Annotated in this window: 113 protein-coding genes and 4 tRNA genes (2 of these 117 cut by a window edge); 64 read left to right on the top strand and 53 right to left on the bottom strand. The window is 42.7% G+C overall.

Features of this window, described 5'->3' with window-relative positions; translation table 11 throughout:
• The 6 genes in view from BRC29_03650 to BRC29_03675 are tightly spaced (at most 48 nt apart) and all read left to right on the top strand, a layout consistent with a single transcriptional unit that may run on beyond the window.
• A protein-coding gene (locus tag BRC29_03650; protein PSG99194.1) for a hypothetical protein crosses the window boundary here: on the top strand, positions 1–78 show its final stretch. Its footprint begins 561 nt before the window's first position; the window shows 78 of its 639 coding nt (coding positions 562–639); the start codon falls outside the window, past its left edge; it ends in the stop codon at positions 76–78.
• Positions 53–457 carry a hypothetical protein gene (locus BRC29_03655; protein PSG99195.1) on the top strand — a complete coding sequence of 135 codons (405 nt, stop codon included), beginning with the start codon at positions 53–55 and terminating at the stop codon, positions 455–457. Before BRC29_03650 ends, BRC29_03655 begins: the two co-directional genes overlap by 26 nt.
• The gene (locus tag BRC29_03660) at positions 454–3,207 is read left to right on the top strand and encodes an ATP-dependent DNA helicase (GenBank protein PSG99196.1); all 2,754 of its coding nucleotides are present in this window, start codon (positions 454–456) and stop codon (positions 3,205–3,207) included. The genes BRC29_03655 and BRC29_03660 overlap by 4 nt, the downstream gene beginning before the upstream one ends.
• A gap of 48 nt (positions 3,208–3,255) precedes the next feature.
• The gene (locus tag BRC29_03665) at positions 3,256–5,058 is read left to right on the top strand and encodes an ATP-dependent helicase (protein PSG99197.1); all 1,803 of its coding nucleotides are present in this window, start codon (positions 3,256–3,258) and stop codon (positions 5,056–5,058) included.
• Complete coding sequence (locus tag BRC29_03670; GenBank protein PSG99198.1) at positions 5,051–7,084, top strand: hypothetical protein; 2,034 nt, start codon at positions 5,051–5,053, stop codon at positions 7,082–7,084. The genes BRC29_03665 and BRC29_03670 overlap by 8 nt, the downstream gene beginning before the upstream one ends.
• Before the next feature lie 3 nt (positions 7,085–7,087).
• Positions 7,088–7,696 carry a hypothetical protein gene (locus tag BRC29_03675; GenBank protein PSG99199.1) on the top strand — a complete coding sequence of 203 codons (609 nt, stop codon included), beginning with the start codon at positions 7,088–7,090 and terminating at the stop codon, positions 7,694–7,696.
• Between the two features lie 187 nt (positions 7,697–7,883).
• Here BRC29_03675 and BRC29_03680 read toward each other — a convergent pair whose 3' ends face one another.
• The gene (locus BRC29_03680; GenBank protein ID PSG99200.1) at positions 7,884–8,993 is read right to left on the bottom strand and encodes a hypothetical protein; all 1,110 of its coding nucleotides are present in this window, start codon (positions 8,991–8,993) and stop codon (positions 7,884–7,886) included.
• Between the two features lie 85 nt (positions 8,994–9,078).
• On the opposite strand from BRC29_03680, the gene BRC29_03685 reads away from it, so the two are divergent.
• The gene (locus BRC29_03685) at positions 9,079–12,558 is read left to right on the top strand and encodes a hypothetical protein (GenBank protein PSG99201.1); all 3,480 of its coding nucleotides are present in this window, start codon (positions 9,079–9,081) and stop codon (positions 12,556–12,558) included.
• A 6-nt stretch (positions 12,559–12,564) separates the two neighbouring features.
• Positions 12,565–13,578 carry a DUF91 domain-containing protein gene (locus BRC29_03690; protein ID PSG99202.1) on the top strand — a complete coding sequence of 338 codons (1,014 nt, stop codon included), beginning with the start codon at positions 12,565–12,567 and terminating at the stop codon, positions 13,576–13,578.
• A 94-nt stretch (positions 13,579–13,672) separates the two neighbouring features.
• Here the strand turns inward: BRC29_03690 and BRC29_03695 are convergent.
• Positions 13,673–13,755 (bottom strand) — tRNA-Leu (locus BRC29_03695).
• Positions 13,756–13,957: 202 nt separating this feature from the next.
• Here BRC29_03695 and BRC29_03700 point away from each other — a divergent pair.
• A complete protein-coding gene (locus BRC29_03700) occupies positions 13,958–14,602 on the top strand; it encodes a hypothetical protein (protein ID PSG99203.1) in 645 nt (214 codons plus the stop codon).
• Here the strand turns inward: BRC29_03700 and BRC29_03705 are convergent.
• Positions 14,599–15,057: a hypothetical protein gene (locus BRC29_03705; GenBank protein ID PSG99204.1), complete on the bottom strand. Its 459-nt coding sequence runs from the start codon at positions 15,055–15,057 to the stop codon at positions 14,599–14,601. The two genes, BRC29_03700 and BRC29_03705, sit on opposite strands and share 4 nt — an antisense overlap.
• A gap of 37 nt (positions 15,058–15,094) precedes the next feature.
• Entirely contained in the window at positions 15,095–16,825 is a 1,731-nt protein-coding gene (gene glmS / locus BRC29_03710) for a glutamine--fructose-6-phosphate transaminase (isomerizing) (GenBank protein ID PSG99205.1), read from the bottom strand.
• A gap of 158 nt (positions 16,826–16,983) precedes the next feature.
• Between glmS and BRC29_03715 the strand changes: the two genes are divergently transcribed.
• The 3 genes from BRC29_03715 to BRC29_03725 all read left to right on the top strand — a co-directional run bounded on the left by BRC29_03715 (position 16,984) and on the right by BRC29_03725 (position 19,630).
• Positions 16,984–17,889, top strand: a complete 906-nt coding sequence (locus BRC29_03715) for a hypothetical protein (GenBank protein ID PSG99206.1) — start codon at positions 16,984–16,986, stop codon at positions 17,887–17,889.
• Positions 17,882–19,099 (top strand): hypothetical protein, encoded by a 1,218-nt coding sequence (locus tag BRC29_03720; protein ID PSG99207.1) that lies wholly within the window; start codon positions 17,882–17,884, stop codon positions 19,097–19,099. Before BRC29_03715 ends, BRC29_03720 begins: the two co-directional genes overlap by 8 nt.
• 99 nt (positions 19,100–19,198) lie before the next feature.
• Entirely contained in the window at positions 19,199–19,630 is a 432-nt protein-coding gene (locus BRC29_03725) for a hypothetical protein (protein PSG99208.1), read from the top strand.
• Between the two features lie 60 nt (positions 19,631–19,690).
• Here the strand turns inward: BRC29_03725 and BRC29_03730 are convergent, their stop codons facing one another.
• Entirely contained in the window at positions 19,691–20,653 is a 963-nt protein-coding gene (locus BRC29_03730) for an mRNA cleavage and polyadenylation specificity factor-like protein (GenBank protein PSG99209.1), read from the bottom strand.
• 51 nt (positions 20,654–20,704) lie between these two features.
• Here BRC29_03730 and BRC29_03735 point away from each other — a divergent pair, with 51 nt between their 5' ends.
• Together BRC29_03735 and BRC29_03740 are read left to right on the top strand one after the other, a co-directional pair.
• The gene (locus BRC29_03735; GenBank protein ID PSG99210.1) at positions 20,705–20,995 is read left to right on the top strand and encodes a hypothetical protein; all 291 of its coding nucleotides are present in this window, start codon (positions 20,705–20,707) and stop codon (positions 20,993–20,995) included.
• 610 nt (positions 20,996–21,605) lie between these two features.
• Positions 21,606–22,001 carry a hypothetical protein gene (locus tag BRC29_03740; protein PSG99211.1) on the top strand — a complete coding sequence of 132 codons (396 nt, stop codon included), beginning with the start codon at positions 21,606–21,608 and terminating at the stop codon, positions 21,999–22,001.
• 213 nt (positions 22,002–22,214) lie between these two features.
• Here BRC29_03740 and BRC29_03745 read toward each other — a convergent pair whose 3' ends face one another.
• Positions 22,215–22,475 carry a hypothetical protein gene (locus BRC29_03745; GenBank protein ID PSG99212.1) on the bottom strand — a complete coding sequence of 87 codons (261 nt, stop codon included), beginning with the start codon at positions 22,473–22,475 and terminating at the stop codon, positions 22,215–22,217.
• A 129-nt stretch (positions 22,476–22,604) separates the two neighbouring features.
• Between BRC29_03745 and BRC29_03750 the strand changes: the two genes are divergently transcribed.
• From BRC29_03750 to BRC29_03785, 8 genes are all read left to right on the top strand, one after another.
• Entirely contained in the window at positions 22,605–22,841 is a 237-nt protein-coding gene (locus tag BRC29_03750; GenBank protein ID PSG99213.1) for a hypothetical protein, read from the top strand.
• Positions 22,823–23,386, top strand: coding sequence for a hypothetical protein (locus BRC29_03755; protein ID PSG99214.1), 564 nt, complete (start codon positions 22,823–22,825; stop codon positions 23,384–23,386). Before BRC29_03750 ends, BRC29_03755 begins: the two co-directional genes overlap by 19 nt.
• Before the next feature lie 43 nt (positions 23,387–23,429).
• Positions 23,430–24,092, top strand: coding sequence for a hypothetical protein (locus tag BRC29_03760; protein PSG99215.1), 663 nt, complete (start codon positions 23,430–23,432; stop codon positions 24,090–24,092).
• 56 nt (positions 24,093–24,148) lie between these two features.
• The gene (locus BRC29_03765) at positions 24,149–24,691 is read left to right on the top strand and encodes a hypothetical protein (protein ID PSG99216.1); all 543 of its coding nucleotides are present in this window, start codon (positions 24,149–24,151) and stop codon (positions 24,689–24,691) included.
• Positions 24,692–24,847: 156 nt separating this feature from the next.
• Positions 24,848–25,090: a hypothetical protein gene (locus BRC29_03770; protein ID PSG99217.1), complete on the top strand. Its 243-nt coding sequence runs from the start codon at positions 24,848–24,850 to the stop codon at positions 25,088–25,090.
• A 39-nt stretch (positions 25,091–25,129) separates the two neighbouring features.
• Positions 25,130–25,540 (top strand): hypothetical protein, encoded by a 411-nt coding sequence (locus BRC29_03775; protein ID PSG99218.1) that lies wholly within the window; start codon positions 25,130–25,132, stop codon positions 25,538–25,540.
• Between the two features lie 146 nt (positions 25,541–25,686).
• Positions 25,687–26,373, top strand: coding sequence for a hypothetical protein (locus BRC29_03780; protein ID PSG99219.1), 687 nt, complete (start codon positions 25,687–25,689; stop codon positions 26,371–26,373).
• Entirely contained in the window at positions 26,370–26,786 is a 417-nt protein-coding gene (locus BRC29_03785; GenBank protein ID PSG99220.1) for a hypothetical protein, read from the top strand. Before BRC29_03780 ends, BRC29_03785 begins: the two co-directional genes overlap by 4 nt.
• Before the next feature lie 57 nt (positions 26,787–26,843).
• Here BRC29_03785 and BRC29_03790 read toward each other — a convergent pair whose 3' ends face one another.
• The 8 genes from BRC29_03790 to BRC29_03825 all read right to left on the bottom strand — a co-directional run bounded on the left by BRC29_03790 (position 26,844) and on the right by BRC29_03825 (position 39,927).
• Entirely contained in the window at positions 26,844–29,576 is a 2,733-nt protein-coding gene (locus tag BRC29_03790) for a hypothetical protein (protein ID PSG99221.1), read from the bottom strand.
• Positions 29,519–30,142 carry a hypothetical protein gene (locus tag BRC29_03795; GenBank protein PSG99222.1) on the bottom strand — a complete coding sequence of 208 codons (624 nt, stop codon included), beginning with the start codon at positions 30,140–30,142 and terminating at the stop codon, positions 29,519–29,521. The genes BRC29_03790 and BRC29_03795 overlap by 58 nt, the downstream gene beginning before the upstream one ends.
• 69 nt (positions 30,143–30,211) lie before the next feature.
• Positions 30,212–30,859, bottom strand: a complete 648-nt coding sequence (locus tag BRC29_03800; protein PSG99223.1) for a hypothetical protein — start codon at positions 30,857–30,859, stop codon at positions 30,212–30,214.
• Positions 30,860–31,083: 224 nt separating this feature from the next.
• On the bottom strand, positions 31,084–32,463 hold the full coding sequence (locus BRC29_03805; protein ID PSG99224.1) for a hypothetical protein: 1,380 nt from the start codon (positions 32,461–32,463) through the stop codon (positions 31,084–31,086).
• Positions 32,464–32,737: 274 nt separating this feature from the next.
• A complete protein-coding gene (locus BRC29_03810; GenBank protein PSG99225.1) occupies positions 32,738–33,226 on the bottom strand; it encodes a hypothetical protein in 489 nt (162 codons plus the stop codon).
• Positions 33,227–33,247: 21 nt separating this feature from the next.
• Positions 33,248–33,550, bottom strand: coding sequence for a CopG family transcriptional regulator (locus tag BRC29_03815; protein PSG99226.1), 303 nt, complete (start codon positions 33,548–33,550; stop codon positions 33,248–33,250).
• Positions 33,551–33,763: 213 nt separating this feature from the next.
• Positions 33,764–39,415 (bottom strand): adenosylcobalamin-dependent ribonucleoside-diphosphate reductase, encoded by a 5,652-nt coding sequence (locus tag BRC29_03820; GenBank protein PSG99227.1) that lies wholly within the window; start codon positions 39,413–39,415, stop codon positions 33,764–33,766.
• A gap of 71 nt (positions 39,416–39,486) precedes the next feature.
• Complete coding sequence (locus tag BRC29_03825; GenBank protein ID PSG99228.1) at positions 39,487–39,927, bottom strand: transcriptional regulator NrdR; 441 nt, start codon at positions 39,925–39,927, stop codon at positions 39,487–39,489.
• A gap of 296 nt (positions 39,928–40,223) precedes the next feature.
• On the opposite strand from BRC29_03825, the gene BRC29_03830 reads away from it, so the two are divergent.
• From BRC29_03830 to BRC29_03840, 3 genes are read left to right on the top strand one after another with little or no spacing between them, the layout of a single operon-like run.
• The gene (locus tag BRC29_03830) at positions 40,224–42,023 is read left to right on the top strand and encodes an ATPase (GenBank protein PSG99229.1); all 1,800 of its coding nucleotides are present in this window, start codon (positions 40,224–40,226) and stop codon (positions 42,021–42,023) included.
• 22 nt (positions 42,024–42,045) lie between these two features.
• A complete protein-coding gene (locus BRC29_03835) occupies positions 42,046–43,218 on the top strand; it encodes a TIGR00341 family protein (GenBank protein PSG99230.1) in 1,173 nt (390 codons plus the stop codon).
• Between the two features lie 30 nt (positions 43,219–43,248).
• A complete protein-coding gene (locus BRC29_03840; GenBank protein PSG99231.1) occupies positions 43,249–43,608 on the top strand; it encodes a hypothetical protein in 360 nt (119 codons plus the stop codon).
• Here BRC29_03840 and BRC29_03845 read toward each other — a convergent pair.
• The 3 genes from BRC29_03845 to BRC29_03855 all read right to left on the bottom strand — a co-directional run bounded on the left by BRC29_03845 (position 43,605) and on the right by BRC29_03855 (position 46,284).
• Entirely contained in the window at positions 43,605–44,771 is a 1,167-nt protein-coding gene (locus BRC29_03845) for a hypothetical protein (protein ID PSG99232.1), read from the bottom strand. The genes BRC29_03840 and BRC29_03845 overlap by 4 nt on opposite strands.
• A 6-nt stretch (positions 44,772–44,777) precedes the next feature.
• Complete coding sequence (locus tag BRC29_03850; GenBank protein PSG99233.1) at positions 44,778–45,281, bottom strand: hypothetical protein; 504 nt, start codon at positions 45,279–45,281, stop codon at positions 44,778–44,780.
• Positions 45,282–45,354: 73 nt separating this feature from the next.
• Complete coding sequence (locus tag BRC29_03855; GenBank protein PSG99234.1) at positions 45,355–46,284, bottom strand: hypothetical protein; 930 nt, start codon at positions 46,282–46,284, stop codon at positions 45,355–45,357.
• Between the two features lie 67 nt (positions 46,285–46,351).
• Here BRC29_03855 and BRC29_03860 point away from each other — a divergent pair, with 67 nt between their 5' ends.
• Positions 46,352–46,651 carry a hypothetical protein gene (locus BRC29_03860; GenBank protein ID PSG99235.1) on the top strand — a complete coding sequence of 100 codons (300 nt, stop codon included), beginning with the start codon at positions 46,352–46,354 and terminating at the stop codon, positions 46,649–46,651.
• On the opposite strand, the gene BRC29_03865 is transcribed toward BRC29_03860, so the two are convergent.
• From BRC29_03865 to BRC29_03875, 3 genes are all read right to left on the bottom strand, one after another.
• Positions 46,648–47,490 (bottom strand): endonuclease IV, encoded by an 843-nt coding sequence (locus BRC29_03865; GenBank protein PSG99236.1) that lies wholly within the window; start codon positions 47,488–47,490, stop codon positions 46,648–46,650. The two genes, BRC29_03860 and BRC29_03865, sit on opposite strands and share 4 nt — an antisense overlap.
• Before the next feature lie 107 nt (positions 47,491–47,597).
• On the bottom strand, positions 47,598–48,164 hold the full coding sequence (locus BRC29_03870) for an NAD(P)/FAD-dependent oxidoreductase (GenBank protein PSG99237.1): 567 nt from the start codon (positions 48,162–48,164) through the stop codon (positions 47,598–47,600).
• Positions 48,165–48,189: 25 nt separating this feature from the next.
• A complete protein-coding gene (locus BRC29_03875; protein PSG99238.1) occupies positions 48,190–48,780 on the bottom strand; it encodes a hypothetical protein in 591 nt (196 codons plus the stop codon).
• A gap of 100 nt (positions 48,781–48,880) precedes the next feature.
• Here BRC29_03875 and rpl40e point away from each other — a divergent pair, with 100 nt between their 5' ends.
• From rpl40e to BRC29_03890, 3 genes are all read left to right on the top strand, one after another.
• Entirely contained in the window at positions 48,881–49,042 is a 162-nt protein-coding gene (gene rpl40e / locus BRC29_03880) for a 50S ribosomal protein L40e (protein ID PSG99239.1), read from the top strand.
• A gap of 7 nt (positions 49,043–49,049) precedes the next feature.
• Positions 49,050–49,928, top strand: a complete 879-nt coding sequence (locus BRC29_03885) for a hypothetical protein (GenBank protein PSG99240.1) — start codon at positions 49,050–49,052, stop codon at positions 49,926–49,928.
• A gap of 36 nt (positions 49,929–49,964) precedes the next feature.
• Positions 49,965–50,100, top strand: a tRNA-Thr gene (locus BRC29_03890).
• Positions 50,101–50,193: 93 nt separating this feature from the next.
• Here the strand turns inward: BRC29_03890 and BRC29_03895 are convergent.
• The gene (locus BRC29_03895) at positions 50,194–51,168 is read right to left on the bottom strand and encodes a hypothetical protein (GenBank protein PSG99241.1); all 975 of its coding nucleotides are present in this window, start codon (positions 51,166–51,168) and stop codon (positions 50,194–50,196) included.
• A 261-nt stretch (positions 51,169–51,429) separates the two neighbouring features.
• Between BRC29_03895 and BRC29_03900 the strand changes: the two genes are divergently transcribed.
• Together BRC29_03900 and pepF are read left to right on the top strand one after the other, a co-directional pair.
• A complete protein-coding gene (locus BRC29_03900) occupies positions 51,430–51,612 on the top strand; it encodes a hypothetical protein (protein PSG99242.1) in 183 nt (60 codons plus the stop codon).
• A 31-nt stretch (positions 51,613–51,643) separates the two neighbouring features.
• Complete coding sequence (gene pepF, locus BRC29_03905) at positions 51,644–53,410, top strand: oligoendopeptidase F (GenBank protein ID PSG99243.1); 1,767 nt, start codon at positions 51,644–51,646, stop codon at positions 53,408–53,410.
• Here the strand turns inward: pepF and BRC29_03910 are convergent.
• A complete protein-coding gene (locus BRC29_03910) occupies positions 53,407–54,525 on the bottom strand; it encodes a hypothetical protein (GenBank protein PSG99244.1) in 1,119 nt (372 codons plus the stop codon). The genes pepF and BRC29_03910 overlap by 4 nt on opposite strands.
• 55 nt (positions 54,526–54,580) lie before the next feature.
• Here BRC29_03910 and BRC29_03915 point away from each other — a divergent pair, with 55 nt between their 5' ends.
• Positions 54,581–56,068, top strand: a complete 1,488-nt coding sequence (locus BRC29_03915) for a carboxypeptidase (GenBank protein ID PSG99245.1) — start codon at positions 54,581–54,583, stop codon at positions 56,066–56,068.
• A gap of 91 nt (positions 56,069–56,159) precedes the next feature.
• Here BRC29_03915 and BRC29_03920 read toward each other — a convergent pair whose 3' ends face one another.
• On the bottom strand, positions 56,160–56,594 hold the full coding sequence (locus BRC29_03920) for a hypothetical protein (GenBank protein ID PSG99246.1): 435 nt from the start codon (positions 56,592–56,594) through the stop codon (positions 56,160–56,162).
• A gap of 683 nt (positions 56,595–57,277) precedes the next feature.
• On the opposite strand from BRC29_03920, the gene BRC29_03925 reads away from it, so the two are divergent.
• Positions 57,278–57,757: a hypothetical protein gene (locus tag BRC29_03925; protein ID PSG99247.1), complete on the top strand. Its 480-nt coding sequence runs from the start codon at positions 57,278–57,280 to the stop codon at positions 57,755–57,757.
• Positions 57,758–57,792: 35 nt separating this feature from the next.
• Here the strand turns inward: BRC29_03925 and BRC29_03930 are convergent, their stop codons facing one another.
• Entirely contained in the window at positions 57,793–58,845 is a 1,053-nt protein-coding gene (locus BRC29_03930; GenBank protein ID PSG99248.1) for a hypothetical protein, read from the bottom strand.
• Between the two features lie 503 nt (positions 58,846–59,348).
• On the opposite strand from BRC29_03930, the gene BRC29_03935 reads away from it, so the two are divergent.
• Positions 59,349–60,395 (top strand): hypothetical protein, encoded by a 1,047-nt coding sequence (locus BRC29_03935; protein PSG99249.1) that lies wholly within the window; start codon positions 59,349–59,351, stop codon positions 60,393–60,395.
• Positions 60,396–60,436: 41 nt separating this feature from the next.
• Here BRC29_03935 and BRC29_03940 read toward each other — a convergent pair.
• Positions 60,437–60,539, bottom strand: a tRNA-Gly gene (locus BRC29_03940).
• A gap of 141 nt (positions 60,540–60,680) precedes the next feature.
• Between BRC29_03940 and BRC29_03945 the strand changes: the two genes are divergently transcribed.
• Positions 60,681–61,670 (top strand): thioredoxin-disulfide reductase, encoded by a 990-nt coding sequence (locus BRC29_03945; GenBank protein ID PSG99250.1) that lies wholly within the window; start codon positions 60,681–60,683, stop codon positions 61,668–61,670.
• 107 nt (positions 61,671–61,777) lie between these two features.
• Here BRC29_03945 and BRC29_03950 read toward each other — a convergent pair whose 3' ends face one another.
• Positions 61,778–62,176: a hypothetical protein gene (locus BRC29_03950; GenBank protein ID PSG99251.1), complete on the bottom strand. Its 399-nt coding sequence runs from the start codon at positions 62,174–62,176 to the stop codon at positions 61,778–61,780.
• An 81-nt stretch (positions 62,177–62,257) separates the two neighbouring features.
• On the opposite strand from BRC29_03950, the gene BRC29_03955 reads away from it, so the two are divergent.
• The 5 genes from BRC29_03955 (at position 62,258) to BRC29_03975 (ending at position 65,380) form a co-directional block, all read left to right on the top strand.
• Entirely contained in the window at positions 62,258–62,515 is a 258-nt protein-coding gene (locus BRC29_03955) for a hypothetical protein (protein PSG99252.1), read from the top strand.
• 23 nt (positions 62,516–62,538) lie between these two features.
• Positions 62,539–63,480 carry a hypothetical protein gene (locus BRC29_03960; protein ID PSG99253.1) on the top strand — a complete coding sequence of 314 codons (942 nt, stop codon included), beginning with the start codon at positions 62,539–62,541 and terminating at the stop codon, positions 63,478–63,480.
• A gap of 188 nt (positions 63,481–63,668) precedes the next feature.
• A tRNA-Arg gene (locus tag BRC29_03965) sits at positions 63,669–63,743 on the top strand.
• 108 nt (positions 63,744–63,851) lie between these two features.
• Positions 63,852–65,135: a hypothetical protein gene (locus tag BRC29_03970; protein PSG99254.1), complete on the top strand. Its 1,284-nt coding sequence runs from the start codon at positions 63,852–63,854 to the stop codon at positions 65,133–65,135.
• A 35-nt stretch (positions 65,136–65,170) separates the two neighbouring features.
• Positions 65,171–65,380: a hypothetical protein gene (locus BRC29_03975; GenBank protein ID PSG99255.1), complete on the top strand. Its 210-nt coding sequence runs from the start codon at positions 65,171–65,173 to the stop codon at positions 65,378–65,380.
• A 37-nt stretch (positions 65,381–65,417) separates the two neighbouring features.
• Here the strand turns inward: BRC29_03975 and BRC29_03980 are convergent, their stop codons facing one another.
• From BRC29_03980 to BRC29_04005, 6 genes are all read right to left on the bottom strand, one after another.
• Positions 65,418–65,675, bottom strand: coding sequence for a hypothetical protein (locus BRC29_03980; protein ID PSG99256.1), 258 nt, complete (start codon positions 65,673–65,675; stop codon positions 65,418–65,420).
• On the bottom strand, positions 65,672–67,093 hold the full coding sequence (locus BRC29_03985; GenBank protein ID PSG99257.1) for an Asp-tRNA(Asn)/Glu-tRNA(Gln) amidotransferase GatCAB subunit B: 1,422 nt from the start codon (positions 67,091–67,093) through the stop codon (positions 65,672–65,674). Before BRC29_03985 ends, BRC29_03980 begins: the two co-directional genes overlap by 4 nt.
• Entirely contained in the window at positions 67,090–68,466 is a 1,377-nt protein-coding gene (locus tag BRC29_03990) for an Asp-tRNA(Asn)/Glu-tRNA(Gln) amidotransferase subunit GatA (protein PSG99258.1), read from the bottom strand. Before BRC29_03990 ends, BRC29_03985 begins: the two co-directional genes overlap by 4 nt.
• Before the next feature lie 31 nt (positions 68,467–68,497).
• Entirely contained in the window at positions 68,498–68,779 is a 282-nt protein-coding gene (locus BRC29_03995; protein PSG99259.1) for a hypothetical protein, read from the bottom strand.
• A gap of 194 nt (positions 68,780–68,973) precedes the next feature.
• A complete protein-coding gene (locus tag BRC29_04000) occupies positions 68,974–69,411 on the bottom strand; it encodes an NUDIX hydrolase (protein ID PSG99260.1) in 438 nt (145 codons plus the stop codon).
• Positions 69,412–69,422: 11 nt separating this feature from the next.
• The gene (locus BRC29_04005) at positions 69,423–69,701 is read right to left on the bottom strand and encodes an Asp-tRNA(Asn)/Glu-tRNA(Gln) amidotransferase GatCAB subunit C (GenBank protein ID PSG99261.1); all 279 of its coding nucleotides are present in this window, start codon (positions 69,699–69,701) and stop codon (positions 69,423–69,425) included.
• A gap of 379 nt (positions 69,702–70,080) precedes the next feature.
• Between BRC29_04005 and ftsZ the strand changes: the two genes are divergently transcribed.
• The 5 genes from ftsZ (at position 70,081) to BRC29_04030 (ending at position 74,592) form a co-directional block, all read left to right on the top strand.
• The gene (ftsZ, locus tag BRC29_04010; protein ID PSG99262.1) at positions 70,081–71,145 is read left to right on the top strand and encodes a cell division protein FtsZ; all 1,065 of its coding nucleotides are present in this window, start codon (positions 70,081–70,083) and stop codon (positions 71,143–71,145) included.
• Positions 71,146–71,459: 314 nt separating this feature from the next.
• Positions 71,460–71,867 carry a hypothetical protein gene (locus BRC29_04015; GenBank protein PSG99263.1) on the top strand — a complete coding sequence of 136 codons (408 nt, stop codon included), beginning with the start codon at positions 71,460–71,462 and terminating at the stop codon, positions 71,865–71,867.
• Positions 71,868–71,907: 40 nt separating this feature from the next.
• The gene (locus BRC29_04020) at positions 71,908–72,414 is read left to right on the top strand and encodes a hypothetical protein (protein PSG99264.1); all 507 of its coding nucleotides are present in this window, start codon (positions 71,908–71,910) and stop codon (positions 72,412–72,414) included.
• A 59-nt stretch (positions 72,415–72,473) separates the two neighbouring features.
• Positions 72,474–74,267 carry a ribosome biogenesis/translation initiation ATPase RLI gene (locus BRC29_04025; GenBank protein ID PSG99265.1) on the top strand — a complete coding sequence of 598 codons (1,794 nt, stop codon included), beginning with the start codon at positions 72,474–72,476 and terminating at the stop codon, positions 74,265–74,267.
• A gap of 112 nt (positions 74,268–74,379) precedes the next feature.
• On the top strand, positions 74,380–74,592 hold the full coding sequence (locus tag BRC29_04030) for a hypothetical protein (GenBank protein PSG99266.1): 213 nt from the start codon (positions 74,380–74,382) through the stop codon (positions 74,590–74,592).
• A gap of 124 nt (positions 74,593–74,716) precedes the next feature.
• On the opposite strand, the gene BRC29_04035 is transcribed toward BRC29_04030, so the two are convergent.
• Complete coding sequence (locus tag BRC29_04035; GenBank protein ID PSG99267.1) at positions 74,717–75,451, bottom strand: alanyl-tRNA editing protein; 735 nt, start codon at positions 75,449–75,451, stop codon at positions 74,717–74,719.
• A gap of 120 nt (positions 75,452–75,571) precedes the next feature.
• On the opposite strand from BRC29_04035, the gene BRC29_04040 reads away from it, so the two are divergent.
• Entirely contained in the window at positions 75,572–75,781 is a 210-nt protein-coding gene (locus BRC29_04040; GenBank protein PSG99268.1) for a 30S ribosomal protein S17e, read from the top strand.
• Here the strand turns inward: BRC29_04040 and BRC29_04045 are convergent.
• The 3 genes from BRC29_04045 to BRC29_04055 all read right to left on the bottom strand — a co-directional run bounded on the left by BRC29_04045 (position 75,735) and on the right by BRC29_04055 (position 81,817).
• Positions 75,735–78,656, bottom strand: a complete 2,922-nt coding sequence (locus BRC29_04045; GenBank protein PSG99269.1) for a hypothetical protein — start codon at positions 78,654–78,656, stop codon at positions 75,735–75,737. The two genes, BRC29_04040 and BRC29_04045, sit on opposite strands and share 47 nt — an antisense overlap.
• Positions 78,657–78,844: 188 nt before the next feature.
• Positions 78,845–80,809 carry a hypothetical protein gene (locus BRC29_04050; GenBank protein ID PSG99270.1) on the bottom strand — a complete coding sequence of 655 codons (1,965 nt, stop codon included), beginning with the start codon at positions 80,807–80,809 and terminating at the stop codon, positions 78,845–78,847.
• Between the two features lie 36 nt (positions 80,810–80,845).
• Positions 80,846–81,817: a hypothetical protein gene (locus BRC29_04055; protein PSG99271.1), complete on the bottom strand. Its 972-nt coding sequence runs from the start codon at positions 81,815–81,817 to the stop codon at positions 80,846–80,848.
• 32 nt (positions 81,818–81,849) lie between these two features.
• On the opposite strand from BRC29_04055, the gene BRC29_04060 reads away from it, so the two are divergent.
• Positions 81,850–82,620 carry a hypothetical protein gene (locus BRC29_04060; protein ID PSG99272.1) on the top strand — a complete coding sequence of 257 codons (771 nt, stop codon included), beginning with the start codon at positions 81,850–81,852 and terminating at the stop codon, positions 82,618–82,620.
• Here the strand turns inward: BRC29_04060 and BRC29_04065 are convergent, their stop codons facing one another.
• Positions 82,621–83,211, bottom strand: a complete 591-nt coding sequence (locus BRC29_04065) for a hypothetical protein (GenBank protein ID PSG99273.1) — start codon at positions 83,209–83,211, stop codon at positions 82,621–82,623.
• A 96-nt stretch (positions 83,212–83,307) separates the two neighbouring features.
• On the opposite strand from BRC29_04065, the gene BRC29_04070 reads away from it, so the two are divergent.
• The gene (locus BRC29_04070) at positions 83,308–85,425 is read left to right on the top strand and encodes a hypothetical protein (GenBank protein ID PSG99274.1); all 2,118 of its coding nucleotides are present in this window, start codon (positions 83,308–83,310) and stop codon (positions 85,423–85,425) included.
• 1 nt (position 85,426) lies between these two features.
• Here BRC29_04070 and BRC29_04075 read toward each other — a convergent pair whose 3' ends face one another.
• Positions 85,427–85,963, bottom strand: coding sequence for a hypothetical protein (locus BRC29_04075; protein ID PSG99275.1), 537 nt, complete (start codon positions 85,961–85,963; stop codon positions 85,427–85,429).
• Positions 85,960–86,580: a hypothetical protein gene (locus tag BRC29_04080; GenBank protein PSG99276.1), complete on the bottom strand. Its 621-nt coding sequence runs from the start codon at positions 86,578–86,580 to the stop codon at positions 85,960–85,962. The genes BRC29_04075 and BRC29_04080 overlap by 4 nt, the downstream gene beginning before the upstream one ends.
• 192 nt (positions 86,581–86,772) lie before the next feature.
• Between BRC29_04080 and BRC29_04085 the strand changes: the two genes are divergently transcribed.
• Genes BRC29_04085 through BRC29_04115 form a run of 7 tightly spaced genes read left to right on the top strand, consistent with a single transcriptional unit; the run spans position 86,773 to position 94,271 of the window.
• Entirely contained in the window at positions 86,773–87,546 is a 774-nt protein-coding gene (locus BRC29_04085; GenBank protein PSG99277.1) for a hypothetical protein, read from the top strand.
• 54 nt (positions 87,547–87,600) lie between these two features.
• Positions 87,601–90,216 (top strand): valine--tRNA ligase, encoded by a 2,616-nt coding sequence (locus tag BRC29_04090; protein ID PSG99278.1) that lies wholly within the window; start codon positions 87,601–87,603, stop codon positions 90,214–90,216.
• A 1-nt stretch (position 90,217) separates the two neighbouring features.
• Positions 90,218–90,967, top strand: a complete 750-nt coding sequence (locus tag BRC29_04095) for a hypothetical protein (GenBank protein ID PSG99279.1) — start codon at positions 90,218–90,220, stop codon at positions 90,965–90,967.
• Between the two features lie 40 nt (positions 90,968–91,007).
• Entirely contained in the window at positions 91,008–92,258 is a 1,251-nt protein-coding gene (prf1, locus tag BRC29_04100) for a peptide chain release factor 1 (GenBank protein ID PSG99280.1), read from the top strand.
• A 40-nt stretch (positions 92,259–92,298) separates the two neighbouring features.
• Complete coding sequence (locus tag BRC29_04105) at positions 92,299–93,090, top strand: hypothetical protein (GenBank protein PSG99281.1); 792 nt, start codon at positions 92,299–92,301, stop codon at positions 93,088–93,090.
• Between the two features lie 27 nt (positions 93,091–93,117).
• Entirely contained in the window at positions 93,118–93,693 is a 576-nt protein-coding gene (locus BRC29_04110; protein PSG99282.1) for a hypothetical protein, read from the top strand.
• Positions 93,690–94,271, top strand: a complete 582-nt coding sequence (locus BRC29_04115) for a flavoprotein (GenBank protein ID PSG99283.1) — start codon at positions 93,690–93,692, stop codon at positions 94,269–94,271. Before BRC29_04110 ends, BRC29_04115 begins: the two co-directional genes overlap by 4 nt.
• Before the next feature lie 2 nt (positions 94,272–94,273).
• Here the strand turns inward: BRC29_04115 and BRC29_04120 are convergent, their stop codons facing one another.
• Complete coding sequence (locus BRC29_04120) at positions 94,274–94,927, bottom strand: hypothetical protein (GenBank protein PSG99284.1); 654 nt, start codon at positions 94,925–94,927, stop codon at positions 94,274–94,276.
• A gap of 5 nt (positions 94,928–94,932) precedes the next feature.
• The gene (locus BRC29_04125) at positions 94,933–96,396 is read right to left on the bottom strand and encodes a hypothetical protein (protein ID PSG99285.1); all 1,464 of its coding nucleotides are present in this window, start codon (positions 96,394–96,396) and stop codon (positions 94,933–94,935) included.
• Positions 96,397–96,452: 56 nt separating this feature from the next.
• Between BRC29_04125 and BRC29_04130 the strand changes: the two genes are divergently transcribed.
• Genes BRC29_04130 through BRC29_04155 form a run of 6 tightly spaced genes read left to right on the top strand, consistent with a single transcriptional unit; the run spans position 96,453 to position 100,077 of the window.
• The gene (locus tag BRC29_04130) at positions 96,453–97,037 is read left to right on the top strand and encodes a dCTP deaminase (protein ID PSG99286.1); all 585 of its coding nucleotides are present in this window, start codon (positions 96,453–96,455) and stop codon (positions 97,035–97,037) included.
• Positions 97,038–97,044: 7 nt separating this feature from the next.
• Positions 97,045–98,181 (top strand): S-adenosylmethionine synthetase, encoded by a 1,137-nt coding sequence (locus BRC29_04135; protein PSG99287.1) that lies wholly within the window; start codon positions 97,045–97,047, stop codon positions 98,179–98,181.
• Positions 98,182–98,236: 55 nt separating this feature from the next.
• Positions 98,237–98,509, top strand: a complete 273-nt coding sequence (locus BRC29_04140) for a hypothetical protein (GenBank protein ID PSG99288.1) — start codon at positions 98,237–98,239, stop codon at positions 98,507–98,509.
• Positions 98,506–99,252 (top strand): DNase, encoded by a 747-nt coding sequence (locus BRC29_04145; protein PSG99289.1) that lies wholly within the window; start codon positions 98,506–98,508, stop codon positions 99,250–99,252. Before BRC29_04140 ends, BRC29_04145 begins: the two co-directional genes overlap by 4 nt.
• A 39-nt stretch (positions 99,253–99,291) precedes the next feature.
• A complete protein-coding gene (locus tag BRC29_04150; protein PSG99290.1) occupies positions 99,292–99,756 on the top strand; it encodes a TIGR00288 family protein in 465 nt (154 codons plus the stop codon).
• A gap of 6 nt (positions 99,757–99,762) precedes the next feature.
• Positions 99,763–100,077, top strand: a complete 315-nt coding sequence (locus tag BRC29_04155; protein PSG99291.1) for a hypothetical protein — start codon at positions 99,763–99,765, stop codon at positions 100,075–100,077.
• Positions 100,078–100,235: 158 nt separating this feature from the next.
• Here BRC29_04155 and BRC29_04160 read toward each other — a convergent pair whose 3' ends face one another.
• Complete coding sequence (locus BRC29_04160; protein ID PSG99292.1) at positions 100,236–100,784, bottom strand: hypothetical protein; 549 nt, start codon at positions 100,782–100,784, stop codon at positions 100,236–100,238.
• 83 nt (positions 100,785–100,867) lie between these two features.
• On the opposite strand from BRC29_04160, the gene BRC29_04165 reads away from it, so the two are divergent.
• Positions 100,868–102,568, top strand: coding sequence for a hypothetical protein (locus BRC29_04165; protein ID PSG99293.1), 1,701 nt, complete (start codon positions 100,868–100,870; stop codon positions 102,566–102,568).
• 1 nt (position 102,569) lies between these two features.
• Entirely contained in the window at positions 102,570–105,104 is a 2,535-nt protein-coding gene (locus BRC29_04170) for a hypothetical protein (GenBank protein ID PSG99294.1), read from the top strand.
• Here the strand turns inward: BRC29_04170 and BRC29_04175 are convergent, their stop codons facing one another.
• The gene (locus BRC29_04175) at positions 105,105–105,767 is read right to left on the bottom strand and encodes a hypothetical protein (GenBank protein ID PSG99295.1); all 663 of its coding nucleotides are present in this window, start codon (positions 105,765–105,767) and stop codon (positions 105,105–105,107) included.
• Between the two features lie 58 nt (positions 105,768–105,825).
• Between BRC29_04175 and BRC29_04180 the strand changes: the two genes are divergently transcribed.
• Complete coding sequence (locus BRC29_04180; GenBank protein ID PSG99296.1) at positions 105,826–107,076, top strand: hypothetical protein; 1,251 nt, start codon at positions 105,826–105,828, stop codon at positions 107,074–107,076.
• Positions 107,077–107,086: 10 nt separating this feature from the next.
• On the opposite strand, the gene BRC29_04185 is transcribed toward BRC29_04180, so the two are convergent.
• The 10 genes from BRC29_04185 to BRC29_04230 all read right to left on the bottom strand — a co-directional run.
• On the bottom strand, positions 107,087–107,530 hold the full coding sequence (locus tag BRC29_04185; protein ID PSG99297.1) for a hypothetical protein: 444 nt from the start codon (positions 107,528–107,530) through the stop codon (positions 107,087–107,089).
• 120 nt (positions 107,531–107,650) lie between these two features.
• A complete protein-coding gene (locus BRC29_04190; protein PSG99298.1) occupies positions 107,651–108,277 on the bottom strand; it encodes a V-type ATP synthase subunit D in 627 nt (208 codons plus the stop codon).
• Positions 108,274–108,585, bottom strand: a complete 312-nt coding sequence (locus BRC29_04195) for a hypothetical protein (protein PSG99299.1) — start codon at positions 108,583–108,585, stop codon at positions 108,274–108,276. The genes BRC29_04190 and BRC29_04195 overlap by 4 nt, the downstream gene beginning before the upstream one ends.
• 5 nt (positions 108,586–108,590) lie before the next feature.
• Positions 108,591–109,967 carry a V-type ATP synthase subunit B gene (locus BRC29_04200; protein ID PSG99300.1) on the bottom strand — a complete coding sequence of 459 codons (1,377 nt, stop codon included), beginning with the start codon at positions 109,965–109,967 and terminating at the stop codon, positions 108,591–108,593.
• A gap of 53 nt (positions 109,968–110,020) precedes the next feature.
• The gene (locus BRC29_04205) at positions 110,021–111,778 is read right to left on the bottom strand and encodes a V-type ATP synthase subunit A (GenBank protein ID PSG99301.1); all 1,758 of its coding nucleotides are present in this window, start codon (positions 111,776–111,778) and stop codon (positions 110,021–110,023) included.
• 81 nt (positions 111,779–111,859) lie between these two features.
• Positions 111,860–112,162, bottom strand: a complete 303-nt coding sequence (locus tag BRC29_04210) for a V-type ATP synthase subunit F (protein ID PSG99302.1) — start codon at positions 112,160–112,162, stop codon at positions 111,860–111,862.
• Between the two features lie 10 nt (positions 112,163–112,172).
• Positions 112,173–113,168, bottom strand: coding sequence for a hypothetical protein (locus BRC29_04215; GenBank protein ID PSG99303.1), 996 nt, complete (start codon positions 113,166–113,168; stop codon positions 112,173–112,175).
• A gap of 9 nt (positions 113,169–113,177) precedes the next feature.
• The gene (locus BRC29_04220) at positions 113,178–113,714 is read right to left on the bottom strand and encodes a hypothetical protein (GenBank protein ID PSG99304.1); all 537 of its coding nucleotides are present in this window, start codon (positions 113,712–113,714) and stop codon (positions 113,178–113,180) included.
• A 164-nt stretch (positions 113,715–113,878) separates the two neighbouring features.
• Complete coding sequence (locus tag BRC29_04225) at positions 113,879–114,097, bottom strand: ATPase (GenBank protein PSG99305.1); 219 nt, start codon at positions 114,095–114,097, stop codon at positions 113,879–113,881.
• A 62-nt stretch (positions 114,098–114,159) separates the two neighbouring features.
• Positions 114,160–115,343: the 3' portion of a hypothetical protein gene (locus BRC29_04230; protein ID PSG99306.1), read on the bottom strand. It continues 631 nt past the right edge of the window; the window shows 1,184 of its 1,815 coding nt (coding positions 632–1,815); its start codon lies off the right edge, out of view — the gene reads right to left on this strand; the stop codon is at positions 114,160–114,162.

Below are 115,343 nucleotides of genomic sequence, written 5' to 3' on the forward strand. Positions count from 1 at the left end.
AAAGCAGAAAGGTTTGAGAAAAATGTTGCAAAGGATGGTATAATCCTGAAAGGTGAGGAACTTGAAGTCAAGAATTGAAGAATCACTTACTGAAGCCGAATCCTACATAACAGCAGCAAACAAACAGTACGAAAAAGCACTAGAAAACGATACCTGGAACCCAGTAATCGTCAGCTGCATAATGGCAATGATCAAATCGGTTGACGCACTAATGCTTGAAAGTTCAGGAGAAACAGTGAAAGACCATTCAAAGACTTCTATAGAACTGAAAAAACTGTATAACCAGGGAGAAATCTCGGAGACGTTCAAATCCAATATTGACTCTGTAAAGAAATGGGTAGTAAATGAGAAGACAGATATTCAATACAGAAACAAATCAGTCTCACAGAAAGAAGCTGAAAGAGCCATAAAATCGGCAGAAAGACTTCTCAAGAAGACCAGAAAGGAACTGGAATGACAGAAGAATTCTCACCAAACCAGGAGCAACAGGAACTGATTGAAAGTATGGACGGTATCTACAAGGTCGATGCAGGAGCAGGAACAGGCAAGACCTTCACAATCACCCGACGATATGCACACATATTAGAACAGGAAGATGTCGAACCAGAGGACATCCTGCTTCTGACGTTCACCGACAACGCTGCCGATGAGATGAAGGAGAGGATTATCAACCACTGCAGTTACGACATGAAAGCTCTGCGGGAAGCTCCGATATCCACCTTTCATAGCTTGGCTAAGAAGATAATTATAGAGAACGGATTTGAAGCACCAAAATATCTGGGAATCGATGACCACGTAACTAGCTCAACCAGATTACTTGAAAACGAGGTTCTAGAAAAACAGGAGTTCCGACAGTTTATAAACAGCTTCATAGAGAGAAATCCTCAGTACAACAAAATTTATCGAGTTCTCTACGACTACGAAGAGCTTCTCAGCCTGATCAAATCTCTCGCAGCAAAAGGAATCGTACCTACAGAAGAAGGCTGGTATCGTAATTCGGAAAAATATCTGGATGGAGACTTTGATAAGTTCCAAGAAGTTTTCGAGGAAATGAATGAACCAGGAGAAGGTTCTAGAGGACCTACACAGTCAGACTTCCTGAATAAAGCTGGAGGGATTTTCAGAGACAAGTGTCTGCCAGAGGATGCACCTGGCTACAGCGAGGTAAAGGAATCAAAGCAGATCGGCTCGGGGTACGCTGAAGAAGCTTTTCAGCAAAACCGGGAAGAGCTGAAGCATTTCATACATGACATCTACTTCGAGTATCTGAAGTACTGTCTCTCCCAGAACTACCTTAACTTCAACTTCCTCCTAGTGTTTGCCTACGCTCTTCTCTGTGAAGACGACGAGCTAAGGCAAGAGCTCAGCTTCAACTATTCTATGATCGATGAGTTCCAGGATACCAACGAGATCCAGTTCAAGGTCGCAATGCTTCTCTCAGAAGGCAACATCGCAGTAGTAGGAGACTGGAAACAGAGCATCTACAGCTTCCAATACGCCAATGTTGACAACATACGAGAATTCAGAGAGCGGCTCCAGAAGTATAAGAAGGAGCTCAACCAGGAGCAGGAACGGATAAACTACCCAGTAGATGATGTGGAAAGAATAGATCTGAAAAAGAACTACAGATCCACACAGGAAATACTTGACTTCTCCGAAGATAGTCTAACGCTGCCAGGAAAAGACGGTGAAGAAGTAGAAGAAAAAGATATAGTTTCTCTAGGAACCAATAAAGAAGAATTCAATACTTCGATAACCAAGCTGAAGTCAGAGAACGAGCTAGAAGTAATCCTGCACAAGATCCAAGAGATAATTGGAAATCCTGACTACAGTCTGGAGGAAGAAGATCGCCCGCCCGAATACGATGATATCGCTATCCTTACACGTAATCGGAACTTTGGCCTCGAACTACAGGAAAAAGCCGAGGAATACGGCATACCTGTTGCATATGAAGGAGGAGTAGAACTCTTCAAGACAAAGCCAGCGATTATACTTCTAGCCTGGCTACGAGTACTCAACTACAGGGAATCCAAGAAAGGCTGGGCAGTAATACTCGAGGAAGCAGGCTACAAATTGGCAGAAACAGAACACATACTCGAAAAAGAAGAGTATCCGGAGGAAATGATGAAGTTCAGATCGGAGCTGGATAAGCTGGACGATGTTTCATCTGTATCAAGGAAAGTATTCTCCAGATACGGAATCGAAAACGGATTCTCCAATAAAGTCATACAGGTTCTTCAAGACACGCTTGACTCCAGCTACAAGAACCTCGGAGATCTAATCAGGTTCATAGAAGAATGCATCGAAGAAGGAGAAACTTACGAAGTAGATGATTCCAAACCGGAGGCAGTAACAGTACAGACCATCCACTCAGCCAAAGGCCTGGAATACCCAATAGTATTTATCTCAGATATAAACCGTAGACATTTTCCATCTAACCAAGGCAGCAGCTCAAGGATAATCTATGAAGATCCGGTAGGACTGCGACAGAAGAAGATCTACTCAGAGGAAAAAAGTTATCTCTACGACAACTGGAAAGCCAGCCTGGTCTCAAAGGTACTTACAGGAGACTATGATGAGGAGCGCCGACTCATGTATGTGGCGATGACCAGAGCCGAACAATACCTCTTCTTTACAGCAGAAAACAACAACGAAAGCCCATTCTTCGAACACCTTAACCTTGAAACAAAGAAATTAACTCCCGAACTAGAAAAGACGGAGTTCCGAAGTGGGAAAGGAAAAGAACTGGAAGTAGATGAACTAGAGGAAAAAGCCTCGGTTAAGCGTTCAGTACACGCAGTAATGGAACTAGACGAAACCACTGGAGGCAGAGGACCAGAGTTTGGTACCAAGGTACACGAGTTTGCGGAGAAGTATGCTAATGGAGAAGATGTTGAACCCGATGAAGAAATAAAAGAAGATACCGAGAATGTGATTGAATTCATCGATTCGCTTGATGGCGAGCTACGGACAGAGGTCCCGATTAAGATTCCTGTTGGAGAGGATGGTAGGAAAGTGGTTTATCACGGAGTCATCGATCTTCTACATATTAAAGATAATAAAGTAGAGATAATCGACTGGAAAACAGATCTAACAAAAGTGAATAATGAAGAGTACCAGAAGCAGCTAAAGATCTATGAGAAAGGTATAAATGAAATATTTGATGAGAAAGAAGTAGAGAAAGGAATTTTCTACAGTGCCCAGTAGGCAAAATACCAAGTAATTTTATGATATTTCTTTAATTAAAGTTTCTCTGTGCCAGCTCAAGAGACAGCTAATAACTCCAGTGATGAAGAATCAGAGGATTTTCTAGTAGATGCTCCTATCGACTTTGACTATGATATCAATTCGAAGTTGAATACGGAACGATCTAAGGCCAGACCAAAAAAGCATTTTCTGGCTATAGAAAGCGCTAGAATGTCAGTTGCACATGCACATCAGGAATTAAAAGCAGTAGAACACATTCGAAATAGAGTAAAACTTCTTGATCACCAGTTAGATGCCGCCCACAGTGCCCTTTTCAGAATGAATGGTGGAGCACTATTTGCAGATGAGGTAGGTTTGGGGAAAACTATTGAAATCGGGATGGTCCTAAAAGAAATGGATTTCAGGAACACACATGATTCATTTCTAGTACTAACCCCTGCTCAGCTAGCTAACCAATGGAGAAGAGAGTTGAATGAAAAATTTGGACTAGGCTTCGTGTCTAACTACGATGATGGATTTGAAAACTTCAGAAATCATGATAAGATTGTAGCTAGTGTTGATACTGCGAAATCGGGTATGGCCATGGAAGAGGTACTTAGCAGAACATGGGATGCAGTAATTCTGGATGAAGCTCACTACGTACGAAACGATGATACGGACAGATATGATTTATTGGATGCATTAGATTATGAATATGCTTTCTTTGCAACAGCAACCCCTCTTCAAAACGATATAACTGATCTCTACAATATCATTGACTTAATCCGACCAGGAGTATTTGGAAGCTACGAAGAGTTTGAAAGCAAATACATAACTGAGGACGGAAGCATAAAGAATGGCGAACAGTTCAGAAATCAACTGAATAAAGTAATGATCAGAAATAGAAGAGCTGAAACAGACATAGACTTCACAAATAGAGATATCAGCACAAGAACATTCAAGCCTTCTGAAAAAGAGAAAGAACTTTACGAAAAAGTTAGCAGTTTGGTAAGATCGACATACTCCACAAAAAGAGGTCGGCACTTGGTACTTCTAACGCTTCAGAAAGAGGTCGTCAGCAGCCCATCAGCATTGTTGGGTACTGTAGAGAAAAGATTAGATAAGGAAGACGAAGAATTAGATGAATCGGAGAGAAAGAAACTTCTGGAGATTGAGAAAATAGCAAGCAGTATGGACGAAACGACTAAACAGAAATATCTGAAGATAGTGCTTGAAAATGTACAGGAAAACATCGAAAAAGGCCGTGCAATAGTATTCACAGAGTTTAGAAACACGCAGAATGAGATTGTAGAAGTAGTTCGGGAAATGGATAGCCCAGTACATACAGTCAATGGCGACTACAGCAGCAAAGAAAAGGATATGATAATCCAAGAGTTTGAGGAAGAAGGAGGTATTTTGGTTACTACAGATGCTATCAGCGAAGGTAGAAATATCCAATTCTGCAATGTTCTGATTAACTACGATCTTCCTTGGAATCCTATGAAAGTAGAACAAAGAATAGGTAGAGTTGATAGGATAAGACAGGATAGAGAGGTTTATGTCTTTAATTTAGCTCTTGAGGAAACGATAGAAGAACATGTATTGAACAAGTTATACAGCAAGATTAATCTATTCCAACAATCTGTAGGCGATCTTAAGGAGATTCTGTCCGGTATGGAGAGTTCAGGTAAAGAATTTAAGAATGAGGTATTTACAAGGCTTGTTGATGCAGATGATGAGAGAGAACTAGAAAATAACTTTGAGGAGATGGCGGTTTCGCTTCAACATAAAAGTGAAGCGGTCGAAAAACTTGAAGACTTCAATAAAGACGTGTTTGAAGGATTTGAGTTTGGAGGCGATAAAGATGAGTGAGGAGACTGACCTCTCCGTTCTAAATACGGTTAATATAAAGAGATTTACAGAGTCCTTTCTAAGAGATTTTACCTCGCAGATAAATAAGAAATCAAGATCAGAATGGAAAGTTGAACTTGGTGAAGAACTGCAAGAGCGATTTAATCAGGAAAGCATGAATTTGATATTTAGTTCAGCCGATAAAGAACTTGGACGTAAACAAACACTAGCAGCTCCCGGAACTAGGTTCTTCCAACAGATGTTGGATATAACACAGGGAAGTTTCACATCCAATCATATTGAATTGGAGTCGGGAGATTTACAGTTACATAAACCAGAAATACTAGAAGAGGCATCACATTTACCTGAAGTCAATTATAACGTGTCTATAGGAGAATTTGAATCAGAAACAGAGAAAAAGGCTTTAGTCTTTCATTTTAAAGGCGATATCCAGACTAAAGCATCCTTCCATAGGGAGAGGATGCAAACTGTGACAATAGATCCGGAGACAGGTGAGCACATCCCTCATCTATCAGAAAGACTGCTTTCACACCTCCCAAAACTGGCAAACTCCAAGAAAGAACACAGAGAACCAGATATTCCTAAAGACAAAATAAGAAGTGCTCACGAAAAAGCCGAAGACGGAATTATCGATAAAATAAGACCTTCGGTTATCGCAGCTCAAGAAGAGGCTTCAATATCGGCAGAGAAAAGAATGGGAGAAATATCTGAGAAGTACAAACAGAGACGGAAAGAACTCGATAAACAGGTCAAAGAAAAAGAAGAGGAAATCAATAAATGGCAGGAAAAATACAGGAGAGCAAGAAAAGATAGCACAAAACGGAAATATACCAAGAATAGGAGAGAGGCCGAAGAAGAGCTTGAATCTCTCAAAGAGGAGGTCAAAGAAAAGAAAGAAAAGCTAGGGAAGGAAGAGCAGGTAAAAATAGATGAAGTCGTGGATAAAAACTCTGTCGATGTTGAAATAGATTTACTTGGCTTTACAGAGATATCCTATGAGACAGGTAAGCTAAACTTAGTAATAAATGATCAAGATTTTGATACACACAGAAAAGTATCTTATATACCAGCAACAGACTCTTTTCACGGCCTAAACTGTGATTTATGTGAAAAGGATATTTTGGATGGTGCAATACCCTTAATATCAGAATGCGAAGACATAGTTTGTGATTCTTGCTCCAAAAAATGCAGGGACTGTGGAAAAACCATCTGCTCAGAACATAAATCTTCATTCAAAAGCTGTCATATTTGTTCAGAAGACATCTGCCCAAACTGCATAACCGAATGTAGCAACTGCGGTGAAGTAGCGTGCGAAAGTCACAGAGCAGATTGCTCTGTCAATACCAACCCTGCCTGTCTATTCTGCGGCGAAGAATGTAATCAATGCACCAAGTTCACATGCGATGACCACCTAACGGTAGGAGAAATAACGGAGGAACTCTACTGTAGCCAGCACATAGAAGATTGTGAGAAGTGTGGAATGTCGATGTCCTCTAGAAGATCACACAGCTGTATCCACTGCGGTGACGCACTCTGTGACAAACACAGGGAAAACTGCCACGAGTGTGAAGAATCAATATGCCAGAAACACGCCTATTCTTGTAAAGACTGTACAGAGGACAAAATATTCTGCAAAGATCACGGAGTGAACTGTATAGTCTGTAATGAAAAGCTATGTGAAGAACATAGAGAAAAAGCAGGTCTGAAAGAAGGATTCACATGTGAAGAGCATATTCAACCGTGCGAAATCTGTAAAATACCATACGAAACAATTTCTCTGGAAAACCATCGCTGCCCTGCATGTACGGACTTCAAACCATCAGACAACGTAGATGTGAGTGAAGAGATCCGGAATGTATTAGACGAACATTCCAAAGCCAAAGTCGGCCTAAACAGCAAACTATGTGTAGTATATGTTCCTAAGCGGCTCAGAAGGGGAAAGATAATAGTATTGAATCGAAAATCTGGAGAGAAAATACGAAAAGGCAAAATTGGACTGATGAACAAACTAACAGGAGGACCATAGAAGATGACCTCACTAGCTAGAAGAATCATTGAATGGGAAGACGAAGGTAAACAACTATCAGAATTAGAAGATGAAATATCAGATGAATTAGAAGATAATGTTCCTAAAAAAAGGATTAGGAAAGTTCTTGCTCAGGAAAAGACCAGAGCAGATACATTAAGGAAAATCGGGGCCAAAGAGGAAAGATCGGCTCGCTACATAGATATACATGATATTGACAACCTTACCGGTCTACAGTTTGAGAAAATACTGGCTCTTATACTATCAAAGGTAGAGGGCGATACCGAAGTCACACAGGGATCAGGAGACCAAGGCGTGGACATAATCTGGCACAAAAAAGAAGGCACAGTAGTAATTCAGGCTAAGGCCTACAAGCCCGGAAACAAAGCTACCAATAGCGCGGTTCAGCAGGTAAATACAGGTTCTAAGAACCATCAACAAAACTTTAATGTGGTCGAGGAAGCCGTGATTACAACATCTAACTTCACGGAAAGCGCCAGAGAAGCAGCTGAGTTCTCAAATGTCACATTATACAACAGAGAAGATGTCAAAAAATGGTTAGACGAGCAAAAAATAGGGCTTGGCGAGTTTGGAAAAGTGATTGAGGAATAGAAATGAGGCAGAGGACCCGATATCCCGGTCTTCCGCTTCCAGATTGTGTTCTTCTGCTACTAGTTTCCGGGCTATTTCCTGTCTCTCATTATCCCTATTGACCAGGTTTGTTAGACGGGCAGTCAGTGGTTGGAACTCTTGCATCGTCTATTATCAGATTTCCAGAATCTGCCATATATTTGACACTCTACTCTGCTTTTTCTTGTAGGTCGTCTTTGACAAGTCTATATAGTTCGGCTGTTTTCTGTGCTGCCCATTCTTGAAGTTCATTGCTCTCCTTAAATTGCTCTATTGTGGCATCTTTCTTGATGTAGAATTTGGCGTGTACTCCGCTTTCTTTGGTAAAGATACTATCTATATCCAGTTTTTCCTTGATTTCTGTGAACCTGTTCTCTTGAAAATACTCCAGTAGCTCTTCGTTGTGGTCTGAATCGTTCTTTTTCTCAAAGTCCATCCTCATCTGTAGATATTTTTCTCCGTCTTCTGTGCCGAAGTACCACTCTAAGTGATGGTGGTTTGGAACATTGGAGAAACGAACTTGTCTGTATCGATTGCCTCTCGTGTAGTCTGCTTCGTCTTCTATCAGTTCATCGAATTTTTTCTGTATCTCGTCAAATACTCTGCCTCGGTCAGGGTATCTTCTCTCACTGCTTTTCTTCGTTGACTGTGTGTTTTTCTTTACTTCTGTTCCTACAAGGTTGGGCACTACTATGGTGTTTCCGTCATGTTGGTAGTATTCAAGTTCTACGCCGTAGAGATCGAACATACTGTTCGCCATAAGGTATCTGATTCGTGTTTTTAGTTTTTCTTTAATTTCATCCATAACGATGGCATAGGAGAAGTTTCCATCCTCCAGGTTTTCGAATACATTTTCTTTAAACTCTTCGTATTCATCTTCTTCGAGTTCTAATTCGGATTCTGCCCATTCTTGGAAGCTGTCATAGTTTTTAATTGCTGCGTCTAGGTTGTTGATGAACTGGTTAGGATGTTGATTCTCCCAAAGTGCTGCTCCGTAGTCAAATGCTTGAGCAATTACTTCTCTCTTAGTGGTGTTGGAGTCAAGTTTTGTTTCGAGTATATAGACTCCTCCATTTTGGTCGAATGCTAATGCGTCAAGAAAACCAGTTTCTACACTAAATTCTCTGGCGGCTATCGAGATTTCAAGCTCGTTATTTATCTGGTAAAGTGGTATGGCTTCAGGATTGTTTTCGATGTATTCTTGCATTTCAGCCTCGTCCTCATAATTTGTTTGCCCTACTATTTCATTACCTTCTTCATCAGAAACAATTAATGTCATAGAATCTTATCATCTAACTAACATTATAGGAACTAACTGACATAAAAGTGCCGTCAGAATGTTAATTTAGGATCGGTTATCAAATATGGCTGAGGAACAAAAACTATCTGTAGAAGTCGGACAACTAAAGGAAGAAACACTGGAAAAACTAAACCTCGAAGGGAAGAGCAAAGTCAAAGAGCGAGGGAAGAAGATAAGCACTGAAGACATCAAGTCTGACACCCTTCCTGAGGCATTCACCGAAGATAACCTTATCCTGCCTATATTTGACCTTCTCAACCTTGAAGCTAAAAGAGAAAAGAGGTTTCAGTGGGGAGACAAGAAAAGAGCAGTAGACTACGAATTAGAAAATGAAAACGGCGACCAATTCCTTCTCGAAGCCAAAAAAATAAACTCTAATCTCACATCCAACAGGTCAGGAGCAGCAGTAGAACAAATAAAACAAGTCTTCCAATTAAGTGAAGTAAAACAAAGCTACGAGTTCGGAATCGCCACAGACGGACTCACCTGGATAATAATCAATAAAGACGGCGAGGAAGTTGATCAATTAAATCTCGAAAAAGACATTTTCCGACTACAAGAACTTCTAAAAGGAGAAAGAAAACCAGTATCAGAAAGAAAACAGGAAGAAATAACAGACAAATTCTACAACTGGTACGACGCACTTCTGCACGGCGGAAAATACAAAGACAGAAACGATGAAACCAAGCACATAGCTGAAGAAGACGCCTTCGTCAACAATATATACTCAGCCAGAGATGAAGACAAGCCAGAAATCGCCCAAACGATAGCTAACCGATTAATTTTTATCAAATTCCTACAGTCAAAAGGAATAATCCAAGATGACGTTCTCGCAGAGCTTGCAGAGTTGGATGAAAGCAATCTCAACCAGAAAATGAAGGAACTATTCTTCCAAGTAATGAATACTCCTGAAGAAGAACGAGTAAACATATCTGAGAACTTTGAAGATATACAATATCTTAACGGCTCGCTGTTCAAACGAAATGACGCAGAGGAAAGAAATGTAGGTTATCAGGTAAAGTACGACATCCTGCACCGATTCGTAGAGTTCCTCGACAGATTCGCATTTGTAAACGAAGAATCACTGGAGGAAAAAGAAGCAATCGACCCGAGAATTCTTGGCTACATCTTTGAACGGGCGATGACAGATGCAGAGAGAAAAAGCACAGGAGCATACTACACACCAAGAGCAGTAACTCAATACATCGCGGAGGAAACTGTATATCCTACAGTATTAGAGAAGGCTAACAACTTATTGAAGGAGGAGAAGGGCTACAAAGATGAAGAACTCTACGACTCCGTAGACGAGATGATAAGAAAATGCAGGAGTCTATGGGATATTCGACAGAAAATACTTGTAGAAGACTTTAGAGTAGTAGACCCTGCCTGTGGTTCAGGAGCATTCCTGCTCGCAGTGGCAAACATTCTCTGGGACATCCACAAAAGAATCGGAGAACAACTCGGAGACTCCGAAGCTGATAACGATGCCTGGCTCAAGAAGCTTATTCTACGCCACAATATCTACGGAGTAGACATCAACCACAACGCTACAGAAATCGCTCGACTACGACTATGGCTCTGGCTTGTAGACTCCTTCGACAGAAACAATCTCGAAGCACTTCCAAACATCGACTACAAGATAGTCTCAGGAAACAGCCTGACAGGCTTCGCAGACATTACACAGATGAAACAGGAAGGAGAACTATCAGGACAAAACAATCTGGCGAAGTGGGAGGATGAAAATATCCCAGAACTATTCAAGCAGAAGAACGAGAAGACTACAAGATACGAAGAAATCACAGGAGATGAGGCTGACGAAGTAAAACAGGAGATTGAAAAGCTGGATGACAGGATAAATGACCTTCTCAACGACTACTACATCACCTGGGTTAAATCTGACGGCGTAGCCCTGAGCCAAGACGAAATCCGAGAGCTTGACGTTTTTCACTGGGGTGCAGAGTTCTCCAGGGTATTTGACCCAGCGAAAGAACCAGAGGAAAGAGGCTTCGATGTAATCGTAGGAAATCCTCCGTACATCAGGATTCAAGAACTAAAACAAACTCAAGAGAAACTGGTTGAACTCCTTGGAGAGCTTGATGAATATGAGACTCCCTACTACAACTATGACATAGCTCTACCATTCGTAGAACGGTCTCAAGACCTGATGAACAACTCAGGTAAACTTGGATTTATTATGACCAGCAAGTGGCTGAAGACAAGATATGGCGGAAAACTTAGGTCAAAGCTCGTTGAAGAGCAGTCAGTATTAGAATTAGTAGATTTCACCGACCAACAAGTCTTCAAAGGTGTAAATACCTACACACTACTGCTTTTCCTCAATAAGAAGGAGAATGAAATTATAGACTATGCAGAAATCAACGAGATAGGAAACGGTCTAAGAGATAAACTATCTAAGGTTGGAACTTATGTTGAGAATGAACAGATGAAATCCTACGAGTCGAAATATACAACTTTGGATGAAAACTCTTGGGCTTTTGCTACCAAAGAAGAAGGTAACCTGCTCGAAAAGCTTTCTGATAGCAAAACCTTAGATGATGTCACTGAAAAGATATTTGTCGGTATACAGACCAGTAGAGACCCTGTTTACATTCTTGATGTAAAAGAAAGGAAAGAGGATACACTTATCTGTGAATCAAAGGCATCAGAGAAAGAATTTGAAATAGAAAAAGGAGTATGTAACCCGATATTCAAGGGTAGAGACTTCAAAAAATGGACTAATAAGAGAAACGAAAAAGTGGTTCTGTTCCCTTATAACATAGTAGAACAGAATGGCGAAAAAGATGATGAACTCATAACCCCTGGAGAATTTTCGATGCAATACCCTTTGGCCTGGCAGTACCTAAATGAATATAAGGATGAGCTTGAAGCCAGAGAAAGCGGAAGAATGGAAGGAGAAGATGAGTGGTATGGTTATGTTTACCAGAAGAATCATATCAGGTTCGATGAAAAAAAACTGATGACCCCTGTCCTCGCTAACTCCTCAAGATTTTCGATTGATTATCGTGGGAACTCTATGTTCGTAGGCGGCGGTAACGGAGGAGGATATGGTGTATCTGTAAAGGACGAATACAGCCAAGAATTAATTGCGGTTCTGCTTAATTCCAGACTGTTAGAATGGGTAGTTCAGAAAACAAGCTCTCAGTTCAAAGGCAACTCATTCTCCTACGGAAAACAGTATATCGAAGGGTTGCCTATTAACACAGGAAGGCACACAGAACAGCTTGAAACTTTGACCGAGGACATCGTTGAACTGATAGAAGAGTCGAGAGAGCAGAATGAAGAGGAGATAACGATTCTTGAAAATGTTATTGACTTCCTGGTTTACGAGATGTACTTCGATGGGAAATTCGATAACAATCTGCTTGAAGCAGTAGAAGAAGCACTATCCGATGTATCTGAGCCAAAGGAGAAATCAAGAAAGATTAGAGACTCTTCAGACATTGAAGAAACTGTGACAGATATGAAGGAAGATGAATGGATAGAAATCGTGGACTCAAACAAGCTAAGGGAAAAGACCTGGTGATATACAGTGTTTTCAATAGACAAGGATAACATAGAGCTTGAAGCAGTAGAGAAAGAGGACTTCGCAAAACTTGATATACTGGAGAGACAGGATCTGGAGGAATGGGTGATCGAGCAGCCAAAAATACTCGGAGAGGACCTACTTGTCATAGGCTCGGAACTTCAGAACTATGAAGACATCAACGAAAGACTCGATGTTTTGACACTCGACAGAGACGGAAATCTCGTAGTAATCGAACTCAAAAGAGACAAAGCTGACAAGACCACAGACCTTCAAGCGATAAAATACGCATCTTACATTGCGACATTCACAGCTGAAGACATACAAGAAGAATACCGAGACTTCTGGAAAGAACGCAGAAACAAAGAAATAACACCTGAAGAAGTCGGAGAAATGTTCAGCAGTTTCCTTGAAGATTCTGACAAGGAACTAAGGAAGACAGACAAAGGCTTCATCGACTTCTCTCTGAACGATAAACCAAGGATAATGTTAGTAGCAGGCAACTTCGGAAAAGAAGTAACAAGTCCCGTCCTCTGGCTTACACAAGAATACGGCGTAGACATCACCTGCGTAGAACTCGAAGCATTCCAACACCAAGAAAGAATACTAATCAACTCCCGCCAGATAATCCCTGTTCCCGAAACCGAAGAATATATGGCTAAACGCCGTGAGAAACAGGAGAAGCAGGAAGCCAGTAAACGCCGAGGAAGAGCATTACCCGTCCTCACCGAAGAGGGATACCTGGAAGAGGGCGACACTCTTTATTTCAATCCCGAGCAAGTTCCTGAAGATTTCAAGAAAGAGTATAAACGTGAAGATAGCTTCTGGAAAGCAGAATTTACGGGGAAAACTGGTAGAAGTGACAATCTGGAATGGGGAAAAGACAATAAGGAATACTCTCCAACAGGGCTGGCAAAAGAAATCTTGGACAGAAATAAACCATTAGACGGCAACGATTACTGGATACATCCAGCTCATAATAACAGAACTCTGAAGCAGCTTAGAAATAACGAGGCATAGGTGTTTTTTCTGAAATATTTTGTCCGGTACCAGGCTCAGACTCCAGCTTCCCTCATAGATCTAGAGCGTTGCCTGATCCGTAGAACTAAGGGCTTGCGGGGGACAGGATTCGAACCTGCGAACCGCTAGAGGACTGGCTCCTAAAGCCAGCGCCTTTGACCACTTGGCTACCCCCGCGAAGCGATTTGCTTGCCGATTATGCTGAGTGGTCGGCAAGAGCTTCTTGGCTTGCTCCGCTAGAACCTACTTATAACAAGGTTTCAAGAGCTAATATTTTTAATACAGTTGCCCGATCATTCCCAGGTTTTCGGATCGGGATAGAAAACTGTTTAAAAACTGGTTTTCAATCTGTTTACAGGGGTTTTTGAGGGGGTAACATTTGATAGAATACAATGATTTCGAGATTTACTGGGATGGACATGCATCAGTGAGAGTTGTAGATGAAGGTTTCACAGTCGCTGTTGATCCTTTTGACAGGGTTTCACCTGATTTTGAGGCTGATCTTGTTCTTGTAACTCATGGTGATTCCGGTCATTTTGATCCTGGAAAGATAGAGGATGTATGTTCGGGTGATACCTGTGTTGTAGTACCTCATTCAGTTGATTCGTCTGAAATCAAGTGCAGTGATGTGGAAACAGTTGATGAAGGGGAAATAATTGATATATTTGGAATCACCCTTGAGACAGTTCCTATGTACAATGAACACCACCAGAAAGGGGAGGGCCTAGGTTACAGGTTTGAGATGAGAGGTTCCAGTTTTTTTGCTGCTGGAGATACCGGTCTGATTGATAAGTTCTTTGAACTGGAGAACCGTGTTGATGTGGCTTTTCTGCCTGTTGAAGGCGAGTTTACCATGGACATTGATGAAGCAATTCAATCAGCTGTAAGGATCAAGCCCGAGCTGGTGGTACCTTATCATTATGGAGAACCATTCTTCTCCGATATAGATGTTGATCTGAAGGCTTTCCGGAACGAGCTAGAGGATAGGAATATTGGATGCAGAGTTATGGAGAGTGAAAGTTAAACCAGTGCTGAAAGGCTGAGAATTTGTTCTGCGACAAATTTTCTTATCTTGTTGACCTTGCCGGTGGTGCTGTACTCTATTTCTCCACTCCTTAGCTTGGAGTTCAGTGACTTGATAGGGTCTTCTGATGCAGTGATGTTTGCAATCTGTTTCTCCGTCGTGTTGACTTCTAGAGTTGCGTTGCTGTATTTTTTCATCTGGATTTCAGTAATGTTTGTTCCATCCATTATGACACCGACTTCTTCAGTTCCGTTCTCTACTTCAACTCGGATATTGATGATCTGGTCTCCTACAACAGATCCAAGGAATCCGGGGACATTCTGCGCGAAGTAATTGGCTTCCTCTACCAGGTGATCTGTATTGTTTTCATTTAGCTGATCCGCTGTGAAAATGTGACCTGAACCGGTTGCTATCATGAGTAGAGCTGCAGCGAGGAGAACGGTTTTCTTTCTCATAAATATTAATGGGAACTGCTATTATTTAATATATGGCTTACTTTACAGTAACGCTCTTCGCCAAGTTTCTGGGCTTATCAGGGTTATTTCCTTTCTTCAGTGCAGTCTTGTATGCAAGCATCTGGAAAGGCACAATCTGCAGGATTTCAGAGTTCTCATCATCTGGTATCTGGATAAACTGTTTGAAACCTTCAATTTTTTCTTTCCCGGAACCGATTATGTCTGCGCCCCGGCTCTTGGCCTCTGCAATATTCGACATCATTTCTTCATCCCCCTCTCCAAGAATTCCGACTACAGGTACTCCTTCTTCTATAAGCGCGAGGGTTCCGTGTTTGAACTCGCCGCCGGGAAATGATTCTGCATGTATGTAGGACAGTTCTTTCAGCTTCAGCGCCGATTCCCTGGCAATTTCGTACCCTGTGCTTCTCCCGATGAAGTAAACGTTCTCCTTTTTCTGTAAGTATTTACTGAGTTCTGTAACTGTCTCTTCATTTTCCTTGAGAACGTTCTCAACTTTTGAAGCTGTTTCAACTAGTGATTCTCTACCGGCTTCCAGTTCTCCCTGAGCGGTGTAACTCATCATTTTCAGTACTGTAAGCTGGGCGGTGAAAGCCTTTGTGGATGCGACCCCTATTTCCGGACCTGCATTGACATAAAGGGTATGCCCCGACTGTCTGTCAAGTGTGGATCCGACAACATTGACGATTGAAAGCACTTCTGCATCAACTTCGTCAAGGAGTGAGAGCAAGTCCGCTGTTTCCCCGCTCTGGCTGATCGCAATAATCAGGTCGTCTTCAGTTATTTCATCGGATCTGTATTCAAGTTCATGTGACTGCTCTACTTCAACTCTATGCCCTGCCTCTCGCAGATACTTGGCTCCCAGTGATGCGGCGTAGCTGGATGTTCCACATCCGGTCAGGTACACTCTTTCAGCATTTTCTATCATATCCACTGACTTCTCCATATCTTTCCGGTCCTGAAGCGCGGCTCTCTTGATAGTTGTGGACTGCTCGTAGATCTCTTTCTCCATGAAGTGGTTGTAACCCTGTTTTGAGGCTTCTCCTGCGTCCCAGTCTATCTCCCTGTATTCGAAATCTTTCTTTTTACCTTGACTGTATATCTGGATTTCTTCGTCAATTACTGCGTAGTCGCGGTCCTCGAAGAAATAGGCGTCTTCAACTTGGTTGAGGAAAGGAGTAACATCGGATCCCAGGAAGATTTCACCATCGGTTTCTGAGACTACAAGTGGTGAACCCTGTTTCATGGCAAGCATTTCTCCTGTGTTTAAACTGGCGAGAACAGCGTAGGAACCCTCTATCCTGTCCATAACATTTTCACACACTTCCTTAAGACCGTTAGCTTTCTCCAGTTCTCTCTCGATCAGATGGGGTATTACCTCTGTATCTGTATCGGACTTCATCTCCACGTCAAGTTCCTGCTTTATCTCCTCATGGTTGTTGATTATACCGTTATGTACAACCGCAACATGTTTGTCTTCCCCTACATGCGGGTGGGCGTTAGTATCGTTTACCTCTCCATGTGTGGCCCAGCGGGTGTGTCCAATCCCTGTTTTTCCATCAAGCTGTTCCTCGATATCTGTATCTAAGACATCTTCAATCGTTCCTTCTCCCTTCTCTATCTTGAGCGATGGATTTCCTACCGTGGCGATCCCCGCAGAGTCATAACCTCTGTACTCAAGTTTTTCCAGGGCTTTTCTGACTATTCCTGAAGCGTCCTCACTTCCCTTATAACCGATTATTCCGCACATAACTACATCCAATAAAACACAGTTCTTATCTTATAAATAAGCCAGTTCAAGCTTTCTCTGACAGGTTTCCGGCATACTTATATATTAGATGATGGTTTTCACGGTATTTCCCGGAGATGCAGTAACAAATTTATAACACCGGTAATAATTCTGTCTTAATGGTAAGGATTCTCAGGGACAACAGCGAGATAGTAGAGTCAGAGGAAATCCGGGAGGAAGAGCTGAAAGCACTGAGCGATCCTATCCGTGTAAAAATAATGAGAAAACTGGGGGAGAACCCTTCCTACCCTGCGAAAATCTCCAAAGAGCTTGAAATACCGAAGCAGAAAGCATACTACCATTTCAGAATTCTGGAGGAAGCCGGTTTGATCAGCGAAGAGAGACAGGAGGAAAAATCAGGAGGCATTGCAACATTCTACACTCCTTCAGAAGATGCCTTTCATATTGATCTGGGTGCTGAGGGTTCGAATACAAACTTTGAGCCTTTCGAAGATGCTGGAAGCTTTCTTCAGCCTCTCGTAGAAGACGGGAAACTGGATGGAAAGATTGTAGTTGGTTCTCCTGATGAACATGGGCCGGACCAGGTAAGAGCCCGGGACGGACATCTGGCGGGAGAAGTGGGGTTGAAACTGGGTAAGTATGCAAGCACAACTGAATCAAGTATCCGGCTTGACACGGAGATATTCCTGTCAGAGGCTTTTGAACAGAACCTCCTGATGATAGGAGGGGTGCTGACAAATACTGTAACCAGACGTTTCAATGATGAGTTCCCTGTCAGCTTTGAGGGAGAAAGCTTTCCTTACAGAGGTTTTGATACACCTGAGAACAGTTATACTGATGCAAAAGCCGGATTTATAGCCCGAGCGGAGAATCCTGAATCTGAGAATAAGTATGTTTACCTGATTGCGGGCGTTCAAAGTGATGGCACTCGAGCAGCTGTTCAGGCTTTCAAGGATGTGGATCATTTATTTGAAGCAGGACAGACATACACTGTAATCAGGGGGCAAGACATGGATGGAGACGGGGAGATTGATGACTATGAGGTTTTAGAAGAAGATGAGTGACTGGGAGGTCTTCCAGAGAGACGTTCTCGATGTACTGAGGCAGTACGAAGGATACTTTGACTTCTTCGAGAGAGTCGGAAGTCTCAGCGATGATTCTAGGCCTGACTGTTTTGGAAGAATTTGTCGGGAGGAAAAAAAGGAAATCTGGGTTATCGATGCCAAAAACAAAGGAGAAGTAGATAAAGAAGATCTCCAGAGAATGCAGAACTATATCGAAATGCTTCAGGCCAATCCTATAGACGCCGGGCTCGAAATATCGGAAATATCAGAATACAGCTTCAGAGGTATCTTCGTGACCTCATCGGATTCCCGAGTGAAAGAGTTTGAATCAGTTGCATTCAACTCGCTGCACCAGTTCCTGCAGAAAGAACTTGTCTATACTGATACTGATCGAGTAGTTAGAGATGTCTCCAAAATGATGGAGAGGCAGGAGCTGACACAGAGCCAGGCCCGATTACTTTTCCGATCGCTGAAACCGTATGAGGATAGATTCCAGCAGGGGATCAAGCTGTTGAAAGATATAGAATCGGATTATATCGGTCTTGAAGTTAAGGAACCACCTATCAGCAGTTTCGACTACAGTGTTCCGGTTGATGCAGTTGTAACCCATGAAAAGCGGGAGGTGGCTTTCCTTTTCGACATACCTTACTCTTGGGACGTAGTAAAGTCGGTGGATGACAAAGCGGAGGAGATAAAGGAGGTGCTTGAGAATATTGATAAGGAAGTCTACTATGCTGCGATCAACACTTTCGGGGAACATGAATCAGAGTATTTTGTGAAACCTGAAGAGATCGAAAGGGAAATTAGAGAAACCGCTGGGGTCCTGTCACCTTCTGAAGTTGTAGATATTTTCCAGCCGAAGATAAGAACTGAGAAAGAGTTTGAGGATGGCGAGATAAGGTTAAAAGGTGAAGAAACAGATTTCAGGATGGCTGTATCGTCTCGAAACGATATCAGACACAGGGTAGAGGCAGTCCTTCCGGAGAAGGCAGCAAATGAGATAAAGAACAGTTTCATGAACTCACATACAGATCTGGGTAAAGTTGTTGACAACAGGTTTGTTCTGGAGTTTGAAGTCACAGAGGATTTCGGTATCCGTACGGATCAGGAGAAAAGCTTCAAAGACTTTAAAGACTCGGTTAAAAGCATATTTGGATCTTCAGTTAACCCTGTGCTCGGCAAAAAAGTATCGGCAAGGAACTCCCTGTAACCACTTTTTTGTAGTTGATATTGACCCGGGCCTTCAGCCTGTTCACAAGGATTTCACATTCCAAACTTATAATTTTCTAGTTCAACCTAAATTAATTTTATGCGAACAGAGAAATACCGCCAGAAACAAAAACTGATTGAAGTAACTTATAGGCTAGATAGGGATCTAGATGCTCTGATAGTTGAAGGTTTCTGCGACAAACAAGTAATGCGGAAACTGGGGTTCGAAGGTAAAATATTTCTCTCCGCCGAGAGAAAAACGGAACTGCTCGCTGAGGATGTTGAGAGGGGAGCGGAAAAAGTCGCAGTTCTAACTGATTTTGACTCCCACGGAAAAGAACAGAACCGTAAAATTAGGCAGCAACTTAAGGACAAAGTTGACGTATTAAACTCTGCACGTGAAGAGTTTGGCACCCAATTGACATCAACCGGGAGAAGAACTGTAGAAGATATTGAACCACTTCTCCACTCCAAAGAAGAAAAATTTGTAGACGCAGCACTGGACCAGCTGTACATCGGAACAGGGAGCTAGTTGTACTAAATCAGGTTATCAAACGGTATTCATGGCTTTCCTAAAATCCAAGTGAATTCATCAGAAATCGGTAAGACTTGACTGATTATTCTTTAGCGCCCTTGCGTTAATGTCTTTTTCCCGGGAGAGATATGAGGCAAATGCTTCGTCGAAACCGTGGTGGGTGTATACTTTTTCCGGATCAACTTTCTCTACAACTTCTACTAATTCATCGAAGTCACAGTGATCGGAGAAAGGGAATCCTTTGTCGTATTCTCCTCTGTATTTGAAGGAATCATTCACCGCCCATCCTGAGAAACCTGCTTTTACCCCGCCGTGTTTTTCGACCAGGTTTTCGATATAATTTGCCTGTGAGCAACGGGTTGGGGCCACCATTATGCCGTTATCTTCTAGAACCGATTTGTTCTCACTGTATTTCATGGCACGGAAATCCAGGTCAGAGTTTTTCTCTATGACATCGTTCATCTTCTTCACAGCGCCGTGGGCGATGATCGGTTTATCAGTTACCTGTTGGACAAGATGCTGGATCTTCTGCGCTTTTCCAAGGGAGTAAACGAATAGTAATAGAGGTCTTTCAGTGTCCTTTACCCAGTCTTTAATCTCTTTCTCGATCTCTTTTTGATCCGGGAAACGGTAGCTTGGAATACCATATGTTGATTCTATTATGAGCTCCTCCGCTTTTACAGGGTCAAATCCGTCAATATAGGCCCGGTCCCTAGTTGCCACATCACCTGTGTAAAGAACTTCATCATTGATTAATGCAGCTGAAGAACCTATTATATGGCCGGAAGACATCAGTTCAACGTTTTCAGACTCAACAGTATCGATGGATACGTCAAACCTTGTCTCTGTAATTTCTCTGGTAACCTGGGAACATATGACAGTGCCTGAATCCTTTTTCAATGCATGATCTGCGTGTGCGTGTGAAACTATACTGTAGTCCTGATCGCCTTTGTAACTGTCTAAAGCGAAACTTGTATCGCCTTCCACTCTGATACCGTTCCTGTGTTTTATCTCTGTCATTGTGTTAGTTTTAATACCAACTTCTACTAATTTGTTTTAAAGTTTGAAACAATGATTGATACAAACATAGATTTAGCTGAGAATGATAAGCTTATAGAGATCTCCAAACCGTTGTTCTACGGTTTTACTGTCCTAGCTGCGTTTACTTTGAGTATTTCACCAGCCTATGCCGGAACCCTTCTTGGGGTAGCAGTTATGGCCTCAATTTGTTTTGTTTCGGTAGGTCTCTCGAATACGGTAGACGAGGACTGGCAGCGAGTACTTCGGATTATTGCCGTGGTAAGTCTGCTTGGAGCGCTTCTTGCAGGAGCCTACATCTCAGCTACTCTTTCGATGGTCTAGTTATCAAACCTTCTTTTTCTCTTCTTTCTTCCGGTCAAAATCTCATTTAAAGCTGAGGTTTGAAGGAGTTACTGTAGGGGTCGTAGCTCAATTGGCAGAGCGTCCGCCTCCAGAAACTGTTTTTGGAGGAATGAGACCGGTTACCGGTCAGTGATTAAATCTCTAGCATGCGATGCAAAGACATGGCCTACGATAATCGAGCTTTCAAAAGTTCACGGAGCTAGCGGAAGGTTGCAAGTTCAAGTCCTGCCGGCCCCATCATCTCACAAATTAAACACGCATATCCAGTAAAGTAGATGTTCAGAAAGGAACAAGCACCAGTTGGTGAAGCACTGGAAAAATTTGAAGAGAAAGGCTACGATCTCAAAGATGTAAAGGAATTGGCGGATCTGATCGGAAAGCTATAGCCCTTCAGATAATCTATAGGCTTATTAGCGTCACGGGACTAGTACAGGGATGTGGGAGTCCTGAATGGTGAGCCCTTTTTAAAGGGTGGCGCCTCAGGCATGGGCCCTCAAATACTAGAGGGCTTCCCACTATAATCATACCACCGCTATCGATAATTAATCTTTTCAGCAAAGAGATAAAGATTGCATTATAACTACTCAATATGAAGGAGAAAAACTGGTATCCAGCGGTAGAAGACATAGAAAAAGTCCATGATGATGTCCTGGAACAAAACCCGGAGAAATATCCTGGAACACGAGTGAGTCCGCTGACAAGAATCCCAGAAGTGATTACAGAAGCTAGAAACACGCCAGGACACTACAAAAGTGCAGCAGTCCTGCTTAAACGAATAGCCTCAGAACATGTCTTCGAGGACGGAAACACAACAACAGCAATCCTAATAGCTAAAAAATTCTTGGAAAGAAACAACAAAGAATTTAAGCCTAACGATCATAAATTAACAGGTAAGGTAGCGAATAACCACGGACTATACTCTGTGGAGGAAATCGCCCACTACTTCAAAACAGGTGAAATAGATGAAACAAAATACAGCTCATAAAAACTCCAGACTGTCAGATGAAGAAGTAGAAGAGCTAATAGAAAGAAATCAAGAGCTCATAGAATACCTTAAATGACGTTCTCTCCGACCTCAGGAACATAGCATTAGAACGGATATAAAAGACCCTATGTTATCTTCACAATTCATTATCTATACAGTACGATCTGATTGCAACTGACCCCTTCTCTCCCCGCCGTCTCCCTTATTTTTTCTTCAAAGTTTTTCCTCGACTTTCCTGGCCTTATTATAGTACCTGACAGAGGACAGAACTATGAGACTGCTCAGAGATGATAGCTGGACAAATAACTTGTCTCCTAAAGTATCTACAAAAACTGCTGAGATAGCTATTGAAGTAACTCCCGCAAATACAAGTATATTGCCATAGGTCAGCATGCGTCTATGAAAAGCGGAATAATATCTCTTTGATTTTTCTTCCTCTGAGTTTGCCGATAGGAATCTATCCAGAATCTCCATAATTTAAATTAAGTTCAGTGCGTTATATAGTAGGAGCTCTCCAGTTCTGCAGATAAAAATTAAAACTCGTTTTCCTAAGTAGGTTTCTACGAATCAGCCGCCGCTAGTAAATACAATCAAAGAGTAGATTTGCCTGGTATAGGTGGTGATTTCACATGTATTGATGTCTGCTATGGAACAGCTTATGATGAAAACGGTCTGGAACTAGTTACTGTTGAAGAATGTATCGAAGAAAGTTATGATGTAGACGTTGAAGTGAAGAATGTTGGAACAAACAGCGAGTTCCACTCCTATATAATATCTCGGCCAACCACTGTAAATATAGGTTTTGAAAAGGAGAAGTATTCATGGCAGATAGAAAAATAACTGATACTGAGGAAGTTGCCCGGAGTAAAATAGAAAGTAACTTCGACCATGTTCTTAGGACTACTCCGAGAGCTATCGAAAAGTTTGAGGAAAAACACCCGGACATATGTGAACTGGTCAACCAGAAAGTACAGGAGGAAGGAATTAATGACCTGGGAAATGTTTTTCGGCCAGGTGTACCGGACTTTCTGGGTTTTAATGAGGATGGCAGTTACCGGTTTATTGAGGTAAAAGGAGGTGGCGACGGATTAAGGCATTCTCAGATGAAATGGTTCAAGGATTTCAAAGATCTGAACTCTGAAATCTGGTTCACCGATAGCAACGAAGGCTCGACGGAGAAAATGAATTCGGATAAACTGGATCTTTACAGCCTGAAGACAGGATCCGTTGATAGAGGTCAAGCCAAGGTTAAGGATTCTGATGAAGAGGATTTTCTGTCTGTTCAGATACCTAAGACTCTGGCGGCGATGATGGAACTTGAGGTAGATGATAAAGTTGACTGGAATGTCAGTGATCGTTCTATTCTTGAGCTTGATACCGACTAGTCCTTATTGACCCTATTAAGAATTGATGCTTTATTTTGAATTTATGGTTTGTAAGTTGGATACAGAGTATACAGGAGATGAGTTCCTGGATGAAATGGATGAGCTTGTCGGGGCTGCGATGACACTTGAAAATAGGACGGATCAATACACTAGCGCCCTGAATAATTACGACAACGATGAGACAAGCGAGCACAGACTGAAAAACAAGATCCAAGACGTTGAGGGATCTCTGGAAATATTATATGATGCTCTTGATTCTGTAGATGAATTAATTGAAGAAGAAACATTGGTCGCATACATCGAAAAAGAGGATAAGAAAAACAAAATTAATCTAGATAAACTCTTCAGCCAAAAATCCCATGGTATAAGCCATAGTATCAATAATTTTGATGATCTTGTTACTGTTTCCCATTACCTGAACGACATTGGTACAGAAGCAGATGAAAGATATCTCCAACCTCATCTGGATACAGGTGCTCCAACCAGGATGGTAGCGGAGAAAAACCGGATCCTGAACGTTGATGGTAGAATCAATGACCTATACGAAAGAATTGCATCGAATGAAAAGTTGGCCAGAGAAAATACAGAGTCGGATGAAACAAGGAAAACATACTCACCCGAACCTCCGATATTCCGGATGCTAGGACACGAAGAACACGCAAGCCGCATCAACAGACTAAACGAAAAGTTCAAGAGAAAAAGGTAAAGTTCTACACGGCAATTTAAACAACAAACCAAATCAACCTTTATACAGATAACAGCATGACAAGAGAAGTACTTCTTCTAACAGGTAACCCTGACAAACTCAAGTCAGCTGAAAAGGCTTTTGAAGGAACAAGCGTGGATCTAAAACAAATTGATGAGGATAGCCCGGAGACCCAGGCATCAAGTAGTTTGAAAGTTGCAAGACACCCAGTCGAAAAAGCCATACAGGAATATGATAAACCAGTTATTAGAGAAGATCATAGCCTCTATCTTGATGCAGTTCCTGGGTTCCCAGGACCGTACTTGAGCTATTTCGATAAAAATATTCCAGCAGAAAGATTGTTAGAAATTCTTGAAGGTGAAAAACGTACCGGTTGCTTTGAGATTGGGACTGTGCTAGGATTTCCTAACGGCGAAATAGAGGAGTATGAATTCAGAGTTCCTATCGAGATATCTGAAGAGATCAAAGGCGAGGAAGGGAACTGGGATCGAGTTATGATGTTAGAAGGTGAAAATGAAACTTTTGCTGAGTCGAGTGGAGAGTTTAGATTAGATATTTGGAATCGGAACTACCGTAAAATTGCAGATGATCTGTCCTAGTCAGAACACAGCATAATAATAGAATTAGGAAACGCAGAAGAAGATATCTTTAGTAATACTTAGCTGTTCTTAGGAAACTCTTCACATACCTACGGTCATCTATATAAAAATTATTACAGGTTTACTACCTATTGGACACAACTAGAGGTTTTAATCATGAAGAAAGATTTCCGCAACAAACTAACATCAATCTGCCGGGAAACGGCTAAAACCCTGAAAATGGACAGGGATGGAGCCAGATGGTTCTGCGAAACAACAGAACTCAACATAAAAGACGAAGGCAAAATGATCTACCGATTCTATGTGATGGATAAAAACTCCGGTCATGAGTACCAAGTCAATGCAGTGATTGAAAAAGACGATATAACGGACTGGAATGTTAGAGAAGTCACAGAATAAATTTATAAACCGAGAAACAGCAATTTAACGTGTTAAATTATGCTTCACAACCAGATAAGAGATGAAGGAAACGGACTCTATCTAATTAAACAGTTGTCTGAAGATCATACCGACTTCAGTTTTGCCGACATAGAACAATCACTTCTACAGCAAGACTATGAGCACAAGGATGAGGGAAATGGAAACCAGACATCTGAGATTAAACTTGCCAACTCCGATACCGAGACCGTTATCAAATACAAATATGGAACTGATGAGGCCAAGTTTTACTTCACGGATCTTTCACCTACCAAAGAAAAAGTTCTTGACGAAGCACTTACAGTAGGACATATAGACGGAGCCTTCAGTCTCAAAAACCTGTACTCAATGGAAAACGACAATTCCAAAGATGAAATCGCATTCGGTACAGAAGAATACTGGAAGAAAGTAGACGAAATATACGGAAATTAAAGTTTAATTCTACTCAGGTTGCAGGAGAACTAGCGTCGCTTTGTACTATTGATATACTTTTTGAGCAAAACACTAAAGCCGAGTTTGTTAGTTATTCATATGAGTATCTAAGTAAGATTGTTAAATGTTCATGTGAATATCTAACCATGGTATTCGAGATCAGCACGGCTAGGAAAGAAATCTTACAAAAGCTATCCGAACAGGCCTGGACACCCACAGAACTAGCAGATGAACTCGGTAAGTCAAGAAATACCGTCTACAACCACTTAGAAGACCTCTACGATCAAGAAGTTTTAACAAAGAAAAAAGTAAAGGCGAAAACCCGGCCCAAAACCGAATATAGTATCGAAGACGGATTAATTCAATATATTACCGTATTACCGGATCAATACGCACAAAAGAACGTCAAGCTTACACCCGAAAAACAGACCGTCCTTAGAATATGGAGTTTACCCCAGAAAGAATTCCAACCATACGTTGAAAGGTACTGGTGGAAACTCAAAAACAAACTAGATTACCGTAAAGACATCAAATCAGTCGCAATCTACGGTTCAGTTGCAAGAGGAGAAGCAGACGAGGACGGCGATATTGATATCCTTGTAATAACAGAAGATAAGAAAACAAAGAAATTGGTCTCAGAAGAATTCGGCTCGATCCGGTTAGAATCAGAGGAAGGCAGCAAAATATGTATGACGGAAGCATACTCAATTGAGGAATACAGAAAGAGTCTAGAAAACAACAGTGACTTCCTCAACAGTATTAAAGACGAACTCCATATTGTATACGATCCGGGAAGAATCTTCCAAAATTCCGAGAAGGTGCATGATCAATGAGCAATGAAAGACAAGCCAAGGCATACTTGCGAGAAGCAGAGCTTACATTGGAATCCGCGAAAGCAATCTATAGGTCTTCGGAAAAATCAGGTGAAAAGTTATGGGCACAGGTCGTGAAAAACGGGTATGATGCCATAGAACAAGCCATATCGGCAGGGATAGCAAAAGAAGATGAGGTCATTCCTCGCGACCATCCAAGTATGATCAATACATTTATAGAACTCTATGGTCCTGAAGAAGATATAGAGGAATTACTTCTTCACTGGCTGCAGCTCCGCAGCAACACACAATATGTCGACATCCGTGGAGACGAAATCAACATACCTCACAAGCAGTTCACACAGGAAGATGCACAACAAATTCTTGAAGATATAGAAACCATTCTCAAATATATTCGAGAACAAATACGGTGAACAATTACTGAAAGAAATTTTTTTGCGCTAAATAGATCTAGTCTCTAAGACGTCACTTCAACTCAGTTTTAGGATGATAAGTGTTGTTGTGGTCAGTAATGCAATTACCTGGATTCCCTGTATTCCCGGTACTTGTCTTGTTCCCTGGCCCTGATCACTTGTTTCATTAACTATATCTACCATTGTTGAGTCACTTCCAAATGTTTTGGAGTTAACAGCATCGGCTCTAATGTAAAGCTCGCTTTCAGGATCACTCTTATCTAGCTTTGTGTTCCCGCCGTAGAACCTGACTTGGTGTGTCTGAGAGGATTCAGGGCTTACAGTGGTCTTGAAACTTGTTCCCTCCGTCGACTGAAAATCAGCAAACTGATAAGCCGAAGGACTACCCCCCGGATCCTCCATCGTAACCTCGTAAGTGGTTGCACTATCACGTGGATTAACTATGTCAAAACTAGTGGTCTTGAAGTCCCCTAATTGCACCGTTAGGTTGGAGTTTCTGAAGTTGATTGGGAAGTCTGAGTACCATGTGCCGTCGAAACACGTGATCTTGGGATCTCCTTGTACCTGTGTAATATTCACTGATTCACCTGGATCATATAGTTTTCTTACATCAGCATTCGTATCATAACGAGTATAATTCTCATCGAAGATACAGGCATTAGGATTCTCCTTCACACCGATCACCTTTCTAACTGTATCACAGTACTGTGAACTACAGTCCTGTGTAACCAGGTACTCTGAGGCATCATCTCCACCGCAGAAACCATAATCGGATGTACCTCTAGACGGTATAGCTACGTTTGAATAACTGGTACCGGTATCTACAGGACTGTAACTGGAGTTGTATTCTCCGTTTTCGGGATCAGAGGTAAGGCTGATTTGGTTGTCTGTCTGCAGTGGTTGGTTCCAGGAGTCATCGATTCCTCCTGTAACAGCCTTTGGATGGTCTTTGATGTAAGTTTTTGTGAACCATCTTGCACCATCGTTTCCGTACAGTATATTGGTTTGACATAGGTCGGCTCTGTAGTCTTGGTCTAGCCACATTGATAGTCCTTTGGAGTGGGTTCCACATACTTCTTGGTCTTTTTTGAGTCTTCCGGAGCTTTCTCCTTTCTCATCTCTTTGCTGTATACTTCCTTTAGGTTCGAAGTTCAGGTTACCGTTTTCATCGGTTATACACTGGTTTTTCATGCTTTCCGGTGTGCAGTATATTTGTCCGTCTTCCCATTCTCCTTTCTCGGATTCACCTAGTTCTCCGATTAGGTGTTCGTCTTCGTCGTCTCCACAAACCGGTTTTTCCATGTCAGGGTTGGAGTAACTTAGTTTGTCGAAGTTGATGTCTGCTGTAAAGGTTTTTCCGAGACCTGAGTTATCCATTGTGTCGGGGCTTCCTGTGTTGTGGCCGATACCTAGGTCGCTGCCACCGATATCACAGTTGAATTCTAACTGGTCTTTGGTTAGGTCGTCAGGATCTTTCCATGTACCATCACCTGAAATCAATCCAGCGTAACTGTTTGCGAATGCTTTATCGGTTTTGTTCTTCGAGTTGTCGCCTACATCTGTTCTTAGTCTGGTGTCTTGGTCTCTAGGGTAACAGTTACTTGGGGGGTATGGTTCTCCTGTATTATCTACTGATTGTTTCAGGTTTGGTGAATACGCCCATCTCTTGATTTTGTTTGAGTGTGGTTCCGAGCTGTACTTGTCTGGACCGAATTCTCTTTGATCGGATTGGTCTTGTACGCGGTTATGGATCCCCCAGAAATTCCATCTTACATCGTTTTGGTTGCTTTTTCCGTTGTCTGGCTCGTTTCCTGTTTCATCATAATCATCATCTCTCTGTCCCTCGAGGTATGGACCCCAGATAGGTGTTTCGTTTCCGAATCCTATACCGGCTTCTTCGGTTGCTGGCAGCGATCTGCCACCCCAGGTGCCTTTGTAATAATTAAATTCCTTGCCTCCTATCTCTTCAACTGCTTCTTCTGTATCTTTATCCCACCATCTTCCTCCTGCTCCTGAATTCGAGTCACTGACACAAGCCTCCTCGTCAAGCGAGTGACCGCCTTTTTCCAGGTTCTCATTGTTCCTCCCTATGTCTATAGTTGTTGATTCTGATCTCAGTTTGCCTCTGTAGACACATTTGTCACTGCTTCCAGTGTTTTTGTCCAAACCCCATCTTGCGTTGGGTGAGGAGATCTGGCTTTCTACCATTTCTGTGCCTCTGCTGTCTATCCAGACGTAGTACTTCGTTTCCGAGTCGCTTGCACACGCGTTCGTTACGGTTAGTTTTGTATCGTAGTTGCCTCTTGATCCGTATTTGTGGGAGGCGATCTGTCCTGAGCTGCTGCCTCCGTCTCCGTGGCTCCATGAGTAGCTGTAGATTGGCGGTCCGTCGTTGCTGCTTGAAGAGGAAGCGTCATAATCTATGTATTCTGCATTTTTGCCATAGCTGTAGTCTGCTGTCGGATCTGTCTTTCTTGTTGGACATCCTTTGGTCGTTGTATATGTTGTACAGGTTGAGCTGTTAGTGGAAGGATTGTTGCATCTGGCCACTTTCTTATCTGCTACTTCATCGCATTGGTCAGAGTAACTACATTTAGTACCTCCGCCACAGTCAGAGTCGGAGTCACAATCACCGGATACACCTGACCCGGAGCCTGAGCCTGAACCCGTTCCAGATCCACCGGTCTCATTCTTGTCACCTCCACACTGAGTTCTTTCCACACATCTCCAGCTTACTTGTGATCCACAGTAATAGCCGAACTTATCGGTGCACTCTTTTCTCTGAGACATTTCAGTGTCTTTACAATTGTCGCCATCAAAATCTCCATCATGTCCTCCACAGCCTTGATCTTTCCACTCAGTACATGTACATTTGCCAGTACATTCTTCGTGGTCATATTGCACGCTTTCACATTTAGAGGCATCGTTTCTTCTGGTGCTTTCCTTGCAGCCGCCATTAGAACAAGTATGAAACACCCTATCTCCTCTTTCAACCAAGTCATCTTCTCTTCCATCATTATCATAATCCTCACATCCATCCCTAAAGTTCTCACAACCATCCTTTTCAGTACAATCTTTCGTACTAGAATCCTCACACTCCCAACCGCCATTGGAGCTTGTATCACAGGTGGCTGACTGCTCTGCTTTTGTAGTACGGTCTTTACAGTAACTGGAACACTCGGGTCTAGGCGAGTCTTTTTCCGAATATTCTTTGGGTCCAGGGTCACAAGTTTGCCTACCATAGGTTTCGTCACAATTACCGTACTCACGGCAATAATGACCTGTTTCATCATAATAACAGGTGTCGAAAGCACCATTATTGATACCACAGTACTGAGTCCCATACCAATCCTCATCGTGGTATGCGGTTGCGATGCTTGTAAGAGATATAATCACTATCGCTAAAGCAAGTATTATTCTGGTTTTCACGGATAAATTGGCCTCATATGGCGTGTATCATTAACTCTTACTTTATCGGCATTAAAGTTTTGGCATTTGATTTGAGTGGTTGTTGTTGAGCACTGACCCCCTCCCAGTTCTTCGTCTATTTTGTATGCTGCGAGAACACTCCTGTCTCTTCCTCCACCTATAACTTCAGAACCCTCGTATGTGTAAACATAGCCATCATTAAGTCTTGTCGCCGTTATCTTGTTTTCGCATTTGCATGTGCGACCTGTGCATCCGCAGTTTAATTTTCTAGTTAGGTTATTGCTTCTAATTGCATGTGTTTTTTCTTGGTCTACATCTCCCTTGAAGTAGACCCTGTCTTTCTTGAATTCTTTGATTTTATTGTATGGGGTCTCCGAGAAATCATCGTATTCCATACACATGTCATAGCTGTTGCAGTCGAAACAAACGGCTTTTTGATCCTCCTTAAATTCTGTATAGTACTTAGGTTTCTGACATCCAGCAACCTCCAGTTTATGCTCCACCTTGTTCTCGAATTTATCGGTCGAATTCTCTTCAAACTGCTTGAAATCCTTGTAATTCCTTTCTGGGGTGTAATAATGAACGTAAACTACTGCAATTGTGGCGAGAAATAGTAGTGCAAAAAGTAGATATCTATATCTCATCCTTGGTTGCAAATGGTCCCAGCTTGTATTTAAATCATCAGCTAGCGTGTGGCGGAAAGATCATATGCTCGATGAGGTATTCAGAGGTTTCCGCCCATGAATATCTAATCGGAGTCCTCCTGTATTACAATTTTTTGGCATGAGATTTTTGATAAGATCTCTGGTAAAGGAAATCTAATTTCGAGCCTCGTTCCTCAGACCTATTTATCAGTTTAGTAAGTGTTTCAGTGGTAGTTGTTTACAATATCGTAATACTCATAATCCTTGTATGCGGCCATTGGACCCGAATAGAATCCGGGCAAGGCCTTAGTATGCATAGAATCTATGCCCCTTCTTGAGGGAGATCTGATATCTATCCCTCTACGGAGTGCTTCCTCTCCTCCATCAGTATACTGTAGTACCGGTTCGGGCTTTACTACCGGTGTCATCAAGGTTTCTTCTTTTTGATCGGCGTGACCTCCTAAGAATGGATGGCCGTAGCATTCATGTAATAGAATACCGGCAAGTGACTCTTGAGATCCTTTAGCTCCTATAATTCCTAAAGCGGCCTCGGTATCGCCCCACGCACCACCCAAACCATGGTTATAGATGGCGTACTCCATTGGTCCTTTTAGTTTCCTTGGCACATGTTGTTCCCACGCTGGCTCGAGTCCCGTTCTAGTCTCTACTTCGTTGTATTCGAGTTCTTTTCCTTTGAACATGTATGATTGTATGCCGATATCTTTGAGAACATCTTCTGCTATTTCAAGTGTTTCTGGTGTTGGTTCAGGGCTGTAGTCTTCTGGTCCTTGTGCTGTCCAGTCGACTCTACAGACTGTGATGGGTTCTCCGACCAGGTCTTCTGGCTCTGGTCCTTCTAATTGGTTGGCGATGGAGAAGTTTGCCTGGTTTTCCTGTTCTGCGTATTCAGGATTTTCTCCTAGTTTCCCTACCCTGTCGCCCTGATCAGGGTCTGGTCCCAGGTATTCCCATTCACTGGGTGTGTCTCCGGATTCTGAAATGTCAAATACTTTGCCTTTTTCATTATACCAACGGGGCATGAATGCGTCTGGATCCCAGTTTGGTTCTTCTGTATGATTGTAGTGATGTCCTTTGCCCTCGGTTCCATCCGCAAAAATATGTGGTTGCCCAGTTTTCGTCCAGTCATCGGCTCCAAGCAGCTTCTTCCTGAGTACATAATGTTTGATATCACGGCCGAGAGCTTTCCAATCTATTTCCCCATTCTCATTCACTGTCCTGTTAGGATCGTCCAAGTTCCCTGGTAGATCAAGCCAGTACTCCAGCTGTGTATCCTTGAATTGTTCAGAATAATTCTCATCATCTAGAAAGTCTTCCATATGTTCTACAACGTGAGGCCTTGCATCTTTCCCAGATCCGGTCACAGCATAGTATTCTTCTCCATGTTCCAGTGCTTCTTCCTGAATTGATGTTTTTGCTATTGGTTCCGGGGTAGAAGTCGGTTCTGGCGTAGAGTTGGAATCTGAATCATCTCCCAGTATTTCGCTGCATCCGGCTAATCCGACCGCTCCACCTGCTCCCAATCCTTTCAATACATCTCTCCGAGTTATTGGTTGTCTATGGACTCCATCACCATCATTCGTCATTATGTAATGGTAACTCCATCTAGTTATTTATATTTTCCCCTGATATATAGGGTTGGATCTAAGAACTCATGAGATATAGATCTCGTGGCGATGTCTTCATCTTTCAGGATTTAATTTTATGATGCGGGTTTTCCAAATCTTTTAATCTCTCGCTCTGTCTCGGACTAAAGTCCTCAATATAATTATTTTTTATGTTCTGTCATCACCCTGATAGCCAAGAGAATTGAAAAATCAGTAATTAAAAATCTAGCTGGACTTTAGAAGAGCCGGTGTTTTATTTGAATAACTCTTTTGCTTTCCTGTAGATAGGTGATTCGAGCCAGTCGCGGTTCTTGGCTGCTTTGTCGAGTTTCTCCAAGGCTTGTTCTTTAGTAAGCCGGCTTTTCTTGACAAGTGCTTTGAGAAGGATGGGTGAGATCGCTACTTGGGTGTTGGCGAGTGTTTGTAATTCGGTAAGTGCTCTGAGATCATCGGTGATGAGGAAGTCTGCGTCCTGTTTGCGGGCGATGTCGGCACAGGTCCCCTCTCCTTTGTCGATCCGGGATGACTGAAACTCGGTATCCCCGGCTTCGTGGACTGTAAACCGATCTTGGTGCTGTAACGCTTGTTCTGCGGCTTCCCCGTGAATATCATCGTACTCAGTAGTATCTTCGAGTTCCTGTATCACCGTCTCAGATGTGTGGACGTCATATTCCTTCAAGACTAACGTGAGAATGTCGGCAGAGGCTAGAGTGATGAGGGCGCTGGTATCCGCTACAATCATTTTTCTTTCTCCAGACCTCTCCTATAATTGGGCGAGTTCGTCGGCCAGGTCGTCTCCCTGCTCCAGCAATGTTTTAGATGCCTTGACGGATTCGGCGTCCTGCCGCCCAACAAACTGTTTCAACGTATCGAACCCGATTTCATCGTCAAGGTAGAGTTCGACGACCGCCTCCTTGAACTCTTCCTGATCTTCAACCGTTTGAAGATATTCTTGAAGAGCCTGCTTGATGATCTCCGTCCGGTTCTTGTGCGAGATTTTGGCGGCCACATCCGCCTTCTCAATCAAGTCTTCTGGAAGCCGAAAGTTCACCCTAGTATTACTCATGTCTGTATGTACACTGTACCTACAGATTTATAAAGATGAACCCTCTCTATTCCAGGGTAGACAGTCTTGATAAGGCCATCGGTTATACGACCCAATAAATCAAACGGTATGTCTGAGTAGAGATGTGTGGAAGCTAAAAGTATCCTATGAGGGAGTTTAATGAGTAAGTACTATGTGAAGAATTAAAGAAAGAAATAAGAGGAACGAACCCTCTCAGCACTTCGAAAATCCGCACTCAGGGCACTTGTTACATCCCTCAACGAGTTGGAGCATTCCTCCACATTCCGGGCATTCCGGGTTTCCGCCGTTCTGGATGATCTTGGCTGCATCCGCTGTCTGTTCTTCCTCGGTTTTTGGCTGTGTCTGTCCTTTGTTCTCTGTCTGTGCTGGGCCGAAGTTTTCTACTGTTTGCTGTGTGTTGTGTCCCATATGTCTTTTCATGGCTTCGGCGATTGCATCAGGAACGCTGTGGATCTGTGTTCCCTGGTCCCATGCGATCTGCGGTGACCGGATATCATCCAGTTGTTTTACTACTTCTTCTGCGTCTGCTCCTGTTCGAAGCGCCAGCGAGGTCATTCTTCCAAGTGACTGTGTAAAGCTCTGGGTGTAACCTCCTGATTTACCGAGGTTGGCGAATACTTCGAACGGTCCGTTGTCTTCTGCATCGTTGATTGTGACGAACAGGTCTCCGTAGGCTGTTTCTATCTCCTGTGTTGTCCCTGAAACCACTTTCGGTCTTTCCTTGACGCCGTGACTGGTTCCCATGTTGGTGTGATCGCCGTTCCCGGAGTTATCTGCTTCGACATTCTCCTGTGTTACTTCCTTTTGCAGATCCTCCGTATCGACTGTTTCTGCCTCAATTTCATCGCCTCTGTTGATGACCTTGAGCCCTGCTTCTTCCTGTATGCCGGTTGCTTCCGCGAACTCTTCGGATGAGACAAACTCCTCGATTCCACCTTTTTCTTCAACCATTTCAGAGATTGCATCCACTGTATCCATATCTGTGACAGTGTTTTCCTGGTTGGTCTGCATTACCTGGACATCCCGGGTACCATCTCTGTAGACTGTCATGCCTTTGATCCCGAGATCGTAGGCAAGCATGTAAGCCTCTCTGACATCCTCTCGGGTTGCCTCGTTAGGGAAGTTACAGGTCTTTGAGATACCGGAATGGTTATGTGTCTGGAATGCTGCCTGGATCCTGACGTGTTCCTCGGCTTTGACCTGGTCGGAGGTCTTGAAGATTTTCTTGATGTGTCGGGGTAGAATCTCGTCTGAAATGCTTTCAATTCCCTCCCATTCGTTGTTACGCATCTTCTCCTCCGCATCCTTCTTCACCTTCTCAACATCTACGTTGTTTGCTGTCAGTGCTCTGATGAAGTAATCATCGAACTCCACAAGCATGTCCTCTCCCTGGATATCCTTGGCAACGTTTTTGAAGTAGGCCAGAGAGTAGACCGGTTCACATCCTCCGGAAGTATTTCCGATCATTGAAGTGGTTCCGGTTGGAGCGATTGTAACGGTGTTGTGGTTTCTCATCTTGATTCCGTCCTCCCATTTCTGTGGATCCATTCCACCTGTGTATCTTTCAAACCAGTCCTCGTACTCGGTTGGATCAGCCCACTTGGATTTCTCCCATTCATCGAACTCACCTCTTACATCTGCGAGCCGGTTAGATTCTTCGATGCTCCAACGGGTGATCAGTCTCTGGATTTCTTTCGCAGCCACAATTGATTCATCGCTTCCGTACTCGATTCCTAACTGGATCAGCATCTGTGCGAATCCCATAAGCCCGAGACCGACTTTCCTCATTGAGGAAACCATGTCCTCAATCCCTTCAAGCGGGAAATCAGACATTGTAACTACGTTATCCAGGAATCTTGTGCCTTTCTTCGCTACTTCCTCAAACTTCTCCATTCGAAGCGCATCCTGCATGTAATCCTCCATTGCTGCTTCTAACCCTTCCTGCGTTGAGTAATCGTAGTCCGGATGGTTGGCCTTCCATTCCATCCAGTCAAGACCTATTCCATCTCCCTGATCTTCGACCATAAGGCTTAGATTAATGTGTCCGAGGTTACAAGCCTCGTAATTCTCCAACGGCTGCTCACCGCAAGGATTTGTGGCCTCTATCCGATGCTCTGGGTGTTTTTCGGTGTCAAAAGAGTGCTCCTTGTTTGTTTCGTCGTACATGAACAAACCTGGCTCTCCATTCCTCCATGCTCCGTCGACAAGCGTTTCCCAGATGAATCTGGCCGGGAGCGTCATTTCCTCACCTACCTCTAGGTCGATATCAAACTCTTTGACTTCCTCTGAGAACGTTGAGGCAAAGTCTCTCCAGAAGTTATCGTCTTTCCCTTGGTCACTTCCTGCGGCTTCCGGATACCATTCCTCATCCCGGTTGTAGAACTGAGCGGTCATTTCCTTGACTTCGAACGGTTCCTCTGTTCTCGGATTCATCAGTGTGTACTCTTCATCATTCTTGACTGCGTCCATGAACTCATCTGTGAGTCCTACCGAGATGTTGAAGTTAGAGAGATTACCCTCTTTTCTCTTAGCCGTAATAAATCTGAGGATGTCAGGATGATCTACCTTCATAATTCCCATCTGAGCTCCACGTCTCTTGTTGTGTACTACGGCGTTAGAGGCTACAAACTCATGTGCACCGTTCATTATCTCTATGTCGGCTATTTTCGCTTGATCATCTTCCTCATTGTAAGCTACTCTCTGGAATAGGTGGTCTTCATCTAGAACAGGTACTTCCTCAATTCCTACTTTCTCTAACTGTTGTACAAGTCTTTCTCTTGAAGGTATTCGGTCTCCTCTTTCATACCTTCGAAGTTCTTTCATTGCTTTCCTGTCTACGTCTTCTGGAAGTTTATTGCCTTTCTCAAATTCCTCGTCTAGAAGTCTATCAACCAGTTTATCGGCAAAGTGGATTTTATTCTGGCGTTGACCGCCTTTTCCTCCAAATTCTTTGTTGAAGAAATGCGGTATTTCTTCTTCAAATTTCTGTGCTGACTTACCAGGATTAACTCTGACTCTGAAGCTTTCTTTATCACTTATCCTGTTCTCTTGTGGCTCTATGCGGGAAATTTTGGAAGATATTCCACAGAGCAATAGGAGTTCCTGTATGTTTTCAGCAGTCTCGATCTGTGATACTGAATAGCTGACTGTGTCTGCATCCTCTGCTACAGTTCCGTCAGCGGTAAATCCTCCGAGGAATGCTGGAATGGCTTTAGGAGACCTGTAAATCGCTTCAGGTACCTTACGTAGGTCTTTCTTCAATTCATTATGATTCATCCAATCAACGAGGTGTTGAGATTGGATTACCAAACGCCAGTAATCTCCTTTATCCTTCTCTTTTTGATCAATTACTCTGACATTGAGACCCCAAGATTCTGCTGTGTTCTTCAACCAATCTTTCTCATCTCTGTTCTTGGCGAGTGAAAAGACAAGCCGGTCATTTGATTCATCAAACGTACCGTCCGCCCACAGAAGGCCAAGCATTCTTGCCAGATCATCGTTGACTTCTTCTGGCAGGTTTTCAGCTTTCTGGACGTTATGATGGTAATTATTATCATCAACTTTATCCAGGGATTGTCTTACATCAAACAGTTTGTCACTTTGATCGTAGACTACTGTATCGCCTTCCTCCAAACGATCAACTCTTGTAAATTCCAATTCTCCTTCATCATTAACGGAGAGAACAGGATGTTCATACACAGCTCTCAACTTGTAGCCGTCTTCGGTAATAACCGTATGTACATCCATTTTACCTGACTCATGCGTCTGAACAGCTTGGTTGAAGCCTTCTCTAGTTTTAACTAATGCTTCTGCAGGAGTCTCAGAGTTAGGACGACCATTATGGATTTCTCCTAAAGGAATATATCCCTCAGATGTCATCACACGAGAGTCTTGACTTAGACATCCTCCCTGCTTGATAGTTCCACACATCGTGTCAAATACTTGCTGGAAGGACATCGGACCTGAAGATACTCCTCCTGTAGATCCTACGATGTCTCCTTTCGGTCTCATAAGATGGAACGGATATCCCATGCCTCCACCGCTGTTGTGGGATACAATAGAGCTTGCTATGTATTCGTGGTTATCTGCAACGGTTATATCGTAGACGGTGTCTTTTCCTGCGTCTTCAATTGATTTGACTTGCTGTAACCATTTTTCGTCTTTTACCTCTCCCGTAAAGGTGTTTCGGTTTTCTGCCCGGTTGTATGTTTGCTTCATCTTTTCGGTTCTTTCATCATCGGAGAATCCGATCTTGTTCAGGTATCTCTGGATACCTAACTTGTCTGTAGGAGAGACTGTGAAGTACTCTCTGTCATCCCTGTCCCAGCTCCATTTAGAGGCCGGAATTCCTGTACCGAGCATTAACTGCTGAACTTCATTTATCAGCTGTTCGGAGGAGCTGTATAGTCTTGGATGTTTTCCCTCGTTCAGTGTTCCGTCAGTGGAGAAAAGACCTTTCAGGAACGAATGGATTTCATCATGGTCTGCTTTCCAAATCTGATCTGGCACGGATGCTTCCGAGGATTCAGGTTTGGCCTGTCTGAAGTTTGACATCCACCATCTCTTGATCTCATGGCTGTTAATTACGACTTCGTAGCATCCATCGCTTCTGTTGTAGTCAGCAGCCGCGTTGAAAAGCCTTCTTGAGATTCTGTCCACTTTTTCCACCATCTGGTCTCTTGATAGATGGAAACGAATCCCGTCCTCGTGAACAGATCCGTCTCCAACCCACATTCCAAGCAGTTCGGATAGGTCCTCTGACATTCTTTCAGGCTGTTTGACGGTTTTCACAGCTTTTCCATTGGCATCCAATGATTCCGCCATTCTGAAGCCTCTGACGGTTGTCTTGTGAACCCCTAGTTCTTCGGCAATCTCTAAATCTGAGTGACCTTGGTTGTATAGTTCCATGAGCTCTTCTTCATCCAAGCTCCGGTTTTTCTTTCTTCCTCCGGATCCATTGGCCTTGAGATCTAGCTCATCCGATCTACGTCTCTGTACAGTAGAAGGTGAAGAATCCAGTTCCTCCGCTATCTCATAATCGCTCAACCCGGTGGCATGAAGTTCCTTTACTTTCTGATTTGAGATCTTCCTCTGTTTTTTCCATTGGGCTCCTTTCTCAACTGATTCTAGTTCTTCTGTGTTGTCCGTATCTCTGATCCAGTTGAGTCTGACTGAGACCGTGTCACCTTCTTCCATATCATCTATCTGTTTCCATTCGTTGTTTACGAGTAGTTTGTGGTTAGGTGTACCGGTAAGCTCTATGCCTGCCTCTGTAACAACTGTTTTGATTGGAGCATCGCTGTACACGTGTTTTTCCTCGACTTTCTTTGTCTCATAGCCCTCTGAGCTTCTCTGCTGGATTCTTTGACCAGGTTCTACCTCATCAATAGAAACCATGCCTCTGTCCTCAACATAGACCTTGGTATCATCTGTCAGGCACTGGAAAATCTTGGCCGCATCGTGTACTTTATTGAATATTGAGTCCATATCGTCTTCTGGATGTACGACGAAGCATGCTGATAGTTGTTGGAGGTCTGCTCCCGCGTTCATCAGGGTTGGGGAGTTTGGCATGAACTCCAGATTGCTCATCATTTCGTAGAATTCCTGCCAGCTGTCCTCATAATCTACGTCGTCATATTCCTTATCTGGCTGTGCGACGTTTTTTGCGACACGTTCAAATAATTCTTTCGGGGTCTCTACTGTTTCCCCGTTTTCATCCTTGAGTAGGTATCTTGCTGGAAGAATGCGGTCGTGTGCATTTTCTGTCAGTCTTTCTTCTACGGTTTCGCCTGTTACCCTTTTTACAGGTAGTTTAAAGTCAGTTTTTTGTTTAGCGTTTGTCATAAAGAGTGTAACACCTTTTGTGAGTATGATTCTAATGTGAAATACGTGTGAGTATGTAAGGATGATGTGATTCAGTTTTTCTGAAGCTGTTCGGCTTCTCGGAGGAAGCTTTCTGCGTTGTCAAACGAGTCATATACTGATGCGAACCTCATGTAGGCGACTTCATCCCGTTTTTTCAGAGATTTTTTCACTGCTTCGCCTATCTCCTTTGACCGGATTTCTTTTTCGCCTCGGACAGATTTCTTTGCTTCGTCCACTACTTCCTCTATCTCGGAGTCAGTAAGCGAAGTTTTTTCTGCAGCTCGTGTCACTCCTTCTATAATCTTGTTTTCGTCGAACTGTTCCTCTGTTCCATCGGACTTGATTATTTTTATGTCCAGTTTTTCCGCTGTCTCGTAGGTTGTGAAACGTCTTTCGCACTCGCTGCATTCCCTTCTTCTCCTAACGTTTCCGCCGGTATCTCTGGAGTCAATTACTTTACTTGATTGACTGTCACAGTATGGGCAATGCATCGATATAGCCTCGTCTAACTTGGATCAACATACTAGATGTTGTGGAGAACCTTGTCCCCTCCCCCACAACATGTCGTGCTTCTACAAACTATTTACTTTCAACTCTCTTATAAACCCTTTCGTGTTGATCCAAAACGAATATTCATCAAAAAGTGACAAAACCGCTTTTTTTGGAATGGCTCACAGGAGATAGACAGGACTAAATCTAAAGAAAAAAGGATTTGTGGAGAAACAATCTTTGAGTAAGTCAATCCAAAGAAACCCGTTTGCTTTTCAAACTTAACACTAAACATGAGATGTATAATATAATGAAAATTGTACCTGATACCTCGATAATAATTGATGGAAAACTCTCCGAACTCGCGGAAAAAGGAGAAGTAGAGGAGGAAGTAGTGATACCTGAGTTTGTAGTGGATGAAATCGAGAATCAGGCGAATAAAGGACTGGAAATAGGATTCGCAGGAATTGAAGAGATCAAACAGATCCGGGAACTCGGTGAAGAGAAAGGTTTCGAGGTATCTTTCACAGGTAGGAAACCGACAGACGAAGAGATCAAGATGGCATCCAGCGGAAGAATTGATGCGCTGATAAGAGATGTAGCCGAGGAGATGGAGGCAACACTTTACACAGGTGATAAAGTTCAGGCAAAGATAGCAGATGCCAAAGGAATTGATCACAGACTGTTCGATAAGGAGAGAATTGAGACCTTCTCGCTGAAAGAATACTTTGATGAAAAGACTATGAGCATCCACCTGAAACAGGGAAGTAAACCTAAAGCGAAGAGAGGGATGCCTGGAGAGTTCAAACTGGAAGAGACCGGAAATGAAGTACTGGAGAAAGACGGTATTAACGAGCTTATCCAAGAGACCATTGAGAAAGCCGAAATGAGCGATGACGGATTAATTGAGATGCAGAAGGAAGGTGCGACAGTTCTCCAGATCGGCAGATACAGGATCGCAATCTCAAGACCTCCATTCTCAGAGGCACCGGAGATTACAGCTGTAAGACCTGTATCAAAGGTCTCGCTTGAGGATTATGACCTATCAGAAAAATTGATTGACAGACTGGATGAGACAGCGGAAGGAATACTGATCGCTGGAGCACCGGGACATGGAAAATCGACGTTCGCTCAAGCCCTTGCCGAACACTACGAACAGGAGGAACGGATACTGAAAACTATGGAGAAGCCTCGAGATCTGGATGTTGGACCGGATATCACTCAGTACGCTGAACTTGAGGACAGCATGGAGAATACCGGAGACTTCCTGCTTCTTGTCAGACCGGATTACACAGTTTATGATGAGGTAAGGAAGACCCGGGACTTCGAAGTATACAGCGATATGAGGATGGCGGGAGTTGGAATGGTGGGAGTAGTCCACGCATCCGAAGCAGTTGACGCAGTCCAGAGACTTATAGGCAGAGTGGAGCTAGGAATGATTCCGCAGGTAGTGGATACTGTACTACATATAGAAAACGCAGAGGTAGCAGAAGTCTATAAACTGGAACTAACCGTTAAAGTGCCTGAAGGAATGACTGAAGAAGATCTGGCAAGACCGGTCGTACAGATACTGAAACTGGAGAACAGCAAGCCGGTTTACGAAATCTATACCTATGGCGAGGAGACGGTTGTGATCCCGGTAGATGATCAGGAAAGAGAGTCAAGTGCGCAGAAATTAGCCAAAAAACAGTTGATGCACGAGCTTTCAGGGAGAGTTGAAAACCCTGAGATAGAGTTCATCTCCAACGATCATATCCGGTTGATAGTTGAGGAGGACGAGATATCACATGTAATCGGTTCCGGCGGAGAGAATATTGACAGGCTTGAAGACGAACTCGGTTTGGATATAACGGTCGAGCCGAGAAGTAAGACCTTGAAGAACGGTATAGATTTCCAGGTCGAGGAACGAGGCAAATCACTGATAATAGATGTAGGGAACAACCGGTCAGGAGAGGATATAGATGTGTATGACGGCGACGAATTCCTATTCACTGCTACAGTAGGGAAAAACGGAGAAATTTCTCTTACCAAGAACTCCGATCTTTCAGGCAGAATACTTGGCAGCTATGAATCCGGCGCATTGAATGTGAAGGCATAGCTATTTTTAATCAAGTTATCTAATTTTCTGTGTGAAGCAGTTACAAGTTACGGTACCAGGAGAGTTCAAAGAGGAACTAAAGGAGATTCTGGAGAATTACTCCAGCGATGTCTCGGTCTCCGAGGCAGAAAAAAATGATGAAGAAATTGTCGAGTTCCATGTAACAGCTGAGTCAGATCAGATAGACGAACTTTCAGAAGAGTTAAAAGATATTAGCGACCTGAAATCCGGTGACCTGACTATAAACGTGATGAAACAGGAATCACAGATCAGGAAAGGTCAGAAAACTAAAGGCGGGAGCTCTATTCTCTCCCAGGCAGAGATCTATAGCCAGGCACAGGAAGCCGCAGTTTTCAACCGGGCGGAATGGAGCCTTGTTGCACTTTCCTCGGTAATAGCGACGTACGGACTGATTGCAGATAATATAATCGTTGTTATAGGAGCGATGATGGTTGCACCGATTCTTTCACCTTTTGTATCCGGAGCATTATCTCTGAACGTGGGAGATCAGAAACTGTTGAAACAATCAGTTAAGACAGGTTCTACAAGCTTCTTACTGGCTGTTCTAGCATCTGCAATCGCCGCAGCCCCATTGCCCGTAACCGGGAACCCTACACTCACACTTGTTTCACAGCCTTCAATTGTCAGTGTCCTTCTTTCTGTATTTGTGGGAGCTGCAGCAACCCTGACATTCGTAACAGGGATGGGAGATGAGATGGCCGGTGTAGCTGTTGCAATTGCGTTGATTCCTCCTATTGCAAGTATAGGTATAGGTCTGAAACTGGCAGATATTCAAATAGTCCTGAACTCGGTTGCGGTCGCAGGTATGAACGCTTTCTCGATTGTGGCATCAGGGTTTCTATGTTTCCATTTAATCGGTATAAGACCTTCCACCTACTACAGGAAGAAACAGGCAGAAAAAATAAGGTACATAATACCGTTAAGCTTGATAGCTCTATCTTTACTAGCAGTCCCCATTGCTCACACATCTTATCAAAGCTATCAGGACTACACTGTAGAGGAGGAGATAAGAGGATTTGGAGAAGAATTCTTCGGCCAAAAGCTTCTTTCAGCGGACATTGACGGTCAAAACGCCCATTTCTATGTAGTTGGGGATTATAGTCAATCCGAGTTTGAGGATAGGAAACCGGAAGGATCGAATATCCAAGTTACAGGTTTGGAGGAAACCGACTAGTTATTTAAAAAAGAAATCTAAATTAGACTTATGTCATCTTTGGATCAGATTATTCTTGCTTTAAATACCGCTGGAACACTTACTATAGGAAGTATATGTTTCTTCATCGTTTATACAACATTTCGAGGTATTGAGGACGACAAGATCCAAGAGTTCTCGAAGAGGTTTCTAATGGCTATAGCGGTTCTATTACTGTATGTTTCGTACTTGATGGTGTTTAACACCTTCTTCCAGGGATATGAGATGGCCCGATATCCTCTATACCTTATCTTGGTAGTAGTATTCCTGTGCATGATTTATGCAGCTACAGCTTTCGAGAAGATAGCGAAAGAATACGGCATTTCACACAGCAGTAAAATGGATAAAATGAAGGACCAAGAACAGCTTTAAGGCTTCTTCTTGTCTTTTCTCCTTCTAACCACAGTGTTAAGCTTATCCAATGCTTCATCGACTACATCAAGCATCTCCCAACCATCTTCTTCTATGTTTATGTTCCCCAGTTCGGAGTAAAGCTTGACCTCTATCTCCCAACGGTGTTTTTTGCCGTCTTTCTCCGCCTTCCTGAATCTTGCGGTGATCTCCTCAGGTTTCTCCAGCTTCCTTCCAAGAGAACCTTTCAGCTGGTTCCTGATTTTGTTATGAACAGCTGACTTCTCCTCAGGGACTTCCAGTCCTGTAAGAGATACCATTACTGTCCGACCTGGCGCGAAGCCGGATAAATAATCAATAAAGTCCTTGACTGTTAGAATTGATTCGGGTTTTCCGGCATGGGTGAAAACTATCTCGGTTGCATCATTCTGGAAAATCTTTTCAGCGGCTTCCCGGGCATTCATGTCATTGTTGAGACTGAACGGATCACGTGACATCAACTCTTTTACCGGGATATCCGATATCTCATCTTTCTCAGTTCCTCCGGCTATATTTACCTCTTTCGTACCAGATCTTCCTCCAGATGTACCGCCCGAGTCAACAGACTCCCGTGGAACCATGGCTTGAAGAAAATCAGTGCTTCTAAGAATCCCTGTCAGATCCCCGGTTTCCTCATCCACTACAGGCAAACGGGAGATATTATTGTCGAGTATCAGATGTCTGGCCTCATCAAGTTTATCATTCTCGGAGACTTTCACGAGCTCAGCGGAATCTATATCTCTTGCAGAGATATTTTCAAGTTCCTCTACATCAACTAGAGCGTCCCTGAACTCCTTATCACTGACAACCTCTTTCAGTTTCCCGCCCTCTGTTCTTACAAGCATCTTTCTTCCGGAATTGATTCTCAGTAAGGCTAGATCAACCAGGTTTGATCCTTCCTCAATCTCAGGAGGCTGATGCATAACCTTTTCGATTCCGGTTCTCTCCGGATTGAACTGGATGGAACGGATTAACTCCCTGTACCCGATAGCTCCTTCAAGATTATTTTCCTCGTTGACAATGGGGATAGATCTGAGCCCTTCCTCTTCCATCATGTTCTTGATTTGGGCGATGCTCTGATCGTTTCGAGCCTTGCAAGGCTCTTTATTTGTTACTTGTTCTGAAGGAATATTCTCAACAGACATTCATAATCACCTGTCAACTAGGAACTTGTCAGGATCTTCATCCATATCGATGAAGTTATCGGCAGATTCTCTGATTTCCTTAGCGCTGCTTTTCCCAAAGCTCATGACTTCCACTCTGCATCCAAGAGATTTAAGATGATCTACAAGAACCGCAAAATCTCCGTCCCCGGTGACTAGGACCACGGTATCCAATTTCTTGGCCTGCTGAACCATGTCCACCGTCATCCCTAGATCCCAGTCCCCCTTTTTCTGGCCGCCGTAGAATTCCTTCAACTCTTTTGCTTTGACTTCGTATCCTATTCTTCTCAAAGCCTCAAAGAAATCGCTTTCATCAGGAGTGTCAGCTCTGATAACATAAGCTGCTGCCCTGATTAGGTCTCTATCCATAACCGCTGCATCAAGAAGTTTTTCGAAATCTACTTTTCCTTCGTAAAGATTTTTTGCACTATAGTACATATTTTGAACGTCTACATAGACGCCTACTCTTTGATCTTTGTGTATATTCGTCATTCTGTTGGTTTACCTCTAATTCGAGAAATCGATTAAGTATCGATTCGTTACAGTAAATAGATCGATCAGACATTTAAAAGCCTAATCGCTTTATGAACTTTGGCTCGCCGTGAAGATACATATCCACAAATAAAACTCCCATTAACTGTCTGACAAAGTAATACAGACCAACCAGTAAAACCACTTCAGGCGAAACATGAGCCCCTATAAAGAATGCAATAGCGACATTACGTGTGGAAGAAATGAAACCTATCGTGCGGGCTTCCTTCTCGTAGAAGCCTGAAAGCATCCCTAGAATATGGGAATAGCCAAAAGTCAGAACGCTGAAAGCACCGAAAAGCAATCCAGCTATGAATAGCTGAGATGTATAAATTACGCCGTCAGCCTGGAGAATTAACCGGGCTTGAACAAATGTAATAACGGTGATCAGCCAGAAAGATAGCTTTGAGAAATGAATTCTCATATCTTCAATCAGGTAGTTCTCATAGCTCTGGGTAACAACACCGATCAGGAAAGGTATGACTGCGAACACAAGATTGTCTATCATTAGAGAGTAATCAACTTCAAGAGGGAACAACAACAGTAAAGCTGGAGCAAAAATCAATGAACCAAAAACACTGAAACTGCCGGCATACGAAGCAAGATCTCCATCCGCCTTCGCCAAGTTAGACCATATAGCCGGTGAGCCCAAAGCTGCTCCAGAAGCACCTAGAACCAGGAAAACGTCTCCTATGTGGCTTGGAATGTACGAGAATATGTATGCTATGGCCGGTACGAGAACGTAGACAGATAAGATTGCAAGTGAAAGCTGTTTGCTTTTGTTTCTAATCGCTTTGAAAAAGCCTAGATCTAGGTGGAGTCCGACAAGGAAAAATAAGGAAGCCAGTAAAAACGTAAACAAAACATTAGAGAGTACTTGTCCCGAGATAAAGTAGGAAACGGCTCCAGCGGAGACTACAAGAAATGCGAGCTCCAGATCGGTTTTCAGGCCATGAAATGGCATGATGAAAAATGGTTGAAGCCGGTTTATTAATTTATAACTTAACAGTTTGGTATTAACTTCATCCACAATGACAGTCGATACGAGGGATTCGACGCTAGAAGATTTTGCAGCTGAATACCTAGAATGTGAGTATGAAGGAGATTTCTTGATTAATGCTGAGATTGATTATTCCGAGAGGAAAGGTAAAGTTAGAATAGATTTTGAGGGCGAGGAAGAATACCCCAAACTAGGTATTATCCCTGAATACGTGATAACGGAACTAGGTTTGGAGAATCCCAGTATATTCTCGGTGCTGGAAGAAAAGGAAGGAAAGTATATGGCAACGGTCGAAGGGACTGATGAATCCTCCCTGTTTGATAGATACTAAACTCTTAACTCCATAATCTTCTCCAAGTTCTCTTCATAGCCTTTACCGTCACTCGTCGGAGTCTCAAGAACCATAGGTTTCTTCTCCAGTTTTTCAGAATTAACTACGTTCTCAAATCCTTTCTCTCCAATATTTCCTTCACCTATATGCTGATGGTTATCCTTCTCACTGCCTTTCTCATCTTTTGAATCGTTCAGATGTAGGATTTTTACTCTTGCGAGACCAAGATCTTCTTCAATTTCCTGAATAAAGTCCTCGAAACCTTCTTCCTCCCTCAGTTCATACCCTGCCGCATGTGCGTGACATGTATCTATGCATACACCAATCTTTGAGTCATCGGTATCCGATTTTTCTATCATCTGTCGCAGCTGGCCCATTGATTTTCCGAGCGTTGTGCCTTTTCCAGCAGTGTTTTCTAGAAGAAGAGTGACGTTATCCGGAATTTCCAGTTCATTAATTCCTTCAGCTATTCTTTCAATCCCGTTTTCAACTCCAGAACCTGTATGAGCGCCGGGATGGAAAACTACGTGCTCGACTCCCAGTTTTTCGGCTGCATCTAACTCTGCTTGAAGACAGTTCAAAGATTTTTTGAATAGATCGTCTTTAGGTGTAGCAAGGTTGACTAGATAAGTTGAGTGAATAACGTAAGGGTTCTGATCTGCTCTATCTCTAGCTTCCTGAAAGCTTTCCCCGTCTTCATCGGTATATTCGGAGACGCTCCAGGTTCTCGGCGATCCTGCAAATATCTGGCCGCAGCCACCTCCAATTTCTTCCTGTAGTTCAACTGCTTTTTCCATTCCGCCTGAGATCGATACATGTGCGCCTACTCTGAATACCATAAATCAACAATAACACGTATTTTTCAAAACAGTACCGATTCCAGAGTATAGCTCCACAGTGTTAATAGAGAACAAACAGTGCCCGTAAGACGATCCCGTTTTCTAGTTCAGGTGTCGTGATCCTCGTAAGGTTCCCCGTATTTGTCGGTGAGAAGATTCAAAGCGGCTTTTGCGCCATCTCCTATAGCAACTGATGTCTGGTACTCCCAACTGTTAGAAAGTCCGGCGGCATACAGTTTTTCCATCACCGTTGACTCATTCGAATCATCAGTTTTGACGTGTCTATCCATCATGTAAGGGCCTTCAACCCCTTCCTCATACTCCAGATCCAGGTTTTCCAGATAGCTGAGGTCTCCTGCCGAAGCAATTATTACATACTCTGATTCGTACTTGTCCTTACTCGTCTTTACCCTGAAGCCGTCTTCCGTTTTCTCTACTTTCTTTACTTCTTCCTCTTTGATTTCTCCATCAAAGTCCTCCAACTTGTTTTTACCGCTTCTCAAGAGTTCCTGACCTGATACTGAGTCATGACCTATCAAGTTTTGGATGTTTGAAGTGTTGTGTACTAGAGATTCACCAGTATCAAGTAAAAGAGTTTGTTCATCTGCTTTCGCAGTGAAAATCCCTGCCTGAAGACCGGCTATTCCTCCTCCGATTACAGTAACTGTTTTCATACAAAGAAATAGAGACAGTACTTATTCAAATATTTTGATTCACTGTCCTTCTTAATCTGTCCTCTAACTGATAGCTGATCTCGACCATCTTTTCTATCTCGGTACCGGCAAATCGAAATATCATTACAGCAATAACCACTCCTATTAGACCTGAGAAAACTCCGCCCAAAACATCCAGAGGGTAGTGAAGCCCTACAAAGATTCTTCCAAGACCGGTCAGAGCTCCTGCGATCCCAAACAGTTCCGCAAGCCTTCTTCTTTTCAGGTAGACAAAGCTCCAGAAAACCGAGAACATCGCCGCAGTATGTTGACTGGCAAACGCATTATCAAGTTCTCTTCCTGAAACAGTTGTCTCGTAGAGATAAAACGGTTGATGGTGGAAATAAAGTAGACCGAGAATATAGCTGAGAGCGATACCTGAAACGGTTGCAGCAAATGTGAAAACCGAGTTATTGCGGGATTCAGGGGATTCAAACCATAGATAGATTAACACTGCTGGCACAAGCAAAATAAGTATTTCCGCCGCTGCAAGGAAGAAAAAGTCGATTATTTTGTTACTTGTGAACTGCTGGATGAAAAGGAAAAGCTGAGTATCTATTGCAGCCACATCAACCATGTTAGAACTGTTGAAACCGGGATATAAAAACTCTTGCAGACTTATCCAACTTACTTAAAAATAATGCAACTGAATTGTTCTATATAAGGTGAGTTAAAAAATGGCACAGAGATTTGAGGAAGCCAAGGAAAGAATTTTCGGAAATGTCTACGTATGCAGGAGATGTAACGCCAAGAACAGGACAAGCAACCCTGAAGACACTTCTTGCAGGAAATGCGGTTACTCAAGCTTGAGAAAGAAAAACGACGAGTTCGCAGGCTGACTGAACCGTGGAATGGTTTGTTGCAACAGTAGGAGCAGCACTGATCTGGTCCTTCACAGGAATAATCGCGAAAGAACTGATGGATCAGGATTCTAGCATTGTATACTCTTTTCTATACACTGTTCTTGCTTTGATCTTCTACACACCTGTTTTCCTCTACTTTCTACCCCGAACCGCGATATCCTTAGAACTCCTTACACTAGGTATCTTCGCGGTATCTGGGATCGGCAATATCTTCGGTATAATGTCTTACAACTATTCGATAAAACTTGGAGAACTCTCCCGGGTGATACCATTCACAAAACTAAACCCTGTTTTCACAGCTGTAATCGCAGCAGTGGTTCTGGGAGAACAGATGACACCAACCAGAGTAACAGGAATAATACTTGTCACAGTCGGAAGCTACGTTATACTTGAAGAGAAAAACACCGGCTGGAAACAACCCTTCAGAACATTCATACGTGAAAGAGGGCCAAAAGTAGCCGCCCTATCAGCTCTAATATACTCTTTCACCGCTGTAGCAGACAGATATTTAACCCAGATAATCCAACCAGAAATCTATAACTTCCTAATCTATCTCTCCATGGCAACCGGTTTAACAACCTATATACTAGCGACAAGAAGAGATGTAATTCCCCGGATCATCCCTGACTTCAAACAGCATCTCTACAAATACATTGGAACAGGAATCGGTGCCGCATTTGGATCCTACCTCATATTTTACGCATTCTCACAGGCACCGGCCTCACGAGTAATACCTGTTTTACAGATCCAGGTACTGATATCAGTTATAGCAGGAGTCGTGCTGTTTGACGAGAAAAACCTTAGAGAGAAAATGGTTGGTGCGGTAATACTGATTGCTGGGATTACACTGATAGCAATCTAACCATTTAAAGAAATTACCGAGATAGTACAATAATAAGCCCCATTGGCTCAGCGGTAGAGCGCGTCCTTGGTAGGAACTTCTGGAAGTTCCATCATCACAAAACAAATTACAATTGACTTTCAGAAAACCCACGAACAGGACGAGACCCCGGGTTCGAATCTCGGATGGGGCTTCTATTGTTTTGGGTTCAAAACTCAGATTCTTCATCTGAAAGAAAAATCAATTAGCCACTATCCTCAGAGATTTAAAAAGAAGCTTATCAATTCTAATCATTTCGATCGGTAATATCTTTGGCTAAATTTTCAAGACCATTATTCTCAATATCAGCAAGTCCGATTTTAACTGCTCTTCTTCTGATAGCGTCTATACGTGCTTTTCCACTGGTTCTTGAGTCTGCGTGGTTCAGGAATGCATTGATGTAATTGACCAGTTTTTCCTGTGATACATCGTAGTTAGGCGATAATTCATCTGTCCAAAGATATGTTACTGACCATGCGGCCCCTTCATCTATGTATTTTTTGTTGGGTGCTTTTCTGAGATCTGTTCCTGCGGCTTTTAGCTCGTTGTGTATGTAGGCGTGTGTCATTTCATGGCTGAGAACAGCTTTAGATACTTTAGGATCTTGTCTCTGGTCCAGAGCCTTATATAATGGTCTCAGCTCTTTTGGAAGCTTTTTGTAGTTTATCTGCTCTACTACCTCTTGAGGTGCTGAGTAGATATTGAATTTGTTGTTTGCCCGCATGTATGATCCAAGTGTTCCATCACTTTGTCCGAAAATTGCGGAAAATAGCTCCTTAGTTCCTTTCTGGACATTAAGAACTTCGAATCCAATTTGTTTGAGTTCATCAGGTTTGCTTCCGTCTACATGCTCCTCGTCCATCATTATTTCTCCAAGATCCTCGCCTGTCTGTTTCTTTAGATAGAGGAAGTAGCAGGCAAGTAGTTGTTTCTGGGAGTATGAAACGCTACTAGGGAAAAGCTGAAATTCAATACCGTAAGAACCGGTTGAAGTTTCAAGAAATTTTTCAACACTTTCAAATGTTTCTTTCCTAACGCCATCAACTATAGTCGATATAAACTCGCCTATTTCTTCACAAATATGGCTTATACTGGTCTCAGGAGTGTTTTCTACCGCAGAAAGCGTTAAGTTAAAGTTTCCATGTGATATTTGTAGGCCGCAGGTACCACAGTAGGATTGATTATCCTTCACTTTTTCGACGCATCCTAAGCAGAAACCCATATTACCACTATCATTCCTCTACATTAAACTTTTTACCAAGTTTTGCCAATCAGAGCGACTAATCGACATACCTAGCAAATACTAAGCAATAAATATGTGTAAAACTAGGGCCTCATAGTACCTGTTGCGATTCTCTGATGGTTCAATTCCCTTACCCCGAGAGAATGGTAAACATAAAATTCAGAAGTCAGAAAGGGGCTTTAAACCTTTGCTGAGAATGGATACTATGTTTAATTTAAAGCCTCTAGCAGAGAAATATTAATGTTTATGGAAGGAAAAGACCTCAAAACTTATATTCTGGCGGCGATGGTGATACTTTTCTGGCTGTCTACACCACTTTATTTCCAAGTTGAATATGGTTACTCAGCTGTGAAAGTGTCATTCTTGATTACTGTTATCTACTACATAGGGTTCAAGATATGGGAGAAACTGCTCTCCAAGTAGAGATAAAAACCTGGGAGATTCCTATATTTGTATGGTTAGAAGCAGAGATGAGATCGACTCAAGGTATAAGTGGGGAGTTGATGAGGTATACAGTATTGGGGAATTAGATCAGGAGATTGACGATGTTAGAAGCCTCCTGGAAGATGTCAAAGATTTCAGTGGAGGGTTAAGTCGGGAAGAAAATCTTGAGGAATTTCTTGACAAGTATTCCAGGATGGAAAGAAAGCTATCCACGCTCTCCCGGTATGCGTCAATGAAAAGTGATGAAGATACTCGGGATCAAGAGGCGCGGGCACTGAAATCCAAAGTTTCCTCTCTTAGTTCGAAAGTATCGGAAGAAACCAGTTTTGTCAAACTGGAGATACAAGGAATCGGGAAGGAAAAAGTTGAAGATATGATCGAGAGTAATGATAAAATCGCCGAGCGTGATTACTACCTCCGGGAATTTACCCGGCTTAAGCCGTATACTAGGTCGCTTGAAGTGGAGAAAACAGTTTCCTCTCTATCAGAAGTGCTGGATGCATCTTCAGAGACATACTCTATGCTCTCCAACGCCGATCTCACGTTTCCAGAAATCAATAGAGACGGAGAAAAAACCAGGATTACACAGGCAAATTTTACCAGGCTGCTGAAGGATGGAGACGAAAACTTCAGGGAGGAAGTCTATGAGAGTTATTATGAAACGCTTGAGGGCTACGAGAACACTATTGGCACCACATTCTCCAAAGAAGTAAGGACCAATATTAAAATGGCGGAAATAAGGAACTATAACTCGGCAAGAGAGGCAGCGCTAAAACCAGATAATATTCCTCTTGATGTCTATGATAATCTGGTTGAGACAGTGGAAGATAATTTGGATGTTTTACATGATCACATGAAACTGAAGCAGGAAGCCAGAAACCTTGATTCTGTGAAGATGCATGACCTTTACCTGCCAATCCCTGAAAGCAATAGCCCTGAAGTCAGCTACGAGAAAGCAAAAGAATATATTTTGGAGGCTCTCCAGCCACTGGGAGAGAGATACGTTGAAAAACTGAGAGAGGGACTGGAAAACCGATGGGTTGATGTATACGAAACAGATGGAAAGAGATCAGGAGCATACTCAGGAGGTTCATACGATACCCGGCCGTTCATCCTGATGAACTATCAGAAAGATATAGACTCGATGTACACACTGGCGCACGAACTTGGTCACTCCATGCACTCAGAGTTAACCAGCAAAAACCAACCATACCTCCACAGCAACTACAAAATATTTGTAGCGGAGGTCGCTTCAACAGTTAACGAAGTACTACTAACAGAATATCTGCTGGAGAATATTGATGATCAGGAGTTCGGGAAGCATGTTCTCAGTCACGCACTGGAGAATTTCAGATCAACACTTTTCCGCCAGACAATGTTCGCCGACTTCGAGAAGAAAATACATGATAAAGCCGAATCCGGTGAGCCTATGACAGCAGAGAGAGCCAGCGAAATCTATGCAGATCTGAAATCAGATTTCTACAGGCCTGTCGAGATGGACGAGCATATCAGGAATGAATGGATGAGAATACCGCATTTCTACTACAACTTCTACGTATTCCAGTACGCTACAGGTATCTCGGCAGCGAACCAGATCGCAGAAATTATTCAGGATGAAGAACCAGAAAACTATCTGAAGTTTCTAAAAAGCGGTGGGAGCGCACCCCCATTAGAACTACTGAGGAAAGCCGGCGTCGACATGGAGAGCAAAGAGCCGGTCGAAACTGCTATTGAGCACTACAGTAAGAGAATAGAACAGATGAGAGAGCAGCTTTAATTCTCGAAAATCCATTTCCCGTCCTCCTGAACTACTTCCCCGTCAACAATAATTTTTCCTCCACCGGCTCGGGACCTCAAATCATTGACTATATCCCAGTGGATCGCCGATTCGTTTCTCTTGGATTCGGGAGCACATTCCTCGTAGGCTCTTCCTATTGCCATATGAACTGTCCCAGCTATTTTCTCATCAAACAAAGTATCTTTTGTAAACTCAGTGATCTGTTTGTTAGTACCTAAACCCAGTTCTCCGATATACCTTGATCCTTCATCAGTGTTGATCATCTTTTCAAGATAGTCCTCATTTTTCTCAGCCTGGAAATCAACGATTTTCCCGTTTTCAAACCAGAGCTTGATACCGTGTACTTCTGTACCGCTGTCAACTCCAGGATACGTAAAGCTAATATGGCCTTCAACTGAATCCTTTACAGGTGCATAGAAAACCTCACCGTCCGGAATATTGTTTCTTCCGTCAGCTGAAACGCCTTCTCTGTTTTCTAGGCTCATCCTTATATCTGTATCCTTGCTCTTTATTCTGACCTCTTCAGCTCCATCCACCAACTCTTTGACTTTCTTGTTCCGTTCGCTTATATCAGAGTAATCGGCAGTTACAGCTTCAAACACCATTTCCTCAAACTCCTGAGTTGACATCCCTGCATTCTGGGCCATTGACTTGGTTGGGAATCTGGTTGCAACCCATTTTTTCGAGAGCCTTTCATTAAGAATTTCTCTGGTGGTTGACTTCCATTCAGAAATTTTCTCCGGATCAGTACCGGATAGATCCTGAGTGTTGTCTCCACCACCTATTCTGATATATGCATCCATTTTCTCCATTTCCTGTTTTTTGGCCTCGGAAAGAGTTTCAAGCTGGCTACTATCCGCATGTTTGAACCAGTCATAGTCTGCTGCTCCGGCTCCGTTCATGGTGTCATAGAGTAGGTGTTCGTGAGGCATACCTCCTCTTTTGATTATCTGTCTCCTAACCTCTTTGAATAGAGAAAGCGATTCCAGCGACTTGCAGAGAAGATAGACGTTATCTCCCTTTTCAACATGTGTAGCTCGGTTGACCAGTACTTGGGTAAACTCTTTCAAACGAGTATCTTCGGTGTTTTCCATACAGCAACTATTGGAGCCTGGCTATTTATTTATTAGAGAAACCATATTATGATGTATGACTTCTGAAGTGGAAAGGCTGAAAGAGAAATCAAAAAAGATTACCAACTTAGAACAGACATCAGGTTTACTTCACTGGGACCAAGAGGTTATAATGCCTGAAAAAGGAATTGAAGCCCGTTCCCAGCAACTTTCTGTTCTGTCCGGAATAAAACATGAAATGATTGTCTCTAAAGAAATGCATAAATTGTTGGAAAGTATTGATCCAGAAGATCTTGAGGAACTGGATAATGCTACATACCGGGAGGTCAATCGGGAACATGAACGAGCCCGAAAAGTTGACCAGGAACTGATTGAGGAAATATCAGCTCAGTCCTCAGTGACTGTAGATAAATGGAAGGAAGCTCGTGAGGAAGATGACTTCTCAGTGGTTGAGGAACAACTACAGGAGCTAATCAAATTAAAGAGAGAATATGTAGAACAGATAGACACAAACGAAGAGCCCTACAAAGTCCTTTTCAACGACTATGAGCCTTATATCCGGTTTGAAACAATGGAAGAAATTATGGAAACCCTCAAATCGGAGCTAAAGGATATTCTGGAAAAAATCAGAGAAAGTAGTACGGATCCTGATAATATATTTGAAAGAGAAATTGAAGAGGAAAGGCAGATGGAAATTAACCGTGAAATTCTAAACGGTTTAGGATATGATTGGAGCAAGGGAAGGATTGATATCTCAGAGCATCCATTCACTATAGGAAATCAGTTTGATGCTCGAATAACGACTAGGGTTGATGAGAAGGATGTTTCAAAAACATTGATGCCGACGATACATGAGTTTGGTCACGCATTGTACGAACAGAATCTACCTGAAAATGAATACGGTTTTCCGGTAGGAGAGTCTCGAGATCTAAGCATTCATGAATCACAGTCCAGACTTTGGGAGAACCATGTAGGTAGGTCTGAAAGTTTCTGGAAGTATATTCAGGAAAATATAACAGAATTCGAAGAATCGGACGCTAAAGAGCTTTATCGGTCGATAAACCGCGTCAAGGAAGACAATCTAATTCGTGTGGAAGCTGATGAACTCAGCTATCATCTCCATATCTACCTTCGGTTCAAGCTTGAGAGACAGCTTGTTAACGGCGACATAGAAGTAACAGATCTCCCTGAAAAATGGAACGAGAAAATGGAAAACCTTCTGGGAATAAGACCTGAAAACGATAAAACCGGTGTTTTACAGGATATTCACTGGTATCAAGGCAGTATAGGCTACTTTACAACCTACTCTCTGGGAAGCGTTATATCAGCTCAGCTATACGAAACAATAGAGAAAGATGTGAAAGACTTAGATGAGAAAGTAGAATCAGGGGAATTCGGAGAAGTCAGGGAATGGTTGAAGGAAAACATTCACCAACACGGAAAGCATTACAGAACCGAAAAGTTGGTAGAGAAAGCTAGTGGTGAGAAACCTGGAGCAGATAGTTTCCTGGATTATATCCGCGACAAGTATAGTGAAATATATGATCTGAATCTGGAAACCTGATTTCCATAATGGTTTAGACTGTATCTTGATGACATATCAGGCAGATACTGAGCCATTTGTGACTAATCATAAGATGCTGTAAAGATCTCAGTCATTGTATCTGCTGTATTCTATATAGTCTGATGAAGTCTCCATCAACTTCTTCAGAGTTATCGCTGTACCGGAAGTAAAATCGGTAAGCATCATTACCTGCTATAACAAATTCCGAAACAGTTCTTTTCTGGCCATCGCTTGTAGTATTAATCTGTCTTTCACTATTCTCTGTCTCAATATACGCCTTGAATTCGTTCCAGTTTTCATAGTAAATACTTGCCGAACTATTGTCAAAAACTACAGATTCCTCTCTGTTATCAGCGTTCAGAGTTACGTTGAAATTTGAGCTATAAAGTTCCGGTCTCTCATATTTTTTGTTCTGAAGCTGGTCTCCTATTACGAAGCCTGTCCCAACCATGAGAAGAAATACTGATACTGTCAATATCTTTTCCTGTCTTCCGACTCTCTCAGCAATGTCTTCAGGCGTGTACATAGATCAACTTATGTTAGAAACGGTTTAAAAAATGAGGAAAAGGAGGTAGGTTGGTCTACTTGTTTACTATTTATGCGAGAGCTACAGGTCTAGCCAGCTCGGGAATGAGAGCACTGCGAGCTTTTGATCCTAAATCTCAAATTTAGGGAGCGAATATATTGCTCTATCTCGTAACCTTGTTGGTTCCACTACCTATCAGCATCCTTGTTTGGGCTCATTCTCCTATCTGGCTTGTTGTTTTGTAGTAATTTCGGGTTAGTTTGATGTTTACCTATCGTGTGCTGGTGTTCATCATTTGAGATCCTTTAGGCCGGAGATCAGATGCAAGAGCGATGGCAGTAACCTTCTTCAGCCGTTATAAATTCATGTGCGCCATGTACTCTTTCCCCACATAGAACGCATTTTCCGAATTTTTTAGTTGAAGCTTGTCTTTGAGACAGTTCCATAATCATGCTTTTCAATTTAGGTTTCACCTCTGACCAAGTGTTAAGAAAAGCTCTTATATAAGTCTTTTTACTTAAACAATCTTTTTGACTGTTCAATTGGCAGAATAAAAGTTTTTAAGCGCTTCTTTAAGTTAATCAAAGTTTTGTAAGCCCTGGGTTGTCCTATAAGAATTATTTTTGGTCATTGATATTTCGGCGGGGAAAACTGTTAATAGGCATCCATAGAAGATTTACAGTATGTACCTTGAGCGTATGAGAAACCTGAGTGAGCGACAGGTAACAATTGGAACGATAGCTATTCTGTTCCTTCTAATTCTATCCGCATTAGCTCTTCCAGAAACAGAACCAGATACAAACTTAGTGGATTCAATCGAGCTCAACTACGTAGAGGGAAATCAGTTAGGAGAAGCCATTGTTCAAAGAAACTCCGACTTCCCTACCTTCATCAAAGAGCCCGACTACAGAGCCTGTATATACACCAATAAGACTAAGCCACCCGTAATTCTAGAAACAGATACTGAGAAGGTTTTCGTCTCCACAGATCGTATCGAGGTTCTAGATGTTAATCTATCAGTCGCTGAGGATAAGCTAGATAATGAGTTTCCACGAGAAGAAGTAAACGTTACACTAGAAAATAGATGCCCTCTGAGAGGTGAGAAAATGGTCGTACTGAGTAAGATACAACAACCTAACGATCTAGTTTCAGGTTTTAGTTGATTCCTATAACTGTGAAAACAGAGATTTAATCAAGATTACTTATTCTTGACGGTTTCCTTCACCTTTTCCCAGTCCTTCACTGACTTCGAGCCAAACTTTCTGGGATCTATGGCATCGGAGATTCTATATGGAATATTACTGAAACCGGTCGAATAACTCATCACATCAGGAAAGACTGTTTCCCGATTAGGGTATACATTGTGTGCCAATCCGTTGTTATGTCCGATTTCATGCAAAATAATTCTTTCAGTTCCGTGATCCATTACGTATTCATTTTCCCTCCTGACTAAAGACCATTTAGAATTGAAATAGCTTATTCCTCCGGGACCGCTTGCAAAATCTCCAACAACTACCGGAATATCGTCTGCAGCCTGAGGCTCAATATTGTAGTTGTCATAAATTCCTGACAGCACCTGAGATATCAAACCTGGGTTTTGATTGGACTCTAATCTGTCCTCTTCATCGACTTTATCGCCAATAGAATAGTCTGTTACGATCTGCTCTAACTGTTTTTCATCATCCGTTAACCGTAAATTCTCGACATTGACTTCGAAATTCGGGTCTAGCTCGTTCAATCCTTGCTGAACATATTCTCGATTAATTTTCTCATTTCCTGAAGGATTTTCCTCCGTTACAAGATTGTAAATAGAGACATCAACATCATCTCCGTCAATAACACTTTTGACCGCGTCCTCATTCATTACACGACTAGGTATTCCCTCTTCATGAGTACGATAAGATTCTATATAAGCCCAGTTGAACAATGAGTCTACAGAGTAAGAACAGGCAGTACCTCCTCCAGCCCAACCCATAAATCTTCTTCTTGTCATACCAGAACTTTCATCATCCTCAACTTCTACAGAATCATTCAGTACACTCTCGATCTCTTCAAATGTATAGTCAGTTGACTTTAGATCCTCAGATATGTCGGAACCTTTTTCCTCCCCATAAAGCCCTTTGAGATATGCTCCTACTATATCATCTGAAGCTTCGCTTTCTACGTGCATTCTGTCTTGAATATTTTCATTTGAAATTTGTTGGATGTCTTCAGCAATAGGATCAAATTCGTCGTATTTATTTGACCTCACATATAATGATTCCTAGGGTAGTATTCAAAAAGCTGGTCTTGAAAACGAACCGTTACACCAAAACTATTATATATAGAAGAAGTACCAATAGAGGTGATTTTAGCTGAAACAGAGAAAAACGCTAACGTTATATCAAATCATAAAAACGTTTTTCGTTATTTAAGCGTTACATAAACAGTTGGCGCAATTAACGTGATGTTTTCTTATTCTACTCTCTTTGTATGAGGTCTCAAGCGAAAGAAGAGCGAGAAACACGACTTTGGATGACTCATAACTAACCTCGGTTCAGATACCCGCATTGAGCAATTAGTAGAGGGTGCGTCCAGGATTTGAATCTCAGATAGCGAGAAATCATATGGATGTTCTCTGACTCCCAATCAAATTCAAGAGTTGGAACAAAGGAAAAAATTGTTAAGTCTCACCAAGCTAAGAACTAGTATGATCAATGAAGGTGGACGCTTTTGGTCGCATGATGAACTTTCTATCTCAACTTTCAACTAAAGGTGGATGTTTTTGGAGGCAGATGTTCTTATAGACAAGTATGTCACGAAAGTATAGAAGGTCACGCACCTGATGAACGAAAAGAATTCCAGGCTGATTTTTCTCTAAACGAAAACCCTCTCGGATGCTCTCAAAAGGTACTTGATGCAATAAGGAATATCGAAAGGTCTAAAATTATAGAGTATCAACCGGTCGACGAGAGATTAATACAGAAAATAGCCGAATTTGAGTGCGTCAGACCCGATAATATCCTTGTTTCAGCGGGTTCAGATACATGCCTTCAACTTATTTCTACCGCATTATTCAATAATCAGGCTAGGATAGCTTATCCGAAACCTTCATTTCCTAGATATGAGTTTTATATCAAAAGAATGAATTGCAGGAAAAAGCCGGTAGAATTTCCTGTATTTGAGTCAAGAAATATTGAGAGATTTCACAAATCAGGTCAAGACTCAGATGCAATAATTTTGGACAATCCCTCGAACCCAACAGGTCTGAGATTCTCTCAGGCTGAGTTAGAGAAACTTGTTTCAGAGAAAGAGAAACCAGTTATTCTAGATATGGCTCTTTCTGGCGGCACATATGATATTCCAAGCCTGATCAAGAAAAACAGCTTTGTAATCAAATCATTCTCCAAGTATTTTGGCCTGCCGGGAATGAGGATAGGCTACATAATTTCGGCTGAAGAAAATATACAGAAATTGAAGTCTTTGACATCTCCATTCGAAATCGATTATGTAGCACAAAAAGCAGCAAAGGCAGCATTAGAAGACAGAGAACATATCCTAAAATCCCGAGAACACGTCTCTTCTGAAAGGGAGAAGATAAAGTCGGAACTAAGTCAATTATCGATAAAACATTCTGATTCCGAATCGACAAATATGGTTGTTAAATTACCGGTAGAAATTCAAGAAAAACTTATTGAGGAAGGAATTAATCTTACTAAAGGAAAAGACTACAAAGGTCTTCCATTTATCAAAGTTAGGATAGGGATAAGAACAGAAGAGGAAAATGATTTGCTTCTAAACATAATAAGAGAAGTGATTTGATAGAATATCTCAGATACATCATCTATCGGAGAATTATTAATTGCGGTGTCGGGGATTTGAACCCCGGTCTCCACCAGGTTGCGCAACTCACTCATGTGAGATTACTTGGCAAGGTGGGGTCTTAGGCCACTGGACTAACACCGCAAACCGTAGTTTGCCGATCGTTAAAAACTCTCTGTAGTATTCCCTACCGCTAGCTCTCTACTTTAGGCTGACATGCAACAAATCTTACTAACAAACAGTTGGGTGCATGTTTATTGTGAGTAGTCACTTGCAATATTAAAAATGGAATGGAGGTCAGTGAATCGAACCATTTTTCAATTTAGGAGTGGGCTAAGGAATCATAGGATGACTGACAAGATTAGAGATTTGATTGCTATTGGCGGGGCTTCTGCAGCACAGTCCGCTGCAATATATGCGGTGAGAGCGGGGATGGATGTTCTCGTGATTACTGATGAGTACGGTGGACAGATAAACAATACTGATGTAGTGGAGAACTGGCTTGGAACAAAGTCTATCTCAGGCCCGAAGCTAGCCGAAGAATTTACCGAACACATGAGAGAATATGATGTAGACGAGCACACCGGTGAAAAAGCAGTTGATGTAAGAAAGAGAGATAAAATATTCACGGTTGAGACAGAGTCCGGTGAGGAGTTCCAGAGCCACGCAGTAATCATCGCTACAGGCGGATCAAGAAGAAGACTTAATGTTCCTGGCGAGGAAGAATACAGGAACAAGGGAGTTGCCTACTGCGCAGTTTGTGACGGCCCTTTATACCAAGGTGAAGAAGTAGCTGTTATTGGAGGAGGATACGCAGGAACGGAAGCAGCAGATTATCTTTCTGATGTCGCAGATAAAGTTTATCTCCTCTCAAGATCAGGTGTTCTCAAAGGCGAGGAAATCACCATTAACAAGGTAGAGAACGATGAAAACGTGGAGGTAATCAGAGAAGCAACTGTATCAGAGTTTCAAGGAGATCAACTCCTTCAATCAGTAGAATACAGACAGAACGGTGAAAAGAAAGAACTAGAAGTCCCAGGAGCATTCGTTGAAATTGGTACAGCTCCAAACTCAGATGTAACAGATCTCGTAGAAACAGATGAATCAGGAAAGATCAAAGTCAACAGAGAGATGAAAACAAAAGTCGACGGTCTCTATGCAGCTGGAGACGTCAACAATATGGGAGCACAACAACTAGTTGTCTCCGCCGGACAGGGATGTGATGCAGCTCTGAACGCTTCCGAATACGTGAAACAAAAGAAGTCCGAGGAATAAATCCACTGAGATCTTTTTTGACCAGCAAAAATTAATGGCTCACCAGGAAAAAGAAATGTGAGATAAAGACCCGGCTGTAAATCGTGCTGGATACTCGTTCCGAATATTTATTCTTTCAGTAGCTCTAGAAAGTTTTTTGGCTTGATATCCATAACACCAGATATCTCTACTTTGATATCGTCGGCCCTGAATGGGTTCAAGACTTTTTTGTGTGATGGATCTAATGCTACAGTTGTTGTTCCGGAAAGTTCATTGGGATCGCTGTATTCTTTCTCAAAAGAAGCGGATACATGGTCATACTCCAGATTATAGTCAGTATTCCAAGGATCTGAAAACGCTCCTTCATAACTGTCATCAAGCTTTTTTGCAGTCTTTTGAGCATGTTCAGGCGCAACCTCAAATGTTTCGTAAATAGATCCTCGAACATCCATCATTAGATCCTTATTGACCTGGCCCAATACAGAATAAACCTGATAATCCCTCAGAGAGTCCCTCCTATCACTCATAAAGTAAACTTTTGGGAGCTAAACATTAAGTTTCAATTGCTCCCGCATACCAGTTTTAAGCCTTGATCTGCAACCTAGATTATGGCTAAGGACACCAAAATGGCGAAATGTGTTTTCTGCGGGGAGAACGCAACAAAGAAGAACCGGCAAAAGCAACCAGTATGCAGAGAACACAAGCAAAGAGAACCAAAGAACGTTGCCTGTCCAGAATGCGGTATGCCCATGAAAATAAGCGAAGGGAGATATGGATTCTTCTGGGGATGTGAAGGATATCCGCAGTGTAAGAAAACATACCAAATAGAAGCAGTGATTGATGATGAGTTCAAAGATGAAGATTAGATTATCCATCTAAGAAAAGATTTTTGTTCGATTTATTAGGTGGAGAATCAAACATTAATCTAGGAAAGGATTTTAAAGCATCGAACGAGCTTCTAGTGATTATGGAAACAAAGTTCAATCGCATTACACTATTACTCTTTACAACCCTTTTAACCATCTCAACGGCGACAGCAGTCTCAATAGGGAACGGAGACTACTCTCCAGAACCTGAATTTGATAGTACCAACAGTAATCAGAAAGTCTCATTCACGGCATCAGGTATCAGTGCAGATGGCAACACTGACGAACTTCAAATAAGATTCCCAGATAACCTAGCCAGAAATGTTTCAATCAATCAAGCATCTGCAGAAGACACATCAATTACTAGCTCCGCCGAGATGATCCAAGGAGACGATAATGATTCAGTTAGAGACACAGCTCACTTCGCCGTCAGCCCGGATACAAGTGGAAACGTCACGGTAAATGCATCACTTGATTTCAGTGTTTACTATGGAGAGAAAGGCGATTACCCGCTGACAGCGACAGTCAAAGACAGCGAGTTTGGAATCACAAGCGAACAGGTAGTTGTGCTCTCTACAGGGACTGGAAGCGAAACCGAAGATAATAATCAGACAAACAACGGTAATGAGACCAGGGAAGATACAGAAGAAAACAATCAAACACGGGAAGAAAATAATGAGACTCGGCAAGAAGACAACCAGACTTCAGATGAAGAAAACACGACGAAGGAAAACAACGGACCCGGGGAAGATAGAGAAAATCAAGGGAATAGAGAAAGTCAGAGATCTGGGCAGGCAGAAGAATCACAACCTGAGGATTCCGAACAGCCGCCTTCAGAGACTCCTTCAGAGGCGAATAACGAAGACGGAGGACCACCTGAGGAGAAAGGAATCCCCAGCCAAGCAGTTGAAAAAATGCCAGAGCCAGTTCAGGAGCTACTGAACTCCTTGATTGGCTTCTTCTAATCTCGTTTTTATCCTCATTTATTATTTGACAGTTCTGTAGGACGACATTCCACAAATTCACTGACCCTTAAAACTCCAAAAATTTTACAGCAAACTTTTGTTGACGCAAAACTGTTTATCATGGAATTGTAATCCGAAAATCAGCTAAATCATTATTATTTAAGAATAAGCTCTTTTTCAAGATTTAAGGGCCCGTAGCTCAGCTTGGACAGAGCGTTCGGCTTCGGACCGAGAGGTCTAGGGTTCAAATCCCTACGGGCTCGTCTCATGTCTTGTTTCTATCTGATAACGTTCAAGAAGAACACTCTAGAATAGATGCGGCGATAGCTATTTATTTTATAAAGATGAACAAAGCATGGGTAGTTGTGTAAATGCAGACGGTGAAGCAGCTAAGAGATTTCTTCATCAAACGCCTTCGGAAGGCGATCAAAAGGGTGAATAAAATGGTTGAAGAACAGGATAACTCAAAAATGGAAGAGAAAAAGAATAACAAGAAACAGAAGTCGAAAAAATCAGATAAAAAACAGAAAATTCAGTTCCCACAGTATTTCCAGCACCGAGGACAACAAAATTCGAAGGAACACGGTACAAAACTGAAAACCCCGGTTCTTAGAGGTGTCGTAGTATCAGAGTTTGACGGAGAAAGAGTCTGGGTAGAAGCCAGTGGAAATATGAAAGGAAGATATGGAGTAGAGGTTCCAGACGGACATTCACCAAAAGATTTTACACCCGGAACAGAAGTAGCACTCGACCCCAACAGTTTCAAGGTAACAGATATTGTAGAGAAAGGCAAAGACGCCGAATTCAACTCCGTAAAAACAGATATTACATTCCAGGATGTGGGAGGCCTAGATCATATAATCAAATCATTGAAATCCAATGTTGGGGCGCAGCTAAACCCTGAAAAACAGCAGAAAATACGGGAATGGGGAATGGATCTTGACAAAAGCATTCTCCTTATTGGAAGACCGGGAACAGGTAAAACACATCTCGTCAAAGCCTTAAGCAACGAATATGACGCAGACATGTTCATGATCAACGGACCTCAGATGGTTGAAAAATTCATTGGAGAAGGAGCTAAGAAAGTCAAAAGGCTATACGAGCAGGCCAGGGCATCTGACAGACCGGCAATCATCTTTATTGATGAGATAGACGCCATCGCAAAGAAAAGACTGGACGACAGAAGACATGGCGGAGAAGAGGTTGAAAGAACAATGAGCCAACTACTTTCAGAGCTTGACGGCCTTGATACCAAAGAGGATTCAAACGTCATCTCGGTATTTGCTACAAACAAACCGGACATCATGGACCCAGCGCTTTTGAACAGAACAAGCGCAGTAGAGGTACCAGTACCCACACAGGAAGCTAAGAAAGAAATCCTTCAGGTACACACCAGAAAGCTGGATCTTGACGAAGATATCAATCTAGACCTGGTAGCTCAAGAACTCGACGAAGATTTCACAGGTAGAAACATCCAGCAGATAGTAAAACAGGCAGCAATCAATTCGCTGGAAAGATACAAAATAGCCTCAAAAGCAACAGTCGGAATGAAAGATTTCCAGGAAGCAATCACAGACCTGAGGGAAGGTAATATGGGAACAGAGAAAGACTTCCTCGCAAACAAGAATTATCACCCTGACGAGATGTTTGCATAAGACACCTCATTTCCTTTTCTATCTGAGTGAGAAAAATGTCAGAACTAAAACTAGATAAAAGTTTCAAGCTTGACAATGGATCACTTGCAGACTTTCTTATGGATATAGCAGAATCGCTTAAAGAAGATGAAAGCCTGAAACTTGATGGCAAAGAATGGAACCTCATTCAACCAGTAAATGACAGTGACAATTTGATGAGACTGATCAGAAACGAAGAAGAACTGGAAATAAGTTTCAAACTCTGAATTAAATATGTAGTGAAAGAAATGACATAGAGAATTTTTACTCTAAATAGTCAATCATTTTATCCAGTTTCTCTCTTTTCTTCATAGTTGACGACTCCGTAAGAAAGTCCTGCGCCAGTTTGTAGAGATAGCCTTTGCCTTCTTGGAGCTTTTTCACTCTGTTCTCAGGCTCCGGAACCTCCTCATGGATCTCCTCCAGAACTTCCTCGAATATCCTGTACATGAGGTATCTTTTCTGGCCGACATCCTCTATCTCAAGCTTCTGCTGTAGCTCCTTGATTCTTTCTAGACTCATTTTATCTTCTGAATTATCTTTTCCCGAGCAGTTTTTGGATCGGCTTTTCCTTCCGATTCTTGCATAACCTGGCCGACAAGGAAATTAACTGCCTCTTCATCTCCACTCCTGTAGTCCTCGACAGCCTCCTGATTATCCCCGACTATCTGAGCTACTAGCTGGTCGACCTCGTCCTCCTCTGCTTTCAGCAGATCCTGGTTTTCAACAATTTCCTTCGGGTCCTGAGGATTCTCTATAATCTTGCGTATAACTTTCTCCGCATTCCTATCTGAGATTCTGTCTTCTTCTAGAAGCTCGATTATATACTCTATCCAGTCAAGTTCAACTTCGGCTTCTTTATATGTCAGCTCATTATAATTCAAAGTCTTTCTTAGTTTTCCTGTCATCCAGGAACCGACAAGTTCGGGATCATAGTCTTCTGTAATTTGTTCAAAGTCGTCGGCCATTTGCTGTTCGGCAATCAGTGATTCGATCATTTTATCTGAGATTCCATACTGTTTCTGGAAACGTTCATACTTTTCATGAGGTAACTCGGGAATGCTCGATCTGATTTCCTGCTGGAACCGTTCATCCAGTTCCTGGCGGGTAAGATCCGGATCGAAGATATATCCGTAGTCCTCTTCCGTCTCTTTTTCCCTCATCTTCTCCGTAGCTGAGATATCTGCATTGTAGTTTCTGGTATGCTGCGAGATTTCTCTTCCTCTCCGCTCCATCTGTTTCTGTCGTGATATCTCATAGCTAAGGGCTTTTTCCACCTCACTGGTTCCTGTTATGTTCTTTACCTCAACCTTTTCTCCTCCTTCGATAGATATGTTTGCATCGGTCTTGATTGCAAAGTTTGATTCCGGATAATAAATTTCAAGATACTGCAGAATTTTGGCTAATTGCTGAAGGTATTCACGAGCTTCTTGAGGTGAACGGAAGTCCGGTTCTGTAACAATCTCCAGCAGCGGTGTACCAGCACGGTTATAATCTACTTTAGTATAGTTTGAATCAGATATGGATCCTCCAACGTGTTTCATCTTAGCCGGATCCTCCTCTACATGGAGGCGTTTTATACCGATTTCTCTTTCCTTGTCTTCAACTTCAATCTTAAGCTCTCCCTTCTCCCCGACCGGTATCTCGTACTGTGTGATCTGGTAGTTTTTGGACATGTCGGGATAGAAGTATGTTTTCCTTGAGAAGAACACATCATTATTTATATCGCATTGGAGAGCCAGAACGGTCTTTGTCGCCAGTTTCAAAACGTTTTCGTTAAAACGTGGCTTTGATCCGGGATGTCCCAGGCAGACCGGACAGACGTTTTCATTCGGTTTCTTAGCTTCTTCGTTCGGACATCCACAGAAAAGCTTGGTATTAGTATCAAGTTGAACATGGGTCTCAAGGCCGATCATCACATCTGCTTCCTGATCGGTCATTCTTCCTCACCTTCTGTGTATGTATAGGCTGTATCAAGTACTTTTTCCTCCTCAAAGTGGTTGCCCACTATGTGCAACCCGGTTGGCATATCATTGCTTTCACCGTTTGGAACTGAGATCATGGGCATGCCGGCGAGGTTTGGTCCAATGGTCAATGTATCCATTGCATAGACCTCTTCCGGAAGCATTGATTCGGCGTCCTCTATTCTCGGTGCAATGTTCGGCATTGAAGGCGAGATCAGGACATCATATTTCTTGAACGCATCTTTGAACTGGTTGATTATCTTCCGCCTGACCTCGGCTGCCTTGATATAGTAAGCATCCCTGTACCCAGCTTTCCTAGTATAAGTTCCGAGCAGTACTCTTCTCTTGGCTTCCTCTCCGAATCCCTCTGACCGGATCTGTGAGAAGTAATCATTGAAATCATCGAACTTTTCCGGATTTTTCTCCATCCCATATCTCATTCCGGCGAACCTTGCCAGGTTAGTTGATGTCTCCGCCATCGCCAAAACATAATAAGCCGGAACCGCAGTATCTGCCGAAAGCAATGGCATATCGACTTCTTCTACTTCTGCTCCAAGCTCTTCCAGTTTCCTAACTGAATCCTCAAAGTTTTCTCTTACTCCTTCCTCCAATCCATCAAGTTCAAGGTACTGTTTCGGGATTCCGATTTTTAGTTCATCCTTTTCTTCAAGATCGGAATAATTCTCCACCTTTCTGTCAGAGGTGGTGTGATCGTTTTCGTCTTCCCCTGAAATTACCTCTAGTCCCTTTGCACATCCATAAACTGAGTTGGATAGAATCCCTATCTTGTCTAGAGAGTTGGCATAATCTACGAGACCGTATCTTGAAACCCGGCCGTAAGTGGGTGTGATACCAACTACACCATTGTAGGCCGCAGGATTAGTTATTGAACCTCCTGTGGATTCTCCAATTGAGATTACAGGTTGGTCTATCGCTGCAACAACTGCTGCTGCTCCACCTGAGGAACCTCCAACCACTCTTTCCTTGTCGTGAGGATTTCTTGGAGTTCCGAATGCACAATTAGTTGAAAAGGTTCCAAACCCGAACTCATCTTGATTAGTTTTACCATAAAATACTGCTCCTGCATTTTTCAGCCTCTCAACAACTGTCGCATCGAAGACAGGTTCATAGTTTTCGATTATTTTTGAGCCAGCTGAGGTTGTAATATTCTCTGTACAGATGGCATCTTTAACGATAAAAGGTACCCCAGAGAGCTCGCGGCCGGTTTCAGAGTTCTCTTTCTCAATCTTCCTCATGAAGTTTAGCTTAGAATCAGCTTCCTTCAGGTCTTCAAGGAACTTATCCTCATCGATTTCCTTATCTCCCTCAATGATCTGTCTAAGATCCATATTTCTTACCTATACGGAGAATCTTAAAAATTCATCCAAATTCTATCATCGCCCAGCCGTTTCCATATTCGAAGGATTCAGATTCTTCATCTCTTAACTGTGTGCCATATTTTTCATCTAAAAGATTCGCTACATCCTCAAATTCAAATCCTATTAATGCTTCAAGACTTTCTGACTCAAAATAAACTTTTGAACTGTCTGGAGAAACATATACATTAAGAGGATCTGTATGGTTTATCTCTTGGGTATCATAGCTTTCAGGGAGTTCTGAAATTGGAAATTTATCTAGGTTATAACCTTCTTCAGTGCTCACAAATATTTTCCATCTCTAAGTTATTTATATTTAATCCTCAGGCTCTATACTGCACTTGTCAATGTGAAATATTTGTCCGCATTCAGTACATTTTGGAAATAATGCCCTATAACCTTGAAAGCTCATTTCTCCGTCACAGTCCGGGCAAAGGAGCTTTTTACTGTCTCCGATATCTGAAATCTGTATCACCTCGACTAATCCCAGCCAATTTCTTGATATTCAAGTCCATCGTCCATTTCATTGATGGCCCTCTTAACGTATCCTATAGTATTTTCTGGAAGATCATTCTTTCTCACCCATCGAAGTTCCTCGCATTTTTCAGGTTCCTTATTCGTCGGTTCTCCTTCCCAATTTCCTGCTTTGAAAAATATATCAACATAGACATTTCCTTCTGATCTGCGGTGCATAATCGAGACTGTTTCAAGATTTTCTTTCTTGATTCCTATATCTACTTCCTCTTCAGCTTCCCTGATCATTGCTTCCCTAAAGTTCTCACCTTCATCAACATGACCCGCAATAAGACTGTAATTCCCATCTTTGAAACCGGTATTCTTTCTCTTCATCAGAAGAACTTCATTGCCCTTCTCAAGTATTAAGTAAGAAGCTGTTCTCGGTTTATGTTTTTCAGGCATGGTAAATCAGTTTATGCACTTGGTCCTTTGAAGTATCCGTCTTCCTCATTCTCTGTATTCTGGAGTACCTCGTCTTTATCCAATGTTTCTTCGACTTCATCTTCACGAGTTTTCGGATCTGTTTCCACCGGATGGAAAGCAGGTTCAACGTCTTCAGTGTCTATTTTCTCTAGTTTTTGAAAAATCGAAATAATATTTTCAAACTCTTCTGCAAATTTCTCAGCCTCTCCTTCCTCCAAATTGATTCTGGCATTGTCCGCAATTTCCTCTACATCTTCAGGCTCAACCATGATACAATGATGGATCCATAATATTTAGTAACTGTTTGATGACAGCGTCTTTCCGGTCAATGAACTTTACGTGAACAGTTCAGAACAAAAGCTGTTCAAAAACGATGAACATCGTCAATTCGGTTATCGTGGCAAAGTTTTATAAATGACCTAATTGAATGTTTAGTTAAGCTTTGGTAATCTGTCCTTGGGCGGACGGTTCAAATGTGACAGATACGATCTAACTCGTTTGGGCACGAGTCTATTCGGATTCAAGTTGGGCTTTGAATCCAAACATGAATTAAGTATTCAAGTTGGGCTTGAATTTGTTGATCTTCTAAGGTAGAATTAACTATACCGCTTTAAAAAGGTTAGGTATAGCCGTAAATGTGATGCTAACATGGAATCCCTAATAGATAACAACGAGTCCGGAAAAGACGTCGAAAATCTTGATGATGTAAAAGATGCTAGAATTGTAGTTGTAGGAGTCGGCGGAGCAGGAAATAACCAGGTAACCCGTATCCAGAAGAAGGATGTACAAGGTGCCGATACAGTGGCAATCAACACCGATAAACAGCACCTAGAAATGGCTTCAGCCAATCGGAAAATCCTCGTAGGAAAAGATCTGACAAAAGGCCTTGGAGCAGGAGGAAAACCCGAGAAAGGTGCAAGATCAGCTGAAGAGAACCGTGCCGAACTACGATCAATCTTCAAAGACGCAGACATGGTCTTCCTCACAGCAGGAATGGGGGGAGGAACAGGAACAGGAGCAACACCGGTTCTTGCAGAAATCGCAAAGAAAGAAGACTGCATAGTAATAGGAACAGTGACAATGCCTTTCGAGATCGAGGGCGCAAGAATGAGTAAAGCAGAAGATGGCCTATACAGACTGAGACAACATGTAGATACCGCAATCGTAATTGAAAACGACAAACTACTAGATATAGCAGGCGACATGCCTCTAGACCAGGCATTCGGAGTAGCAGACGAACTGATCACAACAATGATTAAAGGAGTAACAGAGACAATCTCCAAGCCTTCCCTGGTCAACCTGGACTACGCAGATGTACAGGCAATCATGAACCAGGGAGGAGTAGCAGTAGTAGGATACGGGGAATCAGATACAAAGAACAAAGGAGAGGAAGCAATCCACGAAGCCCTCAGCAACCCGCTACTCGACGTAGAGTTCGAAGGAGCAAACGGAGCATTACTTCACGTAGCAGGAGGATCAGACCTCACCCTGAACGAGATCAATGACGTAGGACAGAAAGTTAAACACCACCTAGACAGCCATGCACAGGTAATCTGGGGCGCACGAGTAAAGGAAGAGCTCCAAGGCAAACTCCAAGTCATCTCGATTATTACGGGAGTCGAATCACCTTATGTCCTTGGTGAAGTGGAGGAAGAAACAGAGACAGAAGTCTCAGGAGATGTCAATGATCTGGGAATCGAAGTAATTGAATAAAAAACAACCAGAGGCTTCAGCGGTAAAACGTGAAGTCTCAATCACCATATCACTTCATACTTTCCCCTTTACCCCTTAAGGCCTCCGCGTCCGGGTTTGATGGGCAAAAAGCCTGTCAAACACCGTACACTCCCCTCCCCCCTATGCGGAGGTCTTAAATTTACCTTTTATCACTTGAAACGATAAACGGTTTAAGGATTCTCAAGTAATAACTGATTGTGAATCCAAAAACCTTGATACATCAGGTATTAACGGTTATACTTGCTTTTACACCTACGCTAGCTCTATATCTCGATTCGTCTTACAGCGGTCTAGTGGCAGGACTATCGATTTTGGCATTTCTCGGCAGCTGGGAATTACTTGACAGAAGAATACTGGAGACCTCAGCGGGAAGAAAATCAAAAGCTTTCCAAGATTTGATTGAGACAGTTTCCGTATTCCTAATAATAGGTAGCACAGGTATTTCTAGAATAGTGCCTGGATGGCTTGCAGTGATAACACTCGGTTTACTGGGATCTGTTAAAGTATACAGGCTAAAGATGCATAAGAGATTCAGGAAAAACTTTTCTCTGGATATCGGTGAAAGTTACTGGATAGGATTAGCTGCTCTAATCTTTCTTGGCTCCTATCTCAACGAGTATTTCATATTCTACGGTTTAGTGGTTCTCTGTTTAGTATTGATTTACGATCTTTTCTCACTTATCAAAAAGATTGAGAGATAGCTTGTCCAACTATTTAATTGTTAGTCGCATCAGTTTTACTATGAAGGCTCCAATATGTAACGTATGCTTAAAGAGTGAGGATGAGCTCTGCAGCATGTGTGAAGACAAGTTTGAAAACGGCAAAATCACTGAAACCGATATAAACGTTTCAAGGATTCTACACAACCTCAATAAGGAACACGCATCCCTGAAGGATTCAGAGATCATTAAAACATTCGAGGCAGAAAACGTAGTTGTAATAGCGACAGGGAAAGGTGACGGGGCTAAAGTGGTTGGTCGGAGCGGAGAAATCGTCAAGAAAGTAGCAGATGAAGTAGGCAAATCAATCAGAGTAGTAGAGAAAAGCAACGAGGACCTGGAAACGATCAAAGGACTGCTAAGTCCGGCAGAAGTGGAATCAGTTAACACAGTATTCACGCCGAACGGACAGGAGAAAAAAATCGTTGTCAGCGACGAATACACGGGAAAGATCAACCTCTCCGAAGACGAGTTCGAAGAGATAATAGAGGGAATAACCGAAACACATTACCGGCTATCCTTCGAGTAACATTCAACCTCTCATGTTTTCCAGTTTTCTTATAAGAATCTACAGTACAAGTCTCTAACATGCCAACAGAGAAAAACTCGAAAAAATTCATTGTAGCGATTAATCAGGAGAAAATAGAACCTGATCTGGCCCGTGAGACAGTCATAAACTTTGACCCGCTGAACCGGGCAGGAAAAGAAGGCGGTTTCTACCTAAATGAGAACGAAGAGCTTCATATTGATAATGAGGATGTGATGGAAGCTCACAAGATGGCTATCAACAAGTACCCATACGACAACGCAATCACAATGATACAGCTTCCCTTTGAGAAAGGAGATAAAGTCCACCAGTTCTTTGAAAATAGTTTCCGGCTTTACGGCTTACCTGTACCCGAAAAAGGCAGGTCAATAGGTTTGATCGGGGAAAACGGAATAGGTAAATCTATATCCCTCAAGATACTGGCCGACGATATAAAACCAAATCTAGGAGAGTGGGAAAACCCGCCGAAATGGAAAGGGATACTGAAGGAATACAGAGGGACAGGGCTACAGAACCATTTCGATGCGCTGGCAGAAGACGAAACATCCTCAGCGTACAAACCGCAGCAAGTAGAGAAGTTACCGGATGTCTACTCAGGAGAGGTCAGAAATCTTCTGCAGAGCTCGGCAGGGAAAAAAGAAGAGATAGAAGAAATAACGAAAAAACTGGATATCAATCAGCTACTGGACCGAGATGTTGAGAACCTATCAGGAGGAGAACTACAGAGAATAGCGATCGCATCTACCCTACTAAAAGAAAAAGATATCTACATGTTCGACGAGCCCTCATCCTTCCTCGACGTTAAACAGAGACTGAACGCTGGAAGAGAAATCGTGAGACTTGCAGAGGACAAGTCTGTGATGACAGTTGAACACGACCTGGCAACGCTGGATTTGATCGCATCTGGTATCCACATATTCTACGGAGAGCCAGGAGGCTACGGAATGGTATCGGATACACTGTCGACAAAAGAAGGAATCAACAACTACCTTGACGGCTATCTTCCATCACAGAACGTTAGGTTCAGAAAGGAATCAATCGAGTTCGACAGGACGAAGCGATCACAGGTTGAACAGCATGAAACAGTCCTGGAGTTCCCAAATTTTTCTAAAGATTTTGGGGAGGGAGAATTCGAACTTGAAACAGAGGCTGGAGAACTGCATGAAGAGGAAATCCTCGCTGTCTTCGGCGAGAACGGCCTAGGTAAAACAGTATTTGCAAGGATGCTAGCAGGAGCAATAGAACCAGAGTCAGGGGATTCACCAGATATCTCAATCTCCTACAAACCACAGTACCTTGAAGCGCAGGATGAGACAGTTCAAGAGGCACTCTCCAAACACACAAATGTTGAAAACAAGAGGTTTGAGAACCGGATTGCAGAGCCTTTAGGACTCAAAAAATTGTATGAAAACAATCTGCAAGATCTCTCCGGCGGAGAACTACAGCGAGTTGGAATAGCAATCTGTCTTTCCAAGAACTCAGATATATACCTCCTTGATGAACCATCCGCGTATCTTGATGTAGAGGCCCGTGTAGAGCTGGGCAGAACACTGAAACGGTTTGCACGGAAAACCGAGAAACCTCTGATGGTGATTGATCACGACCTACTGATGCTCGACTATATCGCCGATAGAGGCATAATTTTCACAGGAGAACCCGGAATAAGAGGAAGTTCTACAGAACCGACAGAGATCGGGGAAGCAATAGACCTGTTTCTGAAGGAGGTCGATCTAACCTTCAGGAAAGACCCTGATACGGGGAGACCTCGGGCTAACAAACCTGGAAGCCAGAAGGACCAGGAACAGAGAGAAAAAGGAGAATATTACGAGAAGTGACAATAATGAAGTAGATGCAAATCATGTAATTCCAATAACAAAGAACCTAAACTAGTAACTGACTCTGAGCCCAGACATTCAAATTTTATACTTGGAGGCTTAAGCCGTGACTATGAAAGTCTCTTATGACGATGAGGCGGATGTACTTTCTATCAGACTGAAGGAATGTGATTCCAAAGACACCGTTCATAGAAATGACGGAATTCTTGTGAGTAAAGACAAGGAAACAGGAGAAGTAGTAGGATACACAATAATGTATTTTGGTGAAAAAGATGGTATCAGCCTTCCATTAGACGAAAACGAAGATGGAGTAGCACCAACCTAGACCTCGGCACTTTCAGTAGGATAAGCTGTGATAACGAAGCCCTTACTTATATTGACCACTACACAAGCGTTATTATACATCTAATCAATGTGACATATGTATTTATTGGGAGACTAAAAGCGTTTCACTCTTCAAGTACGAACTCAAGCCTTTCTACACTTGCTCCCTTAGAAATCCTGTTGGTAATGTTGACTCTGCCTATCTCGTCTATACTATCCACATGTGTTCCACCACAAGGACAAAGATCGTTTTCTCCTATTATCACAACTCTGAGCGGATCAACATGTTCAGGGATTATATCAAGATTGGTTCTTCCTTCTTCCACTGCTTCTTCCACCCGTTCTCGGGACATGTATTTTTTCTCGACTTCAAGCTCTCTTTCAATCAGTGTGTTAACCGATCTTTCAATCTTCTCCACATCGCTTTCATCGAAATCTGCCGGTTCAAAGTCTATCCGAGAATAATCCTTGTGTATCTGGTTCCCGGCTGTAGATGCATTGTAGCGGTTGAGCACTACCCATGATACAACGTGTTGGGCGGTATGCATCCTCATATGTTTATAACGTCTCTCCCAATCAATCTCGCCTTTTATCTCGGTTTCAGCTTCTGGTAGTTCCCCTTGGATGTAGTGTCTTATTTCGCCGTGATCTCTCTGTACATCTACAACTTTCGATTCTTTTTCTCCCCAGCTGATAGTTCCTGTATCGGAGGGCTGACCACCTCCTTCCTTGTAGAAAAGTGTTTCACTAAAGCAGATATAACCGTCGTAATCTACCTCAGTTGTTTCTCTGCTTTTCGTTATTTCGGCTTCGAACTCCTTCTGGTATTCATTGTCCGGCAGATAAAGTTTTCCTGACATACTAGGTTAAATGCTTTTGAATATCAAATATTTTTCGACCGGTAAAGGGCGCTACCAAACCAATTTTTCCTTTTCCTACGGGTTTGGTTTAAGAATGTTGGGCTCGGAAAAAATACTTATATGGGACGTGTTAGACAGACTTACATTAAGAGGTTAGCGAAGGATCTAGTAGAAGCGGATCCGGAGAGATTCTCAGAAGACTTTGATGAAAACAAGGAAGAACTGAAGGATATGAATGAGTTCGAGTCAAAAAGAATCAGGAATCGTACTGCGGGCTATATTGTCAGAGTCGTACAGAATAAAGATAAGCAGCCGACAGCACCAGCATAATTAACTGAACTGTTTGTAACCCTGGTACTTCTTTAGATTCCAGTACAGTGGTAGTTCCTCTCACTGTAACAGGTATTTTCTGTGTAGTGTTTATTCTGATGTCATCATCTTTGGCTGTGACTGAAAGAGTTTTTTCTCCTTTTTTCTCTGGTTCGACTCTGACAATCATTTCTTTTTCGCCGTAAGGCTCTAGTTTATATGTTATTGAGTCCTTGCCTGACTCAGAGAAGACGGAATTAACACCTTTCAGGTATGTTGTAACATTTCTTGATACTCCTGCATTGTTTCCGACTGTAACCAAGAAAATTTCAGATGAATCAGGTGAAGAGATAATAGATGAGTACTCGATATCAAAGTTCATATCCAGCCTGTAATTTGAACCGGTTGATCGAATAAAACTGAAAAGTCCATATGTTTTGTTTTCTCCTCCGTCACTCAACTTAACTTTCCATTTATAGACTTGGCCTATATCTACAATGTCCCATCTGTCCGATACCAGTATGTCTGTTTCTGGACCGGAGTCTTTACCCAAAAGATTACCGTCATCATCGATAAAGTATGCATGCAGCTCTGATGATTCTTTATCCGAACCGGTACCGTTTAGATATATTTTATCATCGCTGATAATCGAATCATCACTAGGTTGATAACTGTCTAGAGATGGTGGGGAATTGACATAGAAGTTCCATGGACCTGATTTCGTAGAGTTTTCTTGATCTGAAACAATTACCCACCATTTGTATGTTTTGCCTCTTTCCAGGCTTTTTTCAATCGTAGCGAAGTCACCTGAGCTTACGCCTGAAGCGGTTCCACCCGTTGATTGGTTCGAAATATTGTTCCGGAACTTGACCTCTAGATCGTCTCCATCCGGATCTGAGACTGAAACATTGAAAACAGTGGAAGAATCGTTGATCCATTCACCATCTTTAGGGCTTTCAGGATCATTCACTTTATTCGGGGCTCTATTGTCTTTTTGTATTATATTGTATAGTGGGGATCTTTCAGAAAAAATTCCGTTCGATTCTGCATCTGCGTACCAATAATTATCGCCCATATTAAGGTCAAAATTAACTCCACATCTGTTCCCGTCCTGAACATTACAAGTACCAATCAAAGAACCATCTCTAGCATTTATTTGATGAACCTCATCATTACCAGAACTTGAATAAACAAAGTCACCGTTAGGACCAACCGCAATACCGTACACGTTGTCTGAATGACCGTCATAAGTCCAGCCCTGACTACCATCAGACACATTGATCTGGTGGACCTTACCATCGTAATTGCCACTATATACGTAATTGTTATCAGGTCCTATATCAACTCTGAGGATATTATCAGTATGACCACCATACTTCCATTCCCTAGAACCATCAGAGGTATCTATCTTGTGGATCTCTTCGTTACCAGAACTGTAAATGTAATTATTGTTAGTACCAACCGCAATACCTCCTATACCATCACTGTGACCTGTGTATCTCCAGTTCCGGGTACCATCATCGGAGTTAAGCTGGTGCACCTCATAATTGTCATTGCTATCGCTTCCACTGTAAACATATTCGCCGGTGGGACTCACGGCAAGACCCTTTACACTTCCCTCATGGCCTTTATAAACCCAACGCTGATCGCCATTATCGGCATCAATCTTATGGACCTCCCTATTACCGTTAAACGTGTCGGCATCACTGCTGTAAACATAATCCCCATCAGGGCCCGCAACAACAGTGATTACAACTGAGAACGAGCCTCCTGAATGACCGGAGTAATTCCAGCCTAATGAACCATCACTGGTGTTGACCTGATGTACCTGTTTATCTTCAGAAGCGGTATACAGATAATCGCCTTTAGGGCCCACAGATACATCGTAAACCTCTTCAGTATGTTTGGTATAAGTCCAGCCTTGACTACCATCCGACACGTCTATCTGATGAACCTCGTTGTCCCAAGAAGCACTGTACAAATAATTATTGTCAGGATTGACATCAATACCAGAAATACCACCAGAATGATCTTCATACTCCCAGCGCGGGGATCCCTTATTTCCGATGTTATTCCAAAATCTCAATACTCCATCTTTTCCACCACCATGAGTGTAAAGAGCTGAGATTTCGACGCTCTCATTTGAGGTCGTGGTTTGATTCGGAGGTTCAAGATTTTTGGGCTTGTTTAGGGTTGGATCTTGGACATTAACGTAATCTGCGTTTACTACATTTTGTTCTGAACAACTAGATGAAACTTTAAAACCAAGATTTCCGCCATCAAATTCTGTGTCCTGTGCGGATATCTCTTCCTCCAGTTGATCTAGGTACCCTGTATAGGTCTTTACAGTAATTTCATCATTGCCGTATTCAATCTCCCAAGAAAAAGTATCTCCTTCGCCATATTCAGTTATATTTGAACTTTGTGCTAAAACTCCTGATGTGCTTTTGCCGAGCTGTATTTCTTTTTCCTCCGTTTGAGAGTCTTGTTTGTATACCTGTTTGACTTTGTAGTAGGTTGAAGAGTTATTGCCACCAAAATACATGGAAGCAGATGGATCACACCAGTCTGCAGTAGAGAAATCTTTAGGCCGGAAAATAACTCTTATTGTATCTCCTCTCTCCGGATAATAATCGAGGCCGCTGGTGGAAATAATTTTATTGGGACTCGAGCTGTTGTCTGTCATCTTAAGCGACTTTGATCCATTATAAGACCAGCCTGAAGTAATTTCGTATGCCGATGTTTCACCGCTGTAGTGCTGTAATTGATTTCTTTCGAAGGATTCAACAGTAGCTTCAGCAGAAACCGGTACAAAAAGAGCAGAGACTGCCAAAAATATGAACATCGTCTTAACTGCAATTTTATTATCCAGTTCGAAAGATATTCTATGATACATCTACTATCAATCCTTTAGAGAAGCTGATTGATAATACTTAGCTGTCTTTCCAGTAAGGCAAAGTCTTGAATAAAGAATTACCTTTAAGAAAAATTCTGTTTTCCAGAAACACGGGTCATCTTTCTAAAACTTTAGCTTTTTTATCGGCTTCCGACCTAGGAGACGGAACCATACCCCAAGGTTCCTCATTAGAGTCGAATAGTATAAATGTAAGCAGCTGAAAGTACCAGTATTGATAGCTGAACTATCCCAATATCTGGAACTTCTCTTGATTCCATCACGGCAGGATTTTCTCTTACCGTGACCGGTATCTTTTCAGTACTGTTAATCCCTAAGTTTTCATCCTTTGCTTTAACTGACAGAGTTTTCTCTCCCTTTTCCTCTGGTTCAACCCTTACAATCATTTCTTTCTCGCCATAAGGCTCTATATCATATGATATTGAGTCTGTCCCTGACTCAGAAAAAACAGAGTTCACTCCTTCCAGATAAGTCGTAACAGATCTAGTTACTCCTGCATTATTTCCAATCGTCACCAGAAAAATTTCGGAGGAATCAGGTGAGGAAATAATAGATGAGTAACCGATATCAAAACCTGTTTCTAACCTATAATTTGATCCTGTAGATCGAATGAAATTAAACAAACCGTAACTCCTATTTTCCTCTCCATCGCTCAGCCTCACCTCCCAGGTATAAACCTGGCCTATATCCAGATTATCCCATTCATCCGACACCAGTTTATCTGTTTCAGGACCAGAATCCTTGCCTAGGAAATTACCATCTTCATCGTAATAATATGCATACAAATCCAAGGACTCCTCATCAGAACCAGTAATGTTCAGATATATCGCATCGTCCTGGATGATGGAGCCATCAGAGGGCTCGAAACTATCTAAAGATGGCAACGAATTAACGTAGAAACTCCATGGACCTGATTTCGTATAGTTTTGTTGATCCGAAACATTAACCCACCACTTATACGTCTCACCTCTCACCAGATTTTTCTCAACTGTAGCAAAATTACCCGAACTTACTCCTGAAGCTGTTCCGGCCGATGTTTGGTTCGAAACATTGTTTCGAAACTTAACCTCTAAATCATCTCCATCAGGATCCGAGACTGAAACATTGAATATAGTAGAGGAATCGCTGATCAACTCACCGTTTTTGGGGTTCTCAGGATCATTAACTTCATTTGGAACCTTGTTCTCGTAAATTTCCTCCTGACTAAAGGAAGTTGCTGGCTGAGGATCAGCATAGGATCTTATTACTATTTGGTCCCAGTTTACGGTAAATTCATGGCAGTCACTAGCCCTTAGATACAGTTTTAAAATAAAATTGCCTCCACTGAAGGGTTCTGTAGTTCTTTCCCACGGTGTCTCACATTGTTCACATGCAGAATCATAGCTACATGATGCTCCGTGTGTTATCTCATCATTGTTTCTGCGAATATCTCCTTGCTCAATGTCCTGACCACCAACATCTGATTCGCAGAAATCATACTGGCCTCCTTCAGCCTTGGAATAATAATCTGCTACAAATTTTTTATCTTCCAAATCTAGCTCTCTTTCAAACCAAGCATTAGTACCATCATATTCTGGATTCTTACAGTTTCCATCTGCATTTATCTGTGCAGAATAACCTGGTCTCTGATATTCATTTGAGTCTATACTATGGTCGTATGAACCTCCAGAAGTTTTGGTATCACCATATGTTGACCAACCACTATAGTCGCCATCCGCAAAATCCTCGTAAAATGCCATAGTTGATTTTCCATCCGATTCATCTAATGCGCTATTATTCCCGTGATAGAAATAGATAGTTTTTGTATTAGAAGCTTGTAGAGATGGTATCTTGACCCATACCTCCGTTGTAGAAGTTCCACAACCGGACTCTATCCAATAATCTAATTTAGAAGAATCATCTGAGTTGATCCATCTCATATCACTACAATCAGAATTCATTTTATCCTCACTGATCAACTGGTCTGTATCAACTGTGAATAGGACTTGATGATCTGAGAGATCGTTTCCTGAGTTCTCTTCAACATTTGCTTCTTTTCTGTATTCCCAGTCTGTATCCCACCATGCTCCTGCTCCCGAGACCATCATAAAGAGAATCAAGAAGATAAACAAGTATTTTCTCTTCACTATAAGCATACGCTATTGTTGAATTTCTCTATACATAAAGTTTCCTTAGATAACTCTATTAGATCTTCTTTGGTGATCAGGTGAAAACCTTTTTTCTAACCTTTTGATGTAATCTCTGGATATTTTAGCTTTCCTATCAGCTTCCAACACAGGAGAAGGAACTGTATAACGTTCAGAGGATTTCAATGCCATCAGTGCACCAGCTATCTGATCGGCGTCATCCGGATTACCGTAATAGTCAATTCTCAGTGGGAGATCCTTTGAAGATAACTTGACATAGAAAGTGTATAATTTGTTTACGTGGTTAGAGTGCAGTTTCTGAAGTACAGGGTGTTCAGCCGGGCCTTTAGAATATCTTCTTACAAAGCTTCGCTCGCCTTCTGAAAGTATCGCATCCATGAGAAGTGTATCCCTTGTACTCCCAAGTTCCAGACCGGTTATCTCCTCCAATATATCCGTCAGGGATGTGCCGTACGAGTCCTCTACTACTCCGATTAGAGAACCTGGTTCAGCGTTCGAGAAAAGACGGTTGTAATTCTCTAGAACTTTTTCATCCTGACTGTAGCTGGGGACAACCGAACCATCCATAAAGACTTTATCTGTTTCTTTCTGAGAGTGTAGAGCTATTTCTGTCTCAGCCTTCAGTCTCTCCGCCTCGGCTTTCCGATCCAATCCTTCCTGATCCTGTGGATCAAATACATGGAACTCAGGTTCCGGTGATTTGCCGGGTAGGTAATCAGCTTCTTTCAGCCCTGAACTGTTGAAGCTGAAAACTGCTGAGACCGCTCTAACCGCGACTACGTCTGCATAAGAGTATCTTTTCCTGATCAATCCTCCATCAATTCCTGCGACTTTTCCCAGAGTTTCTGGCTCAACTTCATGCCTGATTTTTTCCTCTTGAACCACCGAGTCCTTCTCAATAGTATCAATGTCAGAGAATTTTTCCTCCAGATCAGTATTTTCTCCCTCTTTGTCTGATAGCTGTTCAGCGGCTTCTCTAAGGCTTGGCATAGTCATGTATAAGAGGTTTAAACATTAAATCGGTGTGCATGGAGATAGACGATTATAAGTACTTTTTCTTCGATCTTGACAAGACACTGTGGAACTGGAATGAACCTATTGTAGGGGCAGTAGACTTGGTTGATTCTCTCAGAGAAGCTGACAAGAAAGTCTATTTTCACACAGACAACACTCTTCTATCTCGGGAAGGATACGCTAGAAAACTGAACGAAATGAATATTAAAGCCGATAAAGAGGATATACTTACTTCAGGTTACGTAGCTGGAGAATACATCAACGGGAGCAACAAAACCTCAGCCTATGTTACAGGGGAATCCGGATTGATCGAGGAGCTGGATGAAAAAGATATCGATGTAAAAGAGAAATCGGACACTGTTGTAGCCGGTTTTGACCGACAGTATAACTACAGAAAAGCTGAGAAAGCGATGAATATTCTACAGGATGGAGGCAAAGCTATTATCTGCAGTTCAGAGAATACTTTCCGCACTATGAAGAAGACGATGCCTCACCAGGGAATGTTCAATCAGGGTTTCAAAGAAATGGGCGAAACCCGGTTAATAGGAAAACCCAGCGATTTCTACCAGGAAGTATTCCAGGATTACTTCAGCTATTTCCCCGATGCATCAATGTTCGTCGGAGACCGATTAGAAGATATGGAGACAGGGAATAACCTTGGTATGACGACCGTTGCCGTGATGTCAGGCGATATTGATCGGGAAATGTTAAAGAAAGCTGACGAGATCCAGAAACCGGATTACGGTCTTTCAAGCCTGGCACGACTGAAAAGAAAGATTCTGTAATTACTGTTCTTCAAGCCAAGCAATTAAGGAATTGACTGCTTTCCGTCTGTGCATCTCCTCATTTTTTATATCAGGGTTCTCCGCGAGAGATTTCCCGTTACCGTGATCAGGCACAAAATAGCTGTTATAAGGTAGGTGTGGATGTGATTCTCCACGTCTTCTCTCAGGAACTTCTCCTTCCATCTCACCAGTGAAGATCTCGACTTCATCTTTCCCCGGCATATAGACAGCTATTGCTGTCCGGAAGTACGCATTTCGATTCTCTTCTCCTTCCATTAATTTTAGCAGTCTATCAGCTCCAGCTGTTCCAGCGAAGAAAGCTGCCTCAGCTCCCGGAAAGCCGCCCATAGCCTCGACATAAAAGCCGGTGTCTTCCACAAGGAAGTAGTCAACGCTGCCGACCTCTTGGTTCAAAACCGCCTCTTGATAAGAATCCATCACTTTACGTTCCGCGACCTCCTCAACATCCATAGCATCAATCTCTGGGACATCAGCTTCTACCTGTACCAGCTTGTAACCAGCTTTAGCGAATGGTTCCTGCATTTCTTCCAGTTTCCCTTTATTTCCTGTCGCAAAGAATATTCTTTTCATAACTCAGTCTTGTTCATTAGCTACATATATTTTGCCCGACGGTGAGTGCTTCACGAAAATTAGTCTAGGAATGAATTAAACAGGAAATAAAACAGTTTGCGACTTAATTCTTGGACAGGTGGACTCAAAATTTCCGGTAACCGCATAACTGTTACTTCAGCACTTCCGTACATTCATGGAGTACCACATCTGGGAAACATGGCAGGAAGTGTTCTACCGGCAGAACTCCTGCACAGATACTTCGATGTTAGAGGTCAAAAAAATATCTTTATTTGTGGTGGAGATGTACATGGAACACCTCTAGAGCTTGAGGCCCTTGAACTCGGAGAGGATCCTCAGGACATCAAAGATGAAAAGACAAGAAAGGTTAAAGAGGCATATGAAAGCCTGAATATTGATTTCACTATTTTCTCGGATACTCACAGCAAGTACAACCGGAAACAGACCCATGAAATGTTTGAGGAACTGTACTGCGACGGGCTGATTGATGAGAAAACACAGACAATGCCTTACTGTAGAGATGATGAAAGATTTCTACCCGATAGATACATTGAGGGAGAATGTCCTCACTGTGGAGGGCTTGCAAGAGGCGACCAATGTGATGACTGTGGAAAACTGGTGGAGCCAACCGAAATAGAAAACGCAGAATGCCAGATATGTGGAGGAAACAGCATTGAGTTCGAAGAGACCGATCATCTGTTCCTCGACTTGACAAAGTTCAAAGACGAGCTGAAGGAATGGCTGAAGGAAGAGAAACCTGTACCGGATAACATGGTTAGTCAGGTGAAACACGATATTGAAGAAGCGGAAGAGCGTTCTATCACCCGGGATCAGAATTGGGGCTTCAAAATTCCAACAGAAAGGGTAAACGAGAGAATTGACGAAGAGAATCTTGATTTGGAAAAACTTAATCCAGAGAAATACGATGAAAAGCGAATTTACGTATGGTTTGACGCACCGATAGGCTATATCGGGTTTACTAGAGAATATTTTGAAGACAACGATGGGTGGAAGAAGCACTGGAATACTGAGGCAGATATATACTACTCGATCGGAAAGGACAACACAATCTTCCATACAGTAATATGGCCAACGATGCTGCTCGGCTCAAGAAATGAAGAGATAGAGTACGGACTACCAAAATACGAGTTCATTCAGCAGTACCTGATGTGGGAGGAAGGAGCATTCTCCAAGTCCCGAGATAGAGGAATATTCATTGATGAAGCAGTAAAGCATTATACCGCGGATTACTGGAGGTTTTACCTTTCCAAGATGCTTCCAACCGATCACGACACAAACTTCTCATGGGAGGACTTCGAATCCGAGATCAACAACGTCTTGAACGATACCGTCGGCAACTTCGTCAACCGAACTCTCAGCCTCGCGGAGAAATGGTTCGATAATGAAGTTCCGAAAGCCGATCTGGAAGAAAGTGATAGAGAAGTAGTTGAGGAAGTCAAAAAAGAACTTGAGGATTATATTGAAGCATTTGAGGATCATGAGCCACAGGAAGCACTCGATCACTCACTCCAAATTGCCCGGATCGGCGACAAATACCTCTCAGAGGAAGAGCCATGGAACAATGAGGATCGAAGAGAGGAGACAATCTATGTCGCAATACAACTTATACAGAAACTGGCAATAACACTCTACCCATTCATTCCTGAAAGCAGTGAGAAAATAGGGGGTATGCTTAACACAGGTATCGAGACCTCTAAGAACAGAGACATGCTGTCAAAAGACGTTCTTGGAGCAGTGGAAGCCGGCCACGAGTTAGGAGAGCGAGAGATTTTATTCGAAAAAATTGATGTCTCGGATCAAGTGGAAAAGCTTGAAGAAGAAAAAGAAAGGCAAAAAGATACTATGAAGGGAAAATTTAAAGAAAACACAGTTTCATTTGACCAGTTCGGTGAAATGGATCTCAGAGTTGGAAAAGTTGAATCAGTTGAAGAACATCCAAACGCTGACAAACTCTACAGAGTCAAAGTCGATGTGGGGAAAGCCATTCTACAGACGTGTGCCGGTTTGAAGAACTTCTATGAACCGGAAGAGCTTGAAGGCAGAAAAGTAGTTGTACTTGCCAACCTAGAGCCAGCGGAGCTTCGTGGAGAGAAAAGCGAATGCATGATGCTTGCAGCCGAATCAGACGATGGAGAAACTGTATCACTTCTGACAACTGATCAGGAAATGGAAATAGGAGATAAAATCAAGTAATTCATTCGATTTTGTCTAAACCGGTATTAATCTCGTGATCGTACTGGTTTAATTCAGGAATAATCCCTGAATCATCAGATCTGTACGAAATACTCTCTCCTATCCTTGGATCATCATCTTCAACTTCCAGGAACTTAAACGAAATTCTTCTGATAGACTGATCCACGCCCAGCGAATCACCGAAACTAACGACTCTATACCCTTCGGCACCATTTCTTCTCTGAATGTAGGCTGCTTGCTTCGAACGATAATCAACTATAACTCTTCCACCTAAATCCTCTAAAGTATCAGGAGTATCTGTAATATCTCCTGCGTATTGACCATCTAGAGGAACGAAGATAGATTCTTCATAATCTAGGAACTCACTTGCAACCTCCTCATTAAATTTGTATGGCGACATTATCTCTCTTTCGACCTGGTTCCCAGCTTTGGGACTCTCCATTAAATCTTTTACTTCCGATGAAGTCAATACACTATCTGGTGCATAATCAAGTATCTCATTGATTAAAGCCTCTGAGTTCTTATGGCCTGGATTCATCTTTGATCCTCAATCTTAGGTTTAGATGGTTCTCCGGCGATTGCCTCAAATCCAATATCTATAGAGGTATTTGGATTCGAAGCAGCTTCTTCAACTTTCATTGCAGTTACCTTCTCTATATCATCAATTACATCTCCAAGCACATGACCCTGAATAGTAGCTCTTTCCACCAATTCATTATTACTTGATTCAACATAGTCAGAAATAATCTCTGCATCCCTGGTCTCAAAGACATCAGCAACAGTATATTTATCACCTAGAGATTGATCATAAGTTAGATCGGAGACAACAAAGACATTGTCTCTATCAAATCCCGAGTTCAAGAGACTCTCATAAGTGTTTTCAGCGCACATCTCAACGTATCCACCACCTAATAGAATAGATTCATACCTATCACTCAGTCTTTCTGCATCCTCAGGATAGAGCTGACCGTAAGCCTTCTCTTCAAGAACTTCATCAAACTCATCACTGGCATAAGGATCAGATTCAACCTTACTAGAATCAATAACATAAGAATCTAGCTCGGTCTCTGAAGCAAACTCTCGAACTGCTTCACTGGTAACACCATCGTCGTATTCCTCGTGCGGGTGAGTGATTACAACAGCAGTGTCAGACATCTAAGTATTCACCTCAATACTCTGAATCTGGATATCTGTGAAAGGTACTTCATTGCGAAGTTCTTCAAGCTTTTTATCTGTGACCGAACAGTATATTTCGTCCGCCTTCATATGTTGTTATATAATCATAGCAACATATAAATCTTGTGTTCGTCAACCGGTTTCAAATGTTTTGAGCATTCTATTCAAAGTATGAAACTAAAATTCTTGGGAACCGGCGGCGGAAGGTATGCTACCGGAAGCCAGAAAAGAAAGACTGGAGGCATAATCCTACGAACAGAGGAGACACAGATACATATTGATCCAGGGCCAGGCGGTCTAATCCAAGCCCAGGAGAACGATCCTGAGAGGACCGAGGCAGTAATTGTCTCACATGCTCATCTAGACCATTACAACGATGCCGAGCCCATAATTGAGATGATGGCCTATATTCATGACCACCCTGGAGCTTTGTTTGCGAACGAGACAAGTCTGTCGGGTTACTCCGATCTTGAGAAATGTATCAGTGACTACCATCAGAATCTCTGTAGAACTGTAGAGACCCTAGAAGAAGGAACAAAGACAGAGTTCAAAGACGTGGAGATTGAAAGTCAGGAGATGTTTCACAGCGATCCGAAGACACAGGGATTCACGATTGAAATCGAAGAGAAGAAAATAGGTTTCTGGACGGACACCGATTTCTCAGAGGAAATACTTGATTTCTACACAGGATGCGACACAGTAGTTATCTACTGCAACCGCCCAAAGAGTGAATCACTGGAAGGACATACCTCACTAGATGAAGTTCCTGATATAGTTGAGGCTGCAGACCCTTCAACCATCGTAGTGACCGATTTTGGATACAAGTTTCTCAGTCAGGACATAGATGAACAGAAGGAATGGCTCAATGAGCAGACTGACTGCAAGGTTATATTCGCCGAGGATGGAATGGAGTTCCCGGGAAACAGGAGCTTAGGAGATTTCTAGAGATAACCCATTTAAGAATTCCAGAGGAAAATACTCTCACGAGGCCGTAAAAACATGCCTGAAGGAGAATACGACGCGGAAAAAATTGAAAACAAATGGCAGAGAAATTGGGTTGAAAACAAAACATTCCGGTACAAGGGAGACCGAGATACAGAAGCTGACGCAGTGTTCTCGGTGGATACCCCGCCTCCGACCGTATCAGGTGATCTCCATATGGGACATCTATACGGCCTGGAGCTGATGGATATACAGGCAAGGTTCCAAAGAATGAATGGACAGAAAGTTTTCTTCCCGTTCGGATTTGATGACAACGGGATCGCCTCAGAACGGTTGGTAGAAAAAGAATTAGGTATCAGGCACAAAGATTATACAAGAAGAGAGTTTCAGGAAAAATGTCGGGAAGTCTGCCAAGATTACGAGCAACAGTTTAAAGAAAATGTTCAGTCGCTTGGAGTATCAGTTGACTGGGATAATACATACAAAACAATTGAACCAAGAGTGCAGAGAATCAGCCAGCTCTCATTCATTGATCTCTACGAAAGAGACAGGGAATACCGGAAGAAAGCACCCGCAATCTGGTGTCCTGACTGTGAGACAGCCATCAGTCAGGTTGAGACAGAGGATGATGAACAAGATTCCCAATTCAATGATATAGAATTCGGTATTAGAGACGGAGACTCGTTCAGGATTTCAACTACCCGGCCAGAGCTTTTGCCCGCATGTGTTGCGGTATTTGTCCATCCGGAGGACAAGGAAAACCAGCATCTAGTTGGAGAAACAGCAATCGTCCCGCTTTTCGACAGAGAAGTACCTATAATTGAAGACGAAAGGGTTGACATGGAGACAGGCTCAGGAATAGTAATGTGCTGTACCTTTGGAGACCAGAACGATATCGAATGGTACCAATCCCACGACCTTGACCTCGAAGTTGCAATCGACGAATCCGGCACAATGACAGAGACAGCTGGAAAATACGAGGGAATGAGCACAGAGGAAGCAAGAGAAAAAATAGTAAGAGATCTGGAAGAAGAAGGACACCTTCTTGACAGGAGAGAGATTACTCATACGGTTCAGGTCCACGAAAGATGCGGAGTAGGAATCGAATTCAGAGTTACAGAACAGTGGTATGTCAAGATAATGGATCACAAGGAGAAGTATCTCGATGCAGGGGAACAGATGGACTGGGTACCGGAGAAAATGCATACAAGGTACAGAAACTGGATTGAAGGCCTTCAATGGGACTGGTGTATCTCAAGACAGAGAGATTCGGGGATTCCTTTCCCGGTCTGGTACTGTAAGGACTGTGACCAGGAAATAATGTCTGATAAAGCCGATCTACCGGTTGATCCCATCGAGGACGAACCTCCTATCGAGCAATGCTCTAACTGCGAGGGAACAGAGTTTGAAGCCGAGGAAGACGTCTTTGATACCTGGGCCACAAGCAGTTTAACCCCATTGATCAACGCAGGCTGGGACTGGAACGAGGATGAAGAACAATTCCAGATAGAGAAACCGGAGCTTTACAGCTTCAACTTGAGACCTGAAGGCCATGATATCATCAGTTTCTGGCTGTTCCACACAGTTGTCAAATGCTATGAACACACCGCCGAAATACCTTTTGAAGCCACAATGAACCACGGCCATGTACTGGATGAAAACAGGAAGAAAATGAGCAAGTCGAAAGGTAATGTTGTCGCTCCGGCAGAAGTCTTGGAGGAGTTCCCTGTTGATGCTGCACGGTACTGGGCAGCAGGTTCCAAAGTCGGTGACGACTTCCCATTTAAGGAGAAAGAGCTAAAATCCGGAGAGAAACTGATGAGAAAGCTCTGGAACGCATCCAAACTAGTAGAGCATCTGGCAGGAGGAAACAAACCAAACATAGAGGAAGAAGAGCTGGACGAGATCGATAGATGGATACTAGCAGAGACCGAAGAATTAACAGAATCAGTTACCAAGAAAATGGAGAATTATGAGTTTTCAAAAGCTCGTGACGAGATGCGTTATAGTTTCTGGAACCTATTTTGTGACGATTATCTCGAGATCGCAAAACAGAAGTTAAAGGATGATACGAATCTTTCTACAAAGTATGCGCTTCAGGAGAGCCTTGAAAGATTCTTGAAACTGTTCTCACCGATGCTATCACACATCACAGAAGAAATCTGGAATGAAATGTTCAAACAGGAAGACAGTCCTGAGAGCATCCACAGAGAAAAGTGGCCGGAACCGCTCGAAGTCGAGGCCGATATTGAGGCAGGGGAGACCTCTATGGAGGTTATCTCAGCACTGAGAAACTACAAGAACCAGAACGGAATGTCACTCAACGAAGAACTGAAATCTGTTGAAATCTACGGCGATATCCAAGGATTCGAGAATGCGATAAAGGAAGTAATGCACGTAAAAGACCTAACAGTAGAATCTGGAGAACCTGATACAGAAGATAAGATCAGGAAGATAAAACTGGATTACTCCAAGGCCGGTCCAAAGTTTGGGGATGATGTAGGAGAAATTGAAGACGCTCTTGAGGCGGGTAACTGGAACATTGAATCAGGGATGCTCTACGCGTCAGGACACCATATCCCGGCAGATATGTATGAAATCCATGAAGAAAGGGAATATCAGGGAGAAGGAGAAATGCTGGAAACGGAGAACTCCCAGATAGTGTTGAAGTAGAATGAAACTTGGAACATCGATTGGACCGGAAGGAAACCTCAGAGAAAAGATTCTTGACACACCTGAGGAAATGGGGTTCATTGAGTTCTCCATCGGAGAACAAGAACGAATGCCTGAAGATATCAATACCAAAAAATTGAAGGAAGCCCTGGAGGAGAAAGACTTCGATCTGGTTATCCATCTACCTTACAGACAGAGACTTGTAACCGAGATAGACGAGTTCAACGAAGCGGTTCTTGACTACCATGAGCGACTGATCAAATTCTCTGAAGAGCTGGGAGCTGAAAAATTTATCGTCCACGCAGATATGAGAGACAATGACTCAGAAGAGGAGGAAGAACTAATAGTGGAGCAGATTGAGGAGCTAGATGAGATAGGAAAAAACCTTGATGCAGAAATATGCTTTGAGAACATCGGCCACTGGAACGGCCTGGAACTGTCTCACCTAGGAGAAGTACTTGAAGAACTGGATGCCTCAATGTGTTTTGACACAGGACACGCCTTCTCAGAGGTCGGACAGGAAGAAATGGAGGAATTCCTAGAAGAGTATTCACATATAATCTCACACCTACACCTCCAAGATACAAGAGAAAGCAGAGACATGCACCTACCTATAGGAAGCGAGGAAATAGAGTTCGAGCCGGTAGGCAAAAAGCTTTCAAATTTCGATGGAACAGCAACAATGGAGATCTTCACATCTGAAAAGGACTACATCCGGCTTTCAAAGAAGAAAGTAAAGGAATACTTCTAACCAAAGTGGAGTTAAAAGAATTCAGCGATATTCTAGATCTATGACAGAAGAAAACCAAGATCAGGAGAACGGCGGAATGAACAAGTACCAGCTGAAGAAACTGACTAAAGAACTGGAAGAGATCAGAGGTAGAAACACCGAACTTGTCTCCCTTTACATTCCCGCGGGCTATGACATGTCGAAGATATCTGACTTCGTAACCTCGGAACAGAGTGAGGCAGAGAACATCAAGTCGAAACACACAAGAACAAATGTTCAGGATGCACTCGGGAAAATCGGGAGAAAGGTTAGTGAGGAACATACAACTCCTGAAAACGGTGTAGCATTCTTCGCAGGAAACGTCAGCGATACCGAGGGAAGACCTGACATCGAGATCTGGGAAGTAGTACCTCCACGACCGATTGAGTCCCGACACTACAGATGCGACAAGGAGTTCGTCCTTGAACCATTGAAACAGATGATCGTCGACGACAACATATATGGATTAATCGTGTGTGACAAATCCAAGGCAGCAATCGGCTACCTAAAGGGCAACTCAATCAACACAGTTTATTCCATGGAGTCCAACGTGCCTGGGAAGACCCGTGCTGGAGGACAAAGTGCTCAGCGTTTTTCAAGACTACGTAAAGAAATGCTGAAGACCTTTCTAGGTGATATAGCGGATAAAGGCCAGAAAGCATTCTTGAATAAAGCCAGGGAAGACAAGCTGCTAGGTATAGTGGTTGGAGGGCCAGGATTCGTCAAGGATAAACTTCTCGACGATGATTATCTTCATAAGGAGTTACAGGATAAAGTTGTGGCAACAAAATCACTTGATACATCAGGAGAGGCAGGGCTCTCACAACTAGTGGAGAAGGCTAAGGAGTCTATAGAGGATTCTCAGGCCGTCATTGAGAAGCAGAAAGTCAATGATTTCTTCAAGAACCTGAAAGAGGAGAACGGGAAGTCTGAGTACGGGCTGGAGCAGGTCATGAAGGCCATGGAGATGGGGGCAGTTGAAACAGTTCTGATATCAGAGGACTTCAACCAGTACCAAGCCAAGTATGAATGTGAAAACAGTCACGAAAAAACTGTCTACGAGAGAGAACCAAAGATCGATGACTCGATAGAGTGCGATGATTGCAGTGAAAAAATGGAGCTAGAAGAACTCTCCGATATAGTTGATGTGTTTGCGGAGAAAGCCGAGGAAATGAGTTCTGACATGGAGATTATCGGGACAGACCACGAGGAAGGAAAGAGATTGATGAACATGGGAGGTATAGCAGCAATACTTAGATACAGGATAAGATAGGAGAAAAACTGTAAAAAACAGGCTTTTCTAATAGATTTTCATGAATGAACAAGAGATCGAACAGTTTATAGAGGATTGTCTTAGAGATGGTTATACGGTAGAAGAACTTCAGAGAGCTTTGACTGAGAAAGGAGTGGATGAAGCAAAAATTGAGGAAGCTGTTTCAGATCTCAAACGAAAAATGGAGCAGGAAAATGCATCCAGAGAAAATAAGAAGACCATGTCCCGGGGACAGTCAGCTCATGAAGACATTATAGGAAAAATCGATCTTACCGGCGACTCCTACGAAATAAAACAGAGATTTCTATTTAACAGATACAATATTTACAACTCAAGGGATGAGCTAGTTCTTAAAGCCAAACAGAAAATCCTCAAATTCAAGGAGGAAATCCCTTTCATGAACTCAGAAGATGAAGTAATTTTCCAGGTAAAAGCTGACAGAATCGTGGACATGGGAGGAGATTACACCGTATTTGATGAGGAAACTGGAGATCCCATTATCATGCTTGATAGGACATACACTCTTCTCAGGCATCGATGGCAACTGAGAGACCCTGAAACCGAAGAATTGCTCGCGAAGGTACAAAGTCAAAACGAAAATATTGAGCTTCTGCGAGGGATTGGAAACCTGGTCCCTTACTTCCCCAATTTTTTCGCTTTCATTCCTCACACTTATGGCATAGAAAGCCGAGAAGGGGAGAAAATCGCCGAACTGGAGGGCCAGTTTAGCATTAGAGACATATACGAACTCAATATTGAGAAGAAACATTCTCTACCAAAGGAAGCTCTAATCTCAGGTGCAATCGCGATAGATGCATTAGAAGGCAACTAATTTCAAAACACAACCTAAATATAACATATGAAAGACGAACATACTCTCGGTAAAATTGATCTAACCGATGACTTCTACACTGTGACACAGAATCTGGTTAGAAACAAATACACTGTCAAAAACTCAGATGGAGAGGAAATTCTCCAGGCAAAGCAGAAAATGTTTAAGATGAAAGAAGAATTCCCATTCACTGACCCGGATGGAAATACTGTCTTCACAGTAAAGGCTGAGAGAAGGCTGGACATCGCTGGAGACTACGGAGTGGTAGATGAGGAAACGGGTGAAAACATTGTTACACTGGAGAAAGAGTTCTCAATCCTGACCCACAACTGGAAGATCAAGGACCCTGAAAAAGATACTCTGATGGCGACAATTGAAAGCAGAGGAAGAATCATGGGGCTACTAAGGTCGTTGATGAGTCTGTTAGAGTTCCTTCCACATAAATACACTATATACAACTCCGATAGGGACGAGATCGGGGAGATCCGGGAAAAATTCTCCTTGAAAGACAGGTACGAGATAGAGATCGGTGAACTCGGAAAGATCCCAAGAGAGGCAATAATAGCCGCAGCGATCTCAGTAGACGCCTTGGAAGGCGAATGAAATTAACAAATCTTGCCGAAAACACAGAGGATTTCACAGGCAATATCTGGCTGATGAAAAACGGAGAAACAGTACTAATCGATACAGGTACAGGAGATTCATGGGAAAACATCAGAGAACTAGAAAAAATCGATAAAGTAATTATAACTCATTCTCATTACGACCATATTCATAATCTTCCGAAAGTTGATGACGGATACTTACCGGAAATATATGCTTTCCAGCCCGAGAATCTTCCTATTGGAGCGGAAAAATTGGAAGAAGGAGATAAAATAGATATATGCGGCTCCAACTTCAAAATTTTCCATTCTCCCGGCCATAAGGACGATTCAATATGCATTTATTCCAGGGAAGAAAAAATCCTTTTCACCGGCGATCTGATATTTCCTGACGGCGGGTTTGGAAGAACCGATCTGGAGGAAGGAGATCGTGAGAAACTAATTGAATCCATAAAGAAGCTGACAGGTCTTAAAGTAGAGGAGATGTACTGCGGACATGAAGAAGCAGCAAAAGAGAACGTAGGAAAACAAATTAGGAAATCACTTGAAGAAGCAGATAAACAAGAATCAAAGTATTAAACTTAGATTTCCCTGACAAGATAATCTCCAAGTTTCTTCAGTTTTCTGCATAGGATGTAGCCTACAAATGCACCTATTATGAACAGCAGAATCCATGTCGAGAAAGTATCTATTCTTGAAGCCAGTGCCCGAAAGCTATCTCGGGAGTACCAGCCGATCATCGCCAGCATAAAGTTTCTTGGGACCATGCCTACGAAGCTCCAGATACCGTACTCTTTCCAATTCATGTGGAATAATCCTGCGCTCCCTGAGACCAGAGAAAGAGGAACAATCGGCATTGACCTGAAAAACGCAACATAATACTTCCCGTTCCCGGAATCGAAATGGCTTTCCATTCTTTGAACGTCTTCCCATCTAACGTCCAACCATTTACCATGCCTTTTAACAGCCGGTCTTCCGCCGTAGAAGGCAATTGCATATACGAAGTACGAGCTGATAACAGAGGCAACTGATGCTGGAAGAGCGATCAGGAAAAAGGCCTGAAATATCGCTCCAGTAAATGCTGTTGACTCGATCAAGAGAGCGCCTGCAGCCATCGGTATAACAGGTGAGGGGATTGGCACAAAAACTTCTTCTACCACCATTCCCAGCATAACCGCTACAATACCGTACTGTGAGACAAGTTGTATTAACTGAGGTCCGATCTCTTCAAACATTAAGATCACCCGGTTAATGATAGTAAGTAATCAACAAAGCCTTTCAGGAACTGCTGAAAAGTAACTTGTGTTTTCTCAACTGTTTCCTTGATTCCAGAACTTCCTCTGGTTCTGTTGGGAACTTTTATCTCCTCAAAACCTAGACTGGATCTTGAAGAAGTATCCGGTTTCCCTGTAACGATCTCATAATCGTGATCATTTATTTTGTCAAGACATTTATCGAATCTATCTCTTGAATCATAGTTACATGGTTCCATGACCATATGATTGGATAAAAAGTCCCATTTCTGCTGCGGTGACTCAATTTCCTGATCTACGGCTATATTAGAGTAAAGATCCTTGACCGTTCCATTGTTGATAATATAATATTTTATCAGAAGCTCCGAGTATGCATAACCGAACTCTCTAGCATCTGCGTTTTCCCTTGGATCCCAATTCTTCATGAACTCCTTATCTTGCCGGTAATAGTTCCAGAGCCGATCTCGGTCGCCTTGGGATTCAATTGTGTAGACATATGTTCCGTCTTCTTCCTCAACCTTGTACTTCTTTGATTCTCCAAAAATTTCTCTTGTCCCGGTCTTGGCTCTGTTTTTCCTGAAAAGTTTTTTCTTCATAAGATACTCAGAGTGATCTGCCACCCCTTCGTCGATATAAGTAGAACCAGTTTTATCCCATCGGAAAAATCTGTCGTTCAGACCGTGAACTGTTTCATGGGTTAAAACAGGAAGATAGTCTTCATCTAAATCATCTCTCAAATAAACTGTTCCTGAAATATACTGACCGGAACTCCACCGGTTAACCTTCTCATTGTAGCTCCTGTTGTCCATAACCGCCACGGAAAATCTTTCAAACTCTTGAACTAAACCGGTCGTTCCAACAGCTATCTCATATGCCTCTGTTGAGTTTTCTCTTTCCTCCCCGAAAAACTGATAGTAACGATTCTCTACCCCGTCTCCAAAGTTGACACGGATATTCGTCGGTCCTTCCCCCGAGAACCTGAACTCATCATTGACAAAGGAACTGTCGAAGCCGAAACCTGCCTTACCGGATACCAGATCTTCGACCTCTATCTTCCCGGTAGTTTTCTCTCCGCTGAAGCTAGGGATCGACATCTTCCGATAGTATAAGCCGTCATGAACCTCTTCCGCAGGCTTATCAATCTTCATCCAGATCTGGACAGTCTCGTTGTACCTCTTCTCAGAGTTAGTCGTTATACTTACTGATTCTCCGGTTCTCTGATAATCCTCTATCTCTCCAAGACTATCTTTTATCTCTATCATCTGCGCTTTCTCCGGCAGGTTCCAAGTCAGACTCCAGCGAGATACCGGACATGGATCATCACATTCCAACTGGATCGAGGTATTCATCACGACCTCATTCTCATCCATAGTTCCCTGATACTGGATCTCAGCGGAAGCAGAAACCATGAAAAGTGCTACAAAAACTGTCAGCACAAAGAGCCTTCTCATACGAAAACACTTACCGGGGAAGGAATAAAAGAGCTTTTAGCACAAAATACAACCTTATGACCATACTATCCGATAAGGATTTGAGAGAGCTTATAGAGGAGGAAAACGCTGTTGATGTGACAGAAGGGCCGGAACTTGATCATAGCCTTCAGATGGGGCCTTCTTCCTACGACTTAAGACTTGGATACGAGTTCGGAATTCTAAACACCCGGAAGATAGAGAAAATCGATACCAAGAATATGGAAAGATACGACAACTTCATAGAGACGGAAAAACACTCAGCAGATGAAGGAGTAGTCATCCACCCTGGAGAGTTCATTCTAGGTAGCACGCTAGAAAAACTGAATATTCCGGATAACTTAGTTGCGAGGGTTGAGGGCAGAAGCTCATACGGCCGTCTCGGGATTATTGTGCATGCCACTGCTGCCTACGTAGATCCCGGGTTCTCTGGGGATATAACACTGGAGATGCAGAACCTCGGAAACGCACCTGTAAAACTCTATCCGGAAGACAGGGTGTGTCAAGTAGTATTTGAGAAGATGACTTCTGAAGCGGAAAATCCGTATGACGAGAAGAAAGACTCCAAATATATGGGACAGACAGGCGCAACAGGATCCCGATTGGGAGAGGAAAAACGCTGATCACTAAATGAACCTTGATATTTCATACACCGAGGATCCTGTAAAGAAACGAAGTAACGAACTAGTGGAAAGAAAAGGAACCGGCCATCCTGACTCTATAGCAGATGGAATAGCCGAATCAATCTCCAGATCGCTTTCCCGTCAATACAGAGAACAAACCGGAAAAATTCTGCACCACAACACTGATGAGGCGCAGCTGGTGGCGGGCTCCAGCAACCCCCAGTACAAAGGCGGAGAAATAACTGATCCAATCTATATTCTGCTGGCCGGGAGAGCCACAAAAAAGTTTGAAGACGAAAAAGTTCCTGTTGAAAGGACGGCGGTTGAAACAGCACAGAACTATATCAGGGAAAACTTCAAAGTTTTGAAACCCAAACACATCGAGTTCGAGTCCAGAATCGGGGAGACATCAACCGATCTCAGAAACGTCTATGAAAGAGAAGTTCCCCTGTCCAATGATACAAGTTTTGGAGTCGGTCACGCACCTCTCTCAGATACTGAGAAAACAGTCAAGAGAATGGAGTCCGAGCTACTTGAGATTGAAGAGGTCGGCGAGGACATCAAGGTCATGGGATTGAGAAGTGATAATAAACTGCAGTTGACGGTTGCAGCAGCTATAATAGATTCCCGGGTATCCGGATTAGCGGACTACAAGAACTCGATAAAGAGGATCAGGAGAAAAGCTAGAAAACTGGGAGAGAAAATCACAGGGCTAGAGACGGAGGTCAATGTCAACACCGCGGATAACTACAAGGAAGAATCAGTCTACCTGACCGTAACCGGGACATCAGCAGAAATGGGAGACGATGGATCAGTTGGTAGAGGAAATCGGAGCAACGGATTAATCACTCCACACCGATCAATGTCAATGGAGGCCGCATCAGGCAAAAATCCGGTAACACATGTAGGAAAGACATACAACTTAACAGCTCGGAAAATAGCGGGAGAGATACATAGCAAAACAGGAGAGTTTGCGCAGGTAAAGATGCTCTCCGAGATTGGAAGAAAAGTAGACCAGCCGAAAAATGTAGAAGTCGAGACGGAAGCAGAGGAGAAAAAGGTAGAAGAAATTGTCAAGAGAAACCTGGATAACATTCAACAGGTAACTGAAGACGTTCTGAAGGAAAAGATGTCGACATTCTAGCTCCAACAGGAAAGATAGATAAAGATAATAGCTACGGTTAAATGATGAGATAAAGATGAGAGAAGACTTCAAAATACTTTACGCGATAAAACAAGGAGCAAATGAGATAAAATACAACGGATCAACAAAAGTAGATGGATACAGACATAACTATACTGTTCTAGGTGGAAATATCCAGCAACAGATGCCGTCGGGAACAACCAAAATGATAGTAGATGACGAAAAAGCAGAGTATCAACCTGTAAACAATCGGAGAGGTATTCTAAGAACATCACAGACTATCAACGACCTCTTGACTCCTGAAGAAGGCAACAATGGACTTCCATGAAACCGGTTGATACCCATTGCCATCTAAATTTTGAGAGATTCGACGACGATAGAGAGAAAGTAATAGAGAGAAGTAAAAAAGAACTAGAGTTTGTGGTGAACGCCGGCAATAACACGGAGACTAACAGAAAGACTCTGAAACTTGAAAAAGACCACCCCGATTTTATAATCCCAAACCTTGGCTTACATCCGACATATACTGATAATTTCAATCAACTGAAGGAAATCAAACAGATGATCAGAGAGGAAGATCCGGTTGCAGTCGGAGAAATCGGTCTTGATCATCACCGTGTTAAACAGGATAAAGTCCGAGAAAAACAGGAACAGGTTTTCCGAGAAATGCTGGAACTGGCTGAAGAACTGGATAAACCGGTCGTGATTCATTCCCGGGAAGCCGAGAAAAAGGTATTTGAGATAGTACAAGAATACAGTATTCCCGAGATAATGTTCCATTGCTTTAATGGAGATCCGGAGCTGGCTGAAAAAGCTACCGAGGAGAATATTAAGATAGGTTTCACCACGCAGGTTTTGTACTCGAACAAGGCACAGAAATTAGTTAAAAGAATAGAACTGGACGATATACTTTTGGAAACCGACTCACCATTTCTCTACCGCGGAGACCGTAACGAACCGTTGAACGTTAAAGAAAGCGCAGAGAAGATCGCAGACATAAAACAAGTCAAACGGCAGAAAGTTGTGGAAAAGACCACACAGAACGCCAGAAATATTTTTCACGAATCATAAAGGTTATATGTATATAGATTGTGGAAATATCTAATTATTATGGTACTTGGAAAGCTAAAAGGGAAACTTGATAGGCAGCCCAGCGTCGCAATGTTTGTCGACGGTCCCAATGTTATCCGTAAACAGTTTGATCTTGATCTAGATGCACTTAGAGAGGATATAAACGAATTTGGAAAAATAAAAATAGGAAAAGTCTTCCTCAACCAGTACGCATCCGAAAAACTTATTGAAGCAATTGTCTCCCAAGGATTCGAGGCAGCTCTCGGACTCGGAGGCGAAAAAGACAAAGAAAGCGACGTCGATGTCTACATGGCAGTAAATGCTATGGACGCTGTATACAACGAAAACATAGATGTTATCGTACTAGTAACTCGGGACGCTGATTTCCTTCCTGTGATACAGAAAGCCAAGGAAAACGGAAAAGAAACAGTAGTAGTTGGGATGGAGCCAGGTTTCTCAACAGCTCTACAGAATGCTTCCGATAACATTTTGGAACTGGAGTAGATCAAAATGGCGCCTATAAAGCCCAGTATAATCGGAATGTTTGACATATTTGCAGGTATTTTGCTTCTATACACACAGTCAGCTCTACCCACAGCCTTTGCTGATATCCACGCCGGCTTCCTGATATTCAAAGGCGCGGTAACACAGTTCCCGATACCTCCTTTACTCCCACTCTTTGTCATAGGCAATGCAGCAGATATAATATCAGCAGCCATAATCTTCACCGGCAAACCACCCATATTCGGCGATTACAAGGAAATAATAGCTCTGTTCCTGTTCCAAAAAGGTGTTTTCGGTTTCATAAGCATGCTAAGTTACTGACTGTAATTCTCAACTAACTCCTCAACCATCCTCTTTTTCAGAAACCCTGAATCAGTTTCCTCATCAAAATCCTCCTTGATCTGTTCTAAGGCCTCAGTTTTCTCCTTATTAGAGAGCTGTTCAAAATTATCCGGTAGCTTTGACTCAATATCCATCCTCTATCTTCCCAGTTGTTCAAGATTCCTGTTAATTCTCTTCAGCAGGTCAATTATCTGTTCATTCTGAGATTTCAGTTCCTGAAGATCAGAGTCCCTTCCGCCACCCTGTCTGGTTTGCTGTTGTCTTGAGTTATCCTTCCGGAAACCTGCATTTTCCATCTTTCTCTGGGTCTGACCGCTGACCTGTGGCTGTGAAGAACCTTGTTCCGGTCTTCCGGCTTGAGCATTTGGAAGATTATCTTGAGACTGTCTTTGCTGAGCGTTTTGGCCACCAATTGGATTCTGGCTTTGCTGGCCTCTTCCAAGGTTCTCAGAAAGCTGATCGTTTCCATGTCGATTGAAATCCCCTGATTCAGAATTCCGCACATTGCCAGAATTAACCCCGAGATTTCCATCGTTCATCGAATCAAGACCTGAATCCTGTGAACCTGAACCCGAACTAAAACCATTGTCCGAATTATTTCGAGATCTTTTCGGGCGGCTTTCGGACCTGTTGGAGGAATTATCGGATTTCCTAAAAGTGTTTTTTAGGTCGTCAACCACGCTCATAAACTCAATAAGTCTCAGCTAGTTGAAAAAGTTACTGGCGGTTTCATTGGATTTTAAGTACAATCTAGGCCAATCTAACAGTTATGAGCTCACAAAACACCGGTGATTCTCCAGAATTCGGTCACATCTTTGAGGTATATGATCACGGTAGCACGGGAGAAGCCGGTATAGCACCGGGAATTAGAGAGAAAATAGAGGAAGGCAGCATTCAAAGCCTTGAAGAGGTTGAAGAGGAGCTTGGAACCGATTTTCTGAGACCTATAATGGGTGATCCTCATAAGACATTGAAGATATCCGCGGGTTCACAGGGATTGCCTTCTACATTTGTTATGGCTGCTGCTGACAAGTTTGATGACGATTGGGGCTGGGATGTTCCCAAAACAGAGGAAAGGGTTTTCGTTACGCCTCAAAGCCATCTCCACGATGAGTTCATGCAGAGAAGACAGCAAGCTGAACAGAGAGTAAAACAGGCAATGCAGGGAATCGAACAGTTAAGGAAAAACAAACACCTTTTACAACACGATATTAGAAAGCTGAGAGGAAAGGTCGAAAGTCTAAGATCCGGAGAAGAGACAACTATCAAAGGAGATTTCATTGAACTTGTTGATAGCGCTGGTGGAGGACAGCAGGGTTCAGCACCTGGTTCACTGGATTTCCTGAGAAACAACAACATATATCCCTCGATTGTCGCGGATTTCCAAGAGATGGATTCACTCAATGACCTTCTCTCAGCAGAGAAAAAAGCTGAGAAACACGGGGGAGAACCATCGGAGTATCAGGCCGGTCCGCTTTCAAAACTTCCGGAGAACGAGAAAGCCATACTGAAAAAGAAATACGCAATGTACGAGAAATGGAAGGATCTCTATGGGAGCGAAATTGAGAGGAAACTGGATGACCTGAAAAAAGAACTCAGAAGAGTTGAAACAGGACTTGAAGAGCAGAAGAAACAGACTGCTCCCTATGTCCGAGACATGGTTATGATTAACCAAAAAACTAATGAAGAATTAGCTGAGGATATGAACCGCTACTTCCAGTTCCAGGGAGATTCAACCACTTTCAAACATATAGAGTTCATACCGCACAAACCCTTCAAGAAGGAACACGGCGAGTTAACCGAATGTGAAGAAGGAGAGGCCACACACTACAAGATTCTCTACATACACGGTGTCCACGTGAACATGGCTATAGGTGAAAATCCTCAATCACCTGCAGAAGGTCCTACAGCAGGACAAGTAGCTTACTTCCCCGCTCTGGTCGATAAGTTTACATTTGAGAATATCTTCAAGGAAAAAATTGAGAGACAGAAAAACAGGTTTGAGAACCTGATGGAAAACTATACCGGAAACTTCAAGACCGGTAAAGGCGACGAATTTCAGAAGAAAAGAGAGCAAAAAGAACTCTCAATCAGAAAACTCAGGGAAAAAGTAGGGAAAAAAGTCAGTGAGAAACGAGGAGAGGAAATAGAGCCACCGCTCCAGTTCTCATCATCCATAAGAAGAATGGAAGATGGATTCGACCACCCCAACAAAATACAGAACGAATACGGTGAGGACTACATGGAAGCTATAAACGAAATACTAGACACCTCATATGGGAAGGAAAAAGACAGGACAGAAGGGCTTTCAGGGTTCCAGAAAAAAGTAAAACTGTTCACCGGTCAGGAAGACCAGTACTATCTTTCAGATGACTACCAAAACAAGATAATAGGGGATCTAGCATACCGCTTCAAATTCACTTACTACTTTGATCTGAAGATCAGTATGGGTCTCTACACCATGAAATAAGATGAAAGGACCGAAATTCATACTCAGCCGTTTGAAAGAGAACTTCGATGTCTCAGAGGAGGAAGAACAAGAAGGATTCCCGGATATGAACTATGTGGTCGGAAACACTTCAGGGCTTGACGTAGGAAACATTCCGACACCGGTTGACAGGAGAATCGGAGATCAGGCCCAGATCGGTGGAAGCGCCATGGAGGTCCAGATATACAATCCCGCTACCTTCTCAATTGAAGGGGATAAGATAATAGATGTCGTTGACCAGCTTGGACTGGATATATCAATACATAGTCAACCGAAGATGGGATACGCTTCAGCCTACAAAACCCAAGGACAGCAAGGAGTAGGAATCGGGACCGTCCACCCATATTTCACAAACTATCTTGAGGCAATGGCAAAGTTCAAGCAAAAGGCAGAGAGAAACGCCGATTTTGATATAGGGCGGATCAATCCTCACGCCTCTACCTCGCCGATGCCTCCCTTAGAGGAAAGAATGCCGATGGATGTTGGAATGGATCCTTTTGGCTTCAAGATAAATGGGTTAGATAAAGATGAACTGGATATGAGGGATAAGGCAAATAAGAGCATATTCAGGAATGAACAGTTTCTAGAAAAATTTTACAAAACGTTCTTATTGAAGAAAGCTGTAGACCGGCCCTGGCAACTCTACACTAACTTTCTTTCCAGGTACTCGGAAAAATTCGATCGGATATTCAGAGATGCGCAAAGACAGGCCTGCGACAATTTCTACGATATAGGTAAGGAAAGAATGAGAAATAAAGAAACAGAAGATCTTTTACAGGGTAAAGCTGCTCTAGTTTCTACAGCAGCAAGATCAGATGTTGGTGTACAAAATGTCTGGCTCGACCTTATATCAGAGAAATGGGATGAGGATGAGCAGATAACTATAGAGATATCTATCCCTAGAACTGATAACTCCGATGAGATAACGATAGATAGTCTTGACTCTATCAATGAGATTCTTGGTCAGACAACTCGAGTATCAAGCCTTAGGACTCTGCCTGAGGCAATTTATAGGATTGAAAATAAAGAGTTCGAATACAGAAATCAATTTGAACTAAAGGATTTAGTTGACGGAGGAAAACTTGAGGCTATCTCACAGAAAGCTCTTAGCGATCTAAACAATAAACTCGATAAGATATGGAATGGTGACGGCGATAAGTTCCTGATCTCGGTGGAGGGTAAAAGAAGTGCTTTATCCAATCACCTGGATTATGACCCACAGAGGATAGTTCAGAAAGCTGAGGAATATGATGGTAATGATTTCGATGAATCAGACGAAGATCCTTGGGAACTTGATAATGCTGCTATCAAGACCCTTAAGGGAGGGAAACAGTTCTTTGAAAGCGGAAGATACAGGGAGATGCTGAGGGCCTTAGGAAATCAGTATGAACAGCCAATGTGGATGGAATCAAATCTTTTCTACTATATAATTCCCTGCTGGATGTCATCTTCCTCTGCGGAAAACAAAAAACATGGGGGCTGGAATGCACCAGAATTTATCTGGAAGACATTGGTTGAAGATAAATGGTCTGAAAAGTATGAAATTGACCTGAAAGAACCTGCTGCTGAAAACGGCTACTTCGATGCATTGGAGGAAAGCCATGAATTCAGGATGGACGTTGGGGCTGCGACTGCAGCCTGTTATGTCTGGGGTCACTTCACCCAGATGAGTTCTGAGTTCAACTCCGGTGAGTCGACATGGATGGAGTTCATGAACAAACATGGGATAGGTGTTAATCTTGAGGCAATGCACGGAAGCCCGAAGCAGTTACTGAAGCTGTGGAGGCCGAAAGACATCGCTACGGCCTCCCACGCCATAAATATTACAGCTAGGAACGAACTGGGAGATATACACCCCGAACTGGATAATTGCATAGCCAAGTTCACTATCGATATGGAACACGTTGCCAGCTTCGGTGCTAATCCCTGGAACCAGATGAAGGAGATGATTGAAAACGAGGAAAAAATAGCATCCTATGAAGACTATACAACAGGTATTGACCCTGAAAAACCATTAGCCAAGATCCTGAGACAGTACCACCTGATGAAGCCAGGAGTAGAATCACAGCAAGGAACATACCACGGACCCTTTAGAAAAGGTGATAAACAGCTTTATACCTGGATTTACCGTCTTGTGGAAGACGGATTCGCCCGGAACAAGGTGGAAAAGGCATCTTTGATGTATGAACAAGGTGAGGAAAAAGAGAGCACTATATATACCGCTAGGATAGCGATGAACATGATTGAACTGGGAATCGGGCCGGAGGAAGTCACTGTCGATAATGTTGACCCAAGCAAGGAAGAATACAGGGATGAAAGAGAGGCTCTTATAGCCCGTTTCTTCGGTATCGACAAGGCGAATTACAGCAAGGAGTGGGCCAAAATAGAGGAGCACGCTTTTGATCCGCTTAAAGGTTTGCTTGAGGCAGAAGAGTTTGGATATACATATTCTAGCAAGGCTTCTCTAGAACAGGGAGAAAACCGGCCAGGCGATTACATGGGAGAGGAGTATAGGTAATCAATCACTCATATATTTCTTACCTGTATCTTTCAATTTCTGTGGTAATGCAGTTCTAACTAGCTCCGATACCCACTTTCCCCCGTATTGACTTTCATCTTCGAAAGTTTCTGTACCCAAAATAAGATAGTCGTTAGTCGGATTTCCGTGATCGGGATCGAATACAAGTTCTTTAAATCTGCTGAGCCAGTCTTCACGAGGATCCTCCCAACTACTTGAAACAGCGCTATTAAGCCTTTTTTCATACCTTGGAACATGATAGTCACTGGTGAAGACAACGGTTTTCTGGTTTTCTTCTTCTAATTCATCTTCAATTCGAGTTATTTCATCTAAACTGCTATCAGGCTCCATCAAATGTAGAATGTAGTTAGAATCATTGATGCCTTCTTCATCAAGAGATATCTTCTGGCTAGGAGTAGTAAGAAGAACCGGTAGTTCATTCCAGTTACCGCTGAATTCTTCGATGTATTCGATTAAGGATTCTCTTCTGTCACTTTCCTCTTTCTCAGTTGGTCCTCCGGTTAAAACAAGCAAATCAGCATCACCAAAATTCTCTGTCCCATAAATCTCTTTATAGATGCTCTTCATCTGCTCATCACTATATGACTCGTCCGCGTCACCGAAAATTGCACGATCAACAAGATCTAAATTTTTATCTACCATGTAGTAACAAATACCTGGTAAAGTTTTTAAGTATGCTTATTCTACTACTAAATATATTATGAGCTCTAAGGACAAGATGAAGGAAATGCGGGAAAAGTCAAAGAACCGGAGAATGGAGAAGGCAGAGGAGTTTTCAGAGAAACTACAGGAAAAACTAGGCGACAAACTCAAGGTCGTAGCTGTATGGGGGAGCGTTCCGAAAGCGGAACATGGTGTGGAATCTGATATTGATACACTCGTAATTTTAGATGACACCAAACTCAGGCAGGATGTACCGGATGATGCAAGAAAAAAGATAAGACAGAAAGTAAACGAAGCAGCCAAGGAAACAGATGACAGAATCACACTCCAATACTTCCCGTTCCTAACAGAGTTCTGGGATTCGCTGAGAAAAGGAGAGCCGCTGGCAATCGAGGCAGTAAGAAACGGAGAACCTGTATATGACACCGGTATCTTCATGCCAGCGAAGAGGCTTCTACAGAGAGGAAAGATTAAAGCTACCCGGGAATCAGTAAAGAAACGGTTGAAAATGGCAGCAGCAGGTTACAAGAAAGCAGAGAAGAACATGAAACAATCAATACCGCACAAAACTGAGCAAGTGATGGCGAATGCGGGACAGGCTCCAATAATGCTTGTCGGAAAGAACCCGCCACCAAAGGAAAAAGTACCGGAAACACTCGAGGAAATGTTCGTTGAGAAAGAGATGCTAGAAGAAAAATATGTCGGGATCGCTCAAGAACTCTATGACTTCGGTAACAAGGGTGAAAAGAACTCCCAGGAAGTCACAGGAGAGGAAGTAGAGGAGCATTTAGACAAAGCAGACGACTTCGTCAGAAGAATGCATAAACTTGTCTCACAGCTAGGATCCAAGAAGAAAGTCAAAGGAATCGTAGGCGACTATAAAAAATTCCTGAAGGCAAACGTGGCAGCTCTGAAGGCACAGGATATAGAACCGCCAGAGGATCGAGATGAATTACCTGAAACCGTTGAAGAACATCTTGATGTGGGAGAAGACCACGTGGAGATGTTCGGCCGATGGGAGGAAGTAATCGAGAAAGTCAAGGAAAAGGACATGGAGGAAGTTAATGAGAAAGAACTTTACGAACTCAAACAGGATACGAAAGAGTTCGTCTCACAGGTCGGCAGTGATATTAAAGAAATGAGGGAGGAGGAAGCTGAAGGAATGACACCTGAAATGGATACCTCAGCAGTAGCAGAAGCGGCCGACACAGAGGAAATGGTGCCGAATCTGGAAGAGAAAGCGGAGCAGGAAGTAGAAGAGGGAGAAGATGAAGACGAAGAGAAATAGCTCCTTTTGACTATTCTTCCTCTTCAGGAAACAGGTATTCGTGGATATGTGAGTGATCCAGTTTCCAGACTTTTTCTTTCACCTCATCTTTCGGAACAAACTTTACTTCTCCTTCCCATGAAGAATTCCTTTCTCCGTCAGTCACATCCGCCTCAAAAAATATATTGGGTCCGCCGCTCTCGTTATGTCTTATATCCAGTAGATCACGTATCTCAACATCAAAACCGGTTTCCTCCTTGACCTCTCTTCTTGCTGCTTCCCTGAAATCTTCTCCTTTCTCAAGAAATCCTCCTGGAAGCCTATGGCTACCACTTAGATCCAATGTGAGAACATCATCATGTTCACCATAGGCCAGAACAGAGACAGTAGGTGGCGGCCAGAAAATTCTCGATATCGTCTGTGCGATATAATGCTCGGGGTATTTTTTCACAAATTTTGAAAATATGTAAGACATACCCATTTTTAATCTCTGACGGTTGATATAGATTTCTACTGATTTTATACAATTGTTTGGTTCAGGATGAATTCAAAGAAAGACTCTTAGATAGGGTATAGCAAAGAAAGAAGGAGCTAGTTAATCCTGCATGTTTTTGACCTTCTTCATACGAAAGGTTTCCTCTCTTTCCGATTCTTCTAGTGACTGTGAAATCGTTTCTAATGCATCTTTCTGTTCAGGGATGACTTTGTGTTCAAGAGCGTTTACTCTTCTCTTGGTCTTCTCTATCTCATTGAGGAGTTTGAGTATCTTGGTCTGGGTTTCGGCGGCTTCAACTATTTTTTCAAGAAGTTTCTCGTACTTGTCGGCTACTGAGTCTATTCTGGAGGAAGCCGAAGTGATACCGTATTCCCTTTGAAGTATATTTGTGGAAATCTTCTCTGTTTCTATCTCTGGCACAACTACTCCCATGATGTTCTGTGTCGAGGAAGTAATCTTCGGCTCGTCTTTGACTGGGAATGCGTTGGCCTGGACCTTGTCCTCGCCGTCGTAGATCTTTGACATGAGAAGTTTTAGTTTTGCCTGTGAGTAAACGTCTGCAAGTTCTTGATTAACCTCTTTTGCATCTCCAGTTATTTCCATAAATTCGTGGATCAGGCCGTCCCTCTTTTTCTCAAGAATATTGTGTCCATTCTCGGCGAGTTCGATTCTTTCTTTAAGTCTTAACTCTTCCGAACGTGTTGGTTTGATATCCTGTGACATCAATTATCCCTCCTGTATTTTTCAATGTCTTCAATTTCGTTTTCAAGGTCGTAACTATCCGGGAGTTCGCCTTCAAATCTTATTGACTGGTACTGTCCTACAAACTGGCCGGGATCGGTATCAGGTGATGTCTCAAGTATGACTCCATATTTCCCATCATCATCCAGGTGAAGAACCGGAAAGAGATGGCCTCTAGAGTTCTCATCAGCTTTTCTGTACTTATCCAGATGATTGATATCAGACTGGTTGTGACCCATATCTCCCAGCAGTTCTTTTGCCATCTCCCAAGGTGTGTCGCAGATCTCTGTCATCGACTCTAATCTCTGCCTGGAAGGTATTTTTCCCGGGTTTCAGGATCGATTCTCGTCAGTTCTGATTCAGGTACGATTGAAAGCAGCTCCCATGCAAGACCCATGGAATCCTCTATATCTCTATCTTCTCTGTTGCCCTGTCCAATGAACTCTTCCTCGAACCTGTCCGCAAACTTGAGGATTTTTTCATCTTTTTCGGACAATGCATCTTCTCCGACAATCGCCACGAGATCTCTAAGCGATTCACCTTCAGCGTACGTTGCATACACCTGATCCTTAAGATCGCCGTGATCCTCTCGAGTATAGCCCTCTCCGATTCCGTTATCCATCAACCGGGAAAGACTTGGCAGGACATCGATTGGCGGCTTAAAGTCTTTGTTTTCAAGGTCTCTGTCAACAACGATCTGTCCCTCTGTAATATAACCGGTGAGGTCAGGAATTGGATGAGTGATGTCATCGTTTGGCATTGTCAGGATCGGGATCTGTGTGACCGATCCCTCTCTTCCTTCGATGATACCAGCTCTTTCGTAGAGGTTCGCCAGATCCGTGTACATATATCCCGGGTATCCTCTTCTACCCGGTACCTCTTCTCTAGCTGCAGATACCTCTCTAAGTGCGTTGCAGTAGTTAGTCATGTCTGTCATGATGACCAGTACTTCCATATCCTTCTCAAATGCAAGATATTCTGCGGTTGTCAATGCCATTCTAGGGGTAATGATTCTCTCCGGTGCCGGATCTGAAGCCTTGTTCAAGAATACTACAGAACGCTCAAGAGCACCTGTTTCTCTGAACTCTCTCATGAAATCCTGTGATTCCTCCTCAGTAATTCCCATACCGGCGAATACTACTGCGAACTCCTCGTCTTCTCCCTGTACATCCGACTGTCTTGCGATCTGCATAGATAGTTCGTTGTGCGGAAGTCCTGATCCTGAGAAGATCGGTAGTTTCTGTCCTCTTACCAATGTATTCATCAGGTCGATTGAGGAAATACCGGTCTGGATAAAGTCCTCGGGAAGCTCTCGGGAGTAAGGATTGATAGCCTCTCCCACAATATCTCTCTTCTCTTCCGGAATAATTTCCGGTCCATCGTCGATCGGTTCTCCTGTTCCATCAAGGATTCTTCCAAGAAGATCTTCGGTACACGGCATCTTGACATTCTCGTCCATGAAGCGGACGGATGCATCCTGGCCGATTCCCCTGGTATCCTCGTATACCTGGACAACTACTACATCCTTTGAAGTCTCCAGTACTTCCCCTTTCTTGACATTGCCATCCGGATCCTCGATTTCCACGATATCTCCATAGGCAACATCATCGGTTTTCTCCACAAATACCAGTGGTCCTTTAACTTCGTTTATCGTCTTGTATTCTTGTTGTGTCATTCTACATCACCCTGTAATGTCAATCCTAGAAAACTGTTCATTTTCGGTCACCTCTATTCCTCCACTACCTCTTCAAACTCCTTGTCCATCTGTTCCCGGATTTCGGTTTTAAGTTCTTTATAGTCCTCACTAAACTTGAGTTCGGAGATCCTATTGGCCGAATCAAGAGAAACGATGTTCTCTACAAGTGCTCCTTCCTCAAGAGCCCTGTATGCATTGTCTCCCCAGTCAAGGATTAACTCCAAGACATCAAATGTTTTCTGAGGACTGGAGTATTGATCAACGTCATCGAAAGCGTTCTGCTGCAGGTAGAACTGTTTGACCAAGTTAGCGATTCTGAGTGTCAGCCTTTCCCTGTCTGGTAATGCGTCTTTACCGACAAGTTGTACCGTTTCCTGTAGCTCCCCATCTTTCTGGAGGATATCTCTCATTCTCTGGATATTCTCTGTCCAACCAGCATCAACTTCTTCCTCAAAGTGGTCTGAAAGCATATCGCTGTATCCCGAGTAGGAGTCATCCCAGTTAATTGACGGGAAGTGTCTTTTCTCCGCTAGATCCGAGTCAAGTGCCCAGAAGTTCTTAACAACTCTGAGCGTGTTCTGGGTTACCGGTTCCGAGAAGTCTCCGCCAGGAGGTGAAACAGCTCCAATAATAGAGACTGATCCCGGGTTATCGGGTCCGAGTGGTTTGGCTCTTCCAGCTCTCTCGTAGAACTCTGCAAGTTTTGATGCAAGGTATGCCGGGTACCCACGTTCGCCGGGCATCTCTTCGAGTCGAGCAGAAATTTCACGCATGGCTTCTGCCCAACGTGAAGTCGAATCCGCCATCAAGGCAACGTCAAGTCCCTGATCTCTAAAGTACTCTGCGATTGTGATTCCTGTGTAAATGCTGGCTTCTCTCGCAGCTACAGGCATGTTAGAGGTGTTCGCAATCAGTACTGTTCTATTAATGATTTTGTCCCCGGTCTGTGGGTCTTCTAGTTCTGGGAACTCTTCCAGTACCTCTGTCATCTCGTTTCCACGTTCCCCGCATCCAATGTAGACTATGATATCTGCGTCGGAGAACTTTGCGAGGCTCTGCTGTGTAACTGTTTTCCCTGTTCCAAAGCCTCCCGGTACCGCTGCTGTTCCTCCCTTTGCAATTGGGAACAGTCCGTCGAGAACTCTCTGTCCTGTAATCAGTGGTACTTTCGGTTCGAGATCGTTTTCCACCTGCCTTGCCTCTCTGATCGGCCACTCCTGTCTCATTGCTACTTCTACGCCGTCGACTACTGCAACCGTCTCGGTGACAGTGAACTCTCCTTCCTTAATTTCCTCGACCTCTCCTTCAATTCCGGGCGGAAGAAGAACTTTGTGTTCTCCATAATCTACTTCTGTAGTCCCGATTACGTCTCCCCCGGTAACATATTTTCCTTCCTCTAAAGCGGGTTCGAACTCGTATTCTTCCTCCATGTCGATTCCAGGTGCGTCTTCACCTCTCTCGATGAATGCCCCTGTTTTCCCTTCAAGAGCCGGTAGAGGTCTCTGAAGCCCATCGTAGATTGATCCGAGAAGGCCTGGGCCAAGCTCTACGGAAAGCGGCTGCTCTGTGTTGTGTACGGTCTCTCCCGGTTTTACTCCTGTAGTGTCTTCATAGACCTGGATGTAGCTTTTGTCTCCTTCTATCTGGATTACTTCTCCCATCAATCCTTCTTCTCCGACCTTCACGACGTCGTTCATCTGAGGTTCCATGTTTTCAGCGATCACTACAGGGCCTGCTACCTTATAGATTGTGCCTTCTGATTCTGTGCTCTGGGTTTGTGTCTGTGTCATTTTTCAAGTCCACCTGCTGGACTGAAGCTTGTCTTCAAGTTTTGAGTTTTCATTTTAAGTTTCACCTAATAGTATTTGTTTTTATGATAGATCAATTCCGATTACCTTCTTGATTTTATCCTGTAGCTGGGAGTCCTCTGCTTTCTCTGATAACGCGACAACGACCGGGTTTACTGATTTATTGACATCGTTTCGAATTCTTTCTGGAAGTTCCTGTACATCTGATTTTTCGGCTACAACAATACCGAGTTCATCGCTCTGGATAAGTTCCTGGATTTTCTCCTTGTAGTTTTCTTTCCCGTATGTTTTTTGTATTCCTGCGAGTTCGAATCCAACTGTGAATTCACGTTCCCCGATTACTGCAATTGATTTCTTATCTTCCATGTTTGAGGCCTCAGGCTATTACCAAGTTTCTTTTGATTGTTTCCTGATTTTGTATACCTGTCTCTTTTGCCCGTATAAGCATTCTCAGGTTCTTGACTTCAACCATTTTGGCAACGATGTAGCCAAATACCGATGTTATTCCAAGAGGTTCTGTATGAAGTGTTCTGAAAGCTGATTTCAGTCTTTCTACTTCTATTGTCTTTTCTACCTGCTCTAAGTTTTTGTAGTCTCTGAACTGTATATCTTCACAATCCTCAACCTCTGAGATCGCCTCCTCAAGATCGGATGTTTGAAGGGTTTTCCGCACACATGTTGTTTCAGGTTCGCTGATCAACCAGTCTTCGATCTCCTCTGTTTCAAGACCGTATTTTTTCAGTCGAAGGATTATCTTCAGGTTCTCACACTCAATCTCTTTTCTGATGAACCTCTGAAACCACATACCGATTGAATCAGCAAGCTCTTTCATCTCTGTATAGTAAGCTCTATCAAGATCTCTCTCAACTTTTCTAACATCACCGGTATTCTCAATGAATGACTGGTATTTCACATCGGAATCACTGAATTCTATCGAATTACAGATCTCCTCAAAGCTTTTCTCCGACAGTTCCTCCATTTCTTCAACTGTGTACTGGGCTACCGGTACAAGAAGATCCTTTACCTCGCCTTTTTCTTCTCCTTTTTTCCATCTAAGCAGTCTTTTCAGACTGAGGATATCGTAACGCCGCAAAAACGCGTTTATGACTGGATTAAGTGAATCCGGTGAGATATCTATCAAATTTGCCATTGTTCTTGATACGTTTCTCATCAATGCAAGTTCCACGAGCTCTACCCCGTCGTGTTTCACGCCCAGTTCATCAATATCCTTCTTATAACAACCTTCCTGCAGCTTTCTCGCTATCTCGTTCGGCTCCATCTTGATAAGCTGGTCATAGTTACTCTCGTCCAGAAGTTTTGCTCCCTTAGCGCTAACTCTGGCGTACATGTACGGGTAGTCTCGTGATATCATTTTGATCCCTCAGAAAAGTATATCTGCCACGTCTTTGCGGTGTTCATCTTTCATCTGTTTAAGGATTTTGTCAAAGGTGAATTCCTGCATTCTGTTTCCGTCCTCAGAGAATATTTTGATTCCGTTGATATCTTTATTCTCTCTGAAATCTACATCTACTGCGTCTTCAAACTCAGAACTACCTTCTACTCTTGCTACATCGAAATCCACTCTTTCAATACATTTTTGAGCAAATTTCTTCTTTTCTTTCTGTGTGAGTTTGTCAAGATAATGTCTGAACTCACTGAATACCTCTTTAATTTCATCCTGTTTTGCCTTCATCTTTTCTTCCTTTGCTTTCATCCGGGCGCTAGAGAGAGCTTTTTTCCTGTAACTTTGTTTCTCCTCTTCAAGCTCTTCCTCCATATTCTCATGAATCTGTTCAGCTTCCTTCTCAGCTTCTTCAATGATTCTGTCCCTTTCCTCTTCTCCTACTTCTACTATCTCATCCGATTTTTGCTCTGCTTTCTGCAGAATCTCTGATTTGATTTCTTCTAGTCCCACCAGTTTATCACCTTAGGTCAACTGTTGCTCCACATTCCGCTTTGCGGAAGTAGGCTTCGAATTTTGAATTTTCTGTCGTTTTCATAGTATATCTTTTTTCCTCTTACCGTATGCATATCGAAATAAATGAAGTTTTGGGAGAGCCTTGCGGCTCCCTCTGAATTTTTCTAAATGAATCCTGTGGCAACCAGTGCGACTACTAGTCCGAAGATAACCATAGTCTCCGGGACAACTGTTAGGATAAGTACTTGCCCGAATAGGCTGTCGTCTTCCGCCAGAGCGCCAACTCCTGCGGATCCGATCTTTGCCTGAGCCCATCCTGTTGCAAGTGCTGCAAGTCCTATAGCTAGTCCTGCACCGATTGCTGTCATTCCTTCTACTGCCATTTTTGGATTTCACCTTGTGTTTTCTTGATTTTGAGCATATTGGTTCTCACCTATAGTATAATTTAATTGGTTCCGAAAGGAACATATTTTCTGCCTCCTCCCTGATAGAACTTGCTGAACATTTCTACATAATGGAGTCTTATTCCTTGAAGGAAGCCTTCCATGATTTTGATGAATGTATTGAAAGTATGTCCGAACACTAACATAACCACTCCCAAAATAATTCCTATTACTGAGCCTGAGTGAAATAATGGATCTGCTAGCCCATTCACCACCGCGGCCAGTGAGACCGCTGCGACCGAGACACCGAATATCCTTAGATAAGATAATACATTTGAAAGCAGAGAAGGTATCTCTACAACACCCTCTATGCCTTCTCCAAGGTAGAGAAGTGCTATTGAGATCGCTATCACCGGAGCTCCTGCCGTTGCGCCGATAAAGTACCATAGAGCTGTACCTGCCTCAAGCATCAACCAGCTCCCTTTCTCAAGGAATGCTTGTTTGAAGCCATGTTTAACATGCTCATTATAGAATCCGAGCAGGTACCCTGCGTTAACGTGTACCAGTCCGATCAAAGCTGAAATCGTGAATACCTGACTTAGGTGTTCTGCCCTATGGAATAGGATCGGTATCTCTTCGAATAGATTTATGCCTGTCAATGCGGCCAACTCCGAGTGATGGCCAAATATGACATAACCAAAAGCATCCCCGAAAGCCAGACCAAATAATATAGTTGCAACTGATGCATACATCAGTGATTTGAAAATATCTGCCACACCCGGGAACATCTTCATACCGGCGTAGAAGACAGCGAGTGATGTTAGACCGTAACCTGCGTCCCCGATCATGAAACCGAAGAACAGCGGAAATGTAAGTAAGATTACGAAAGATGGGTCAAGCTCATTATAACTTGGAACTGAGACCAGGTCAGTTAGATCCTCGAAATGCTTTACTGGCCCAGGATTATTGTGCTTTACGGGCGGTTCGTCTCCTTTTTCCTGTTGAATATGTATCTTTCCTTCAGTCACCTGAGCAAGTCTTTCCTCTAATTTTCCATAATTTTCTGTCGGAACCCATCCTTTCGCAAAGAAAGCTGATTCTGTTGTCGCAAAGTTTATCGGTGCCTCAGCTTTCTCCACCTTCTCAGTCATGAACTCTTCTACTTCCTCAAGACTTGCTTTCCACTTAACTGAGAGACGTTCAAGTTCTTTCTTCCTGTTTTTTCTCTTTTCTTCTAATTCCTCTA

This window comes from Nanohaloarchaea archaeon SW_7_43_1 (genome assembly GCA_003009795.1).
In the GTDB taxonomy this organism is placed as follows: Archaea; Nanohalarchaeota; Nanosalinia; order Nanosalinales; family Nanosalinaceae; genus SW-4-43-9.

Coding starts and splice junctions, on each gene's coding strand:
- BRC29_04020 (PSG99264.1), top strand. CDS start 71,908: ATGAAGGCTCCAATATGTAACGTATGCTTAAAGAGTGAGGATGAGCTC.
- BRC29_03740 (PSG99211.1), top strand. CDS start 21,606: ATGAAGGAGAAAAACTGGTATCCAGCGGTAGAAGACATAGAAAAAGTC.
- BRC29_03745 (PSG99212.1), bottom strand. CDS start 22,475: ATGGAGATTCTGGATAGATTCCTATCGGCAAACTCAGAGGAAGAAAAA.
- BRC29_04060 (PSG99272.1), top strand. CDS start 81,850: ATGGAGATAGACGATTATAAGTACTTTTTCTTCGATCTTGACAAGACA.
- BRC29_03865 (PSG99236.1), bottom strand. CDS start 47,490: ATGGTATTCAGAGTAGGCGCACATGTATCGATCTCAGGCGGAATGGAA.
- BRC29_04035 (PSG99267.1), bottom strand. CDS start 75,451: ATGTCAGGAAAACTTTATCTGCCGGACAATGAATACCAGAAGGAGTTC.
- BRC29_04160 (PSG99292.1), bottom strand. CDS start 100,784: ATGAGCGTGGTTGACGACCTAAAAAACACTTTTAGGAAATCCGATAAT.
- BRC29_04095 (PSG99279.1), top strand. CDS start 90,218: ATGAAACTTGGAACATCGATTGGACCGGAAGGAAACCTCAGAGAAAAG.
- BRC29_04045 (PSG99269.1), bottom strand. CDS start 78,656: ATGTATCATAGAATATCTTTCGAACTGGATAATAAAATTGCAGTTAAG.
- BRC29_04130 (PSG99286.1), top strand. CDS start 96,453: ATGACCATACTATCCGATAAGGATTTGAGAGAGCTTATAGAGGAGGAA.
- BRC29_03900 (PSG99242.1), top strand. CDS start 51,430: ATGTTTATGGAAGGAAAAGACCTCAAAACTTATATTCTGGCGGCGATG.
- BRC29_03780 (PSG99219.1), top strand. CDS start 25,687: ATGGTATTCGAGATCAGCACGGCTAGGAAAGAAATCTTACAAAAGCTA.
- prf1 (PSG99280.1), top strand. CDS start 91,008: ATGACAGAAGAAAACCAAGATCAGGAGAACGGCGGAATGAACAAGTAC.
- BRC29_04005 (PSG99261.1), bottom strand. CDS start 69,701: ATGGTTGAGCCTGAAGATGTAGAGGAAATTGCGGACAATGCCAGAATC.
- BRC29_04055 (PSG99271.1), bottom strand. CDS start 81,817: ATGACTATGCCAAGCCTTAGAGAAGCCGCTGAACAGCTATCAGACAAA.
- BRC29_04180 (PSG99296.1), top strand. CDS start 105,826: ATGAGCTCTAAGGACAAGATGAAGGAAATGCGGGAAAAGTCAAAGAAC.
- BRC29_04065 (PSG99273.1), bottom strand. CDS start 83,211: ATGAAAAGAATATTCTTTGCGACAGGAAATAAAGGGAAACTGGAAGAA.
- BRC29_03680 (PSG99200.1), bottom strand. CDS start 8,993: ATGACATTAATTGTTTCTGATGAAGAAGGTAATGAAATAGTAGGGCAA.
- rpl40e (PSG99239.1), top strand. CDS start 48,881: ATGGCACAGAGATTTGAGGAAGCCAAGGAAAGAATTTTCGGAAATGTC.
- BRC29_04155 (PSG99291.1), top strand. CDS start 99,763: ATGGCGCCTATAAAGCCCAGTATAATCGGAATGTTTGACATATTTGCA.
- BRC29_04205 (PSG99301.1), bottom strand. CDS start 111,778: ATGACACAGACACAAACCCAGAGCACAGAATCAGAAGGCACAATCTAT.
- BRC29_03945 (PSG99250.1), top strand. CDS start 60,681: ATGGAATGGAGGTCAGTGAATCGAACCATTTTTCAATTTAGGAGTGGG.
- BRC29_04175 (PSG99295.1), bottom strand. CDS start 105,767: ATGGTAGATAAAAATTTAGATCTTGTTGATCGTGCAATTTTCGGTGAC.
- BRC29_03850 (PSG99233.1), bottom strand. CDS start 45,281: ATGACGAATATACACAAAGATCAAAGAGTAGGCGTCTATGTAGACGTT.
- BRC29_04195 (PSG99299.1), bottom strand. CDS start 108,585: ATGACAGAGATCTGCGACACACCTTGGGAGATGGCAAAAGAACTGCTG.
- BRC29_03910 (PSG99244.1), bottom strand. CDS start 54,525: ATGGAAAACACCGAAGATACTCGTTTGAAAGAGTTTACCCAAGTACTG.
- BRC29_04185 (PSG99297.1), bottom strand. CDS start 107,530: ATGTCTTACATATTTTCAAAATTTGTGAAAAAATACCCCGAGCATTAT.
- BRC29_04000 (PSG99260.1), bottom strand. CDS start 69,411: ATGCCTGAAAAACATAAACCGAGAACAGCTTCTTACTTAATACTTGAG.
- BRC29_03925 (PSG99247.1), top strand. CDS start 57,278: ATGTACCTTGAGCGTATGAGAAACCTGAGTGAGCGACAGGTAACAATT.
- BRC29_04140 (PSG99288.1), top strand. CDS start 98,237: ATGAGAGAAGACTTCAAAATACTTTACGCGATAAAACAAGGAGCAAAT.
- BRC29_04030 (PSG99266.1), top strand. CDS start 74,380: ATGAAAGTCTCTTATGACGATGAGGCGGATGTACTTTCTATCAGACTG.
- BRC29_03970 (PSG99254.1), top strand. CDS start 63,852: ATGCAGACGGTGAAGCAGCTAAGAGATTTCTTCATCAAACGCCTTCGG.
- BRC29_04145 (PSG99289.1), top strand. CDS start 98,506: ATGAAACCGGTTGATACCCATTGCCATCTAAATTTTGAGAGATTCGAC.
- BRC29_04200 (PSG99300.1), bottom strand. CDS start 109,967: ATGACACAACAAGAATACAAGACGATAAACGAAGTTAAAGGACCACTG.
- BRC29_04115 (PSG99283.1), top strand. CDS start 93,690: ATGAAATTAACAAATCTTGCCGAAAACACAGAGGATTTCACAGGCAAT.
- BRC29_03845 (PSG99232.1), bottom strand. CDS start 44,771: ATGTCTGTTGAGAATATTCCTTCAGAACAAGTAACAAATAAAGAGCCT.
- BRC29_03685 (PSG99201.1), top strand. CDS start 9,079: ATGGCTGAGGAACAAAAACTATCTGTAGAAGTCGGACAACTAAAGGAA.
- BRC29_03765 (PSG99216.1), top strand. CDS start 24,149: ATGACAAGAGAAGTACTTCTTCTAACAGGTAACCCTGACAAACTCAAG.
- pepF (PSG99243.1), top strand. CDS start 51,644: ATGGTTAGAAGCAGAGATGAGATCGACTCAAGGTATAAGTGGGGAGTT.
- BRC29_03715 (PSG99206.1), top strand. CDS start 16,984: ATGGTAAGGATTCTCAGGGACAACAGCGAGATAGTAGAGTCAGAGGAA.
- BRC29_03975 (PSG99255.1), top strand. CDS start 65,171: ATGTCAGAACTAAAACTAGATAAAAGTTTCAAGCTTGACAATGGATCA.
- BRC29_04150 (PSG99290.1), top strand. CDS start 99,292: ATGGTACTTGGAAAGCTAAAAGGGAAACTTGATAGGCAGCCCAGCGTC.
- BRC29_03770 (PSG99217.1), top strand. CDS start 24,848: ATGAAGAAAGATTTCCGCAACAAACTAACATCAATCTGCCGGGAAACG.
- BRC29_03670 (PSG99198.1), top strand. CDS start 5,051: ATGAGTGAGGAGACTGACCTCTCCGTTCTAAATACGGTTAATATAAAG.
- BRC29_03805 (PSG99224.1), bottom strand. CDS start 32,463: ATGACGAATGATGGTGATGGAGTCCATAGACAACCAATAACTCGGAGA.
- BRC29_03830 (PSG99229.1), top strand. CDS start 40,224: ATGTATAATATAATGAAAATTGTACCTGATACCTCGATAATAATTGAT.
- BRC29_03775 (PSG99218.1), top strand. CDS start 25,130: ATGCTTCACAACCAGATAAGAGATGAAGGAAACGGACTCTATCTAATT.
- glmS (PSG99205.1), bottom strand. CDS start 16,825: ATGTGCGGAATAATCGGTTATAAGGGAAGTGAGGACGCTTCAGGAATA.
- BRC29_04080 (PSG99276.1), bottom strand. CDS start 86,580: ATGTCTGACACTGCTGTTGTAATCACTCACCCGCACGAGGAATACGAC.
- BRC29_04120 (PSG99284.1), bottom strand. CDS start 94,927: ATGTTTGAAGAGATCGGACCTCAGTTAATACAACTTGTCTCACAGTAC.
- BRC29_03920 (PSG99246.1), bottom strand. CDS start 56,594: ATGTACACGCCTGAAGACATTGCTGAGAGAGTCGGAAGACAGGAAAAG.
- BRC29_04105 (PSG99281.1), top strand. CDS start 92,299: ATGAATGAACAAGAGATCGAACAGTTTATAGAGGATTGTCTTAGAGAT.
- BRC29_03810 (PSG99225.1), bottom strand. CDS start 33,226: ATGATTGTAGCGGATACCAGCGCCCTCATCACTCTAGCCTCTGCCGAC.
- BRC29_03840 (PSG99231.1), top strand. CDS start 43,249: ATGTCATCTTTGGATCAGATTATTCTTGCTTTAAATACCGCTGGAACA.
- BRC29_04050 (PSG99270.1), bottom strand. CDS start 80,809: ATGCTTATAGTGAAGAGAAAATACTTGTTTATCTTCTTGATTCTCTTT.
- BRC29_03815 (PSG99226.1), bottom strand. CDS start 33,550: ATGAGTAATACTAGGGTGAACTTTCGGCTTCCAGAAGACTTGATTGAG.
- ftsZ (PSG99262.1), top strand. CDS start 70,081: ATGGAATCCCTAATAGATAACAACGAGTCCGGAAAAGACGTCGAAAAT.
- BRC29_03785 (PSG99220.1), top strand. CDS start 26,370: ATGAGCAATGAAAGACAAGCCAAGGCATACTTGCGAGAAGCAGAGCTT.
- BRC29_03980 (PSG99256.1), bottom strand. CDS start 65,675: ATGAGTCTAGAAAGAATCAAGGAGCTACAGCAGAAGCTTGAGATAGAG.
- BRC29_03855 (PSG99234.1), bottom strand. CDS start 46,284: ATGCCATTTCATGGCCTGAAAACCGATCTGGAGCTCGCATTTCTTGTA.
- BRC29_03800 (PSG99223.1), bottom strand. CDS start 30,859: ATGAGATATAGATATCTACTTTTTGCACTACTATTTCTCGCCACAATT.
- BRC29_03990 (PSG99258.1), bottom strand. CDS start 68,466: ATGGATCTTAGACAGATCATTGAGGGAGATAAGGAAATCGATGAGGAT.
- BRC29_03825 (PSG99228.1), bottom strand. CDS start 39,927: ATGCATTGCCCATACTGTGACAGTCAATCAAGTAAAGTAATTGACTCC.
- BRC29_03820 (PSG99227.1), bottom strand. CDS start 39,415: ATGACAAACGCTAAACAAAAAACTGACTTTAAACTACCTGTAAAAAGG.
- BRC29_03875 (PSG99238.1), bottom strand. CDS start 48,780: ATGGTTGATGTGGCTGCAATAGATACTCAGCTTTTCCTTTTCATCCAG.
- BRC29_03760 (PSG99215.1), top strand. CDS start 23,430: ATGGTTTGTAAGTTGGATACAGAGTATACAGGAGATGAGTTCCTGGAT.
- BRC29_03790 (PSG99221.1), bottom strand. CDS start 29,576: ATGTCTCAGAGAAAAGAGTGCACCGATAAGTTCGGCTATTACTGTGGA.
- BRC29_04040 (PSG99268.1), top strand. CDS start 75,572: ATGGGACGTGTTAGACAGACTTACATTAAGAGGTTAGCGAAGGATCTA.
- BRC29_04075 (PSG99275.1), bottom strand. CDS start 85,963: ATGAATCCAGGCCATAAGAACTCAGAGGCTTTAATCAATGAGATACTT.
- BRC29_03915 (PSG99245.1), top strand. CDS start 54,581: ATGACTTCTGAAGTGGAAAGGCTGAAAGAGAAATCAAAAAAGATTACC.
- BRC29_04025 (PSG99265.1), top strand. CDS start 72,474: ATGCCAACAGAGAAAAACTCGAAAAAATTCATTGTAGCGATTAATCAG.
- BRC29_04110 (PSG99282.1), top strand. CDS start 93,118: ATGAAAGACGAACATACTCTCGGTAAAATTGATCTAACCGATGACTTC.
- BRC29_03755 (PSG99214.1), top strand. CDS start 22,823: ATGGCAGATAGAAAAATAACTGATACTGAGGAAGTTGCCCGGAGTAAA.
- BRC29_03730 (PSG99209.1), bottom strand. CDS start 20,653: ATGACAGAGATAAAACACAGGAACGGTATCAGAGTGGAAGGCGATACA.
- BRC29_03950 (PSG99251.1), bottom strand. CDS start 62,176: ATGAGTGATAGGAGGGACTCTCTGAGGGATTATCAGGTTTATTCTGTA.
- BRC29_03795 (PSG99222.1), bottom strand. CDS start 30,142: ATGAGGATTGGTATGGGACTCAGTACTGTGGTATCAATAATGGTGCTT.
- BRC29_03860 (PSG99235.1), top strand. CDS start 46,352: ATGACAGTCGATACGAGGGATTCGACGCTAGAAGATTTTGCAGCTGAA.
- BRC29_04210 (PSG99302.1), bottom strand. CDS start 112,162: ATGGAAGATAAGAAATCAATTGCAGTAATCGGGGAACGTGAATTCACA.
- BRC29_03705 (PSG99204.1), bottom strand. CDS start 15,057: ATGAGAAAGAAAACCGTTCTCCTCGCTGCAGCTCTACTCATGATAGCA.
- BRC29_04135 (PSG99287.1), top strand. CDS start 97,045: ATGAACCTTGATATTTCATACACCGAGGATCCTGTAAAGAAACGAAGT.
- BRC29_04165 (PSG99293.1), top strand. CDS start 100,868: ATGAGCTCACAAAACACCGGTGATTCTCCAGAATTCGGTCACATCTTT.
- BRC29_03675 (PSG99199.1), top strand. CDS start 7,088: ATGACCTCACTAGCTAGAAGAATCATTGAATGGGAAGACGAAGGTAAA.
- BRC29_03735 (PSG99210.1), top strand. CDS start 20,705: ATGATTGATACAAACATAGATTTAGCTGAGAATGATAAGCTTATAGAG.
- BRC29_03955 (PSG99252.1), top strand. CDS start 62,258: ATGGCTAAGGACACCAAAATGGCGAAATGTGTTTTCTGCGGGGAGAAC.
- BRC29_03660 (PSG99196.1), top strand. CDS start 454: ATGACAGAAGAATTCTCACCAAACCAGGAGCAACAGGAACTGATTGAA.
- BRC29_03720 (PSG99207.1), top strand. CDS start 17,882: ATGAGTGACTGGGAGGTCTTCCAGAGAGACGTTCTCGATGTACTGAGG.
- BRC29_03725 (PSG99208.1), top strand. CDS start 19,199: ATGCGAACAGAGAAATACCGCCAGAAACAAAAACTGATTGAAGTAACT.
- BRC29_04090 (PSG99278.1), top strand. CDS start 87,601: ATGCCTGAAGGAGAATACGACGCGGAAAAAATTGAAAACAAATGGCAG.
- BRC29_03895 (PSG99241.1), bottom strand. CDS start 51,168: ATGGGTTTCTGCTTAGGATGCGTCGAAAAAGTGAAGGATAATCAATCC.
- BRC29_04225 (PSG99305.1), bottom strand. CDS start 114,097: ATGGCAGTAGAAGGAATGACAGCAATCGGTGCAGGACTAGCTATAGGA.
- BRC29_04085 (PSG99277.1), top strand. CDS start 86,773: ATGAAACTAAAATTCTTGGGAACCGGCGGCGGAAGGTATGCTACCGGA.
- BRC29_04215 (PSG99303.1), bottom strand. CDS start 113,168: ATGATATCACGAGACTACCCGTACATGTACGCCAGAGTTAGCGCTAAG.
- BRC29_04170 (PSG99294.1), top strand. CDS start 102,570: ATGAAAGGACCGAAATTCATACTCAGCCGTTTGAAAGAGAACTTCGAT.
- BRC29_04125 (PSG99285.1), bottom strand. CDS start 96,396: ATGAGAAGGCTCTTTGTGCTGACAGTTTTTGTAGCACTTTTCATGGTT.
- BRC29_03870 (PSG99237.1), bottom strand. CDS start 48,164: ATGAAAACAGTTACTGTAATCGGAGGAGGAATAGCCGGTCTTCAGGCA.
- BRC29_03985 (PSG99257.1), bottom strand. CDS start 67,093: ATGACCGATCAGGAAGCAGATGTGATGATCGGCCTTGAGACCCATGTT.